Source organism: Bradyrhizobium sp. R2.2-H (assembly GCF_004346455.1).
GTDB lineage: Bacteria > Pseudomonadota > Alphaproteobacteria > Rhizobiales > Xanthobacteraceae > Bradyrhizobium > Bradyrhizobium diversitatis.
On record NZ_SMBR01000001.1, the window covers coordinates 562,926 to 675,342 of the forward strand.

Annotated in this window: 111 protein-coding genes (1 of these 111 running past the window's edge); 64 read left to right on the plus strand and 47 right to left on the minus strand. The window is 63.4% G+C overall.

Annotation, left to right across the window (positions count from 1 at the left end):
• The 4 genes from EDE08_RS02680 to EDE08_RS02695 form a co-directional block, all read left to right on the plus strand.
• Positions 1 to 275 carry the 3' end of an SMP-30/gluconolactonase/LRE family protein gene (locus EDE08_RS02680; protein WP_131866887.1) on the plus strand. It extends 622 nt beyond the left edge of the window, so only the last 275 of its 897 coding nucleotides appear in the window; its start codon lies off the left edge, out of view; the stop codon is at positions 273 to 275.
• Between the two features lie 177 nt (positions 276 to 452).
• Entirely contained in the window at positions 453 to 1,292 is an 840-nt protein-coding gene (locus EDE08_RS02685) for an aldo/keto reductase (protein WP_131866889.1), read from the plus strand.
• A gap of 187 nt (positions 1,293 to 1,479) precedes the next feature.
• Positions 1,480 to 2,421: a DMT family transporter gene (locus EDE08_RS02690; protein ID WP_165935715.1), complete on the plus strand. Its 942-nt coding sequence runs from the start codon at positions 1,480 to 1,482 to the stop codon at positions 2,419 to 2,421.
• Between the two features lie 60 nt (positions 2,422 to 2,481).
• Complete coding sequence (locus EDE08_RS02695; RefSeq protein ID WP_131866893.1) at positions 2,482 to 3,561, plus strand: zinc-binding dehydrogenase; 1,080 nt, start codon at positions 2,482 to 2,484, stop codon at positions 3,559 to 3,561.
• A gap of 166 nt (positions 3,562 to 3,727) precedes the next feature.
• On the opposite strand, the gene ppk2 is transcribed toward EDE08_RS02695, so the two are convergent.
• Complete coding sequence (gene ppk2, locus EDE08_RS02700) at positions 3,728 to 4,648, minus strand: polyphosphate kinase 2 (protein WP_131866895.1); 921 nt, start codon at positions 4,646 to 4,648, stop codon at positions 3,728 to 3,730.
• A 91-nt stretch (positions 4,649 to 4,739) separates the two neighbouring features.
• Positions 4,740 to 5,201 (minus strand): Lrp/AsnC family transcriptional regulator, encoded by a 462-nt coding sequence (locus tag EDE08_RS02705; protein WP_131866897.1) that lies wholly within the window; start codon positions 5,199 to 5,201, stop codon positions 4,740 to 4,742.
• A 132-nt stretch (positions 5,202 to 5,333) separates the two neighbouring features.
• On the opposite strand from EDE08_RS02705, the gene EDE08_RS02710 reads away from it, so the two are divergent.
• Positions 5,334 to 7,697 carry a thiamine pyrophosphate-binding protein gene (locus EDE08_RS02710; protein WP_131866900.1) on the plus strand — a complete coding sequence of 788 codons (2,364 nt, stop codon included), beginning with the start codon at positions 5,334 to 5,336 and terminating at the stop codon, positions 7,695 to 7,697.
• 273 nt (positions 7,698 to 7,970) lie between these two features.
• Entirely contained in the window at positions 7,971 to 9,401 is a 1,431-nt protein-coding gene (locus EDE08_RS02715) for an aldehyde dehydrogenase family protein (protein ID WP_131867442.1), read from the plus strand.
• A 161-nt stretch (positions 9,402 to 9,562) separates the two neighbouring features.
• Here the strand turns inward: EDE08_RS02715 and EDE08_RS02720 are convergent, their stop codons facing one another.
• Complete coding sequence (locus EDE08_RS02720; RefSeq protein ID WP_131866902.1) at positions 9,563 to 10,531, minus strand: SMP-30/gluconolactonase/LRE family protein; 969 nt, start codon at positions 10,529 to 10,531, stop codon at positions 9,563 to 9,565.
• A gap of 91 nt (positions 10,532 to 10,622) precedes the next feature.
• On the opposite strand from EDE08_RS02720, the gene EDE08_RS02725 reads away from it, so the two are divergent.
• Entirely contained in the window at positions 10,623 to 11,447 is an 825-nt protein-coding gene (locus EDE08_RS02725; protein WP_131866904.1) for an NAD-dependent epimerase/dehydratase family protein, read from the plus strand.
• Positions 11,448 to 11,454: 7 nt separating this feature from the next.
• On the opposite strand, the gene EDE08_RS02730 is transcribed toward EDE08_RS02725, so the two are convergent.
• From EDE08_RS02730 to EDE08_RS02745, 4 genes are all read right to left on the minus strand, one after another.
• Positions 11,455 to 11,865, minus strand: a complete 411-nt coding sequence (locus EDE08_RS02730; RefSeq protein ID WP_131866906.1) for a cupin domain-containing protein — start codon at positions 11,863 to 11,865, stop codon at positions 11,455 to 11,457.
• A gap of 43 nt (positions 11,866 to 11,908) precedes the next feature.
• Positions 11,909 to 12,364 (minus strand): carboxymuconolactone decarboxylase family protein, encoded by a 456-nt coding sequence (locus EDE08_RS02735; RefSeq protein WP_131866908.1) that lies wholly within the window; start codon positions 12,362 to 12,364, stop codon positions 11,909 to 11,911.
• 70 nt (positions 12,365 to 12,434) lie between these two features.
• Positions 12,435 to 12,968 carry a YkgB family protein gene (locus EDE08_RS02740; RefSeq protein ID WP_131866910.1) on the minus strand — a complete coding sequence of 178 codons (534 nt, stop codon included), beginning with the start codon at positions 12,966 to 12,968 and terminating at the stop codon, positions 12,435 to 12,437.
• Between the two features lie 30 nt (positions 12,969 to 12,998).
• On the minus strand, positions 12,999 to 13,811 hold the full coding sequence (locus tag EDE08_RS02745) for an SDR family NAD(P)-dependent oxidoreductase (protein WP_131866912.1): 813 nt from the start codon (positions 13,809 to 13,811) through the stop codon (positions 12,999 to 13,001).
• 101 nt (positions 13,812 to 13,912) lie between these two features.
• Between EDE08_RS02745 and EDE08_RS02750 the strand changes: the two genes are divergently transcribed.
• On the plus strand, positions 13,913 to 14,845 hold the full coding sequence (locus tag EDE08_RS02750; protein ID WP_131866914.1) for a LysR family transcriptional regulator: 933 nt from the start codon (positions 13,913 to 13,915) through the stop codon (positions 14,843 to 14,845).
• Positions 14,846 to 14,863: 18 nt separating this feature from the next.
• Here the strand turns inward: EDE08_RS02750 and EDE08_RS02755 are convergent, their stop codons facing one another.
• Positions 14,864 to 15,826, minus strand: coding sequence for a DUF6662 family protein (locus tag EDE08_RS02755; protein WP_245524679.1), 963 nt, complete (start codon positions 15,824 to 15,826; stop codon positions 14,864 to 14,866).
• A 281-nt stretch (positions 15,827 to 16,107) separates the two neighbouring features.
• Positions 16,108 to 17,034 carry a hypothetical protein gene (locus EDE08_RS02760; RefSeq protein WP_131866918.1) on the minus strand — a complete coding sequence of 309 codons (927 nt, stop codon included), beginning with the start codon at positions 17,032 to 17,034 and terminating at the stop codon, positions 16,108 to 16,110.
• A gap of 221 nt (positions 17,035 to 17,255) precedes the next feature.
• Here EDE08_RS02760 and EDE08_RS02765 point away from each other — a divergent pair, with 221 nt between their 5' ends.
• The gene (locus EDE08_RS02765; RefSeq protein ID WP_165935683.1) at positions 17,256 to 18,974 is read left to right on the plus strand and encodes an IlvD/Edd family dehydratase; all 1,719 of its coding nucleotides are present in this window, start codon (positions 17,256 to 17,258) and stop codon (positions 18,972 to 18,974) included.
• Positions 18,975 to 19,041: 67 nt separating this feature from the next.
• Here EDE08_RS02765 and EDE08_RS02770 read toward each other — a convergent pair whose 3' ends face one another.
• Both EDE08_RS02770 and EDE08_RS02775 read right to left on the minus strand, forming a co-directional pair.
• Entirely contained in the window at positions 19,042 to 19,617 is a 576-nt protein-coding gene (locus tag EDE08_RS02770) for a histidine phosphatase family protein (RefSeq protein ID WP_131866920.1), read from the minus strand.
• Positions 19,614 to 20,408: an enoyl-CoA hydratase/isomerase family protein gene (locus tag EDE08_RS02775; protein WP_131866922.1), complete on the minus strand. Its 795-nt coding sequence runs from the start codon at positions 20,406 to 20,408 to the stop codon at positions 19,614 to 19,616. Before EDE08_RS02775 ends, EDE08_RS02770 begins: the two co-directional genes overlap by 4 nt.
• Positions 20,409 to 20,635: 227 nt before the next feature.
• On the opposite strand from EDE08_RS02775, the gene EDE08_RS02780 reads away from it, so the two are divergent.
• On the plus strand, positions 20,636 to 21,856 hold the full coding sequence (locus tag EDE08_RS02780) for an NAD(P)/FAD-dependent oxidoreductase (protein ID WP_131866924.1): 1,221 nt from the start codon (positions 20,636 to 20,638) through the stop codon (positions 21,854 to 21,856).
• Positions 21,857 to 21,859: 3 nt separating this feature from the next.
• Here EDE08_RS02780 and EDE08_RS02785 read toward each other — a convergent pair whose 3' ends face one another.
• Together EDE08_RS02785 and EDE08_RS02790 are read right to left on the minus strand one after the other, a co-directional pair.
• A complete protein-coding gene (locus tag EDE08_RS02785; protein WP_131866926.1) occupies positions 21,860 to 22,768 on the minus strand; it encodes a ribokinase in 909 nt (302 codons plus the stop codon).
• Between the two features lie 17 nt (positions 22,769 to 22,785).
• Positions 22,786 to 23,679 (minus strand): sugar kinase, encoded by an 894-nt coding sequence (locus EDE08_RS02790; RefSeq protein WP_131866928.1) that lies wholly within the window; start codon positions 23,677 to 23,679, stop codon positions 22,786 to 22,788.
• A 212-nt stretch (positions 23,680 to 23,891) separates the two neighbouring features.
• Between EDE08_RS02790 and EDE08_RS02795 the strand changes: the two genes are divergently transcribed.
• The 12 genes from EDE08_RS02795 (at position 23,892) to EDE08_RS38195 (ending at position 37,348) form a co-directional block, all read left to right on the plus strand.
• Positions 23,892 to 24,740, plus strand: coding sequence for a VOC family protein (locus EDE08_RS02795; protein WP_131866930.1), 849 nt, complete (start codon positions 23,892 to 23,894; stop codon positions 24,738 to 24,740).
• Between the two features lie 176 nt (positions 24,741 to 24,916).
• Positions 24,917 to 25,624 (plus strand): TetR/AcrR family transcriptional regulator, encoded by a 708-nt coding sequence (locus EDE08_RS02800; RefSeq protein WP_207912863.1) that lies wholly within the window; start codon positions 24,917 to 24,919, stop codon positions 25,622 to 25,624.
• 209 nt (positions 25,625 to 25,833) lie between these two features.
• Complete coding sequence (locus EDE08_RS02805) at positions 25,834 to 26,643, plus strand: ABC transporter permease (protein ID WP_131866932.1); 810 nt, start codon at positions 25,834 to 25,836, stop codon at positions 26,641 to 26,643.
• A 56-nt stretch (positions 26,644 to 26,699) separates the two neighbouring features.
• Positions 26,700 to 27,692 carry an ABC transporter substrate-binding protein gene (locus tag EDE08_RS02810; protein WP_131866934.1) on the plus strand — a complete coding sequence of 331 codons (993 nt, stop codon included), beginning with the start codon at positions 26,700 to 26,702 and terminating at the stop codon, positions 27,690 to 27,692.
• Between the two features lie 151 nt (positions 27,693 to 27,843).
• Positions 27,844 to 28,689, plus strand: coding sequence for an ABC transporter ATP-binding protein (locus tag EDE08_RS02815; RefSeq protein ID WP_131867448.1), 846 nt, complete (start codon positions 27,844 to 27,846; stop codon positions 28,687 to 28,689).
• A gap of 217 nt (positions 28,690 to 28,906) precedes the next feature.
• Positions 28,907 to 30,304: an enolase-like domain-containing protein gene (locus tag EDE08_RS02820; protein WP_131866936.1), complete on the plus strand. Its 1,398-nt coding sequence runs from the start codon at positions 28,907 to 28,909 to the stop codon at positions 30,302 to 30,304.
• Positions 30,301 to 31,452 (plus strand): Gfo/Idh/MocA family protein, encoded by a 1,152-nt coding sequence (locus EDE08_RS02825; RefSeq protein ID WP_131866938.1) that lies wholly within the window; start codon positions 30,301 to 30,303, stop codon positions 31,450 to 31,452. The genes EDE08_RS02820 and EDE08_RS02825 overlap by 4 nt, the downstream gene beginning before the upstream one ends.
• A 10-nt stretch (positions 31,453 to 31,462) precedes the next feature.
• Entirely contained in the window at positions 31,463 to 32,653 is a 1,191-nt protein-coding gene (locus EDE08_RS02830) for a dihydrodipicolinate synthase family protein (RefSeq protein WP_131866940.1), read from the plus strand.
• On the plus strand, positions 32,653 to 33,516 hold the full coding sequence (locus EDE08_RS02835) for a sugar phosphate isomerase/epimerase family protein (protein ID WP_131866942.1): 864 nt from the start codon (positions 32,653 to 32,655) through the stop codon (positions 33,514 to 33,516). Before EDE08_RS02830 ends, EDE08_RS02835 begins: the two co-directional genes overlap by 1 nt.
• A 389-nt stretch (positions 33,517 to 33,905) precedes the next feature.
• Complete coding sequence (locus EDE08_RS02840) at positions 33,906 to 35,708, plus strand: adenylate/guanylate cyclase domain-containing protein (protein ID WP_131866944.1); 1,803 nt, start codon at positions 33,906 to 33,908, stop codon at positions 35,706 to 35,708.
• A 69-nt stretch (positions 35,709 to 35,777) separates the two neighbouring features.
• Entirely contained in the window at positions 35,778 to 36,083 is a 306-nt protein-coding gene (locus EDE08_RS02845) for a hypothetical protein (RefSeq protein ID WP_165935682.1), read from the plus strand.
• 149 nt (positions 36,084 to 36,232) lie between these two features.
• Positions 36,233 to 37,348: a phosphatase PAP2 family protein gene (locus tag EDE08_RS38195; RefSeq protein ID WP_165935681.1), complete on the plus strand. Its 1,116-nt coding sequence runs from the start codon at positions 36,233 to 36,235 to the stop codon at positions 37,346 to 37,348.
• 66 nt (positions 37,349 to 37,414) lie between these two features.
• Here the strand turns inward: EDE08_RS38195 and EDE08_RS02850 are convergent, their stop codons facing one another.
• From EDE08_RS02850 to EDE08_RS02860, 3 genes are all read right to left on the minus strand, one after another.
• Positions 37,415 to 40,246: a hypothetical protein gene (locus EDE08_RS02850; RefSeq protein ID WP_131866946.1), complete on the minus strand. Its 2,832-nt coding sequence runs from the start codon at positions 40,244 to 40,246 to the stop codon at positions 37,415 to 37,417.
• A 206-nt stretch (positions 40,247 to 40,452) separates the two neighbouring features.
• On the minus strand, positions 40,453 to 41,667 hold the full coding sequence (gene rocD, locus EDE08_RS02855; protein ID WP_131866948.1) for an ornithine--oxo-acid transaminase: 1,215 nt from the start codon (positions 41,665 to 41,667) through the stop codon (positions 40,453 to 40,455).
• A gap of 225 nt (positions 41,668 to 41,892) precedes the next feature.
• Positions 41,893 to 43,113, minus strand: a complete 1,221-nt coding sequence (locus EDE08_RS02860) for a cytochrome P450 (protein ID WP_131866950.1) — start codon at positions 43,111 to 43,113, stop codon at positions 41,893 to 41,895.
• A 105-nt stretch (positions 43,114 to 43,218) separates the two neighbouring features.
• On the opposite strand from EDE08_RS02860, the gene EDE08_RS02865 reads away from it, so the two are divergent.
• The 9 genes from EDE08_RS02865 (at position 43,219) to cnbZ (ending at position 54,148) form a co-directional block, all read left to right on the plus strand.
• On the plus strand, positions 43,219 to 43,761 hold the full coding sequence (locus EDE08_RS02865) for a phosphonopyruvate decarboxylase (protein ID WP_165935680.1): 543 nt from the start codon (positions 43,219 to 43,221) through the stop codon (positions 43,759 to 43,761).
• Positions 43,758 to 44,348 (plus strand): thiamine pyrophosphate-dependent enzyme, encoded by a 591-nt coding sequence (locus EDE08_RS02870; RefSeq protein ID WP_131866954.1) that lies wholly within the window; start codon positions 43,758 to 43,760, stop codon positions 44,346 to 44,348. The genes EDE08_RS02865 and EDE08_RS02870 overlap by 4 nt, the downstream gene beginning before the upstream one ends.
• A 138-nt stretch (positions 44,349 to 44,486) precedes the next feature.
• The gene (locus tag EDE08_RS02875; RefSeq protein WP_131867452.1) at positions 44,487 to 45,188 is read left to right on the plus strand and encodes a TetR/AcrR family transcriptional regulator; all 702 of its coding nucleotides are present in this window, start codon (positions 44,487 to 44,489) and stop codon (positions 45,186 to 45,188) included.
• A 1-nt stretch (position 45,189) separates the two neighbouring features.
• Positions 45,190 to 46,380 carry an efflux RND transporter periplasmic adaptor subunit gene (locus EDE08_RS02880; RefSeq protein ID WP_165935679.1) on the plus strand — a complete coding sequence of 397 codons (1,191 nt, stop codon included), beginning with the start codon at positions 45,190 to 45,192 and terminating at the stop codon, positions 46,378 to 46,380.
• A gap of 81 nt (positions 46,381 to 46,461) precedes the next feature.
• Positions 46,462 to 49,557, plus strand: coding sequence for a MexW/MexI family multidrug efflux RND transporter permease subunit (locus EDE08_RS02885; protein ID WP_131866956.1), 3,096 nt, complete (start codon positions 46,462 to 46,464; stop codon positions 49,555 to 49,557).
• A gap of 129 nt (positions 49,558 to 49,686) precedes the next feature.
• The gene (locus EDE08_RS02890) at positions 49,687 to 51,759 is read left to right on the plus strand and encodes a sensor histidine kinase (protein WP_131866958.1); all 2,073 of its coding nucleotides are present in this window, start codon (positions 49,687 to 49,689) and stop codon (positions 51,757 to 51,759) included.
• Entirely contained in the window at positions 51,756 to 52,145 is a 390-nt protein-coding gene (locus tag EDE08_RS02895) for a response regulator (protein ID WP_131866960.1), read from the plus strand. The genes EDE08_RS02890 and EDE08_RS02895 overlap by 4 nt, the downstream gene beginning before the upstream one ends.
• Positions 52,142 to 53,392 (plus strand): adenylate/guanylate cyclase domain-containing protein, encoded by a 1,251-nt coding sequence (locus EDE08_RS02900; RefSeq protein WP_131866962.1) that lies wholly within the window; start codon positions 52,142 to 52,144, stop codon positions 53,390 to 53,392. Before EDE08_RS02895 ends, EDE08_RS02900 begins: the two co-directional genes overlap by 4 nt.
• A 9-nt stretch (positions 53,393 to 53,401) precedes the next feature.
• Complete coding sequence (gene cnbZ / locus EDE08_RS02905) at positions 53,402 to 54,148, plus strand: 2-amino-5-chloromuconate deaminase CnbZ (RefSeq protein ID WP_131866964.1); 747 nt, start codon at positions 53,402 to 53,404, stop codon at positions 54,146 to 54,148.
• 116 nt (positions 54,149 to 54,264) lie between these two features.
• On the opposite strand, the gene EDE08_RS02910 is transcribed toward cnbZ, so the two are convergent.
• The 12 genes from EDE08_RS02910 to EDE08_RS02965 form a co-directional block, all read right to left on the minus strand.
• Positions 54,265 to 55,152 carry an ABC transporter permease gene (locus tag EDE08_RS02910; protein ID WP_131866966.1) on the minus strand — a complete coding sequence of 296 codons (888 nt, stop codon included), beginning with the start codon at positions 55,150 to 55,152 and terminating at the stop codon, positions 54,265 to 54,267.
• A 3-nt stretch (positions 55,153 to 55,155) separates the two neighbouring features.
• Positions 55,156 to 56,097 carry an ABC transporter permease gene (locus tag EDE08_RS02915; protein ID WP_131866968.1) on the minus strand — a complete coding sequence of 314 codons (942 nt, stop codon included), beginning with the start codon at positions 56,095 to 56,097 and terminating at the stop codon, positions 55,156 to 55,158.
• 103 nt (positions 56,098 to 56,200) lie between these two features.
• Positions 56,201 to 57,712: an ABC transporter substrate-binding protein gene (locus EDE08_RS02920; RefSeq protein WP_165935678.1), complete on the minus strand. Its 1,512-nt coding sequence runs from the start codon at positions 57,710 to 57,712 to the stop codon at positions 56,201 to 56,203.
• Between the two features lie 17 nt (positions 57,713 to 57,729).
• Positions 57,730 to 58,836 carry an ABC transporter ATP-binding protein gene (locus EDE08_RS02925; RefSeq protein WP_165935677.1) on the minus strand — a complete coding sequence of 369 codons (1,107 nt, stop codon included), beginning with the start codon at positions 58,834 to 58,836 and terminating at the stop codon, positions 57,730 to 57,732.
• Positions 58,836 to 59,825, minus strand: coding sequence for an ABC transporter ATP-binding protein (locus EDE08_RS02930; RefSeq protein WP_131866974.1), 990 nt, complete (start codon positions 59,823 to 59,825; stop codon positions 58,836 to 58,838). Before EDE08_RS02930 ends, EDE08_RS02925 begins: the two co-directional genes overlap by 1 nt.
• A complete protein-coding gene (locus EDE08_RS02935; RefSeq protein WP_131866976.1) occupies positions 59,822 to 60,532 on the minus strand; it encodes a DUF1028 domain-containing protein in 711 nt (236 codons plus the stop codon). Before EDE08_RS02935 ends, EDE08_RS02930 begins: the two co-directional genes overlap by 4 nt.
• Positions 60,533 to 60,541: 9 nt before the next feature.
• A complete protein-coding gene (locus tag EDE08_RS02940; protein ID WP_131866978.1) occupies positions 60,542 to 62,347 on the minus strand; it encodes a gamma-glutamyltransferase family protein in 1,806 nt (601 codons plus the stop codon).
• 86 nt (positions 62,348 to 62,433) lie between these two features.
• Positions 62,434 to 63,423, minus strand: a complete 990-nt coding sequence (locus tag EDE08_RS02945; protein WP_131866980.1) for an ABC transporter ATP-binding protein — start codon at positions 63,421 to 63,423, stop codon at positions 62,434 to 62,436.
• The gene (locus tag EDE08_RS02950) at positions 63,420 to 64,406 is read right to left on the minus strand and encodes an ABC transporter ATP-binding protein (protein ID WP_131866982.1); all 987 of its coding nucleotides are present in this window, start codon (positions 64,404 to 64,406) and stop codon (positions 63,420 to 63,422) included. Before EDE08_RS02950 ends, EDE08_RS02945 begins: the two co-directional genes overlap by 4 nt.
• 28 nt (positions 64,407 to 64,434) lie before the next feature.
• Entirely contained in the window at positions 64,435 to 65,406 is a 972-nt protein-coding gene (locus EDE08_RS02955) for an ABC transporter permease (protein WP_131866984.1), read from the minus strand.
• 10 nt (positions 65,407 to 65,416) lie between these two features.
• On the minus strand, positions 65,417 to 66,397 hold the full coding sequence (locus EDE08_RS02960; protein ID WP_131866986.1) for an ABC transporter permease: 981 nt from the start codon (positions 66,395 to 66,397) through the stop codon (positions 65,417 to 65,419).
• Between the two features lie 104 nt (positions 66,398 to 66,501).
• The gene (locus EDE08_RS02965) at positions 66,502 to 68,097 is read right to left on the minus strand and encodes an ABC transporter substrate-binding protein (RefSeq protein ID WP_131866988.1); all 1,596 of its coding nucleotides are present in this window, start codon (positions 68,095 to 68,097) and stop codon (positions 66,502 to 66,504) included.
• A 304-nt stretch (positions 68,098 to 68,401) separates the two neighbouring features.
• Between EDE08_RS02965 and EDE08_RS02970 the strand changes: the two genes are divergently transcribed.
• The 6 genes from EDE08_RS02970 (at position 68,402) to EDE08_RS03000 (ending at position 76,159) form a co-directional block, all read left to right on the plus strand.
• Entirely contained in the window at positions 68,402 to 68,659 is a 258-nt protein-coding gene (locus tag EDE08_RS02970) for a DUF6489 family protein (RefSeq protein WP_036004778.1), read from the plus strand.
• Entirely contained in the window at positions 68,659 to 69,459 is an 801-nt protein-coding gene (locus EDE08_RS02975) for an esterase/lipase family protein (protein WP_165935676.1), read from the plus strand. Before EDE08_RS02970 ends, EDE08_RS02975 begins: the two co-directional genes overlap by 1 nt.
• A gap of 49 nt (positions 69,460 to 69,508) precedes the next feature.
• The gene (locus tag EDE08_RS02980; protein WP_131866990.1) at positions 69,509 to 71,059 is read left to right on the plus strand and encodes a WS/DGAT/MGAT family O-acyltransferase; all 1,551 of its coding nucleotides are present in this window, start codon (positions 69,509 to 69,511) and stop codon (positions 71,057 to 71,059) included.
• 10 nt (positions 71,060 to 71,069) lie between these two features.
• Positions 71,070 to 72,065, plus strand: coding sequence for an alpha/beta fold hydrolase (locus EDE08_RS02985; RefSeq protein WP_131866992.1), 996 nt, complete (start codon positions 71,070 to 71,072; stop codon positions 72,063 to 72,065).
• Positions 72,066 to 72,217: 152 nt separating this feature from the next.
• Entirely contained in the window at positions 72,218 to 75,454 is a 3,237-nt protein-coding gene (locus tag EDE08_RS02995) for a bifunctional cytochrome P450/NADPH--P450 reductase (RefSeq protein ID WP_131866994.1), read from the plus strand.
• Between the two features lie 30 nt (positions 75,455 to 75,484).
• Positions 75,485 to 76,159 carry a spermidine synthase family protein gene (locus tag EDE08_RS03000; protein ID WP_131866997.1) on the plus strand — a complete coding sequence of 225 codons (675 nt, stop codon included), beginning with the start codon at positions 75,485 to 75,487 and terminating at the stop codon, positions 76,157 to 76,159.
• Here EDE08_RS03000 and EDE08_RS03005 read toward each other — a convergent pair.
• On the minus strand, positions 76,156 to 77,070 hold the full coding sequence (locus EDE08_RS03005; RefSeq protein ID WP_131866999.1) for an alpha/beta fold hydrolase: 915 nt from the start codon (positions 77,068 to 77,070) through the stop codon (positions 76,156 to 76,158). The two genes, EDE08_RS03000 and EDE08_RS03005, sit on opposite strands and share 4 nt — an antisense overlap.
• Positions 77,071 to 77,234: 164 nt before the next feature.
• Between EDE08_RS03005 and EDE08_RS03010 the strand changes: the two genes are divergently transcribed.
• The 16 genes from EDE08_RS03010 (at position 77,235) to EDE08_RS03085 (ending at position 91,353) form a co-directional block, all read left to right on the plus strand.
• Complete coding sequence (locus EDE08_RS03010; RefSeq protein ID WP_131867001.1) at positions 77,235 to 77,615, plus strand: hypothetical protein; 381 nt, start codon at positions 77,235 to 77,237, stop codon at positions 77,613 to 77,615.
• On the plus strand, positions 77,612 to 78,694 hold the full coding sequence (locus EDE08_RS03015; protein WP_131867003.1) for a PHA/PHB synthase family protein: 1,083 nt from the start codon (positions 77,612 to 77,614) through the stop codon (positions 78,692 to 78,694). The genes EDE08_RS03010 and EDE08_RS03015 overlap by 4 nt, the downstream gene beginning before the upstream one ends.
• Entirely contained in the window at positions 78,691 to 79,284 is a 594-nt protein-coding gene (locus EDE08_RS03020) for a GNAT family N-acetyltransferase (RefSeq protein ID WP_061878178.1), read from the plus strand. The genes EDE08_RS03015 and EDE08_RS03020 overlap by 4 nt, the downstream gene beginning before the upstream one ends.
• A 223-nt stretch (positions 79,285 to 79,507) precedes the next feature.
• Positions 79,508 to 79,963 carry a phasin gene (locus EDE08_RS03025; protein WP_131867007.1) on the plus strand — a complete coding sequence of 152 codons (456 nt, stop codon included), beginning with the start codon at positions 79,508 to 79,510 and terminating at the stop codon, positions 79,961 to 79,963.
• A 170-nt stretch (positions 79,964 to 80,133) separates the two neighbouring features.
• Positions 80,134 to 81,420 carry a DUF445 domain-containing protein gene (locus tag EDE08_RS03030; RefSeq protein WP_131867456.1) on the plus strand — a complete coding sequence of 429 codons (1,287 nt, stop codon included), beginning with the start codon at positions 80,134 to 80,136 and terminating at the stop codon, positions 81,418 to 81,420.
• 202 nt (positions 81,421 to 81,622) lie between these two features.
• A complete protein-coding gene (locus tag EDE08_RS03035; RefSeq protein ID WP_131867009.1) occupies positions 81,623 to 82,393 on the plus strand; it encodes an esterase/lipase family protein in 771 nt (256 codons plus the stop codon).
• A gap of 91 nt (positions 82,394 to 82,484) precedes the next feature.
• On the plus strand, positions 82,485 to 83,351 hold the full coding sequence (gene paaX, locus EDE08_RS03040; RefSeq protein WP_131867011.1) for a phenylacetic acid degradation operon negative regulatory protein PaaX: 867 nt from the start codon (positions 82,485 to 82,487) through the stop codon (positions 83,349 to 83,351).
• A 76-nt stretch (positions 83,352 to 83,427) separates the two neighbouring features.
• Complete coding sequence (gene paaA, locus EDE08_RS03045; RefSeq protein ID WP_165935675.1) at positions 83,428 to 84,420, plus strand: 1,2-phenylacetyl-CoA epoxidase subunit PaaA; 993 nt, start codon at positions 83,428 to 83,430, stop codon at positions 84,418 to 84,420.
• A gap of 10 nt (positions 84,421 to 84,430) precedes the next feature.
• Positions 84,431 to 84,718, plus strand: a complete 288-nt coding sequence (gene paaB, locus EDE08_RS03050; protein ID WP_015687593.1) for a 1,2-phenylacetyl-CoA epoxidase subunit PaaB — start codon at positions 84,431 to 84,433, stop codon at positions 84,716 to 84,718.
• A 128-nt stretch (positions 84,719 to 84,846) separates the two neighbouring features.
• Positions 84,847 to 85,623 (plus strand): 1,2-phenylacetyl-CoA epoxidase subunit PaaC, encoded by a 777-nt coding sequence (paaC, locus tag EDE08_RS03055; protein ID WP_131867016.1) that lies wholly within the window; start codon positions 84,847 to 84,849, stop codon positions 85,621 to 85,623.
• Positions 85,617 to 86,120, plus strand: coding sequence for a 1,2-phenylacetyl-CoA epoxidase subunit PaaD (paaD, locus tag EDE08_RS03060; protein ID WP_131867018.1), 504 nt, complete (start codon positions 85,617 to 85,619; stop codon positions 86,118 to 86,120). Before paaC ends, paaD begins: the two co-directional genes overlap by 7 nt.
• Positions 86,121 to 86,122: 2 nt before the next feature.
• Entirely contained in the window at positions 86,123 to 87,205 is a 1,083-nt protein-coding gene (paaE, locus tag EDE08_RS03065; protein ID WP_131867020.1) for a 1,2-phenylacetyl-CoA epoxidase subunit PaaE, read from the plus strand.
• Positions 87,206 to 87,306: 101 nt separating this feature from the next.
• Complete coding sequence (paaI, locus tag EDE08_RS03070; RefSeq protein WP_061878170.1) at positions 87,307 to 87,756, plus strand: hydroxyphenylacetyl-CoA thioesterase PaaI; 450 nt, start codon at positions 87,307 to 87,309, stop codon at positions 87,754 to 87,756.
• Between the two features lie 38 nt (positions 87,757 to 87,794).
• The gene (paaK, locus tag EDE08_RS03075) at positions 87,795 to 89,126 is read left to right on the plus strand and encodes a phenylacetate--CoA ligase PaaK (RefSeq protein WP_165935674.1); all 1,332 of its coding nucleotides are present in this window, start codon (positions 87,795 to 87,797) and stop codon (positions 89,124 to 89,126) included.
• 51 nt (positions 89,127 to 89,177) lie between these two features.
• Positions 89,178 to 90,182: a quinone oxidoreductase family protein gene (locus tag EDE08_RS03080; RefSeq protein ID WP_131867026.1), complete on the plus strand. Its 1,005-nt coding sequence runs from the start codon at positions 89,178 to 89,180 to the stop codon at positions 90,180 to 90,182.
• A 115-nt stretch (positions 90,183 to 90,297) separates the two neighbouring features.
• On the plus strand, positions 90,298 to 91,353 hold the full coding sequence (locus EDE08_RS03085) for a YeeE/YedE family protein (RefSeq protein ID WP_131867028.1): 1,056 nt from the start codon (positions 90,298 to 90,300) through the stop codon (positions 91,351 to 91,353).
• Here the strand turns inward: EDE08_RS03085 and EDE08_RS03090 are convergent.
• Positions 91,332 to 92,246, minus strand: a complete 915-nt coding sequence (locus EDE08_RS03090) for a DMT family transporter (protein WP_131867030.1) — start codon at positions 92,244 to 92,246, stop codon at positions 91,332 to 91,334. The two genes, EDE08_RS03085 and EDE08_RS03090, sit on opposite strands and share 22 nt — an antisense overlap.
• 82 nt (positions 92,247 to 92,328) lie before the next feature.
• Here EDE08_RS03090 and pdxR point away from each other — a divergent pair, with 82 nt between their 5' ends.
• Positions 92,329 to 93,777, plus strand: coding sequence for a MocR-like pyridoxine biosynthesis transcription factor PdxR (pdxR, locus tag EDE08_RS03095; protein WP_165935673.1), 1,449 nt, complete (start codon positions 92,329 to 92,331; stop codon positions 93,775 to 93,777).
• A gap of 110 nt (positions 93,778 to 93,887) precedes the next feature.
• On the opposite strand, the gene EDE08_RS03100 is transcribed toward pdxR, so the two are convergent.
• Together EDE08_RS03100 and EDE08_RS03105 are read right to left on the minus strand one after the other, a co-directional pair.
• Complete coding sequence (locus EDE08_RS03100; protein WP_131867034.1) at positions 93,888 to 95,111, minus strand: bifunctional alpha/beta hydrolase/OsmC family protein; 1,224 nt, start codon at positions 95,109 to 95,111, stop codon at positions 93,888 to 93,890.
• Between the two features lie 204 nt (positions 95,112 to 95,315).
• Positions 95,316 to 96,158, minus strand: coding sequence for a hypothetical protein (locus EDE08_RS03105; protein WP_131867036.1), 843 nt, complete (start codon positions 96,156 to 96,158; stop codon positions 95,316 to 95,318).
• A 760-nt stretch (positions 96,159 to 96,918) separates the two neighbouring features.
• Here EDE08_RS03105 and EDE08_RS03110 point away from each other — a divergent pair.
• Positions 96,919 to 97,128, plus strand: a complete 210-nt coding sequence (locus EDE08_RS03110) for a hypothetical protein (RefSeq protein WP_131867037.1) — start codon at positions 96,919 to 96,921, stop codon at positions 97,126 to 97,128.
• Between the two features lie 242 nt (positions 97,129 to 97,370).
• Here the strand turns inward: EDE08_RS03110 and EDE08_RS03115 are convergent, their stop codons facing one another.
• Positions 97,371 to 97,601, minus strand: a complete 231-nt coding sequence (locus EDE08_RS03115) for a hypothetical protein (RefSeq protein WP_131867039.1) — start codon at positions 97,599 to 97,601, stop codon at positions 97,371 to 97,373.
• 127 nt (positions 97,602 to 97,728) lie between these two features.
• The gene (locus EDE08_RS03120; RefSeq protein ID WP_131867041.1) at positions 97,729 to 97,989 is read right to left on the minus strand and encodes a hypothetical protein; all 261 of its coding nucleotides are present in this window, start codon (positions 97,987 to 97,989) and stop codon (positions 97,729 to 97,731) included.
• Positions 97,990 to 98,560: 571 nt separating this feature from the next.
• On the opposite strand from EDE08_RS03120, the gene EDE08_RS38200 reads away from it, so the two are divergent.
• The 8 genes from EDE08_RS38200 to EDE08_RS03155 all read left to right on the plus strand — a co-directional run bounded on the left by EDE08_RS38200 (position 98,561) and on the right by EDE08_RS03155 (position 102,847).
• The gene (locus EDE08_RS38200) at positions 98,561 to 98,737 is read left to right on the plus strand and encodes a hypothetical protein (RefSeq protein ID WP_165935672.1); all 177 of its coding nucleotides are present in this window, start codon (positions 98,561 to 98,563) and stop codon (positions 98,735 to 98,737) included.
• 19 nt (positions 98,738 to 98,756) lie between these two features.
• On the plus strand, positions 98,757 to 99,437 hold the full coding sequence (locus EDE08_RS03125) for a hypothetical protein (protein ID WP_131867043.1): 681 nt from the start codon (positions 98,757 to 98,759) through the stop codon (positions 99,435 to 99,437).
• A 79-nt stretch (positions 99,438 to 99,516) separates the two neighbouring features.
• Positions 99,517 to 100,005 carry a hypothetical protein gene (locus EDE08_RS03130; protein ID WP_131874986.1) on the plus strand — a complete coding sequence of 163 codons (489 nt, stop codon included), beginning with the start codon at positions 99,517 to 99,519 and terminating at the stop codon, positions 100,003 to 100,005.
• 126 nt (positions 100,006 to 100,131) lie between these two features.
• Positions 100,132 to 100,626, plus strand: coding sequence for a hypothetical protein (locus EDE08_RS03135; protein WP_131867047.1), 495 nt, complete (start codon positions 100,132 to 100,134; stop codon positions 100,624 to 100,626).
• Positions 100,627 to 100,663: 37 nt separating this feature from the next.
• Positions 100,664 to 101,161, plus strand: a complete 498-nt coding sequence (locus tag EDE08_RS03140; protein ID WP_131867049.1) for a hypothetical protein — start codon at positions 100,664 to 100,666, stop codon at positions 101,159 to 101,161.
• A gap of 302 nt (positions 101,162 to 101,463) precedes the next feature.
• Positions 101,464 to 101,715 (plus strand): hypothetical protein, encoded by a 252-nt coding sequence (locus tag EDE08_RS03145; protein WP_131867051.1) that lies wholly within the window; start codon positions 101,464 to 101,466, stop codon positions 101,713 to 101,715.
• A gap of 220 nt (positions 101,716 to 101,935) precedes the next feature.
• On the plus strand, positions 101,936 to 102,271 hold the full coding sequence (locus EDE08_RS39580; protein WP_131867054.1) for an HNH endonuclease: 336 nt from the start codon (positions 101,936 to 101,938) through the stop codon (positions 102,269 to 102,271).
• Between the two features lie 87 nt (positions 102,272 to 102,358).
• On the plus strand, positions 102,359 to 102,847 hold the full coding sequence (locus EDE08_RS03155) for a hypothetical protein (RefSeq protein WP_131867056.1): 489 nt from the start codon (positions 102,359 to 102,361) through the stop codon (positions 102,845 to 102,847).
• Positions 102,848 to 102,907: 60 nt separating this feature from the next.
• Here the strand turns inward: EDE08_RS03155 and EDE08_RS03160 are convergent, their stop codons facing one another.
• The 13 genes from EDE08_RS03160 to EDE08_RS03215 form a co-directional block, all read right to left on the minus strand.
• Positions 102,908 to 103,162: a hypothetical protein gene (locus EDE08_RS03160; RefSeq protein ID WP_131867058.1), complete on the minus strand. Its 255-nt coding sequence runs from the start codon at positions 103,160 to 103,162 to the stop codon at positions 102,908 to 102,910.
• Between the two features lies 1 nt (position 103,163).
• A complete protein-coding gene (locus tag EDE08_RS03165; RefSeq protein ID WP_131867060.1) occupies positions 103,164 to 103,394 on the minus strand; it encodes a hypothetical protein in 231 nt (76 codons plus the stop codon).
• An 84-nt stretch (positions 103,395 to 103,478) separates the two neighbouring features.
• The gene (locus EDE08_RS38205) at positions 103,479 to 103,619 is read right to left on the minus strand and encodes a hypothetical protein (protein ID WP_165935671.1); all 141 of its coding nucleotides are present in this window, start codon (positions 103,617 to 103,619) and stop codon (positions 103,479 to 103,481) included.
• On the minus strand, positions 103,616 to 104,851 hold the full coding sequence (locus tag EDE08_RS03170) for a hypothetical protein (RefSeq protein WP_131867062.1): 1,236 nt from the start codon (positions 104,849 to 104,851) through the stop codon (positions 103,616 to 103,618). Before EDE08_RS03170 ends, EDE08_RS38205 begins: the two co-directional genes overlap by 4 nt.
• Positions 104,852 to 104,880: 29 nt before the next feature.
• On the minus strand, positions 104,881 to 105,606 hold the full coding sequence (locus EDE08_RS03175; protein WP_131867064.1) for a hypothetical protein: 726 nt from the start codon (positions 105,604 to 105,606) through the stop codon (positions 104,881 to 104,883).
• Positions 105,606 to 107,030, minus strand: a complete 1,425-nt coding sequence (locus tag EDE08_RS03180) for a hypothetical protein (RefSeq protein ID WP_131867067.1) — start codon at positions 107,028 to 107,030, stop codon at positions 105,606 to 105,608. The genes EDE08_RS03175 and EDE08_RS03180 overlap by 1 nt, the downstream gene beginning before the upstream one ends.
• A 22-nt stretch (positions 107,031 to 107,052) precedes the next feature.
• Entirely contained in the window at positions 107,053 to 107,901 is an 849-nt protein-coding gene (locus tag EDE08_RS03185) for a hypothetical protein (RefSeq protein ID WP_131867069.1), read from the minus strand.
• Between the two features lie 19 nt (positions 107,902 to 107,920).
• Positions 107,921 to 108,205: a hypothetical protein gene (locus tag EDE08_RS03190; protein ID WP_131867071.1), complete on the minus strand. Its 285-nt coding sequence runs from the start codon at positions 108,203 to 108,205 to the stop codon at positions 107,921 to 107,923.
• A gap of 3 nt (positions 108,206 to 108,208) precedes the next feature.
• Positions 108,209 to 108,640: a hypothetical protein gene (locus EDE08_RS03195; RefSeq protein ID WP_131867073.1), complete on the minus strand. Its 432-nt coding sequence runs from the start codon at positions 108,638 to 108,640 to the stop codon at positions 108,209 to 108,211.
• A 73-nt stretch (positions 108,641 to 108,713) separates the two neighbouring features.
• A complete protein-coding gene (locus EDE08_RS03200; RefSeq protein ID WP_131867075.1) occupies positions 108,714 to 109,094 on the minus strand; it encodes a hypothetical protein in 381 nt (126 codons plus the stop codon).
• Positions 109,095 to 109,104: 10 nt separating this feature from the next.
• On the minus strand, positions 109,105 to 110,424 hold the full coding sequence (locus EDE08_RS03205) for a hypothetical protein (protein ID WP_131867077.1): 1,320 nt from the start codon (positions 110,422 to 110,424) through the stop codon (positions 109,105 to 109,107).
• A 29-nt stretch (positions 110,425 to 110,453) separates the two neighbouring features.
• Positions 110,454 to 111,350 carry a hypothetical protein gene (locus EDE08_RS03210; protein ID WP_131867079.1) on the minus strand — a complete coding sequence of 299 codons (897 nt, stop codon included), beginning with the start codon at positions 111,348 to 111,350 and terminating at the stop codon, positions 110,454 to 110,456.
• A 133-nt stretch (positions 111,351 to 111,483) separates the two neighbouring features.
• Positions 111,484 to 111,837, minus strand: coding sequence for a hypothetical protein (locus EDE08_RS03215; protein ID WP_131867081.1), 354 nt, complete (start codon positions 111,835 to 111,837; stop codon positions 111,484 to 111,486).
• A 76-nt stretch (positions 111,838 to 111,913) separates the two neighbouring features.
• On the opposite strand from EDE08_RS03215, the gene EDE08_RS03220 reads away from it, so the two are divergent.
• Complete coding sequence (locus EDE08_RS03220; protein ID WP_131867083.1) at positions 111,914 to 112,408, plus strand: hypothetical protein; 495 nt, start codon at positions 111,914 to 111,916, stop codon at positions 112,406 to 112,408.
• The last annotated feature ends 9 nt before the right edge of the window (positions 112,409 to 112,417 follow it).

Consider the following 112,417-nt stretch of genomic DNA (forward strand, 5'->3'; position numbering starts at 1 on the left):
GCAGCGTGTCCAAGGTCGGCCGTTTCTGCTCGCTGTTCGGCACCAGCGGTCCTGACGGCATGACCATGGATGCCAAAGGCCGCCTGTTCGTCGGTCATGCCTCGCTCGGCCATGTCTTCGTGTTCGCGCCGAACGGGGAACTGATCGCGCGGATCAAGTCGTGCGCCGGGCCGAACTGCACCAATGTCGCGATCGGTGGTGAAAACAAGGATCGGCTCTATATCACGGAGTCTGCGACCGGCAGCGTGCTGGTAGCGGATATCGGCGGGCTCTAGTTTCTTCGCCTCTCCCCGCCTGCGGGGAGAGGCCGGAATTTGCGAGTGCAAATTCCGGGTGAGGGGGAGTCTCCGCGAGTCCAACTGCCAGCGAATCTGCGGAAGCAGCCCCTCACCCCGACCCTCTCCCCGTAAGAACGGGGAGAGGGAGGAAAGACAGCGGAGATCGGAGCGACCATGAACACACATCCCTTCGGCCGGACCGGCGCCAACGTCTCCGTGATCGGGCAGGGCACCTGGTATCTCGACCACGGCGATCGCAAGCGCGCGATCGCGGCGCTTCAGCGCGGGCTCGATCTCGGCATGACCCATATCGACACCGCCGAGATGTACGGCGATGCCGAGCTCGTCATTGCGGATGCGATTGCGGGCCGTCGCGATGAAGTGTTTCTCGTTTCAAAAGTGCTGCCGAGCAACGCCTCGCGCCGCGGCACCATCACCGCCTGCGAGCGTTCGCTGAAGCGACTGAAGACCGACCGGCTCGACTGCTATCTCTTGCACTGGCGCGGCTCCTATCCGCTCGAGGACACCGTCGCTGCGTTCGAGGAGCTGGTGAAATCAGGCAAGATCAAATCCTGGGGCGTCTCCAATTTCGATGCCGACGATCTCGACGAGATTCTCGAAGTCGCAGGCGAGGGCCGGATCGCCTGCAACCAGGTGCTCTATCACCTGAAAGAACGCGCGATCGAGCATGCGGTGATCCCGTGGTGCGAACGGCACAATGTCGCCGTCGTCGCCTACTCGCCGTTCGGCCATGACGATTTCCCGGCGAGCAGCAGCAAGGGCGGCGCGGTGCTCGCGCGCATCGCGGAGACGCGTCGCGCGACACCGCGTCAGGTCGCGCTGAGCTTTCTCACCCGTGCGACTACGGTGTTCGCGATACCGAAGGCCTCGTCTGCGGAACATGCCGCCGAGAATGCGGCGGCAGGCGACCTCGTGCTGACGAAGGACGAGATTGCCGCGCTGGACGCGGCGTTTCCCCGCGGGCCGAAGCCGCGTAGCCTTCCCATGCTGTAGTGCACAATTGGCAATATTAACGGAGCATTGACGCGCGCGGCGGCCCGCGCATATCGGCATCCTGTTTTCGGAAGTTGTGAACGGGGCGCATTTGTCGTTTTTTACGGCCGTTCTCGATTCGCATTTTGCCCGGGTTCCAGCCGTGACACCGCCGCCCGCCGCAGCCGCAAGGCTCGACAGTATTCCCATGCCCGCACCGGAGAAGAAGCAGCAGGCTCGCCGCGCGCCTGCGCGCGTCGATCATCCATTCAAGGGCATTGCGCTGATCCTGCTCTCGACGGTGTTTCTCGGCTGCTCCGACGTCACTGCGAAATATCTCTCGACCAGCCTGCCGTCGATCGAGATCACTTGGATCCGCTTCCTCACCTTCACGCTGCTGTTCACGCCGGTGATGCTGCCGGCCTCGCCGTTCTTTGCGATGCGGACCAAGCGTCCCGGCCTGCACGTGATGCGCGGGGCGGCGCTGCTCGGTTCCTCGCTGTTCTTCATCACGGGTCTCGGCTTCCTGCCGATCGCGGAGGCATCGGCCACCGGCTTCGTTGCGCCGCTGTTCGTCACTGCGCTCTCGATCGTCTTCCTCGGCGAGAAGGTCGGCATGCGCCGCTGGCTCGCGACCGCGCTCGGCCTCATTGGCGTGCTGATCATTCTGCGTCCGGGCACCAGCGCATTTCACCCCGCCGCAGTCTTTCCGTTGGTCTCAGCCGCGTGCTGGGCCGGCACGCTGATCCTGACGCGCATGATGAGCGGGCGGGAAGCCGTCGTCACCACCATGGCCTATTCCTCGCTGACGGGCCTTGCGATCCTGACCGCGCTGGTGCCGTTCGTCTGGGTTACGCCATCCTGGACCGCGATCGCGCTCGGCATCTTCATCGGCGTCGCCTCGACCGCGGGCCAGTGGATCGTCGTGCTCGCCTATCGCTACGGTGACGCCTCGGTGCTGGCGCCGTTCTCCTACACGCAGCTGCTCTGGGTCAGCATTCTGGGCTTCTTCATCTTCGGCGAAGTGCCCGATGTCTTCACCATCACCGGCGCGGCCTTCATCGTCGCCAGCGGCCTCTACATCGCCCATCGCGAGCGTGTCCGCCGCGCCCAGCTCCTGGTGCTGGAGGAGCGTTCCCCGAACGCCTGACGCAAGTTCGCTCCTCGTGCTTTGTGGTATCAGCGCTCCAAACAATATGGGAGGAGCCGGATGCGGGCCGCGATTTTCAGGAACGGAGAGATCGTCGTCGACCGGATCGCCGAGCCGAAGCCGGGGCCCGGCCAGGTGCTGGTCAGGACGCTCGCCTGCGGCATCTGCGGCTCCGACCTGCACGCGCGCCAGCACGCCCATCGCATGGTGGAGATGGCACGGAAGGTCGGGCGCAAGCCGATGGACCTCTCCCGTGACGTCGTGTTCGGCCACGAGTTCTGCTGCGAAATCGTCGACTACGGCACCGGCACCGAACGCAAGCTCAAGCCCGGCACCCGCGTCTGCTCGCTGCCGGCGCTGCTGACGCCTGAGGGCATCGAGGGCATCGGCTATTCCAACGACAATGTCGGCGGCTATGCCGAGGCGATGCTGCTCAGCGAAGCGCTGCTGCTTGAGGTGCCCAACGGGCTTGCGCCCGAGCATGCCGCGCTCACCGAGCCGCTGGCGGTCGGCGTCCACGCCGTGGCGAAAGCCAATATCAGCGGCGGCGAGGTGCCGCTCGTGATCGGCTGCGGCCCGGTCGGCCTCGCGGTGATCGCCGCGCTGAAACTTAGGGGCCTGCATCCGATCGTCGCCGCGGACTATTCGCCGGCCCGGCGCGCGCTCGCGGCGAAGCTGGGCGCGGACGTCGTCGTCGATCCCAAGGTATCGCAGCCCTATGCGACCTGGGCCGAGCACGCGCAGATGTCGGAGGCGGAGAAGGCGGCACGGCCGCCGTTTCGGGCCATGCTGCCGGCGCTGAAGCCCGCGGTCATCTTCGAATGTGTCGGCGTGCCCGGCCTGCTGCAACAGGTGTTCGAAGGCGCGCCGCGCGATGCACGCATCGTCGTGGTCGGCGTCTGCATGGAAGCCGACAGAAGCGAGCCCATGCTCGGCATCATGAAGGAGCTGAGCGTCCAGTACGTGCTCGGCTACACGCCGGACGAATTCGCAAGCTCATTGCGCCTGATCGCGGAAGGGCAGGTGGATGCGGCCGCGATGGTGACGGCCGAAGTCGGCATCGACGGAGTCGCCAAAGCATTTGCCGATCTCGCCAATCCCGAGATGCATACCAAGATCATCGTGCAGCCGTGGCGATAGCAACTTGGCAGGGTGCTGTAGGGTGGGTTAGCCCTGCGACTGCGCGAAGCGCAGTTCGCACGGCGTAACCCGCCACTTCTCTTGCGGCGGAGACAGAAGAGGTGGGTTACGCCGAGCAAATGCGCTGCGCGCATCAGCCCGTCTAACCCACCCTACGAGATCTCCCTCAATATTTCGCCGGCACGTACATCTCCGGCGGGACCGGCCCTCGCTGATAGTCGGGATTGCGCACGCGCGGCGGCAGCGTCACCGGAGCCCGCACGACCTCCTGGTACGGTATCTGAGTCAATAGATGTGCGATGCAGTTGAGCCGGGCGCGCTTCTTGTCCACGGCATCGACGATCCACCACGGGCTATCCGGCAGGTGCGTGTGCTCCAGCATCGTCTCCTTGGCCTTGGTGTAAGCCTCCCAGCGACTGCGTGACTCCACGTCCATCGGGCTCAGCTTCCACTGCTTCAGGGGATCCTTGATGCGCATCGTGAAGCGGAATTGCTGCTCGTCGTCGGTGATCGAGAACCAGTATTTGACCAGGATGATGCCGGAGCGGATCAGCATGCGCTCGAACTCCGGCACCGTCTTGAAGAACTCCTGATATTCGTCCTCCGAGCAGAAGCCCATCACGCGCTCGACGCCGGCGCGGTTGTACCAGCTACGGTCGAACAGCACGATCTCGCCGCCGGCCGGCAGGTGCGCGACGTAGCGTTGGAAGTACCATTGCGTGCGCTCGCGCTCGTTCGGCGCCGGAAGCGCCGCGACGCGGCAGATGCGCGGATTGAGGCGCTGGGTGATGCGCTTGATCACGCCGCCCTTGCCGGCGGCGTCGCGGCCCTCGAAGAGCACCACGACCTTCTTCCTCTCGCTCTGCACCCAGTCCTGGAACTTGACGAGTTCGCCCTGAAGGCGAAGCAGTTCCCGGAAATAGAGCCTGCGATCGACCGTCGGTTTCAGCGTTCCGGTCTCGTCGAGGAGCTCGTCGAGACGGGCATCATCCAGCTCCATCTCCAGTTCCTCGTCGAGATCGTCGGCCATTTCCTGGATGATGCGCTCGCGCTTGGAGATCTCGGATTTGCGATCGGCTGCGGTCATGGGTGCTTCTCTCGGCTCGAATACCAGTCACAACGACCATCGGCGGGGTTTGTTGCGACCATGTGACAACGTGGGATCCCGCTGACGCAGGTCACACCGGCAGCGCGATCGAATATTTCACCTGGCTGAGCGCGAAACTCGACTCGATCGAGGCGATGCCATCGAGTCGGGTCAGCTTGGTCTTGAGGAACGTCTCGTAGGAGGCGAGGTCGGCCGCCACCACGCGGAGCAGATAGTCGCGGTTGCCGGTCATCAGATAGCACTCCAGGACCTCGTCCCATTTCGAGATCGCGCGGGCGAAGCGGTTGAGATCCTCCTCCTTCTGCCGCGCCAGCTTGATCGAGATGAAGACGCTGACATGCAGCCCCAGCGCCTTCTGGTCCACTGTCGCGATATAGCGCGAGATCACGCCGCGCTCCTCCAGCAGCTTGACCCGGCGGTGGCAGGGCGAGACCGAGAGTCCGACCTTGTCGGCGAGCTCCTGCATGGTCATCCGGCTGTCGTTCTGGAGATGGCCGAGGATTTTCCGGTCGATGGCGTCGAGCTCTGGCATTGGGATGGAACCTGGGTCAGGAGGCGTCTGATTGGTAAAATATCCCAATATCGGCCGGTATGGCGCGAAAAATTGAGAAGTTTGGCGCGGCCCGCGGGCGTATGATCAGTGCTTATTTCCCGGAGCATCGCCATGCCCGTTGACCCCGCTCGCCTCGACACCCTGACAGCGCTCGCCCGCAAGGCACTGTGGCTGTCGTCCTGGACCATCCACCACGCCAACCACATCCGTTCCAATGCGGACGGCCTCAAGGTCGGCGGCCACCAGGCTTCCTCCGCCTCGCTCGCGACCATCATGTCCGCGCTGTACTTCCACGTGCTGCGGCCGGAGGATCGCGTGGCGGTGAAGCCGCATGCGAGCCCGGTGTTCCACGCCATCCAGTATCTGTTCGGCCGCCAGACCCGCGAGAAGCTGGAGAATTTTCGCGGCTTCAAGGGCGCGCAGTCCTATCCGTCGCGCACCAAGGACGTCGACGACGTCGATTTCTCCACCGGCTCGGTCGGCCTTGGCGTCGCGCAGACGCTGTTCTCTTCGCTGGTGCAGGACTACGTCAAGGCGCGCGGCTGGATGAAGGACCGCCGCGAAGGGCGGATGATCGCCCTCGTCGGCGACGCCGAGATGGACGAGGGCAACATCTTCGAGGCGCTCGCGGAGGGCTGGAAGCACGGCCTGCGCAACACCTGGTGGGTGGTCGACTATAACCGCCAGTCGCTCGATGCCGTCGTGCGCGAAGGTCTTTGGGAAAAGTTCGAGACCATGTTCCGCAATTTCGGCTGGGACGTGGTGATCGTGAAATATGGCCGCCTGATGCGCGAGGCGTTCGCGGAGCCAGGCGGCGAAGCCTTGAAGCGCTGGATCGACAACTGCCCGAACGCGCTTTACGCGGCACTGTGCTTTCAGGGCGGCGCGGCCTTCCGCAAGCATCTGCACGACGAGATCGGCGACCAGGGCCCCATCACCAAGTTAATCGACAGGCGCAGCGACGAGGAACTGCTCGCGCTGATGTCGAATCTCGGCGGCCATGACATGGCGAGCATGCTGGAGGCGTTCGACTCCATTGATCACGATCGCCCGGTCTGCTTCATCGCCTACACCATCAAGGGCGTCGGCCTGCCTTTCCAGGGCCACAAGGACAACCATGCCGGCCTGATGACCGTCGCGCAGATGGAGAAGTACCGCGACAGCCAGAACATCCGGCCCGGACACGAATGGGACAAGTTCGAAGGGCTGACGCAGGATGCGGCCGAACTCGAAGCGTTCCTTGCACGGGTGCCGTTCAACCAGGACGGCCGCCGGCTGACGGCTCCCGTCGTCGAGGTGCCCCAGCAGCTCGCCTTCAAGCCGTCGCCACAGATGTCGACCCAGCAGGGCTTTGGCCTCGTGCTCAACGAGATCGCGCGCAGCGACGGCGAACTGGCGAGGCGCATCGTTACGACCTCGCCCGACGTCACCGTCTCGACCAATCTCGGCCCATGGGTCAACCGCCGCGGCCTGTTCGCACGTGCCGAAAAGGCGGACTTATTCCGCAGCGAGAAAATTCCCTCGACCTACAACTGGGACGCCTCGCCCAGGGGTCAGCATCTCGAGCTCGGTATTGCCGAGATGAACCTGTTCATCATGCTCTCCGCGCTCGGCCTGTCGCACCAGATCAACGGCGAGCGGCTGCTGCCGGTCGGCACGCTCTACGATCCCTTCATCGAACGCGGCCTCGATGCGCTGAACTATGCCTGCTACCAGGATGCCCGCTTCATGGTGGCGGCGACGCCGTCCGGCATCACGCTCGCGCCGGAGGGCGGCGCGCACCAGTCGATCGCGACGCCCTTGATCGGCATGGCGCAGGACGGGCTCGCCTCGTTCGAGCCGGCCTTCGTCGACGAGCTCGCCGTGATCATGGCTTTCGGTTTTGAGCACATGCAGCGCGAGGCGGGCGAGGGCGGCTCGGTCTATTTGCGGCTTTCCACGCGCAGTATCGAGCAGGCGCAGCGGATCATGACGCCGGAGCTGAGGCAGGGCATCACCGACGGTGCTTATTGGTTGCGCAAGCCGGGCCCGAATGCCGAAGTCGTGATCGCCTATACCGGCGCAGTCGCGCCGGAAGCGATCGAGGCCACCGGCTTCATCGGCGAGAGCCGCCGCGACATCGGCCTGCTCGCGATCACCTCGGCGGACCGCCTGCATGCCGGTTGGACCGCAGCGCGGAAATTGCGGCGCGACCGCCGCGGCGTGCAGCATCTCAGCCACATCGAAAAGCTGCTGGCGCCGCTGCCGCGCGACTGCGGCATCGTGACCGTAATCGACGGCCATCCTGCCGCGCTCGGCTGGCTCGGCAGCGTCCGCGGCCATCGCGTCGAGGCGCTCGGCGTCGAGCAGTTCGGCCAGACCGGCAGCATCGCGGACCTTTATCGGCACTACGGCATCGATGCCAACGCCATCATCGATGCGGCCGAAAGCCTCACCACCGGTGCGCCGGTGCTGCACCGGAAGATGGCGGTGTAGTCGAGGTAACCACGTCGACATTCCGGGGAGACGCGTAGCGTCGAGCCCGGAATCCATCGGGCTTCAGCGCAGGTGGTGAGATGGATTCCGGGCTCGCGACTTTGTCGCGCCCCGGAATGACGGCGGGACTACCTTGCCACGTTCCCGCCATCGGCTCATATAGCCTCCGCTCGCCGCAACGCTGGCCCCGCATATGGCGGGTTCAATTGCCGGCGCTTTCGTGCAAGGATGCCTGCCGAAACGCCCCCTCCAAGCCCCAAGAAGAGGTTAATGATGGTCAATCGCATGCAATTCTACATCGACGGCGCCTGGGTCGATCCCGCCGTCAAGAAGTCCACCGCCGTGGTCAATCCGGCGACGGAAGAGGCGATGTACGAGGTTGCGCTGGGCTCCAAGGCCGACGTGGACAAGGCCGTCGCCGCCGCCAAGCGCGCCTTTGCCACCTTCTCCCAGACCAGCCGCGACGAGCGCGTCGCGCTGCTGTCGAAGGTTATCGAAGTCTACAAGGGCCGTCTCAAGGAGATCGGCGCTGCTGTCTCCGACGAGATGGGCGCGCCGCTGCCGATGGCGGAAAAGCTCCAGGCCGGCGCCGGCCTCGGCCATCTCATGACCACGCTCGACGTGCTCAAGAACTATCATTTCGAGGAGCCGGTCGGCACCGCCATGGTGCTGCGCGAGCCGATCGGCGTGGTCGGCATGATCACGCCCTGGAACTGGCCGCTGAACCAGATCGCCTGCAAGGTCGCGCCCGCGCTCGCCGCCGGCTGCACCATGATCCTGAAGCCCAGCGAGTTCACGCCGACCTCGGCGCTGATCTTCGCCGAGATCCTGCATGAAGCCGGCGTGCCCAAGGGCGTGTTCAACCTCGTCAACGGTCTTGGCCCCGAGGTCGGCGCCGCCATGAGCGAGCATCCTGATATCGACATGATCTCGTTCACCGGCTCGACCCGCGCCGGCATCGACGTGGCCAAGCGCGCCGCGCCCACCGTGAAGCGCGTCAGCCAGGAGCTGGGCGGCAAGTCGCCGAACGTCATCCTCGAAGGCGCCGACCTCACGAAGGCAGTGACCGGCGGCGTGATGCACATGTTCAACAACTCCGGCCAGTCCTGCAACGCGCCCTCGCGCATGATCGTGCCGCTGTCGAAGATGAAGGAAGTCGCCGCGATCGCGAAGGCCGCGGCCGACAAGACTAAGGCCGGCGATCCCCGCGCCGAAGGCACCACCATCGGCCCCGTCGTCAACCGCGGTCAGTGGGACAAGATCCAGGGCCTGATCAAGAAGGGCATCGACGAGGGCGCTACCCTCGTCGCCGGCGGCCCGGGCCTGCCCGAGGGTGTCAACAAGGGCTTCTATGTCCGTCCGACCATCTTCGCCGACGTCACGCCCGACATGACGATCGCGCGCGAAGAGATCTTCGGACCGGTGCTGACCATCATCGGTGCCAAGGACGAGGCCGACGCGGTGCAGATCGCCAACGACACGCCCTATGGCCTCGCGGGCTACGTCACGGGTCCGACGGTCGAGGACGCCAAGCGCGTCGGCCGCCAGATCCGCGCCGGCAACGTCAACCTGCAGGGCGTGCCCAACGACCGAACCGCGCCGTTCGGCGGCTACAAGCAGTCCGGCAACGGCCGCGAGTGGGGCAAGTTCGGCCTCGAGGACTTCCTCGAAGTGAAGGCCGTCGCGGGCTTCAACGCGGCGTAAGTTCGAGCGGTTGGAAAGAATGACGCCGGAGCGGGAGGCCGCTCCGGCGTTTTTGTTTTGCGGAGTTCGTAGGGTGGATTAGCGAAGCGTAATCCACCATGTCGCCGTGGAGACCAAAGAGGTGGGTTACGCCTTCGGCTAACCCACCCTACGATTTCGAACTATCCCCCCACCGCGCCTTGCGTGTTCACATACAGCGCATAGATCGACTGGCTCGCCGCCATGAACAGGCGGTTGCGCTTGAGGCCGCCAAAGCAGAGATTGGCGCAGCGCTCGGGCAGCGCGATGCGGCCGATCATGACGCCGTCGGGCGCGAACACCACGACGCCGTCGAGCTCGGGATCGCCCATGCCCCAGCCGCACCAGAGATTGCCGTCGATGTCGCAGCGCATGCCGTCGGGCGTGCCGGGACCTGCATCGATGTGGACGCGCTTGTTGGAAATCGTGGTGCCGTCGGCCGAAACGTCATAGGCGAGGATCTTGCGGTTCGGTACCCCGCGCGATTCCACGACGTAGAGGATCTTCTCGTCCGGCGAGAAGCACAGCCCGTTCGGCCCGAGCACGCCCTCGGCCAAGATGGTTGCCTTTCCGGTTGCGGGATCGAGCCGATAGACATTCGGCTCGATCTCGGGCTCCGCGGTGTAGCCCTCGTAATTGCCGAGCAGGCCGAAGGTGGGATCGGTGAACCAGATCGAGCCGTCCGACTTAACAACGACGTCGTTCGGCGAGTTCAGCCGCTTGCCGTCGAACGAGTCGATCAGCACGGTGATGCTGCCGTCATACTCGGTGCGGACAACGCGCCGCCCGCCATGCTCGCAGGTGATGAGCCGCCCCTGCCGGTCGCGGGTGTTGCCATTGGCGAAGTTCGAGGGCTTGCGGAACACGCTGACTGCGCCGGTCTCCTCCTCCCATTTGAGGATGCGCTGGTTCGGGATGTCGCTGCACAGCAGATAGCGCCCGTCGCCGAACCACACGGGACCCTCGGCCCAGCGCAGGCCGGTCGTCAGCCGCTCCACCGCCGACAATTTCAACCAGTATTTTTCGAAGCGGGGATCGAGTGCCTTGATCGCGGGATCAGGGTAATAGGTCGCCGGCCGCCAGCCTTGATTTTGGGACGATGCATCGTTCATGTGCGGGTCTCGTCGTTGCGTTCCCTCTGTCCAAGTCTGCTAGCATCAGATATCCATGGCCGCAAATCGGTTGCCACGGACGAGGTCAGACATGCCGCGCATCTTGATGACGGGAGCTTCGGGCGGAATCGGAACGCGACTGCGGAAACTCTTGCCGCCGATCTATCCGGACCTGCTGCTTTCCGACATCAGGCCGCCGGCGGATCTCGGCGCAGATGAAAAATTCAAGATGGCCGACCTCGCCGATCTCGCGCAATGCGAGGCCATGTGCGAGGGCGTCGACGGCATTCTCCACTTCGGCGGCTATTCGGTCGAAGGCACCTGGGATCAAATTCACCAGGCCAACATCATCGGCTGCTACAATCTGTTCGAGGCCGCGTATCGCAAGGGCGTCAAGCGCGTGGTGTTCGCCTCGTCGAACCACGCCGTCGGCTTCTATCCGCGCCACCACAAGATCGGCACGGACGTCACTGCGCGGCCCGACAGCCGCTACGGCGTCAGCAAGGTGTTCGGCGAGGCCGTCGGCGCGCTCTATGCCGACAAGCATGGCCTAAAGGTGACTTGCCTGCGCATCGGCAATTTCGGCGACATGCCGCTCGACCAGCGCCGGCTCGCAATCTGGCTCAAGCCCGACGACCTCGTGCAGCTCTGCCGCATCGGGCTCGAACATCCCGACATCCATTTCGAGGTCTTCTACGGCGCCTCTTTCAACGAGCGCGCCTGGTGGGACAATCACCGCGCCTACGAGCTCGGCTATCGCCCGACCGGCCGCGCCGAGGATTTCCGTGAGCACGCGATGGCGGAGCAGGCCAAGCTCAAGCCGGATCCCGTCGGCGATTATTTCCAGGGCGGCACGTTCTGCAGCATGGAGTTCGATGCCGACCCAGGCCGCGTGATCGACTGGACCAAGCGGTAGAAGCGGCTCACCTGCCGAGCGTCAACAGCGGCTTGCCTGTCTCGACAATATAGGTCGCAAGCTCCGCCGCGTTGCCGCTGCCGACGTTCGTCACCGCATGATGTACGCCGTGAGGAATGAGCAGCACGTCGCCGGCCTTCAGGATCACGGGCGGCCTGCCGTCGAGCCGATATTCCAGCTCGCCTTCGATCATATAGACGAGCTCTTCGCCAGGGTGACTGTGCCTGACGGCGACAACGCCCGGAGGAAAATCGACGCGGACCTGGACGACCTCGCGTCCGGGGACGCTCAGAGCTTCCTTCATGAGATGTGTGCGCTTGATGTCTCCCAGCCGTGGCTCTTCGGATCGGGCGGCGAGCGAAGTCAGGCTGGTTGTGGCGATCAGCGCCGCCGCAACGATGATTCCATATCTCTTCATGTGAATGACCTTTCGGTTGTGCGCGACGTTGCGCTTGTGTCGATCAGGCGGCGGCCGCTGCCGCGGGTGTTGCACGAAAGCTGATGGCCATGCGGTTGTAGGCGTTCATCAGGCTGATCGCGATCGTGAGGTCCACGAGCTCACGCTCCTCGAATACGGCGCGTGCGGCCCGGTATGCCTCGTCAGGGACGCCGGTTTCGGCAACCCGTGTCACCGTTTCCGCCCATGCCAGGGCGGCGCGCTCGCGTTCGTCGAAGAGATTGCCGGCCTCGCGCCAGGCCTGCAGCAACGCGATCTTCTCGACCTTCTCTCCCTTCTTGAGCAGGTCGCGCGTGTGCATGTCGAGACAGTAGGCGCAATTGTTGATCTGCGAGATCCGCAGATAGACCAGCTCGATCAGCGTGGCGGACAGGCGGCTCTGCAGGATGTAGCCGTAGACGCCGCCGAGCGCCTTGATGCCTGCCGGCGCGATCTGGTTGTAGTCGAGACGCTTACTCATGGTCTTCTCCTTGATGAGTGGCCGGTTTCTTGGCCGGCATTGACGACGAACACCGCTTGTGTGCGCCTGTTCACCTGCGGATGACGGCCTTCAGCGAGTCCGTGAACACCCAGAAGGAAGCAGCCAACAGGCCGACGTCCTTCAGCAGGAACTGTCCCGGAGCGACGGTGATCGCGGGCGCCCCGAGCTCCGGCACGATGACGCCAGGCGTCGAGATCATGAAGCTCAGCGTCGTGACGAACAGCCCGGCCGAGAGAAGTCCGCCGGCTGTGGAATAGATCGGGCTTGCCAACCGAAGCGCGATCAAAGACCCGATGCTCAGTTCGACGAAGCCGAGAAAGGTGGAGAAGCCGCGGACCGAAAACAGCGCGTAGAACCAGCGCAACAACGGGCTGTTCTCCACCAGCGGAACCAGCCCCTGCGCTTCGTAATCGGTGAACTTCATCCCGCCGAACCAGGCGTAGATGAGTGCAAGCGACGCATAGAGGCCGATCCGGCTGACCGGTTCGGCGTAGGCGAGCAGGCGTTCAGACTGTTCGCGCCAACTGATGGTGCGGCGCAGGGCGATGGATGAGGTGGACGAGTGGCTGATGATGCGTGACATGGTTGTCTCCGTTTTGATGCTGGGTATCGCTCACGCATTCACGTGCGTGTGCAGGTTGTAGCGAGGGGCGGGAATGGCGCTCGAGAGCTTGTTCGTCATGGCGAGCCGCGTGCTCTCGTGTCGATCCCATGCGGACTGGTCGGCCAGCGCCGGGATCGTCACGACCTCGCCGAGGTCGAGACCGGCGAGGGCCGCGTCGACCATGTCGCCGGCCGACATGACGATCTCTGGCGGCAGCTGGTGAACCGGCGTGCCCGCGACATCCCAAAACTCCGTCGCAGTGGCACCCGGCAGCACGGCCTGAATGCGGATGCTCTTGCCGGCGAGTTCGTGAACGAGTGACTGGGTGAAGGCGAGCACGAACGCTTTCGAGCCGCCGTAGACGCCGTTCAGCAGTTCCGGCGCGATCGCGGCGATGGAGGCGATGTTGATGATTGTGCCGTGGCCGCGGTCGATGAATCCGGGGACAGTCGCGTAGGTCAGGCGCGTCAGCGCGCCGACGTTGAGGCGGATCATGTCCTCCATCTTGTCGATGTCGGAGGCGATCAGCGGGGCTGAGGCGCCGACGCCGGCGTTGTTGACCAGCACCGAGATGCCGGGCTCGGTTCTGAGGAGTTGCTCGACATGGCGCAGATCGGACGGGGAGGTGAGATCGGCTTGCAACGTCTCTACCTTGCCGCCGCTTTCGTTGGCGAGCCTGCGCGCCAGCGATGCGAGCCGCTGCCTGTTGCGCGCAACGAGGATGAGGTCGTGACCGCGCTTCGCCAGGCGGTCGGCGTAGATCGCGCCGATTCCGGTCGAAGCGCCGGTGATGAGGGCAGTGCCTTTTCTGGTCTGGGTCATTTTCGTCTCTCCGTTTCGGTGCGGAGAGGAATAGGCACTTCCGGAAATGACGGGTATCTGGCAAATTCGGGATCTATCCTTCCAGAATATGGAAGTCACAGATGGATCGTCTCGAAAGCATGTCGGTGGTTTTAGCGGTGGCGGAGGCCGGCAGCCTGTCCGCCGCCGCACGCCGCCAGAAGGTGCCGCTGGCAACGGTGAGCCGGAAGGTGTCGGAGCTCGAGGAGCACCTGCGCACCAAGCTGTTTCACCGATCGAGCCGCGTCCTCGTTCCCACCGATGCCGGGCGCTCCTACATCGCCGCGGCCAAGCGAATTCTTGCCGATCTCGCCGAAACCGAGCGCGTTGCCTCCGGCGAATACACCACGCCGCGTGGAGATCTGAGCATCACGACGCTGGTCGCGCTCGGTCGCCTCTGCTTACAGCCGATCCTTGCCGAGTTCCTTGCGGCGTTTCCGGAAGTGGACGTTCAGCTCATCTTGCAGGACCGGACGCTCAATCTTCTGGACGAGCACATTGACGTCGCGCTTCGCGTCGGCGATCTCGCCGACAGCGGCCTGATCGCCGTACGGGTGGGGGACATTCAACGCGTCGCCTGCGCAAGCCCGTCCTATCTGAAGCTGCGGGGAACGCCGAAGGCTCCCGATGATCTCTCCGCCCACGACTGCATCAGCTATCCTGCGCTACAATCACCGGGCACATGGCGATTCAAACGAGGGCAGACCGAATATGCTGTCCCGGTGCGGTCGCGCTTCATCGCAAGCAACCTGGAATCGGCCATCGATGCCGCACGCGCAGGCATCGGGATCACCGTCGTGTTCTCCTATCTGGCGTCGGATGCGCTGAGGTCTGGAGAGCTCGTTGCGCTCCTGCAGGACTTTCAGCCGCCGCCGCAGCCGGTCAACTTCGTCTATTCGCCCAACCGCTTCATGCCGGCCAAACTGCGAGCCTTTCTCGATTTTGCAGTACCGCGCCTGAGGGCGCGCTTGGCCGACATGCCCCGGGATGTGGCGTCGCGGAAGCAACGGGCGTGACTGTGTCGGGCGCGGACATCAGAAATGCAGGTTGATCCTCAGCAGCGCCTGGTGCCGTTCGAATTGCTCGAGGTTGAGGCTGCGGTTGTCGCCGAGTGCTTTGCCCGCGACCTGCATCTGCCAGGTGCCGGAGATGCCGACTTCCTTCGAGATGCTGTAGGAGAAGGTCGGGCCGGCGAAGATGGCATCGCCCAGGAAGCGGTCGAGTGCGCCGCCGTCATAGGCCCGCGCGTAGCGGACGCCGAGGCCGAACAAGAGTTCGGGCTGCACTGCGTACGAGATCGCCGCCTGGAGCTGCATCTCGGAATCGTTTCGCCAGAGATTGGTCAGGGTCTCGCGGGTTCCGCCGGTCCCGTACCAGACGTTGAAGGCCGCAAACAGCCTGTCCTTGATCAGCTCGCGGTCGAACAGCGCGGCAAACTCCGCGCCATATTGCGCGATATGCATGCCGGTGGCGTCGTCGATCCGGCTCCAGCCGGGCTGTGCATGGAGAGTGAGCCCGAACGGCGCGACGGCACGATCGACCAGCTTGTAGCGCAGTTCGAGCGCGGCGCCGCTGAAAGCGACATCGCGATGATCGGCAAGTCCCGGAACGCCGCTGATGTGCTGTCCGCTCAGCGCAAATCCGGGCGCGATCCGGAAATTGTCCGAGACCGTGTACTTGATCTGATTGAGATTGGCCCAGGCCGCGTAGCTGCCGGAGCGCTTGCCGAACGCGCCGACATTCTCGAACTCGATCTCGATTTCGCCGGGCTTGCCGATGTCGGAGCCCATGCTGAAGCCGAAAATGTGCTCGGTGTCGATCTCCGCGTGGGCTGACGGCAGGTTCTGCGCAGGCTTCGAGGCGGCGTGGCTGAGCGGGTCGCGAGCCGCGCCATTTGCGCGCTTGTCGTCGGCGAAGGCCGAGCCACAGCTTGCCAGCTGACTCCCCAGGATCGCTGCCGCCGCTGCGGCGCGCGGAAAACTCGATATTCCAGACACGAACAACTCACCCCTAAGCCGAGACTCGCCGGTGGACGCAAGGTCTCTCGGGGCATGCACCCGATCCATGCAAATGCAAGTCATTCGCAATAATTCCACGAAGGTGCCGCCGACGCAATTATTGCGACTCGTTCTTAGTTGCGTTCAAATGTCGCGGCTAGGGCGGATCTCCGGCGCAATCGCCGGGGTGGGAGCGGGGCGTGCTGGCCGGAGGCATTTGACCGGGCCGCCGGCAAGAGGCTGCGACCGTACCTCCGCCGGGCCAGTCAATGTTATCGAAATCAACCTCTGGCGATGTCCCGGCTTATCTTCTGCAATCGTGCAAAGGCGGCCCACGCGTTTGGATACTGGGCGTCTCTCGAATCGATCGTGAGCAGCGCGCGGCAGGCCTCGTTGATGTCGTCCGCTGAAGGGCGCATGGAGATGTCGCCCGATGACTCCGCCCGCTTCCAGCGGTCCTCGACCTCTTTCGCCAGGGCCAGTGCTTCCGACGGGGTTCGCTTCCGGGTTGGCTTCGCCAATGCGTGGTCCGGAGGGAATGTGGGCCAGGCGGTGGGAGGCCGATCGGCTCGCCAGTCGCCTTCCTTGGCGGCCTCGCGCTTCGCGGGCGGACTTGCCTGTCCACCTGCAACATCAGGCGGAACGGTCCGGCCGGCCAACTCGCGGATCTGCTGCTCCATTGTCCCGCCAGACGACGATCCTCCCGCCGAGGGCGCAGGCGCTGTCAGGACGGGCGCAATCGACGTCTGCACGTCGGGGGCAATCTTCTGAACGGTCTTGACGACCGCCGACGCGCCGGGTGACAGAGCCGGCCGCTGTTGCGCGACCTTGTCGTCCTCGGTGGGGCAGGGCCGGTATCCCGAACGCTGACGTGTAATGCGTCCGTCATCATCGATGCGGGCAAAATCAATGGCCACAGTGTAGACGAAAGCGGCGTCGATGACCTGGCCGGACTTGTCCCTTGCCTTGACACCGCCGCAAACATACCTCGCCGCGCCGGCTTCGACTGAACGCAACGCGCCGAATGTGGCCGTCCCTGGATCGATCAGCGCATGTCGAACGGCTGCGCGAGCTTTCATGTGTTCGGTCGAGAGCGCGCTGATCAGGACGTCAGGGTTGATCAAATCGGGCTGGTAGTACCACACATACTCGACGGCAAAAAAAGCTGCGCCGAAAGCGGCCGCGATCAGGACACCGGGTACATTCATGGGATTTCTCCGGGCACTGGAACCCGGCATGGTTGTTATTCATTTCGAAAACCATTTGCGCTAGAGTCTTCTAACAAGTCGTTAATCGGTTGTGCGCTCGAGGAGCATCTACCAAACGATAGTACTCGGGGCGGGATGAGGTCCGCAGGATCCTTTTGCGCGCCTTGTTGACAATGCGGGGCGAGGCGGTACCACCATGGCAAAATGGACGGAGCGACCTGATGACGAGTGGCTTGCGCAAGGGTTTGACGAGCTATGGCGATGCCGGCTTCTCGCTGTTCCTGCGCAAGGCGTTCATCAAGGCCATGGGCTATTCCGACGACGCGCTGGAGCGCCCGATCGTCGGCATCACCAACACCTATAGCGACTACAATCCCTGCCACGGCAACGTCCCTGACATCATCGAAGCCGCCAAGCGCGGCGTGATGTTGTCCGGCGCGATGCCGTTCGTGTTCCCGACCATCTCGATCGCCGAGAGCTTTGCGCATCCGACCTCGATGTACCTGCGCAATCTGATGGCGATGGACACCGAGGAGATGATCCGCGCCCAGCCGATGGATTCGGTGATCGTGATCGGCGGCTGCGACAAGACGCTGCCGGCGCAGGTGATGGCGGCGATCAGCGCCGATTTGCCCACGGTGGTCATTCCGGTAGGTCCCATGGTGGTCGGTCATCACAAGGGCGAGGTGCTGGGCGCCTGCACCGATTGCCGCCGTCTCTGGGCCAAATATCGCGCCGGCGACATGGACGACGTCGAGATCGAGGCCGTGAACGGGCGCCTCGCGCCGTCGGTCGGCACCTGCATGGTGATGGGCACGGCCTCGACCATGGCCTGCATGATCGAAGCCATGGGCCTGTCGCTACCGATGAGCGCAACGATCCCGGCGCCGCACGCCGAGCGTTTCCGTCTCGCCGAGGCGAGCGGCAAGGTGGCCGCCGAGATGGCGAAGACGAAGGGGCCCAAGCCCAGCGAGTTGCTGACGCCTGCGTCTTTCAGGAATGCGCAGGTCGTGCTCCAGGCGATCGGCGGCTCGACCAACGGCCTGATCCATCTGACCGCGATGGCGCATCGCTCGCCGCACCGGCTCGATCTCGCAGCGTTCGACCGGATCGGCCGCGAAGTGCCGGTGCTGGTCGACCTCAAGCCGTCCGGCGAGCATTACATGGAGCACTTCCACCACGCCGGCGGCGTGCCGAAGTTGCTGGCGCAGCTCGGCGATCTCATCGATCTCGATGCCAGGACCATCTCGGGCCAGACGTTGCGCGAGATCGCGGCGAATGCCGAGGACGTGCCGGGCCAGGATGCCATCCGCGCGCGCAATAATCCGATCAAGAAGGAAGGCGGCCTCGCCATCCTGCACGGCAATCTCGCCCCGCGCGGCGCCGTCATCAAGCAATCGGCCGCGAGTCCAAAGCTGCTGCAGCACACCGGGCGCGCGGTGGTGTTCGAATCCGTCGAGGACATGACCTTGCGGGTCGACGATCCCGATCTCGATGTGAACTCCGACGACGTGCTGGTGCTGCGCAATGCCGGCCCGAAGGGCGCGCCGGGCATGCCGGAAGCCGGCTATCTGCCGATCCCGAAGAAGCTCGCGCGCGGCGGCACCAAGGACATGGTGCGCATCTCGGATGCGCGCATGAGCGGCACCGCGTTCGGCACCATCGTGCTGCATATCACGCCGGAATCCGCCGTCGGCGGGCCGCTGGCGCTGGTGCAGAACGGCGACATGATCCGCCTCGACGTCGAAAAGCGCAGCATCGAGCTGCTGGTCGATGCCGCCGAGCTGGAGCGGCGCCGCGCCGCGCTGAAGCCGGCCGCCGTCCCCGGGGAAATGCGGCGCGGCTACGCCTGGCTGTTCAACGAGACCATCATGCAGGCCGACGAGGGCTGCGACTTCGACTTCATGCAGAGGACCGGGAAACAGACGGAGAAGCATTGATCGGCCGCGCGAACGAACGCTCGGATCGGCTGCTTCAAATTGCCGGCGGAGACAGGCTGCATCTGTCCTAGGTAACGACCTGCTCGATCCGCCACTGCGCGTCTTCGTGCAGGTAGCGGAACGGCGTGCCGTGGCTGTTCTTGAAATAGCTGCCACATAGTGCGTTTGCCATGGCTTGCATCACGGCGTCGTGGCAGACGAATAGGAGATTGTCGTCGGGATGGCGCGCGAGCCACCCCGAGACGCAGGCCAGCGACCGTCCGGCCATGGCGTCCCAGCTTTCGCCGTCGGCCGGCAGGATCGACACGAGACCCGTCGCGGATTTGACGCCGTGCTTGATCATGAGGTCGCGGACGGGGAGGCCTTCAAAGCTGCCGAAATCGAACTCGATGATGCCGTCGTCTATCGCGAGCGGCACCGCGATCACGTCCGCGATGATCTCGGCCGTCCGCGCCGCGCGTACCAGGGGGCTTGCGACGATGCGGCTGATGCCGAGGCCGCGCAGCGCGTGCGCGGCCTCGCGCGCTTGTCGCAGGCCATCGTCGTTCAGCGGATTGTCGGTGCGGCCCTGGAATCGCCCCTCGCGATTCCAGTCGGTCGCACCGTGACGGAGGCCGTAGAACGTGCGCGCGGGCTTCGTCACTTCGACTTGCTCGTGAACTTCTTCACGGCGGAGCGGAACGCCTCCGTGTTCATCGCCATGATGATCTTGTGCTCCTCGGCATCCAGCTGCTGCTTCACCGGCGTGGTTGCGGCCTGATAGACCAGCTGCTTGGTGCCGGCGATCGCGGCCGGCGGGTTCTGCGCCAGCCGTTCGGCAAGCTGCCGCGTCGCCGCCTTCAGCTCGGTTGCGGGAACGGTCTTGGCGACCAGGCCCCATTCATAGGCCTGCTGCGCGGTAAAATTGTCCTCGGCGAGAAAAATCTGCAGCGCGCGGCGGGAGCCCACCGTGCCGACGATGCCGACCGTCGAGCCGCCGTCCGGCGACACTCCGATCTTGGCATAGGCGGGCGTGAACCTGGCGTCATCAGCGGCGATGCAGAGATCCGTGACGAAGGCGAGGCCCATGCCGGCGCCGGCGGCCGAGCCGTGCACGCTGGACAGCGAGATCTTCGGCATGCGCCTGACGATCTCGATGAAGGTATGGTAGTGCTTGAGCAGCTCGCCGACGACGGGCGTCACCGTGCCGGCTTCGGCGGCGGCTCCGATCGTCTGCAGATCGCCGCCGGCGCAGAACGCGCGGCCTTCGCCCTCGAGGACAACGACGCGGATGTCGTCCGCGCCTTCGATATAGGCCGCGAGCTGTTCGAGCTTCTGGGCAATCGCAAGGTTGATCGCGTTGAACGCAGCAGGGCGGTTCAGCGTGATGGTCGCGATCGGGCCGTCGATCCGCAGCAGGGCGGGATCATCGGGTTTTGAGACGGGAGCGGTCATTTGGGAAATCCCCGGCAGGAGGTCGAGGCTCGAACTAAATCGCAGAAGGCGAGGGGTGACAATCCCCGGCCGCCGCTCTTGCGCCGGGCGGAACGATCGGCTCAAATGGCGCTGCCTTCGTCAAGGGACGGACATGAGCGCCGGCTCCTCCTAAGGCCAGCAACCAGAATCAGCGAGAGAGGAGACGGCATGGGTTACGCTCGTGTCTTCCGGAAATGGGCTGTCCAATGACGGGCGGTCCGGTGATCATCGTCGGCGCCGGCCATGGCGGCTACCAGGTCGCGGCATCGCTGCGCCAGGCCGGCTTTTCGGAGCGCATCTGCCTGATCAACGACGAGGCGCATCTGCCCTATCAGCGGCCGCCGCTGTCGAAGGCCTACATCAAGGGCTCGGCGGGGCCGGAGAGCCTGATGTTCCGGCCGGAGAAGTTTTATCAGGACCAGAAGATCGACCTGATCGGGGGCCGCGCCGCCTCGATCGACCGCGCGGGGCACAAGGTGCATCTCGAATCCGGCGAGACGCTGGCTTACGGCCACCTCGTGCTGGCGACCGGCGCGCGCAATCGCCTGCTCGACCTGCCCAATGCCAACCTTCCGGACGTGAAATATTTGCGAATCCTCGACGACAGCGAGGCACTGCGCAAGATCATGCCGTCGAAGACACGCGCCGTGATCATCGGCGCCGGCTTCATCGGCCTCGAATTCGCCGCGACCGCCCGCATCAAGGGCCTCGAGGTCGACGTGCTCGAGCTCGCCCCGCGCGTGATGGCGCGCGCGGTGACATCAGAGGTTTCGGAGTATTTTCAGGAACGCCACCGCGAAGCCGGCATCCGCATCCATCTCGGCGTGCAGGCCACCTCGATCGAGGCGGAGGGCGGCAAGGTCACCGGCGTCTCCTTGAGCGACGGACGGCATCTGCCCGCCGACCTCGTCGTGGTCGGCGTCGGCGTGCTGCCGAACATCGAGCTTGCGGCGGAGGCGGGGCTGCCGGTCGCCGCCGGCATCATCGTCGACGAATATCTTGCGACCGCCGATCCCGACATTTCAGCCATCGGCGATTGCGCACTGTTCGCAAGCCCGCGCTTCGGCGGATCGCTGCGGCTGGAATCGGTGCAGAACGCCACCGACCAGGCCCGCTGCCTTGCGGCGCGCCTGACCGGTGACAACAAGCCGTACGACAGCCATCCCTGGTTCTGGAGCGACCAGGGCGACGACAAGCTCCAGATCTCGGGTCTTACCACCGGCTACGACCGCGTCGTGCTGCGCGGCAGTCCCGCCAGCAAGGCGTTCTCGGCGTTCTGCTATCAAGGCGACAAATTACTCGGTATCGAATCCATAAACCGCGCCGGCGACCACATGTTCGGACGCCGGTTGCAGAGCATGGATCGTTCGATCACGCCGGAGCAGGCCGCGGACGAGAGCTTCGACCTCAAGAGCGCGCTGGCGTAAGCGCTACAACACCGCGGCCACGTCCGCTGCCGTTGGCATCGACGGCCCCGCGCCCATGCGCTGCACGCTGATCGAGGCGGCGTCGTTGGCGAAGGCGAGGGCGATGCGCAAGGATGCGCCCTCGGCCAGTTGCGCCGCCAGCGCGCCGACGAAGCAATCGCCGGCGCCGGTGGTGTCGACCGCCTTCACCGCACGGCCGGCCACGGCAATCTCCTCGCGGCCCGCCAGTGCGAGCACGCCGCGCCTGCCGAGCGTGACGCAGATGCTCTGGTTCTCGCGGGCCTGAAGTTCTCGCGCGACGTCGATGATGTGCGCGGCCGCGTCGCTCTCGGACAGTTCCACGCCGGCGAGGAAGCCAAGCTCGGTCTCGTTCAATACGAGGATGTCGACCAGCGAGAGCAACTCGCTGGGAATCTTCTGCGCCGGCGCCGGGTTGAGCAGCGTCGTCGCTCCAGCCGCACGCGCGCGTCGAAAAAAGGCAGCAATCGCCGGCAGCGGAATCTCGAACTGGCTGACCGCGACGTCGCCTTTCAGCAGCGGCACCACCTCGACGTCCTCAGGCCCGACCAGCCCGTTCGCCCCGGGAACGACGACGATGGTGTTGTCGGCCTCCGCCACCGTGATGATCGCGGTGCCGGTGTGCGCCTCCGCCGTCTCCACGAGATAGCCGAGATCGATGCCCTGATCGCCGAGAAAGGCCTTCAGCTCGGCCCCGAACGAATCCTTCCCCAGCCGCCCGATCAGCGTGGTTCCCACGCCGAGCCGCGCCGCCGCGACCGCCTGGTTGGCACCCTTGCCGCCCGGAAAATACAGCACCTGGCGGCCGGCGACGGTCTCGCCGACCTTCGGATGGCGATCGGCGGTCGCCACCACATCCATGTTGATGCTGCCGGCGACGAAGACGCGCCCCATCCTGATCCCTGCGACTGTTAGACCCTGACCTCGAACTCGTGCCTGACCTTGGCGATGTCGACGAGTGTCGGCAGGCCGGCCTCGTTTCCGAGGCGCTGGATCTTGAAGGTCGAGGCGGCGCGCGCGAAATCGAAATGCTCGCGCCAGCTCTTTCCGGGATGGGCGAGGTAGGAATAGACATAGGCACCGTGGAAGACGTCGCCGGCGCCGTTGGTGTCGATGACGCGCTCGCGCGGGATCGGCATCGCCGGCATCACCTGCACCGTTCCTGTCTCGTCGTACCAGAAGAGGCCCTTCTCGCCCATGGTGACGCCGCCGATCCTGCAGCCGCGGCCCTTGAGGTAGTCGAGCATCTTCTCCGGCGTGAGGTCCATCTGCTCGCACAGCCGCTCGGCGACGATCGCGACGTCGATATATTCGAGCAGCTCATGCGTGTTGGTGCGCAGGCCGCCGCCATCGAGCGAGGTCAGGATGCCAGCCTCGCGGCACACCTTGGCGTAGTGGATCGCGGCGTCCGGCTGGTGGCCGTCGACATGCAGCGCGCGGCAGCCGCCGAGGTTGAGCATCGGGAAGGGGTGGATGTGCTCGTCGTCGCGGCAGCGGACGATGGCGCGCTTGCCGTCCTTGGGCATGATGAAGGAGAGCGAGGACTGGTTGACCTTGCGCCCGTGCAGCGAGATGCCGTACTTGGCGCACATGTCCTGGAACATGCGCCCCAGCCAGTCATTGGCCGCCGTGGCGATGAGATCGGGCACGATGCCGAGCTTGGCGCAGCAGAAGGCCGCCGTCACCGCATTGCCGCCGAAGGAGACCGCGTAGTCCGAGGCCACGTGCTTCTCGTCGCCGGTGGGCATGTGGTCGGTGATGAAGACGACGTCGATATAGGTCTGTCCGATGAAGAGAGCCTGCATTGCTTGTCCGTGATGCGCTTGTGGTCCCGGCCGGCGGGATTACTCTAGCACCGGTTCCGCTCCGGAGGGACGCTGAAATTATTCGCAAAACTGCCGCCCGAAGCGCTTGAGGTCAGCATGGTGCCGGAATACGACCATGTCGGCCCAATGCCAAGCCCGGACAAACGCCGTCTGTCGGTCCGTGGGTTCCAAGTCGATCAAAAGGGTGCAGGATGATCACCGGCCTCGATCACATCGTCGTTCTCGTGAGCGATATCGGTGCGGCCAAGGCGGCCTATCAGACGCTGCTCGCCCGCGCGCCGGCCTGGCAGAACTCCGGCGAGGGCGCTGACCGGGTGCTGTTCACCCTCGACAACATGACGATCGAACTGATGGCGCCGAGCGGCTTCAGCGTCACCGCCGACCGCATGCGCGCACTGCTCGAGGACCAGGAGGGCATGCTCGCCAGCCTGTGCTTTCGTGTCGCGGACATCGGCAAGATGCACCGGCGGCTGGACCGCGTGGCCCTGAGGCCGGACCCGGTCGCGGAGGTCGAAAGCGGCGATACGGTCACCGGCGCGGTGCTGCACTGGAAACGCACGCGGGCTGCCACCGAGCTCACGCGCGGCGTGCGCATGTTCTTCCTTGAGCTTGCCGACGAGCGTCCCAAATCGGTCGCGACCGACATTGCCCCGATCGACGCGCTCGACCACGTCGTCGTCACGACCGAGGATTCCGATCGTGCCGCCGCGCTCTACGGTGCGCGGCTCGGACTTGACCTGGCGCTCGACCGCTCCCACCAGGATTGGGGCCAGCTGATGTTCTTCCGCTGCGGCGATCTCATCGTCGAGGTGGTGCGCCGGCCGGTTGCGGGCAGCGATGCCGCGCACGACCGCCTCTGGGGCCTCAGCTGGCGCGTCGCCGACATCGACGCCACCCGCGCCCGCCTGATCGCTGCCGGTCTCGACGTCAGCGAAGTCCGCAACGGCCGCAAGCCGGGGACCAGGATCATGACGGTGCGGAATGGCACCTGCGGGATTCAGACCGTGCTCTTGGAGCGCTCGCCGAAGCCGGTGGAGTAACCGCCGTCATTCCGGGGCGTCGCGAAGCGACGAGCCCGGAATCCATTCCGCCACCGACTCTGCCGCTCAATGGATTCCGGGCTCGCGCCAAGAGGCGCGCCCCGGAATGACGATCGTTCTCAAACGTCCGTTCGCGTGTTACACGCCATATCCAGACCACCCAGCGAGCACCCCTTTTGGCGAAGGCAAAGCGAACTCTGAAATGGCAGCGCGATCCCGAGGGGATGCGGCTGCGCATTCTCGAAGCCGCCAAGCAGGAGTTTTCCGCCCATGGGCTCGCCGGCGCGCGCGTCGACCGCATTGCGGCGAAGGCCGGCGCGAACAAGCGCATGCTGTACTATCACGTCGGCAACAAGGACGAGCTCTATCTCGCCGTGCTCGAAGGCGCCTATGACAAGATCCGCAGCGAGGAGCGCGGGCTCGATCTCGAGCATCTCGATCCGCCCGAGGCCATCCGCCGCCTGATCGAGTTCACCTGGAATTACTTCCTGCGCAATCCGGAGTTCCTGTCGCTGCTCCAGACCGAGAACCTTGCGCGCGCAAAGCACCTGAAGAAATCGACCAAGGTCAAGTCGATGCACTCGCCCTTCGTCGAGATGATCCGCACCGTGGTGCGCCGCGGCGTCGACAGCGGGGATTTCCAGGTCGCGGTCGATCCGGTGCAGCTCTACATCTCGATCGCGGCGCTGAGCTTCTTCTATCTCTCCAACTCGGCAACGCTTAGCGTGATCTTCGGCCGCGACCTGCTGGACAAGAAGGCCAAGGACGAGCGGCTGGCGCACATGGTCGGCCTGGTCCTGGCCGCGCTGACGGGGCAATCCGCGGCGCTGTTCGCGCTTGCGAAGCCGGCGAAGTCGCGCAGCGCGGTGGTGCAGACGGTTTAGCGCTCCATTCTCCCTGCTGTCATTCCGGGGCGGTCCGTAGGGCCGAACCCGGAATCTCGAGATTCCGGGTCGATGCTTCGCATCGCCCGGAATGACGACGATTTTTGGGGGGCGGAACCGCCGCAAAACGCCACAGGGAAAGCTCTGGACAGTATTTATCCAACGGGTTAATTTCTCCCCACAACCAAGAAGACTGCCGGGAGTGAAAATTGGCCGAGCCCAAGCCGCAAAACGCCGTTTCCAAGCTGCTGAATGCGGCCTGGGTTCGGCCGTTCCTGTTCCTGGTCTTCATCGTCGTCGCCTGGGATCTCGCGATCCGAATCTTCAGGATTCCCGCCTACCAGATCCCGGCGCCGCTCGATGTCGTCGCCGTGCTGCGCACCGAATGGCCGGAGCTGCTGCGCCAGTCCTGGCCGACCACCTACGCGACCGTCTGCGGCTTCCTGCTGTCGGCACTGTTCGGCATTCCCGTCGCGATGCTGATCGCAGGCTCGAAGACGGTGGAGAGCTACGTCTATCCGCTGCTGGTGTTTTCGCAATCCGTGCCGAAGATCGCGATCGCGCCGCTGTTCGTGGTCTGGTTCGGTTTCGGCATCATTCCCAAGGTGATCTCGGCGTTCCTGCTCGGCTTCTTTCCGGTCGTCGTCTCCGCGGTCCAGGGCTTCAAGTCGGTCGACCCCGACATGGTCGATCTCGCCCGTGCCATGCAGGGCAGCCGTTTCCAGGTGTTTCGCGCGGTGAACCTGCCGCATGCGCTGCCGGCGATCTTCTCCGGCCTCAAAGTGTCGGTGACGCTCGCCGTGGTCGGCGCCGTCGTCGGCGAGTTCGTCGGCTCCAATTCCGGCATCGGCTACGTCATGCAGCGCTCGATCGGCACCTTCGACCTGCCGACGATGTTCGCGGCGCTGGTGATCCTGGCGCTGCTCGGCGTGGTCCTGTTCTGGATCGTGGACCGCATCGAGAAGCTGGTCATTCCCTGGCATGTCAGCCAGCGTGAGGACGTGATCTTTGCATCCTGACTAAAAAACGAACGGCCACCAACGGCCGACGCAACCAACGGGAAGGGAGAGAAACGATGAAGCGGTGGATTGGAGCTGCATCCGTGGCACTGATGGCGTTCGCGGCCATGCCGGCGCAGGCAGCCGACAAGGTCGTGCTGATGCTGAACTGGTACGTCTATGGCGAGCATGCGCCGTTCTATTACGGCAAGGCCAAGGGCATTTATGCCGCTGAAGGCATCGACCTCGAGATCCAGGAAGGCCGCGGCTCGGCTGCGACCACGCAGGCCGTTGCCGCCAAGACCGCGGACTTCGGCTATGTCGACGTCCCCACCATGATGCGCGCCGCGATCAAGGGCGCGCCCGTGGTTGCGACCGGCGTGCTGCTCCAGACCAGCCCGATGTCTGCGATGGGCTTCGCCGACAAGAACATCAGGAAGCCCGAGGACATCAAGGGCAAGACGGTGGCGATCACGCCGGCGGACTCGATGACGCAGATCTGGCCGCTGTTCCTGAAGAAGACCGGCCTGAAGGAGAGCGACTTCAAGACCGTGGCCGGCGACGGCCAGACCAAGCTCAATGCCGTCATCAACGGCCAGGCCGACCTTTTGCTCGGCTACGTCATGGACCAGTCGATGAAGATCAAGGACGCCACCGGCAAGGACGTCTATCCGATCAAGTTCGCCGACTACGGCATCAACATGGTGTCGTCCGGCATCATCGCCAACACCGACTATGTGAAGGCCAACGCCGATCTCGTCCGCCGCTTCATGTCGGCGACGACGAAAGCGGTCGAAGCCGCCGAGAAGGAGCCGAAGGCCGCGGCACAGGCGATCCTCGATGCCAACCCCAAGGGCGGCAAGATCGACACGCTGACGCAGGGCTTTGAGCTGACCATCCCGCTCTACCGGACCGCGGAGACCAAGGGCAAGCGGCCGTTCCAGGTCACCGACCAGAACATGACTGATACGGTCAATCTGATGGTCGAATATGGCGGTCTCGACGCCAAGGCCAAGGAGAACCCGAAGGCCTTCTACACCAACGACTACCTGCCGAAGAGCGGCTCGTGAGCAATCAATCTTCACTGTCGTCCCTGCGAACGCAGGGACCCATAACCACCGGCCTTGATGGTTACGGAAGGTCTCAACCCGCGTGGCCGAACGCTCCGGCGCGGCGTATGGGTCCCTGCGTTCGCAGGGACGACGCGTGGAGAGGGTTATGATGAACCCTGCGACCAAGCCAGTCGATATCAACCAGCCGGCCGCGCATCTGAGACTGGTGAACGACCGGGCCGGCGATGCGTCGGGCATCAAGCTGTCGGGCGTATCCAAGACCTACCGGACCCGCGACGGCGACGTGCCGTCGCTGCGGCCGCTCGACTTCCACATCAATGACGGCGAGTTCTTCGTCGTGGTCGGTCCCTCCGGCTGCGGCAAGTCCACGCTGCTGAAGCTGATCTCGGGCCTGCTGCCGCCGACGACGGGCGAGATCCTGGTCGAGGGCCAAAGGGTGACGGCGCCGCACGGCAATGTCGGCATCGTCTTCCAGAACGCGCTGCTTCTGCCATGGCGCAACATCCTGTCCAACGTGATGCTGCCGATCGACATGAAGCGGCTGCCTCGGCAAAAATATCTCGAACGCGCCAAGGCGCTCCTGAAGCTGGTCGGGCTCGAAGGTTTCGAGAAGAAGCTGCCCTGGCAGCTCTCCGGCGGCATGCAGCAGCGGGCCTCGATCTGCCGCGCGCTGGTGCACGATCCCAGGATCATGCTGATGGACGAGCCGTTCGGCGCGCTCGACGCGCTGACGCGCGAGCGCATGAATGTCGAATTGATGCGGATCCAGCGCGAGACGAAGAAGACGGTGCTGCTGATCACGCATTCGATTCCGGAGGCCGTGTTTCTCGCCGACCGCGTCCTGGTCATGACCGAGCGCCCCGGCGCGGTCGCCGCGATCTACGACGTGCCGCTGCCGCGTCCACGCTCGCTCGACGTGATGGCCGATCCTGTCTTCACCGAACTCGTGCAGCGCATCCGCAAGCACTTCTTCTCGCAGGGTGCGTTGGATTAGCTATCATGGCGTTTTTCGAGGGAGCCACGTGCACGCTGCGCTCCCTCCCCCGCCTGCGGGGGAGGGTTGGGGAGAGGGTGTCTCCGCATTGGGACAGTCTCCAAGAGGAAAGAACCCTTACCCGGCACTTCGTGCCGACCTCTCCCGCAAGCGGGAGAGGCAAGTCGCCCGCGGCCCCGGCGCTCACACCAAATTCATCGCGTTTCGTTGTAGCACCATGTCCCCCCGCCTGAAGCTGCGAGACATTGCCTTCTTCGAACGTCCCGTGCAATTCGCGCGGCCGTTCCGCTTCGGCGCGATCACGATCAACGCGACGCCGCAGCTGTTCGTGCGGGCCGAGATCGAGGTCGAGGGCAGGGGGAGCGCGGTCGGCGCCAGCGCCGAGCTGCTGGTGCCGAAATGGTTCGACAAGCGACCGGAATTGTCGCCGGCGCAGACGGTGGACGAGTTGCGTCGCTCGCTGGAGATCGCACGTGGGCTCTATCTGGCGCACACCGGCTACCTGAGCGCTTTCGATCTGCATGCCCAGTGCATCGGGGCCCAGGTCGCGACCTGTGCGAAGAAGAACATTCCACCGCTCGCAGCAAGCTATGGCCCGGCCGAGATCGACAAGGCGATCGTCGATGCGCTGCTGCGCGCCGCCGAGACCAATTTCTTCGACGGGATGGCCGGCAACATCGCGGGTATCGATGCGCGGCTTTCTCCTGATTTGAGCGAGAGGGACATCAGGATGTTCCTCACCGGCCGGGTGCCGCTCGAGCGTGTTGCGATCAGGCATACCGTCGGCCTTGATGATGTCGTGGAAGGCGAGGGCGGCGTTGCCGATCCGCGCGAGAATACCGGCGCGCGCTACTTCAAGCTCAAGCTGTCCGGCGATCCGGATGCCGACGCGGCGCGGCTTGCCCGGATCGGCAAGGAACTCGATACGTTGGGGCATGACTACAAGGTGACGCTCGACGCCAACGAGCAGTACTCCGACCTTGCGGCGTTGCGGGCTCTGATCGACCGGCTCGATCATGACGCCGCGCTGCGCCGGATCGCGGCGCGATTGCTTTATGTCGAACAGCCAATGCCGCGCGACATCACCCGGCAATCGCCGCTGGGCGCACTGGCAGATCGCGGTTTCATCATCGACGAAGCCGACGATTCCTACGATGCATTCCCGGCCGCCCGGGCTCTCGGCTATCGCGGCATCTCCTCGAAATCCTGCAAGGGCCTCTACAAATCCATCGTCAACGCGACGCGCGCGGCGAAATGGAGCGCGGAGGGCGAGGCCTTCTTCGTGACCGGCGAGGATCTCACCTGCCAGGCCGGTCTCGCCGTGCAGCAGGACCTCGCGCTCGGCGCCTTCATCGGCGTCACCCACGCCGAGCGCAACGGCCATCACTATGTCGACGGCTTTGGCGACACGCCAACTCTTGAGGCGCAAACCTTCGCCGCCGCGCACCCCGATCTCTATGCCGATGCCGGGCAGGGCATCCGCCTCTCCGTTCACGACGGCGATCTCCTGACGGGATCGCTTCACACAGCAGGCTTTGCCACCGCGGTCCATCCGGACTGGTCGGCGCTGCGCCCGCTCGAACAGCCAAATTCACTTCAGGAGCAGTTAGCATGACCACCCAACGCCTCGGCCTCATCATGAACGGCGTCACCGGCCGCATGGGGCTCAACCAGCATCTGATCCGCTCGATCGTCGCCATCCGCGACCAGGGCGGCGTCCGCCTGAAGAACGGCGATCGCGTGATGCCCGATCCGATCCTGGTCGGCCGCAGCGCCGAGAAGGTCGAGGCGCTGGCCAAGCGCTACAACATCACGCGCTGGACCACCGACCTCGACGCCGCGCTCGCCGACAAGAACGACACCATGTTCTTCGACGCCGCGACGACGCAGGCGCGCCCCGGTCTGCTGACGCAGGCCATCAACGCCGGCAAGCATGTCTATTGCGAGAAGCCGATCGCGACGAACTTCGAGGAGGCGCTGGAGGTCGTCAAGCTTGCGAACGCCAAGGGCGTCAAGCACGGCACGGTGCAGGACAAGCTGTTCCTGCCGGGTCTGAAGAAGATCGCCTTCCTGCGCGACTCCGGTTTCTTCGGCCGCATCCTCTCGGTGCGCGGCGAGTTCGGCTATTGGGTGTTCGAAGGCGGCTGGCAGGAGGCGCAGCGGCCATCCTGGAACTACCGCGACGAGGACGGTGGCGGCATCATCCTGGACATGGTCTGCCACTGGCGCTACGTGCTCGACAACCTCTTCGGCAACGTCCAGAGCGTGAGCTGCATCGGCAACACCGACATTCCCGAGCGTTTCGACGAGCAGGGCAAGAAGTACAAGGCGACGGCGGACGATTCCGCCTACGCGACGTTCCAGCTCGAAGGCGGCATCATCGCCCACATCAACATGTCCTGGGTTACGCGCGTCTATCGCGACGACCTCGTCACCTTCCAGGTTGACGGCACCCACGGCTCGGCGGTCGCAGGCCTCACCGACTGCATGATCCAGGCGCGGCAGGCGACGCCTCGTCCGGTGTGGAATCCCGACGAGAAGCGGCTGCACGATTTCTACGGCGACTGGCAGAAGCTGCCCGACAACGTCACCTACGACAACGGCTTCAAGGAACAGTGGGAGATGTTCATCCGCCACGTCTACGAGGACGCGCCCTACAAGTTCACGCTGCTCGAAGGCGCCAAGGGCGTGCAGCTCGCCGAATGCGCGCTGAAGAGCTGGAAGGAGCGCCGCTGGATCGACGTCTCCCCGATCAAGGTGTGAGGAGGGACACATGAACAAGCCCGTCCAGCCGATATCGTCATTGTCGCTCAAGCTGCCGAAGGCCGATCGCTCGATCGAGACCTACCGGTTAGCTGCCTCGCGCACGTTTCCCGCAAAGCTCGAGGGGCCGCTGAACCGCATCGCCTTCTCGGCCGTGCATACGGTGGCCGATCCCTTCGCCGACAACGATCCCTGGCTGTCCGCCGCCGTCGACTGGGACAAGACCATCGCCTTCCGCGAGCACGTCTGGGACCTCGGCCTCGGCGTTGCCGAAGCCATGGACACCGCGCAGCGCGGCATGGGGCTGGACTGGCCGACCTCGCTGGAGCTGATCACGCGTTCGGTTGCTGCCGCCAAGCGCCGCAACGCGCTGGTGTTCTCCGGCGCCGGCACCGACCATCTCGCCGTCGAGGATGCCAGGAGCCTCGATGACGTGATCCGCGCCTATGAGGAGCAGATCTCCGCAGTCGAGAAGGTGGGGGGGCGCATCATCCTGATGGCGTCGCGCGCGCTCGCCAAGCTCGGCCGCAACGCCGACGACTATGCCAAGGTCTATGACCGCGTGCTCTCGCAAGTCCGCGAGCCCGTCATCATCCACTGGCTCGGCGACATGTTCGATCCGGCTCTCACGGGCTATTGGGGCACCCAGGATCTCGACAAGGCAATGGATACGGCGGTCGCCATCATCAATGGCAACGCCGCCAAGGTGGACGGCGTCAAGGTTTCGCTGCTCGACAAGCAGCGTGAGATCGACATGCGCCGGCGTCTCGACAAGCGGATCAGGATGTACACCGGGGACGATTTCAACTACGCGGAGCTGGTCGCCGGCGACGAACAGGGCTTTTCGCATGCGCTGCTCGGCATTTTCGATGCCATTGCGCCTGCGGCGTCCTACGCGCTGTCGCGGCTGGCGGCCGGCGACGAAGCCGGCTTCCACGACGTGCTGGGTCCGACCGTGCCGCTCTCGCGTCACATCTTCAAGGCGCCGACGCGGTTCTACAAGACTGGCGTCGTGTTCATGGCCTATCTCAACGGCCACCAGGATCATTTCACCATGGTCGGCGGACAGGAAAGCGCGCGCTCGATGCTGCATCTGGCCGAGCTGTTCCGCCTCGCTGATCAAGCCGGCCTGCTCGCCAACCCTGAACTCGCGACGCGGCAGATGAAAACCGTGCTCGCCACCCACGGTATCGAACCCTGATGCGCGACTTTTCGTCCGATCATCGCTGGCTGTCGCTGAACACGGCGACCGTCCGCAAGCAGGGCGACCTCGTCGCGATCGTCGAGGCCTGTGCCAGGCACGGCATCCGCGCCATCGATCCCTGGCGCGACCAGGTCGCATCCGTCGGTCTCGACCGCGCCGCGCGGGTGGTGCGCGATGCCGGGCTCGAACTGTCAGGCTATTGCCGCGGCGGCATGTTCACCTCCGATAGCTCGCGCCGGGGTGAGGTGCGTGACGACAACCGCCGCTGCGTTGATGAGGCCAAGGCCCTGGGCGCGCCCTGCATCGTCCTCGTCGTCGGCGGCCTGCCGCAATATTCGAGGCCGGGCAGCGAGGCCTCGAAGGACATCGCGGCGGCGCGCGGGCGGGTCGAGGAAGCGCTCGCCGAGATGCTCGACTACGCGAGGCAGGCAAAGCTGCCGCTGGCGATCGAGCCGTTGCATCCGGCCTACGCCGCCGACCGAGCCTGCGTGAACACCACGAAACAGGCGCTCGACATCTGCGACCGGCTCGACCCCGGCCGCAGCGGCATGCTCGGCGTCGCGCTCGACGTCTATCACATCTGGTGGGACCCGGAGCTGATGGGCCAGATCGCGCGCGCCGGCCAAGATCGCCTGCTCGCCTTCCATGTCTGCGACTGGCTGGTGCCCACCAAGGACATCCTCAACGACCGCGGCATGATGGGCGACGGCGTCATCGACATCAGATCGGTGCGTCAAGCAGTCGAGGCGCAGGGCTTTGCCGGCTATTCGGAGATCGAGATTTTCTCGAACGACTGGTGGGCTAAGCCGATGGACGAGGTGCTACGCACCTGTATCGCGCGGCATAAGGCGGTGGTCTAGGTCGCCGGCGTCCGCCCTCAGGGGCTTGCGAGTTATTGCAGGGTATCGAAGCCCTGATGCTCCGAATTTACGCCTGATTTCGGCGGCAGAACAGGTATGGTCGGACTGCTGCCTCGCTCGACCCGGTCCCGAATGATCCGAGGCGGACGTTGGCATTTCTATGGGGTAACGCCGGTTTTTGGGAGGGGAGACGGACGTCAAGGCTGGTCTAAGGACCACCTCGTGGTTCGGCGCTCCAGGTTGCAAAACATTGGCCGGACAACGAGATGCTAGCCATCTGCTCGATGATGGTCGCGCGGGTCAGCCAAATGTTGTAGGGTTCCGCGATCGCGCGCGTCACTGCTCGGAAGGTGTCCGGGTACTTGGTCCTTTGGAATGACAAGGTGCGCATGAATCAGGCAGAGCAAGCGACAGAGGTGCCGTCCATCGCATCGTCGATGATTACGAGGCGGCTTGCTGCCATAGCCTTTGCCGATGTCGCCGGCTTTTCCCGGCTGCTGGGTCTGAGGGACGTCGATACCGTCATGCGCTGGAAAGCGTTGCGGACCGATATCATGGAACCTCACATGGCTCGCCACGGCGGACGGGTCGCCGAGATCGCAGGCGACGCCGTGCTGGTCGAATTTCCGAGCGTCGTGAACGCGGTGCGTTGGGCTGCCGACGTTCAGCGGATTCAGGAGCGCACCGTCGGCGACAAGGATCCATTCGCGCTGCATCTTCGCATCGCCATCAACGTCGACGATATCATTGACGAAGATGGAATATTGCAGGGGGACGGCGTCAACATTGCGTCTCGTATCCACCAGGCCGCGGAGCCCGGCCAAATAGTCGTCACGGCGGCGGTCCGCGACTATGTCATGAATCGACTACCACTTAAATTTCATCACCTCGGCGCGCCTGTGATGAAAAATATCATGCGAACCGTTCATGTCTATTCCGTTCAATGGACGGAGGGAGACGGGGATCGCCAGATCGCGCAACCATACCTGCAATGGGCGTCCAAGCCGACGCTCGCCGTGCTGCCGTTCCGGACGATCAGCGGTACCGACGATGACAGCTACTACGGTGAGGGGATCACGGACGCGATTATTACCGGCCTCTCCAGAAACCGATCGCTTTACGTCATTGCGCGCAATTCCACACTGCGCTATCGCGCCGGTGGAAAAGACCTGCGACAGATCGCCAGTGAGCTCGATGTTCGTTACCTGCTCGACGGCAGCGTGCAACGCCAGGGCACACGATTGAGAATCAATACGGAGTTGACCGACATTTTGGGGAATGTCGCGATCTGGGCCCAAAAGTACGAGGGATCTACCGACGACCTGTTTGAATTTCAGGATCGTATTGCCTCAAGCATACTGTCCTCCATTGAGCCGCGTGTGCGTGCGGTTGAGACGGCTCGCGTCGGTGACCGTCCGACCGAGAGTTTGGATGCATTCCACTGCGTTCTTCGCGCGATGTCGCTTCTGTATCTCCTCACTGCGGAGAGCCACCGGGAAGCGGGTCAACTCCTGGAACGGGCGATCGTGCTCGATCCGTCCTACGCTCAGGCCCATGCCTACCTTGCGTGGTGGCTGAATTTCCAGTTTGGCGAAGGTTGGTCGCTGGATCCCGACCGCGACCGGGCGCGCGCTCTCATCGTGTCACAGCGCGCCATCGAACTCGACCCCGACGATCCCTTTGCGTTGGCCGTGGCCGGGCACGTCCTCTCTTTCATGGGAAAATCACCGGAAGAAGCGATGGAGCTTTTTGGGCGGGCGCTGGCCGTCAACGAGAACTCGGCGTTCGCATGGGGTTTGAGCGCCTTGACGCTCGCCTATTTGGGGCGGCCCGACGAAGCGCTGGAGCGATTGCAGAACGTATGGCGTCTTAATCCCTTTGATCCCTTGAACTTCTATTTTTGGATCGTGGCAGGAATTGCCGAATTCGTCGCTGGGCGATACGATGAAGCGATCGTCTACCTGAACAGGTCACGGCGGGCCAATCTACTTTTTCGTCCCTGCATACGAACGCTGGCTGCCGCGCTTGCGCTTTCGGGTGACGAAGCTGGGGCTGAATCAGCGGCTCGACAGCTTCTCGAAATTGAACCGTCGTTTAGAGTTTCAACTTTCATTTCCTGGTATCCGCTGCGGCGGAAGGATGATCTGGATCGTTTCGCGAAAGGATTGCGTGCCGCGGGGTTGCCTGAATAGCAACACATAAAATTCAAGTATCAGGGAGGCTTAACATGGGAGCTGGAGCTGGTGCTGGAGCGGGGGCAGGTGCTGGAGCAGGTGCCGGGGCGGGCGCTGGTGCCGGAGCAGGTGCAGGTGCAGGTGCAGGTGCAGGTGCAGGTGCAGGTGCAGGTGCAGGTGCAGGAGCGGGCGCAGGTGCAGGTGCAGGTGCCGGAGCGGGTGCTGGAGCGGGCGCAGGTGCTGGAGCGGGCGCAGGTGCCGGGGCGGGTGCGGGGCCCGGCACGGGACGCAGTTTTTACGCAACCCCCTCGGACCTGGGCTTTCGACCTTGGACACTCGACTTTACCCCTGATGACGCCGGGAATCCGCCGTATCCGTGGCCAGAAATCGTAAGTCCCTATCAGGTTGACGCCAACGGACAGGACGCGTTCCTCGAATGGACAACCGATGAGTGGGACCCGGCGTTACGGTTCTGGACGCTTCCATACGACCGCCATCTCACTCAATGGCTGCAGGCGGTCGATCCCTCTCGACCGTCAATCATGGCGGCGCGGGAATTCGGCGGCCTGCCCCATCAATGGCAATTCGGTCGGACTGACCTGCTGGCGAAGAACTGGCTGGAGAGCCTCGATTTGGCGTGGCAGCCCGATCCCCTTTTGGATCCTGAAAATCCTAACGCGGGCCCCGGCGCCTCGCCTGTTGCATGGACCGCGGCGAAGCGCGCGGCCTTCAACGCGATCGTCGGCGAAATCGAAGAGCTGCAAATGCTGATGCAGGACGATCGCGATCGCTATTTGGCCGAAATCATCGAGCAGGCGGATGGCAGTGCCGGCTACATTACCGCCTTCATCGATACGAGTGAATCACAGCGTCCGTGGACAATGGAGCTCATCAACTGCGGGTACGCCATCGGTAACGTCGCATATTTCTATTACAAGCAGCAATTCAGGCGCGTTCGCCCATCGACATTATGCCCGGGGCTGGCGCCTCCGTTCGGTCCTCCCGCGCATCCGTCGTTTATCAGCGGGCATTCCTTCATCGGTCATCTCATCGCGCTTCTGCTCCTGGAAATACCGGCGCTTCGACAGCGCTACGGCATGTTCGCCGCGCCGTACGACGGAACACCGGGCAAGGTGGTCTCCCCCTATCCGGCCGTGACGATCTCCCTCGCCAATCCAACCGTCGTCACCTTGAGCGCGTTGACTGCACACGGTCTGAGCGCCGGAGATCAGATCACTTTTCGGCCACTCTCCGGCGGCCAGCCGCTTCCAGCGCCGCTCGTCGCCGGAACAACCTATTACGTACTCGTCGCCGGCTTGACCGCCAACAGCTTCGAAATCAGCGCCGCCGCCAACGGCGCCCCGATTGACACCACCCCCGCGGGTGGGGGGGCGCCTGTGCCGGCCTTACTTCTGGCGAACCCGTTGATGGGGCGGGGCGAACTCACATCGCCGCTACTTTGGCTTGCCGAACGTATCGCCAAGAACCGCGAACGTCTCGGCGTTCACTATGCTTCCGACTCGGCCGGAAGTCGTCACATTGCAGCCGGTATTTGGCGAGCGCTGCTGCACGACGATACGACTAGCGGCATCAATTGTCCGACGCTCTCTTCGGTGCTCGCGCACGCAACCGCCGAGTGGCCGACCAAGTGGCCCTGAACCGCATTGTCCGTTTTGCTCGGCCGACCTGAGCAACGAAGCACACGCCATACCATCGGGCTGCCGCTAGGGGCCAACGACGACGAGACCGAGGTTGTTGTCATTGGGGACGAGGTCAATGAGCTTCGAGGGCATTTGGCTGCACGGAAGCAACGTCATGGGGTCAGTGTTGGCTGCATCGTCCGCGCAGGTTGCGATAGCCAGCACCAGATAGCGGGTGCCGGATGACGGTGGGTTGAACGTGAAAGCAAATTCAACAGGCGGCGCACCTGGGTCAATGGTTAGGCCGGAGCCCGATGACGGGTGGCACGGTTCCCAGGTCGTTGACACTGGTGAAGTCCATTTCGGCGGAGGACTGCCACTGGGCCATGCGTGCCACCAAGCGGTGACTACGACATTCGTTGCCTGTTGACTGCCGCGGTTTCCGACCTTCACGGAAATATTGCCGCCCGACACGACGATCGCGCTTTGGTCGGCCTGCCACAAGGGCGGAGCATCTGAACCGGACTGGTGGCGCTCCCAATCGAGCGAGACCGGATTGTAGCTGCCAGGCCCATACACGATATCGCCGTAGGGTGAGGCTTCCGAAAGCGGCCGCCGGTCCAGAATATAGACGTCGACCGGCGGTGGAAGGCCCGGCGCGTTTGTGATCGTTCCGGGAACGGCATACAGTCCCTGAACTTCGAACGCCCAGCGAATGACCTTGTGCACACAGCCGCCGATCCTGTGGAACGAGAACGATTTGGTGCTGTACGGTGGCGGGGGAAAGGTCACGTCCCAGTTGACGTCCCAGCGAATGGTGCCGATGTCGGCGTCGATCAGCGCGGAGACGAGCTGATCCGGCTCGTTGGTCAACACGGTGGTCGATGTCGGCAGAATCTGAATCCCCCTCATGATGAGGTAGACGGAATAGTGCGAAGCCGACTCGCGGGCGAATTGGTCAGGCTGGTTTTTCGTTCCCACCAGCTTCGTATCGCCACCAATAGCGCGGTACAGCCGGAACAGTGACGACGAGAGGATCTGTTCGGTCCAATAACCCTTGCGTCGGGGCGGCGTTGAATCGGGCACCTGGGACATCGCATAGTGCAACGTGCCGCCCCAGCTCCATCCATGCGACACGCATCGGTCGTGGCGACGCGGCGTAAACACCCACGGGAATGTCGCGCCGCGCCAATTGGCATCTCCGGCCAGTTGCGATTGCGGGTCCGAGACGATCGCCGCGAGCGCGTCGCCGGCGCTGTGGGCGAAGCGGAATTCCAGCTCCCCGACCGAGCACATCAGGAGCACGTGCCCGATCTCGTGCCAGATCCAGCGCGCGTCGGCCGCAATGCCAAGTGGCTCGATCGGCGAGCGCGCTTTTCCGTCCCATGGCTTGCGCGCCCGGGTCGAAAGGTCGGCCAGCGCCAAATGCAGTTGCAGGATCGGACGATCGCCGAACTTGGTCGGTCCGACGTAGTCGACCAGCCAGCCCTCTGGAAGAACACGCGCATTGACGGTCTGGCCGTCCTTGCCGGGTCCCGGCCTCACCCCCGAGCGATAAAAGACCTTGAGCGGCAGGCTGGCGATCCGAAAGTAGGAAACCGCATCAATCCCATACGCGTCGAGCCGCTCGAAGAATTGCCGGACATTGTTGTAGGCGCTGATTGCCGCGAAGTCGTTCGATCGAACGAGCGGTGCGGACGTGCCAGGCAGATCGACTGTCTTCGGATAAGGCTGCGGGGGATAGGGATAGGCAGGGGGCAGGCGATCGGCAAGAACGAATCCGGGGCAAACGACGACCCTTGCATCTTCGATGAAGCCGGGTGGTTCCGGATTGGGCGGTGGCGGGTAAATCAGCGGATCGGCCTCATACGCAGTGATTTCCTCATTGTGGCGATAGTGCTCGAGAGCTTCTTCGCTGCGTGTCGGGCGCCGCTTGCGAAGATCGGTTGGCGGCTCCTGCGACGCAGGATCAAGCGGAAAGACCCAGGCGTGTCCAGGTGTCAACGCATCGGCGACGAGCTCAACCTTGCTGACGAGAGCCCCTGCCTCTGTCGGCGTCCCCGAGAACACGAACGAATACGGCGTGGCCCTGGTTCGGCCGGCCACCGTTTCGGGCTTGCTCGTGGCTTGCCACCGGACAAGCGGTGTCTTTCCGTCGGATGTGGTCGCGATCCGGACGCCGCGAATGGAGACGGATTGATTTTTCAAACCAAGCTGCTCGGACATCTCCGCCTTGACCAGAGAAAGCGAGGCCGTTCTGAATATCTCCGCGAACTCGTTATTCTTTATCAGATCGAATACTCGGAACGTGCTGTAAGGGCTGAATGGAAGTGATGCGGTCAACCCGGTGATGCGTATTTCGTATTCTCCGTTTGCCGGCCGCACATGCGCAACCACGCGGATGCCGAACCCGGAGCCCAGGAAATGGCCCCGCGGGGGACCGTCGGAGTCGGCATTGGGGGCGGGGTCGGGAATCCACTCGGAAGCCACCAGAATCACGGTCCGATCGACAAGAGTGCCCGCGCGCGACTTACGCTCAACTCGGAACGACACGAACGGGTTGCCGGCATCGTCGTCGTCCGGATTTGCAGGAGGCCAGGCAAGGGGCAGCCACCGGAAGAAGCCCGAATCGCGATTGAAGAAGTTCCTCGAGTCGGTTGTGAATACTGGCAGCGGAGGGATTGGTGGATCGATATCGGGATTCTCCGTCACCGCCTTGAGGTACTCATTTCCCACGCGTTGCATATTGGGATCATCGATTGCGGGGACGGTAACCAGAAACGGAGCCGTTGGATGTCGCAGCAAAATAGAGGTCGGTGCGTTGTCCGCATCGCCCCAGCGCTCGCTCCAGAGCGCATATTTGCTGGGATGCCATTCCGCCGAATCGCGTGGTCCGCCAACAACTTCATCTGCCATCTGCCACCTCTCCTCGTTGAGGCGCCCGTCACGCTGTGACGGAGCTCAATGGTGTGCGCATTTGCGCGTGGCGTCGTTGTCGATGAATTCTACTCCATGCCGGCATCTCGCGATAGCCGTCCCGGCTGGTATGGCCTCGTAACGAGAGGGCGTGTTTGCAACGTGCAAGCTGAACGGCCGGCCGAAAGGAGCCCGATTACGCAGCCTCAAGGAAAATCCTGCGTCAGGATGGTAGCGAATTGCTCCAGCGCCCAGTCGACCTGGTCGTTTGTGATCACCAGCGGCGGGGCGATGCGGATCGTATGCTCATGGGTATCCTTGGCGAGAATGCCCTTGGCCTGGAGCGCCTCGCAGTAGCGGCGGGCGCGGCCGGCCTCGGGATGCAGCTCGACCGCCAGCATCAAGCCGCGCCCGCGCACCTCGCGGATCGTATTCGCACGAATGTCTTGCAAGCCTTTCAGAAAGCGCTCGCCCTGCCTGGCCGCATTCTCGATCATGCCTTCCTCGACCAGCACGCGCATCGCCGCGCGGGCCACGGCGCAGGCAAGCGGGTTGCCGCCGAAGGTCGAGCCATGCTGCCCGGGTCGCAAAGTCCCGAGCACGTCGTTGTTCGAGAGCACGGCCGACACCGGATAGAAGCCGCCGGACAGGGCCTTGCCGAGCAGCGTCACGTCGGCCTCGATTCCCTCATGCTGTTCGGCGAGCAGTTTACCGGTGCGACCGAGCCCGGTCTGGATCTCGTCGAGCACCAGCATCACGTTGTTGGCGGTGCAGAGCTGGCGCACCTCAGTGAAGTAGCCGGCCGGAGGAATGATGACGCCAGCTTCGCCCTGGATCGGCTCGACCAGAAAGGCGACGGTGTTTGGGGTGATGGCGTCTTGCAACGCCGCGGCGTCGCCGAACGGGATGATCCTGAAACCCGGCGCGAACGGCCCGAAATGTGTGCGTGTCTCGGGATCGGTTGAAAAGCCGACGATGCCAAGCGTGCGCCCGTGAAAATTGTTGGCGCAGACGATGATCTCGGCCGCACCGTCCGGCACGCCCTTCACCTCGTAGCCCCACTTGCGCACCGACTTGATCGCGCTTTCGACCGCCTCGGCGCCGCTGTTCATCGGCAGCACCTTGTGGGAACCGGTGAGCGCGGCGATCTCCTCGTAGAACAGGGCGAGTTGGTCGTTGTGGAAGGCCCTCGAGGTGAGCGTCAGCCTGTGCGCCTGTTCGACCATCGCCGCCAGGATCTTCGGGTGGCAGTGGCCCTGGCTGACCGCCGAATAGGCCGAGAGGCAATCGAGATAGCGGTTGCCTTCGGTATCCCAGACCCAGACACCTTCGCCGCGCGACAGGACGACCCCGATCGGCTCGTAATTATGGGCGCCAAAGCGTGCTTCCGTTGCGATGAGATCAATGACCGACGCGCTCATCTGTCGTCTCTCCATTGCTGCGCGCCGGCGTCAACCGACCGCTCCGGCGGCCCTCAACTTGATCTGGGTATCGCTCTGCCGTCTTGGAAGCCTTCATGCCCCGATCGCGTGGTGGGGCCCGATCTGCTCGAAATGTCAGATGGTTCTGCGGAACCACAGGGCCTCGTTCGCCGACACGCCCTCTACTGTGCATGGGGTTGTTTTCGACATTTTGTTCTGGACCCCTCAGTCGATCGCGCAGGGCACGCTCAAGAACCCGCGGAACCGGACCCGTCCGCCCCGGACCGGCTGCCCGCTCACGGCATAGTTCGGAAAGCGCGCCAGGAAGCGCGAGATCGCGATCGCGCCTTCCAGTCGCGCCAGCGCCATGCCGGCGCATTGATGTGCGCCGGTGGCGAAGGCGAGGTGCCGGTTCGGCGTGCGCGCAATATCGAAGCGCTCCGGGTCTGGAAACTGCGCGGGATCGCGGTTGGCCGCGCCAATGCACAGCGTCACCGATGTGCCGGCATCGAGCACGCCGCCGCCGAGCTCGACACGCTCCGTGGTCATGCGATTGCCGAGCTGGTTCGAGCTCTCATAGCGCAGCATCTCCTCGACCGCCGTCTTGATCATGTCGGGGTTGTCGATCAGCCGCTGCTTCTGGTCGGGATGGCGGTCGAGCGCCACGAGGCCGTTGCCGATCAGGTTGGTGGTGGTCTCGTGGCCGGCATTGAGCAGGAAGATGCAATTGTGCAGCAGCTCCTTCTCGGTCAGCCGCTCGCCGTCACTTTCGCCCTGGATCAGGCGCGTCAGCACGTCACGCTCGGGGTTGCCCGGCTTGGCGCGCCGCCGCGCCACCAGCGTATCGAGATAGGCGAGGAAATCCGTCACCGCCTTGTTGCCGCGCGCGGCCGCCTCGGGCGACACCACGGGTTCGAGGGCGCCCAGGATCGCCAGCGACCAGTCACGCAAGGGTGTGCGCTCGTCATGGGGAACGTCGAGCAGATTGCCGATCACCTCGATGGGAATGGAGGCCGCGAAATCCTCGATCAGCTCGCAAGCGCCCTTGGCTTCGATGGCGTCGAGCAGGCCGTCGACCAGCTTGATGAGGTCGCCTTCCATGCTCGCGATCGCGCGCGGCGACAGCGCCCCCATGATCAGGCGGCGCACGCGGGTATGGGACGGCGGGTCGTTGAAGACGAGGCTGGTGGTGTGGTGCTCGTAGAGCGGGGTATCGCCGTATTTCGGCGCGAACTCGCGCTTCTTGTCCGAGCTGAACGATTTGGTGTTCTTGTAGGTGGCGACGAGATCGTCGTAGCGGGTCAGGAACACGGTGCCGTTCGGCAGGCGCTTGACCGGCTCGTTCTCCCGCAGTGCACGATAGGTCGGGTAGGGATTGTCGTAGAACTCCGGCGTCAGCTTCTCGAGGTCGAAGCTGGCCGCCAGCGCCTTCGCATCTGCGTTCATCCCGTTATACTCGCCGGTTAAAGCCGATATGCCGTTTTTGTTGTTCTGGTCGGCGCATGCATGCGTCTACAGTCTTTCTACATTGCTAGCCGACCGGACAGGAAAATGCACGCACGCGCTGACGCTGCCGACACGGCCCCGAACTGGCCCGACGATATCTTCGCAACATTGCAGCGCTTCGACGTCCGGCAGGTGCCGTATGTGCCGGACGCCGGCCATTCCAGGCTGATCCAGCGCGTGCTGGACTCCTCCACAATGCGCGGCATTCCGCTGACGACCGAGGAGGAGGGCGTGGCACTGCTCGCCGGCGCCTGGGCCGGTGGCCAGCGCGGCGTCTTGCTGATGCAGTCGAGCGGCGTCGGCAATTGCATCAACATGCTGTCGCTGATCCCGATCCTGCGCTTTCCGTTCCTCACGCTCGTGACCATGCGCGGCGAGTGGGGCGAGTTCAATCCGTGGCAGGTGCCGATGGGCTCGACCACGCAGGGCGTGTTCGAACTGTCGGGTGTCCAGGTGCTGCGCGCCTCCAACGCGGCCGAGGTGCCCGCCGTGCTCGAAGCGGCAGCGGCGCAGGCCTACAACGCGCTCACCCCCACCGCCGTCCTTTTGTCGCAGCGCCTGATCGGCGCCAAGGTTTTCACCAAATGAGCAAGGCCAATCTCCTCGACCGCCGCCAGGTGGTGTCCACATTGCTGGCGGACCGCAAGGACGTCGTCGCGATCGGGGGGCTGGGTGCCTCCACCAACGACATGTGCGCCGCCGGCGATCATGCACGCAATTTCTACCTGTGGGGTGGCATGGGCGGCGCCGCGATGATCGGGCTCGGCCTCGCTCTGGCGCAGCCGAAGCTGCCGGTGCTGGTCATCACCGGGGACGGTGAAATGCTGATGGGGATGGGTAGCCTTGCCACCATTGGCCTGCAAAGGCCGCCCAATCTGTCGATCGCAGTGCTCGACAACGAGGCCTATGGCGAGACCGGCGGGCAGACCAGCCATACCTCGGCCGCCGCCGACCTCGTCGGCGTCGCCAAGGCATGCGGCATCGCGGACAGCCGTGCCGTCACGACCATCGCCGAGGTCGAGGCCTTTGCCAAAGCCGTCCACGACGTCTCCGCCGGGCCGCGCTTTGCCAATGTGAAGATCGACAGCGCCAGCCTGGAGCGGATCCTGCCAAGTCGGGATGGAACCTACATCCTGAACCGGATCCGCGGCGACCTCGGCTTCCAGCCGATCTAGCCGGGCGCGGCTCTCGGAGGGAGCGCCCTGCAAGCAGCCCGAGTGGTGGGGCGAATTTCCCCTGAATTTGCAACGCATTCAGGTTGCGATGCAACATAGTGCTTGACTTCTGGGTGGGTGAGTGTTTACTCACCCACCATGAGCTCATTGCGTATGACGAGCGACCTGAGGCGTCAATTGATCCTCGGTGCCGCAAAGCGCTGCTTTGCCCGACATGGCTACACCGGCACCACGACGAAGAGCGTGGCGGCCGCCGCTGCCATTTCCGAGGCGCTGCTGTTCAAGCATTTCCCGTCCAAGGCGGCGCTCTACGCCGAAATTCTCAGCGACGAATGCGAAGCGGATCCGGCGTTCATCGAGCTTCTCGAGCGGGAGCCCTCGACCGCCACGCTGGTCGAGGTGATCCGCAGGATGGTCGGGCATTTCCTGCACATTGCTGACGGTCCCGATCAAGAAGAGGCGCAGCGCCTGCGGCTGATGGCCACGAGCCATCTGGATGACGGCGAATTCGCGCGTTTGCTGTATGCCAAGATCGAGACACTGATTGGGGCGGCTTTTGTCGGCTCGCTCGAGCGCGCCGTGGCCGCCGGGGATGCGCGGCCCCACGCTGGCGATCCGCTCAACCTGTTCTGGTTTGCGCATCATGCGGTGATGACCGCGGCGCTGACCAGGCTGCCGGCCACGCCTTGTCTTGCCTACGGCAAGGCGAACGACTTGGAGCGACAGCTCTGTGAGTTTCTCCTGAGGGGTATCGGACTTAACGACGCCTCAATTGCTTCGCATCTGGGCCGCGATCAGGCCGCGGATGCCGGCAAGGCGGCGATTGCAGAAAGTGCATGACATGAACATCGTAACCGAACACAAGATTTCGGGCGAACCGATCGACAAGGCTCCCAAGCGTCCGGTCCGGCCGGTGCTCTGGTTCATCATCGTCGGCACGCTTCTCGCCGCGCTGGTCGGTGGACTCGTCTGGTTCAACTATTTCCGCGGCCAGATGATCCAGCAGTTCTTCGCCAACAACAAGCCGCCGCCGACGGCCGTCAGCGCGGCCGAGGCGAAGTCCGAGGTGGTGCCGAACCTGCTCACCGCGGTCGGCAGCCTTGTCGCCGTGCATCAGGTCGACGTCAGCGCCGACGTCAACGGCCGCGTCACGGAGATCAAGTTCGAGCCGGGTACGCGCGTCGAAGCCGGCACGCCGCTGGTGCAGCTGTTCGACGCGCCGGACCAGGGCGACCTCGCTAATTACAAGGCGCAGGCGACCGTCGCGCAGCTGTCGCTTGACCGCGCCAAGCAACTGGCCGCGCGCCAGTTCGGTCCGCAGGCGACCGTCGATGCCGCGCAGGCCGCCTACGACCAGGCGCAGGCCGGCATCGCCAAGACCGAAGCGTTGATCTCGCAGAAGCTGGTGCGCGCGCCGTTCTCCGGTGACCTCGGCATGCGCAAGGTCGAGGTTGGCCAATATCTGACGGCAGGTACGGCGATCGTGTCGTTGACCGATCTGTCGGAGCTGTGGGCCAACTTCACGGTGACGGAAAAGGATTCCGGCAATCTCAAGGTCGGCCAGACCGTCCGGCTGAAGGTCGATGCCTATCCGGGCCGCACCTTCGAGGGCAAGATCACCACGATCGAGCCGCAGATCGCGGCCGACACCCGCAACATCCGCGTGCAGGCGACGATCGCCAATCCGGAGAAGATCCTCAAGCCCGGCATGTTCGTGACCACCACGGTGGTGCTGCCGGACAAGCCGGCCGTGATCACCGTGCCCGAGACGGCGGTCGACTACACCCTGTACGGCGACTCGGTGTTCGTGATCGCCGAGAAAAAGGAAGCGGACGGCAAGACCAGCCTCTCGGCGGTGCGCACCTTCGTGCAGACCGGCAACCGGGTCGATGGTCGCGTCGAGATCCTCAAGGGCCTGAAAGCGGGCGACAAGGTCGTCGCCCTCGGTCAGCTCAAGCTGCAATCGGGTGCACCGGTATCGATTTCGACCGACCCGACTCCGCCGATCCCGGCGCAGCCGCCGCGCTACTGACAACATCCTCACGTGATCCGGCCCGGCCGGATCACGTCTCTTGAGACATAGAAATCCAGATCGGAAATCGAGATCGCCGCGATGGCCCTTACCGATATTTTCATCAAGCGCCCGGTTCTTTCGGTCGTCGTCAGCCTGCTGATCCTGCTGATCGGCCTGCGCGCGGCGATGGTGCTGCCGATCCGGCAATACCCGAAGCTGTCGAACACGGTCATCAACATCACGACCGTCTATCCCGGCGCGTCCGCGGACCTGATCCAGGGCTTCATTACCACGCCGATCGAGCAGGCAGTCGCCTCCGCCGAGGGCGTCGACTACATCACCTCGTCCTCCGTGCTCGGCACTTCGACGATTCAGGTCTACATCAAGCTGAATTTCGATCCGAACCAGGCGCTCACCGAGGTGCTGGCGAAGACGAACTCGGTGAAGTACCTGATCCCGAAGGAATCCAACGACCCGATCGTCACCAAGACCACCGGCCAGACCACGGCCGTGATGTACCTCGGCTTCTCGTCCGAGGAGCTGTCCGGTTCGGCGATCTCAGACTATCTGACGCGTGTGGTGCAGCCGGTGCTGTCGACCGTCGACGGTGTGGCCTCGGCCGACATTCTCGGCGGCCAGACCTTCGCGATGCGTCTTTGGCTCGATCCCGTGAAGATGGCCGGCCGCAACGTGTCGCCGGCCGACGTCGCCGCGGCAATCACCGCCAACAACTTCCAGTCAGCGGCGGGCCAGACCAAGGGCTATCTCATCGTCTCGAACGTCTCGACGAATACCGGCCTCACCGACGTCAACCAGTTCAAGAAGATGATCGTCAAGGCCAAGGACGGCGGCTTCGTGCGGATGGAGGACATCGCCACCGTCGAGCTTGCCGCCCAGAGCACGGACGCCAGCGTCGCCTTCAATGGCGAGCACGCGATCTTCATCGGCGTGCAGGCAACGCCGCAGGGCAACCCGCTGACGCTGGTCAAGGGTGTGCGCGCGCTGTTCCCTGAACTCGAGCGGAATTTGCCGCCGTCGATGAAGATGAAGGTCGCCTACGACTCCACCAAGTTCATCCAGTCCTCGATCGATGAGGTGGAGAAGACGCTGGGCGAAGCCGTGATCATCGTGATCGTGGTCATCTTCCTGTTCCTGGCTTCGCTGCGGTCGGTCATCATTCCCGTCGTCACCATTCCGCTGTCGATGATCGGTGTCTGCACCCTGATGCTGGCGCTGGGCTTCAGCTTCAATCTCCTGACCCTGCTTGCGATGGTGCTGGCGATCGGCCTCGTCGTCGACGACGCCATCGTCGTGGTGGAGAATATCCATCGCCACCTTGAGGAGGGCAAAACGCCGGTTCAGGCCTCGCTGCAAGGTGCGCGCGAGATCGTGGGTCCCGTCATCTCGATGACGATCACGCTCGCTGCGGTGTACGCGCCGATCGGCTTCCTCGGCGGCCTCACCGGCTCGCTGTTCCGCGAATTCGCCTTCACCCTCGCGGGCTCGGTGATCGTGTCGGGCGTGATCGCGCTGACGCTGTCGCCGATGATGTGCTCGATGCTGCTGAAGAACACCGAGGAAGGCCGCTTCGCAAAGCTCGTGAACCGGGTGTTCGGCGCGATGACGCGCTGGTACGGCCGCAGGCTCGACCGCTCGCTCGACTACAAGGCCATCACCGGTCTGTTTGCGATCACGATCCTCGGCCTCGTCGGGTTCCTTTACATGCACACCTCCAAGGAGCTGGCGCCCGAGGAAGACCAGGGCATCGTGTTCGCAGTGACCAAGGCCCCGAAATACGCCAACATCGATTATCTCGATTTCTACGGCGAAAAGCTCGACAAGGAATTCGCGAAATTCCCCGAGACCGATCTGCGATTCGTGCTGAACGGCATCAACGGTCCGCAGGGCGGCATCGCCGGCATGCTGCTCAAGCCCTGGGACGAGCGCAAGCGCTCGTCGATCCAGCTGAAGCCGCTGGTGCAGGCCGAACTCTCCAAGATCGAGGGCGTGCAGGCGTTCGCGTTCAACCTGCCGCCGCTGCCGGGCGGTCCGGGCGGCCTGCCGATCCAGATGGTGATCAACTCCACCGCCGGGTTCCAAACGGTCTATGAGCAGATGGAGAAGTTGAAGGAGGCTGCGCGCAAGAGCGGCATGTTCATCGTCTCCGACAGCGACCTCGCCTATAACCAGCCGAACGTGACGGTGACGATCGACCGCACCAAGGCACAGGACCTCGGCGTCAACATGCAGAACCTCGGCGCTACGCTCGCGGTGCTGCTCGGCGGCAACTACATCAACCGGTTCAATCTCGAGGGCCGGTCCTACCAGGTGATCCCGCAGGTGCCGCGCGCCAAGCGGCTGTCGCCGGAATCGCTCGGCGGCTACTACGTGACGACCAATACCGGCCAGCAGCTGCCGCTGTCGACGGTGGTGTCCATTGAAACCAAGACCGACCCGAATTCACTGACTCACTTCAACCAGCTCAATTCGGCGACGTTCTCGGCGGTGCCGATGCCGGGTGTGACCGTCGGCGCGGCGGTGGACTTCCTCGAAGGCGAGGCCAAGAAGCTGCCGCAGGGCTTCAGCCACGACTATCTGGCCGACTCCCGGCAATATGTGCAGGAAGGCAATCAGCTCGCGATCACCTTCGGCTTCGCGCTGATCATCATCTTCCTGGTGCTGGCCGCGCAGTTCGAGAGCCTCCGCGACCCGCTGGTGATCATGATCTCGGTGCCGATGGCGATCGTCGGCGCGCTGATCCCGCTGTTCTTCGGCGCGGCGACGATGAACATCTATACCCAGGTCGGTCTGCTCACCCTGGTCGGCCTGATCACCAAGCACGGCATCCTGATGGTGGAGTTCGCCAACGAACTCCAGGTCAAAGAGCGGCTCGACCGCCGCTCCGCGATCGAAATGTCGGCCCGCATCCGCTTGCGGCCGATCCTGATGACGACGGCCGCCATGGTCACCGGCCTGATCCCGCTCCTGACCGCGACCGGCGCAGGTGCGGCCAGCCGTTTCTCGATCGGTCTGGTCGTCGTGGCCGGCATGTCGATCGGCACGCTGTTCACGCTGTTCGTGCTGCCGGCGGTCTATGTGGTGCTGGCGACCGACCATCGCGCGGCGGCCGATTCGGAGCGGAACAAGCAGGTCAACGAGCTCGACCTCGGCTCCAAGGCGCTGCGGCCGACCTGAGGCCGCAAGGCAAGCCAGTCCAGGGGCGGCAGCGGTCATCCGCTGCCGTCCTTTTTCGTTGTGTCCTGGGGAAGCCCGTTCCTGCGCTTGCGAGAGACAAGGTCCGGTCTTCTTGCTAGGTTCCGCGGGATGAGCCTTTCCGTCCACTCCGACACACCTCGAGCCGGGCCGCTGCCGAGCGCGGCCCCAGGCAAGGCAGCGTCCGGCGAAACGGCGGGCCGCGGAATCAGGATGCGGCTGTTCACCAAATATGTCGCGCTGTTCGTGGCCGTCGTCGCCATCGCTCTGCTCGCCAATGGCTTGTTCGAGGTCTTCTTCTATTATCGCGAGCACAAGGCTTCGCTGATCAGAGTCCAGCACGAGCAGGCCGAGGCGGCCGCGGCCAAGATCGGCCAGTTCGTCAAGGAGATCGAGAGCCAGCTCGGCTGGACCACGCAACTGCCTTGGTCGGGAAGTTCGATCGAGCAGCGCCGGTTCGATGCGCTGCGCCTCCTGCGTCAGGTGCCTGCCATCACCGAACTTGCCCAGGTGGATTCGACCGGCAAGGAGCGGTTGCGGGTCTCGCGGCTGGCGATGGACGCGCTCGACAGCGGAATCGACCTGTCGGCCGACCCGAAGTTCACCGAGGCGGTCGCGCACAAGGTTTATTACGGCCCGGTCTATTTCCGCCGGGAGTCCGAACCCTACATGACGCTGGCGCTGGCCGGCGCCCGCAAGGATGCCGGCGTCAGCATCGCGGAGGTCAATCTCAAGCTGATCTGGGACGTTGTGTCCCAGATCAAGGTCGGCGAGCACGGACACGCCTACGTGGTCGGTCCGGAGGGACGACTGATCGCGCATCCCGACATCAGCCTCGTCCTGCGCAATACCGACATGTCCGGACTCCCCCAGGTACGTGCCGCGCTGGCCGGGAGCGGTACCGTCGCCGGCGCGCTTTCCGAAGCGCGCAACATCCAGGGCCGGCAGGTGCTGACCGCATCGGCCCCGATCGAGCCGCTGCATTGGACAATGTTCGTTGAGCTGCCGGTCGAGGAGGCCTATGCCGCGCTCTATGCTTCATTGCAGCGGCTTGCGATCGTGCTGCTCGCAGCATCGATTTTTGCGGTGCTCGCCGGGATCTTCCTGGCGCGCCGCATGGTCGTGCCGATCCAGGCGTTGCGCAGCGGTGCCGAGCGGATCGGGGGCGGCGATTTCTCCCAGCGCATCTCGATCAGAACCGGCGACGAGCTTGAAGGGCTCGCCGACCAGTTCAACGACATGGGTGCACGCTTGCAGGAATCCTATACCGACCTCGAGAACAAGGTCGAGCAGCGCACCGCGGAACTCCGCCAATCCCTCAACGATCTGCGCACCGCGCAGAACCGCCTGATCCAGACCGAGAAGCTTGCGTCTCTCGGCCAGCTCACCGCCGGCATCGCTCACGAGATCAAGAACCCGCTCAACTTCGTCAACAATTTCTCCGCAGTGTCGACGGAGCTGATCGACGAGCTCAACGAAGCGCTGCAATCCGCCGCTCTCGACGGCAAGACGAAGCAGGAGGTCGAGGAACTGACCGGCATGCTCAGGGGCAACCTCGAGAAGGTGGTGCAGCACGGCAGGCGCGCCGATTCCATCGTGCGGAACATGCTGCTGCATTCGCGCGAAGGCTCCGGCGAGCATCGCGCCGTCGACATCAATGCGGTCGTGGAGGAAAGCCTCAATCTGGCCTATCACGGCGCCCGGGCCGAAAGGCCGGCATTCAACGTCACGCTCGAGCGCGCGTTCGATCCCGCTGCCGGCATGGTCGACATTTATCCGCAGGAGATCACGCGCGTCTTCCTCAACCTGATCTCGAACGGCTTCTACGCGGCGGCCAAGCGCAAGGAGAGCGAGGGGGACGGCTTCGCGCCCACCTTGAGCGCGACAACGAAGGATCTCGGCGGCAGCGTCGAAATCCGGATCCGCGACAACGGCACCGGGATTCCGCCCGAGGTGAAGGAGAGGATGTTCAACCCCTTCTTCACCACCAAGCCGGCTGGCGAGGGGACGGGGCTCGGTCTGTCCATGAGCCATGATATCATCGTGAAACAGCACGGCGGCACGATCGACGTGAACACCGAGCCCGGCGTATTCACCGAATTCATCGTCACCCTGCCGCGGGCGATGGCAACAGGCGGCACGACTGACAGCGCACTTGGCAGTACACTTGGAGGCAAGTCTTGAACGTTTACATCCTGGTCGTCGATGACGAGCCCGACGTCGAGGCGCTGTTTCGGCAACAGTTCCGGCGCGACCTGCGCGCAGGCCGCTTCCAGATGGAGTTCGCGCTCTCGGGCCCCGAGGCGCTGAAGCGCGCGGCCGAGGTTCGCGATCCCTCGCTGATCCTGATCCTGTCTGATATCAACATGCCCGGCATGAGCGGGCTCGACATGCTGCCGAAGGTGCGTGCCGCGCATCCGGATGTGCCCGTCATCATGATCACGGCCTATGGCGACGCCGAGACGCGCCGAAAGGCGATCGAGCGCGGTGCCGTCGGGCTTCTCACCAAGCCGATCGACTTCGCGCTGCTGCGGCAGGAGATCGACACGAGGCTCGAGCAAGCCGCATGACTGCGACCATCCTCTTCGTCGACGACGAGCCTGACCTCGAGGCGCTGATCCTGCAGAAATTCCGCAGGCAGATTCGCGATGGGAAGCTCGCTCTCATATTCGCGCGCGACGGCCTGGAGGCGCTGGAGTCGCTCGAGCTGAACCCGCAAGTCGACATGGTGGTTTCCGACATCAACATGCCGCGGATGGACGGGCTGTCGCTGCTGGCGAGGCTCCAGGAGGCCGAGGACAAGAAGTCGACCATCATCGTCTCGGCTTATGGCGACATGAGCAATATCCGCATCGCCATGAACCGCGGCGCTTTCGACTTCCTGACCAAGCCGATCGACTTCGCCGATCTGGAGGCCACGATCGAGAAGACAATTCGTCATGTCGAGATGCTGCGCGAAGTGCGGCGGCGCCAGATGGAAGCCGAGCGCGCTTATGCCTCGCTGTCGCGCTTCTTCTCGCCGGAGATCGCAAGGCGCTTGGCGGCGGATGTCCAGGGTGACGGCATAGAGGTGCATTGGCGCGATGTCGCCACCCTCTTCACCGACATCACCGGCTTCACCTCACTGGTCGAGTCCGCGGCCCCGCAGACACTGGGCGAGCTTCTCAACGAATATTTCGGCGGCATGACCGAGATCGTCTTCGCTCATGAGGGGACGGTAGCCAAGATCATCGGCGATGCGATCCAGGTGCTGTTCAATGCACCCGGCGACCAGCCGGACTACGCGACGCGTGCTGTCGCCTGTGCCCATGACCTCGACGCCTGGGCGGAGGACTTCTCGGCGCGATGGAAGGCGAGAGGCGTGAATTTCGGGACCACCCGCATCGGTGTCCATGCTGGCCCCGCGCTGGTCGGCAATTTCGGCGGCAACCGCTTCTTCGACTACACGGCCTATGGCGACACCGTCAATACGGCAGCGCGGCTTGAGGCGGCCAACAAGTATCTTGGAACGCGCATCTGCGTCAGTGCCAGCGTGGCCAAGGGGGCTGCGAACTTCCGTGGTCGGCCCGTGGGCGACCTGATGCTGCGCGGACGCAGCGAGCCGCTGCGTGCGTTCGAACCGCTGCCCCAGGCGAAATTCGAAGCCCCGGCGACGGCGCAATATTCCGAAGCCTTTGCCAAGATGGAGGCCGGCGATGCCGCCGCCATGCCGGCCTTTGCCGCGCTGGTCGGGATGCATGCCGACGATCCGCTGGCCGGTTTTCACCTGAGGCGTCTGCTCAACGGCGCCAAGGGCACTCGCATGCAATTGGAATAGGAGTCCGTCATGACGCGCGAATTCTCCGCCGGAAACTATCGTTTCATTCCATCCGTGTTCCAGTATTCCGCCGGCGCCGCCGCGGACGAGGGGTATGAGATCGAACGCGTCCGGTTCGACCGCCTGGTGCCGCTCGCTGAAGGATTTGTGCTGGCCGCAAAATTCATCCAGGAGGCGGGGCGTCCGTTGACGGCATTCTGTGCCTGCGAGCTGCGCTCGCCGGCGGCCTTCAGCGAGGAGGGCTTTCGTGCGTTCAACCTGCACTATGTGAAGACGTTGTCCGAGTGGGGCATCTTCGACGGCACGACCAATCCGGTGGCGCGCAGCAATGTCTGCCCGGAGATCGATCCGCCGTCAGAGCCGTCCTTCTACGCATTCTCCTTCACGCGGCCGACGCGATCAAACACGCCCAGCTTCGTCATCGCCGGCGGCGCCGAGGCACGCGAGGGCAGCGGTACCTATGTCGAGCGCACCGTGCGCTACCGCGACCTCAGTCCGGAAGGCTTGCGGGAGAAGGTTCGCTTCACCACGACCTCGCAAATGGAGAGCCGGATGGCGGCCTTCGGCTTCGGCTGGAAGGACACGACCGGCGTGCAGGCCTATTCCGTGCACGACTTCCACCACGCGCTGGTCGACGAACTGGTCCGCCGCGGCGCCTTGCGCTCCGGCCTGACCTGGCATTTTGCGCGGCCGCCGGTGGTCGATCTCGAATACGAGATGGATTGCCGACGGGTGTTGCGGGAAGTGGTGATTTAGGTCCTCATCCTGAGGAGCGGCCGTGAGGCCGCGTCTCGAAGGATGGCCGCGGGTTGCAGCTGGGCCTTCATGGTTCGAGACGCGCGCAAGAACGCGCTCCTCACCATGAGGAATGACTAGCGCTGCCGCGGATCGAGGGCGTCGCGCAGGCCGTCGCCGAGCAGGTTCAGAGACAGCACCACGAGAAAGATCGCAAGCCCGGGCCAGATCGCCATCCAGGGCGCCTGGGTCAGGAAGCGTTGCGCGGCGTTGAGCATGCTGCCCCAGGATGGCGCGGGCGGCTGCTGGCCGAGGCCGAGGAAGGACAGGGCGGCTTCCGCGATGATGGCGGCGGCGATCGAGAGCGTCGCCTGCACCAGCAGCGCCGGCAGGATGTTCGGCAGGATATGGGAGAACGCGATCCGCCACGGCGGATTGCCAAGCGCCCGCGCGGCCTCGACATAGTCCTCGGCCTTGACGACGAGCACCTGGCCACGGGTCAGGCGGATGAAGATCGGGGTCGCCGAGATGCCGATCGCGATCATGGCATTGCCGAGGCTCGGCCCGAGGAATGCGGCGAGCGCGATCGCCAGGATCAGGAACGGGCAGGCCAGCATCGCATCGGTGATCCGGCTGATCAGCGCGTCGGTGAAGCCGCCGCGATAGCCGGCGAGAAGGCCGAGCGGCACGCCGATGCCGAGCGCGATCGCGACCGAGATGAGACCCGCGAGGAGGGAGGCGCGCGCGCCGTAGACGACGCGGCTCAGGATATCGCGGCCGAGCTCGTCGGTGCCGAACCAGTGCGCCGCCGTCGGCGGCTTGCGCACCAGGCTCCAGCTCGTCGCGATCGGATCGTAGGGAACGACGAGTGGCGCGAGCGCCGCAAGGAGGATGAATACCGTGATCACGACGAGCCCGAACACGGCCGCCTTGCGCTTGAACAGCCGCCGCCGGGCGCGCCGGGCCGGGCTGTCCAGCTCGTAGGCTTGGGCGGCGGAGCTGGCGGGCAGCGCAGTGTCGGTCATCGCCTAGCCCCTCAGCCGCGGATTGACGAGGACATAGGCGACGTCGGCGACGAGGTTCAGGGTGATGTAAACCGTGGCCGTCACCAGCACCACGCCCTGCACCACTGCGTAGTCGCGATTGAACACGGCGTCCACGATCAGCTTGCCGAAGCCGGGAATGGAGAAGATCTGCTCGGTCAGCACCGCGCCCGACAGCAGCGTCCCGAGCTCGAGCGCGCCGAGCGTGATGATCGGCGTCAGCGCATTGCGCATGGCGTGCTTGAGGATGACCGAGCGCTCGGAAAGACCCTTCGCGCGAGCGGTGCGGACATAGTCGCTCTCCAGCACCTGGAGCATGGCACTGCGGGTATGCCGCATCAGGATTGCGGAAATGGCGTTGCCGAGCACGAAGGCCGGCATGATGGTGGCGGCGAGACTCGCGCGCCAGTCCTCTGTCAGCGGCACGTAGCCGGAGGCTGGCAGCCAGCCGAGCTTGATCGAGAACAGGAAGATCAGGAGGATTCCGAGCCAGAAATTCGGCGTCGAGATGCCCCAAAGCGCGAACAGATTGGCGCCATAGTCCCAGGCCGTGCCCTTCTTCACCGCGGAGACGATGCCGGCGGGAATGCCGATGCAGAACGCGATCAGGATCGCCATCGAGCCGAGCTGCAGCGTCACCGGCAGTTTCTGTGCGATCAGCTCGCGCACCGGCATCTTGTTGCGCAGCGACTCGCCGAAATTACCCGTCAGCACGCCCCTGAGCCAGTAGACGTACTGCACCGGGACCGGCTGATCGAGCTTGTACTGCTGGCGGATCTGCTCGATCACGGCGGGATCGCGCTCCTCGCCGGCCATCACCAGCGCGGGGTCACCCGGCAGCAATTGTTGCAGCGAGAAGATCAGAACCGACACGAAGAACAGCGTCGGTACGATCTGCGCGATCCGGCGGGCGAGGAAGTTCAGCATGGTGCGGCTTGTGTCCCGGGCGCTACGCAACATGCTGGCTGTGCGGAGCAGCGCTTATGCGCTGCGCCGCGTCCGCGACACGCCATCGTCGTCACCAGATCTATCACTTGAACTTCAGACCAACCACGCGCACGAGGCCATCGGGCATCTGCCGGTAACCCTCGAGCCTCTTGGTGTGCGCGATCAGAAGCGTGCGGTGATAGATGTAGATGATCGGCAGGTCGTCGAGCAGGATCTTGGTCAGCTTGGCATAGATCGCCTTGCGCTCGTCGACGTTCGCTGTCGCTCGCCCCTCTTCCATCAGCTTGTCGGCCTCGGGGTTGGAATAGCCTCCGTCATTCTGCGGCGCCTTGCTGCGCATGAAGATGTAGGAATTGCCGTCGGGATCGATCCGGCCGCTCCAGTTGATCTGGAAGACTTGGAACTCGCCGGCCTGGGCCTGCTTGAACGTGGTCGCGAACTCGACGGCACGGATCTTGATGTCGAAGCCGGCTTCCGCCGCCATCGACTGAACGACCTGGGCGACGGCCTCGTTCTCCGCGCCCTTCGGGATCATGTAGTCCACCGTCACCGGCAGGGTGACGCCCGCTTCCTTCAGCAGCGCCTTGGCCTTGGCAACGTCGCGGCCGCGAACCGGGAATGCCTTCTGGTAATAGGGATGCGTCGGGCTGACCCATTGATTGCCCGGAGTGAACTCTCCGTTGAACACGACCTGGTTGAGAGCCTCGCGATCGATGGACAGGTCGAGCGCCTGCCGGACTTTGGCCGACTGGCTCAGCGGGCCCTTGTTCTTGTCGTTACCGATGTTGATGGTCAGGCCGAGATAGCCAAGTTCCGGCGCGGTCGACAATACGAGCCGGGAATCGGCGCGGACGTCCTTGATGTCGGTGGCGAGCACGCGTTCGATCAGGTCGAGCGCGCCGGACTTCAGGTTGGCGAGGCGCACGGTGGCGTCGACGATCGGTTGGAACACGACGCGGTCGATATGGATGTTGTCCTTGTTCCAGTAGTCGGCGAATTTCTCGAACACCATGCGGTCCTGCTGGACGCGCTCGACGAATTTGTAGGGACCGGCGCAGACTGGATGCAGGCCGAACTTGTCGCCGGCCTCCTTCGCAGCCTTGGGCGAGACCATCATGCCGGAGCGGTCGGTGAGCTGGGCGATCAGCGGCGAGTAGGGCGTCTTCAGCACCAGCTTGATGGTGAGAGGATCGACCACCTCGACGTGGTCGACGCTGGCGAGCTCGGACTTGCGGAACGAGGTCGGCAGCGTCATGTGACGCTCGATCGAGAATTTCGCGGCTTCAGCGTCCAGCGGTTCGCCGTCGTGGAATTTGACGCCGGGCCGAAGCTTGATCGTCATGGCCTTGCCGTCGGCCGATGTCTCGTAGGACAACGCCAGCTGTGGCACGATGTTGAGCTTCTCGTCGATGTCGAACAGCTTGTCACAGAACGCGGAGAAGACGATGCGGCCGACATAAGTGCGGCCGATGCTGGGATCGAGGATGTCGGGGTCTTCGGCGATGCCGATGCGAAGCGTCGTCTGCGCCTGGGCTGCGCCCGCGAGCGACGTCAGCAATGCCGACGCCAGGATTGTCAAACGCATAAAGCTCATCGTTCTCAACCTCTGTTTCACGGCGATGTTGGGGCCGCCCCCAATGAACGAACCCCGCCGCCGCGTGCTGCTTCCGGCCCGCCGCTGAAGGCTGCGACCAGTTTTTCCAGGACCGGCGAGAAGCCGCCGTCCATGGGGACGATCGCCTCCGAGGAGGGCAATTCCGATGTTCGGTGGCAGGCCGTTGCATGTCCGATGCCATCCGGCATGAGCTGGGGCATTTCGCTGCGGCAGCGGTCGATGACATAGGGACAGCGGGTGTGGAAGCGGCATCCCGGCGGCGGATTGAGCGCGCTGGGGATCTCTCCCTGCAGCACAATCCGGCTGCTCTTTGCCCGCGGTTTAGGCACGGGGATCGCGGACAGCAGCGCCCGGCTGTAGGGATGGCGCGGCGCGGCGAACAGCGCGTTCGCCTCCGCGGTCTCGACGATCTGGCCGAGATTCATCACCGCGACGTGGTCGGCGATGTGCTTGACCACGGCGAGGTCGTGCGAAACGAAAATGTATGCGAGACCGAGCCGGTCCTGCAGCTCGCTCAGCAGGTTCAGGATCTGCGAGCGGATCGAGACGTCGAGCGCCGAGACCGGCTCGTCGCAGATGATCAGCTTCGGCTCGACCGCGAGTGCGCGCGCGATGGCGATGCGCTGGCGCTGACCGCCGGAGAATTCATGCGGATAGCGCCGCGCCAGCCGCGGCTCGAGCCCGACCAGCCGCAGCAGCTCGGAAACGCGCTCGGATCGGCGCGGCGCCGGAACGAGATCGTGCAGCGCCAGCGGCTCGGTCAGGATCTGGCCGACCGTCATGCGCGGATTGAGGGAGGCGTAAGGATCCTGAAAGATGATCTGCGCCTCGCGGCGGAAGGCGCGCAAGCCGTTGGCGTCGAGCGAGAGCAGGTCGCGGCCGTCGAAGCGGATCGCGCCCGCATCCGGCTCGATCAGCCGCAGCACCAGACGGCTGACGGTGGACTTGCCGCATCCGGATTCGCCGACGAGGGCCAGCGTCTTGCCGGCGTCGAGCGAGAACGAAACGCCATCGACGGCCTTGACGTGTGCCAATGCGCGGCCGAACAGCGAGCGCTCGGCGACGAAATGCTTGACCAGGCCCTCGACCTCGAGCAGGGCCATCACGACACCAGCAGTTCGAGCGGCGCGCGGATGCAGCGCGAGAGGTGACCGGGGCCGACTTCCAGCAGCGGCGGCGGCGCGTTCGTACAGGCATCCAGCATGAAGGGACAGCGCGCGGCGAAGCGGCAACCGGCGGGCGCCTGCGCCATGTTCGGAACCATGCCTTCGATCGTCGCAAGCTGCTCGGCCCGATGGTCGAGCCGCGGGATCGAGCCGAGAAGACCGACCGTATAAGGATGCTGCGGAGCCGAGAACAGCTCGTCCACCGGCGCGCGCTCGACGATCTCGCCGGCATACATCACGGCCACCTCGTCGCAGACCTCGGCGACGACGCCGAGATCGTGGGTGATCAGGATGATCGCGGCGCCGCTCGCCGCTTTCAACTCGCGCATCAGCTCCAGGATCTGGGCCTGCAGGGTGACGTCGAGCGCCGTCGTCGGCTCGTCCGCGATGAGGAGGCGCGGGTCGCAGGCCAGCGCCATCGCGATCATGACGCGCTGGCGCATGCCGCCCGAGAGCTTGTGCGGATACTCGTCGATGCGCCGCTCGGGCGATGGGATGTGGACGCGGCGCAGCAGCTCGATTGCACGGTTCCGCGCACTCTTCCGCGAGCCGCCGCGATGGCGCAGGATCGTTTCGATGATCTGGTCTCCGATCGTGAAGCTCGGGTTGAGCGAGGTCATCGGTTCCTGGAAGATCATCGCGAGCCGGTTGCCGCGGAGGTCGCGCAGGATCTGGTCCGGGGTCTTCAACAGGTCGAAACCGTCGAAGCGGATCGCGCCTGATATCTCCGCGCTTCTCTTCGGCAAGAGGCCCATGATGGCCAGCGACGTCACGCTCTTGCCGCAGCCGGATTCGCCGACGAGGCCGAGCGTGGCGCCATGGGCGACACTGAGGTCGACGCTGTCGACGGCGTGCGTGACGCGGCCGTCGTCGCCGTGAAAGCGGATGCGCAGATCCCTGATCTCAATGAGGGGGTTCGGGTTCATGACCGCCTCGCCCGCGCTGCTGCGATGCTGGCGTCGATGACGCTGCGATCGGTGTTGCCGGCCGGGTTCTGCCGCGTCGGCATGGACGCGCGGAAATGCACCCAGAGCTCGTGGCTGACCTGCTCGAGCCGTTCGAGTTCGCCCAGCGGATCGGGATGATCGTCGGCGCGAATGTCGAGCGCCGGCCATTCCTCCTCGCCGTGGATCAGCAGCGCGGCGGACTGCTTGCCGCGCTTGTCCCCGCCGGCGGCTTCGCCCGCGCGCATCGCCGCGAGCAGGCGGCGCGGGAAGGGCAAGCTGTCATTGGCGATGTAGGTCTTTGCCGTCTCGTCGAGCACGTCGGCGCGGGCGAGCATGTTGCCGGCGATCGAGAAGCCGCTGCCCGCGATGTGACCGCACCAGTCGACACAATCGCGCCCTGTGTGCGCGGCGATCTCGCCGCTGGCATCCATGATGTGGATCTGGCGGCTCTCGCGGCCGTCGTCGGTCGCGAGCAGGGTGGCGAGCACGTCATGCGCGTCCAAACCTTCGCGCAGCAGCTTGACGCCGTCGATGCCGTAATAGGGGTTGACGAAGGCCTGCGTTGCGATGGCGCCGACACCGGCGGCGATGTAGGGGACCCTCGCGCCGACGGCGAAGAAGCGGGTCGCTACCGCAATGCCAAACTGGCCGGTGGCAGGGTCTCGCGCGATGATCGACCAGGTCATGTGCTACCTTCAGCGTCCTGCGGCGTAGCCCTGCATGCCGCGGGGATTGGCGGCGGCGCGGCGGCGCACGCCGACGCGCGAGGCCGCGGTAAGGCGGCCTTCCGACCAGTCGGGACCGACCTCGACGATATGCCCGCGCTCGCGCAGGTTCTCGATCGTTGCCTTCGGCACGCGGTTCTCGACCACGAGCACGCCGGGGCGCGCGGTGCGCGGCCAGAACGAGATCGGGAAGTGCTCGGAGTGCCAGGCCGGTGCGTCGATTGCCTCCTGGAGATTCAGATTGCAATGAACGTGGCGCAGGAAGAACTGCGTGATCCACTGGTCCTGCTGGTCGCCGCCGGGCGAGCCCCAGGCGAGATACGGCTCGCCATCGCGCAATGCCATGGTCGGCGACAGGGTCGTGCGTGGCCGCTTGCCCGGCGCGAGCGCGGCGGGATGACCTTCCTCCAGCCAGAACATCTGGGCGCGGCTGCCGAGGCAGAAGCCGAGCTCGGGAATGATTGGCGAGGATTGCAGCCATCCGCCCGATGGCGTCGAGGACACCATGTTGCCGGCCTTGTCGATGATGTCGAAATGCACGGTGTCGCCGCGCACCTCGCCGAAGCGCCCCACCGTCGGCTCGCCGGCACCGAGCGCGCCGACGGCCTCGCGCTGGCCCTCGGCGCGGCGCAGCTTGACCTCGCCGCCGAAGCCTTCGACCGAGCCGGGGAGGAGATCGAGCGAAGCCTTGTCGGTGATGAGCTTGCGACGCTCGTCATTGTAGGCATCCGACAACAGCGTCCCGATCGGAATCTCGTTGAACTTGGGATCGCCATAGAACTTCTCGCGGTCGGCGAAGGCAAGCTTGGCACATTCGATCTGGAGATGGATGAACTCCGGCCCGGTCGGATCGAGCCCGTCGAGCGCAAAGCCCTTGAGCAGCGCGAGCTGCTGGAGCGTGACGGGGCCCTGGCTCCAGACGCCGGCCTTGCAGACGGTGTAGCGGCCATAGTCGTAGGTGAGCGGCGCCTCGACCGTCGGCTGCCAGCGCGCCATGTCGTCGGCCGAGAGCACGCCGCGATGCGGGGAGCCGCTGACGTCCATCACCTCCTGCGTCCGGCTGAACTTGTCGATGGCCTCCGCAACGAAGCCTTGCGACCAGGCTATTCGCGCGCGCTCGATCTCGGCGTCGCGGCCCCCACCGCCGCTCTCGGCTTCGTTGAGGATCCGGGCGTAGGTCGCTGCCAGCGTCTTGTTGGTGAAGAGCGTGCCCGGTTTCGGCACCTCACCGTTCGGAAGATATACCGCGGCCGAGGTCGGCCAATACTTGCGGAACAGCTGCTCGACGGTCTGGATCGTGGCGCAGGCGCGTTCGACCAGCGGATAGCCGTCGCGGGCGTAGAAGATCGCCGGCTCCAGCACGTCGCGCACGCGCATCGTGCCGTAGTCTCGCAGCAGCATCATCCAGGATTCGAAAGTGCCGGGAACGCAGGCGGCGAGCAGGCCGGTGCCGGGCACCATGTCGAGGCCTTCGCTTCTGTAGTGTGCGATGGTGGCGCGCGCGGGTGCCGGGCCCTGACCGCAGATCACCTCGGTGCGGCCGCGCTTCACGTCGTGGACGATGATGGGTACGTCGCCGCCGGGACCGTTCAGATGCGGCTCGACCACCTGAAGCGTGAAGGCGGTGGCAACGCCGGCATCGAAGGCATTCCCGCCCTTTTCAAGGATGGCCATGCCGACGGCGGTCGCAATCCAGTGCGTGGTGGCGACGACCCCGAACGTGCCTTCGATCTCGGGCCTCGTCGTGAACGGATCGGGATTGATATTGTTGCCCATGAACTTCACCACCTTATTTCCGGCGCGCGCAATTGATCACAGGGCCACGCCGCCGCCAAATGCGCAGGCTGCATGGCACGCGCGCGTCACGCCGGGACCGGCGCGGTGTTGACGGCGTGGCAGGCGACGCCGTCGATCAGTTCCGGGATCTCCTTGCGGCAGAGATCGAACGCCAGCGGACAGCGCGGATTGAAGGCGCAGCCCGGTGGCGGATTGATCGGGTTCGGGATCTCACCCTTGACCGGAATGCGCTGGCGGCCGCTCATGGCGAGATCGGGCACCGCGCCCAGCAGCATCTTGGTGTAGGGCATGCGCGGGCGGGCAAACAGCTCGCGTCCTTCCGCGATCTCGACGATGCGACCGAGATACATCACGCCGACGCGGCTCGCCATGTGGCGGACCACGGCGAGGTTGTGGCTGATGAACATGTAGGTCAGGCCGAACTTGTCCTGGAGGTCGCGCATCAGGTTCAGGATCTGCGCCTGCACCGAGACGTCGAGCGCCGAGGTCGGCTCGTCGCAGACGATGAACTCGGCGTCGGAGGCGAGCGCGCGCGCGATCGCAATACGCTGGCGCTGGCCACCGGAAAACTCATGCGGAAATTTCAGCCGGTCGTCGGGATGCAGGCCGACGAGGCTGAGCAGCTCGCCGACGCGGGCCTGGATGTCACGTTCGCCCTGGATCAGGTCGAAGGCGCGGATCGGCTCGGAGATGATGGCATCCACGCGGAAGCGCGGGTTCAGGCTTGCATAGGGATCCTGAAAGATCATCTGAATCCGGCGACGCAGCTTTCGCCGCGCCGGCGCCTGCCGCGGATCGGTCATCGAGACGCCGTCGATCAGGACTTCGCCGGAACTTGGCGGCAGGAGACCGACGACCATCCGCGCCACCGTAGTCTTGCCGGAGCCGGATTCTCCGACCAGAGCAAACGTCTCGCCCTTTCTGATGTCGAAAGTGACGCCATCCACCGCCTTGAGGTATTCGAGGTGACCACCTTCGAGCACGCGGTTGAGCCAGGGTTTCGAGACGTCGAAAACGCGCCGCAGATTGGTGGCCTGGACGAAGGGAATGCTCATGCCGCGCTCTCCGCCGGCATAGTGTCGTAGAGATGGCACGCGACCGATTGCGCGCCGCGCGGCAGCGGCTCCGGCCGCTCCACGCGGCAGCGATCGAAGGCGAAGGCGCACCGCGGATTGAACGAGCAACCATGCGGGATCGCCGACAGCCGCGGCATAGAGCCGGGAATCTGCACGAGGCGCTTGTCCTCGCCCGCAAGCGTCGGGATCGCCCCCATCAGGCCCTTGGCGTAGGGATGCAGCGGGTTCCGCACGACATCCTGCACCGGGCCGATCTCCGCGATGCGGCCGGCATACATCACCGCGACGCGGTCCGAGGTTTCCGCGATCACGCCCATGTCGTGGGTCACCAGCATGACCGCTGTGCCATGGTCGCGCCCGAGCCGCTTGATCAGCGAGATGATCTGGGCCTGCACGGAAACGTCGAGCGCGGTGGTCGGCTCGTCCGCGATGATCAGCTCGGGCTCGGCGCAGATCGCGAGCGCGATGACCACGCGCTGGCGCATGCCGCCGGAGAATTCGTGCGGATAGCCGTCGATGCGCTTTTCGGGCGCGGGAATGCCGACTTCGGCGAGCAGGTCGATGGCGCGGCGGCGCGCCGCCTGCTCCGACAGATTGAGGTGCGTCCGGATCGTCTCCACGATCTGGTCGCCGACCCTGTACAGCGGATTGAGCGAGGTGAGGGGATCCTGGAAGATCATCCCGATGCGCTTGCCCCTGATCCGGCGCATCTGCTCCGGCGGCAGATTGTCGATGCGCAGGCCCGCGAGACGAATCTCGCCGCCGGCGATGCGGCCGGGCGGATCGATCAGCCCGATTACCGAGAGGCCGGTGACGGACTTGCCGGCGCCCGATTCGCCGACGACGCCGAGCACCTCGCCCTTGGCGATGTCGAAGGAGACGTCGTCGATGGCGCGCAAGGTGCCTCGGCGGGAGGCGAACTCCACCTGGAGGTTGCGCACGGAGAGAACGGGTTCGGTCATGGGCGAGGCGCTCTTATCGAAGTTTTGCTCATCGAAGCTTCGGGTTGAGCGCGTCGCGCAGCCAGTCGCCAAGCAGGTTGATGGAGAGGATCAGGGCGGCGAGCGCAAAGCCGGGGAAGGCGACGATCCACCATTCGCCGGCGAACAGATAATTGTTGCCGATGCGGATCAGCGTGCCGAGCGATGGCATCGTGTCGGGCAGACCGACGCCGAGGAAGGAGAGCGTCGCCTCGGTGATGATGGCGAGCGCAAGGTTGATCGTGGCGATGACCAGGATCGGGCCCATCGTGTTCGGCAGCACATGCCGCAGCATGATCTTCGGCGCAGGCAGGCCGATCAGCTGCGCGGCAGCCACGTAGTCCTTGTTCTTCTCGACCATCACGGAGCCACGCACCGTCCGCGCGTATCCCACCCAGAAGCTCAGGCCGATCGAGATCACCAGCACCACCAGCATGCTGGTGGCGTCGAGCCGGTTGCCGAGGATCGATTTCGCGATGCCGTTGACCAGCAGCGCGATCAGGATGGCGGGGAAGGTGAGTTGCACGTCGGCGATCCGCATGATCACGCCGTCGACTGCGCCGCCGAAATAGCCGGCGATCAGGCCGAGCGCGATGCCGAGCGCGCCGGCGAAGATCACGCCGGCGACGCCGACGGCGAGCGAGATGCGCATGCCATAGAGAATGGCGGAGAACACGTCGCGGCCCTGCTCGTCGGTGCCGAGCAGGAACGGGCTCTGGCCGTCGGCGGTCCACAGCGGCGAGATCCGCGAATTCATCAATTGCAGCTGCGCCGGATCGAATGGGTTCTGCACCGCAAGCACGGATGCAAAGATCGCGAGCAGGAAGAACAAGACCGTGATGGCCGCCGCCACCATGGTGAGCTTGGAACGGCGGAACGAATAGAAGATGTCGCTGTCGAGCGCGCGGCTGAACCAGCGGCGGGCCGCATGCGCCGGCTGCGCGTTCTGCTTGTCGGAACTGGAGACGACGGCGTCGGACATGCAGGCTGCCTTATGAGGCGCGACCGACGGTCGAGCGCAGGCGCGGATCGACCACGGTATAGAGAATGTCGACCACCAGATTGATGGTGACGAAGATCAGCGAGACCATCAGCAGATAGGCGGCCATGATCGGGATATCGACATTTTGCACGGCCTGGACGAACAGAAGTCCCATGCCCGGCCACTGGAACACGGTTTCGGTGATGATGGAAAATGCAATAACCGAGCCAAACTGAAGACCGGCCACCGTGATCACCGGAATCAACGTGTTCTTCAGCGCGTGGCCGAAATGGATGGCACGGGTGGTCAATCCCCTCGCGCGGGCGAAGCGGATATAGTCGGTCCGCAGCACTTCCAGCATCTCCGCGCGTACCAGCCGCATGATCAGGGTCATCTGGAACAGGCCGAGTGTGACCGAGGGCATGATCAGTGCCTTCAGTCCGGACAGCGTGAGCAGGCCCGTCGTCCACCAGCCGAGCTTGACCACCTCGCCGCGGCCGAACGAAGGCAACCAGCCCAATGTCACCGCGAACAGATAGATCAGGAGAATGCCGATCAGGAAAGTCGGCAGCGAGATGCCTACAAGCGAAACGGCCTGGAACAGTTTGGCCAGCACCGTGTCGCGCTTGAGCGCCGAATAGACGCCCATCAGGATGCCGAACACCATCGCGAAGACGGTCGCGCAGATCGCAAGCTCCAGTGTCGCGGGCATACGCTCCATCAACAGCGCCGAGACCGGCTGGCGGAACTGGTAGGACACGCCGAACTTGAATTGCGCCGCATCGGCGAAATAGCGCACGAACTGTACCGGCACGGGATCGTCGAGGCCGAGCGATTTGCGCACGATCGCGCGCTCGGCCGCCGAAGTATCGATCGAGACGATCTGGTTGACGGGGTCGCCGGCGAAGCGGAACATCGAGAACGCGATGATGCCGACGGCGAACATGACGCCGATGGCCTGAACGGCGCGGCGAAGAGTGAAAGCGAGCATGCCTTCCACCGTCCTTGGGTGTGCGTGCGGCTGACGTCTTTGCCGGCCGGAAAAGGAATGGTCCCGGACGCCTCACGCGACCGGGACCCTGTGTTCAACTGACGCTATTCCTTCTTGGTCGCCCAGTGGAATATGACCAGATTGTCGGCGCGCTGCGGCAGGTTGACCTTTTTCGATACGCCCCATGCCAGCGCCTGCTGGTGCAGCGGAATGTAGGCCCAGTCCTTCATGCCGATTTCATAGGCCTGCTTGATCAGCTGGTTGCGCTTGGCGGTGTCGGTCTCGACCAGCACCTTGTCGGTGATGGCATCGAACTCCTTGTTGCAGTAGCCGCCGAGATTGGCCTCGCCGCGCGAGGATTTCGCATCGTCGCGGCAGCCCATGATGTCGTAGAGCACGTTATGGGAATCCATGGTGCTCGGCGTCCAGCCCAGCAGGTAGAACGAGGTCTGGTAGCCGCCCTGCTTCAGCACCTTGGCGAAGTACTGCGCCTTCGGCTGCGCCAGCAGATTGATCTTGACGCCGATGCGCGCGAGCATGCCGACGACGGCCTGGCAGATCGCGGCGTCGTTGACGTAACGATCGTTCGGGCAGTCCATGGTGACCTCGAAGCCGTCGGGGTAACCGGCCTCGGCGAGGAGCTTCTTGGCACCGTCAGGATCGAATTTCGGCCGCGTGAAATCCTTGGAGAGCGCGAACAATTCAGGCGCGATCATCAGAGCCGACGGCGTCGACAGGCCGCGCATCACGCGCGTCTTGATCAGCTCGATGTCGATGGCCTTGTAGAAGGCTTCGCGGACGCGGACGTCCTTGAAGGGGTTCTTGCCCTTGATGTTGGAGTAGAGCAGCTCGTCGCGGGTCTGGTCGAAGCCGATGAAGATGGTGCGCAGCTCCGGCCCCTTCAGCACCTGGGCATTCGGGCTGGAATCGACGCGGGAGATGTCCTGGATCGGCACCGGCTCGATGACGTCGACTTCGCCCGAGAGCAGCGCGGCGACGCGGGTGGCGTCGGAGGCGATCGGGGTGAAGATGATCTCCTTTAAATTGCCTTCGACCTTGCCCCAATAGTTGGGGTTGGCCTTGAACACCGTCTTCACGCCGGGTTGATGGCTTTCGATGATGAAGGGACCGGTGCCGTTCTCGTGCAGCGAGGCGTAGCTCGGTGTGGTCGCCGCCACCGGCGTCGGGTCGACGACGTTGTTCGCCTCGGCCCACTTCTTGTCCATGATGTACCAGACATCCCACGACGAATGCAGGATGGGATTGGGCGAGGGCAGGATAAAATCGACGGTGTAGTCGTCAACCTTGACCACCTTGACGTCGGGCGCAAGGCGGGTCTGCATGTTGGACCCCTTCTTGCGGACGCGGTCGGCGGAGAACAGCACGTCATCGGCGGTGAAGGGATCGCCGTTGTGGAATTTCACGCCCTTGCGCAAATGGAAGCGCCAGCGGGTCGGCTCCGGCGTTTCCCAGCTCTCGGCCAGTGCCGGAATGATCTTGAGGTCCTTGTCGCGCGCGGTGAGGCCCTGATAGACGTGGCCAAGATGGGCGTGGGTGGTGCTCTCGTTCAGGGTGTAGGGATCGAGCGACTTCAGGTCACCCTGATTGGCATAACGTAGCGTCTGGCTTGACGCCGGCGAGACCGCCAACGCAAGCGCACCGGCGAGCGCCGCCGCAAACAGACTTTGACCGATTGACATTCTTGACCCTCTCCGCACTGCCACGCCGGTGATTTTTGATTGTTCGGCGAGGCTGACTGATCCATGTTGCCCAGAGTTATCGACCCGTGCAAGCGCCATTCCAGCAAGGAACGCGCCAAGTTGCGCCGCTGTGCAGCAATGCTGACCGTGTCGCTCGGCATGGAAGACCATGTCTTTCGACTTTGGTTGACCATGCCGGCTGATTGCCAGACGGAGCACGTCGCGCCGGCATCAGGTCGCTTGCGTTGCACCACAACTCGCGGCGATACTCCGACAGGCCGCTCGAATCTCATCTGGAGGGGACATGAAGGTTAACATCGAAATCGACTGCACCCCCCTCGAGGCTCGCCAGTTCTTCGGTCTGCCGGATGTGGGGCCGATGCAGACGGCGGTGATGGACAAGTTGCAGCAGCAGGTTCTCAGCAACATCGAGAAGGTCTCGCCGGAATCCCTGATCCAGAGCTGGTTCACCTTCGATCCCAAGATCGCCGAGCGGTTTCAGGACATGTTCGTCGCGATGGCCGGCCTCGGCGGCACCCGCAGCGGCGACAAGAAGAAATAGTGCCGCCCGGACCGGATGGGGCGCTGGAAGCAGGCCGGCTTCGTCCGCCGGGTCTCGGCATGTTGCTCGCCGAGGCCAGGGGGCTCTTCGAATTGAATGCGAGCCTGCTGCTGTCGCCGCTGCTGATGCGCGCGCCGAGGGGCGACGGCCATCCGGTGCTGGCGCTGCCGGGCTTTCTCGCCAGCGACCTGTCGATGGTGCCGATGCGGCGCTATCTCAGCGAGCTCGGTTATGAGGCACATGCCTGGCGGATGGGCCGCAATCTCGGCGGGCTCGGGCGGATGCGGGACTCGCTGCGAACCCGCCTGGCCGAAATTCATGCCGTCACGGGGCGCAAGGTCAGCCTGGTCGGATGGAGCCTCGGCGGCGTCTATGCCCGCGATCTCGCGCTTTGGGCACCCGACAAGGTCCGATACGTCATCACGCTCGGCAGCCCTTTCGCCAACGACGTGCGGGCGACCAACGCCACGCGGCTTTACGAGGCGCTGTCAGGCGAGCGGGTCGAGGATTTTGCGGAAGAACGCGAGGCCATCGCCGGCGATCTGCCGGTACCGACGACCTCGATCTATTCGCGTGCCGACGGTGTCGTGAACTGGCGGACTTGCCTGCTCCGTCCGTCCGGGCAAGCCGAGAACATCGAGGTACACCTGGCAAGCCATCTCGGGCTCGGGGTGAACCCCGCCGCGCTGTGGGCGGTGGCGGACCGCTTGGCGCAGCCGGAGGGGCAATTCCGGCCCTTCGACCGGTCCGGGCCCTTTGCCATTGCATATGCCCCGCCGGAACAGGCAGTATCGGCCTGACGAGAAGCGCCGGCCAAGGCGCCCGTCAAAGCTTTGCCGGGAGGGAACCATGGCAGACGGAAAAAAGCTGTCGTCGCTGGACGCATCGTTTCTCTATCTGGAAACGCCTGAAATGCCGATGCATGTCGGGAGCATGGCGATCTTCCGCCTGCCCGACGATTACAAGGGCGACTTCTTCGAAGACTTCAAGGCGATGATCGTCTCGCGCCTGCACATCGCGCCGATCCTGAAGGCGCGGCTGGAGAAGGCGCCGCTCGACATCGATCATCCCTCCTGGGTCGAGGATGACCAGTTCGACATCGACCGTCACATCTTTCGCGCCAGTCTGCCGCAACCGCGCGACCGCGCCACGCTCGAACGTATCGTCGGCTGGATGCACGCCAAGCTCCTGAACCGCGCCCGCCCGCTCTGGGAGTTCTACGTCTTCGAGGGCATGAAGGACAATGAGGTCGGGCTCTATTCCAAGATGCATCATGCCGCGATCGATGGCGGCGCGGGCGCTGCGCTGACCAACATGATCTACGATATCTCGCCAATTCCGCGGAAGGTCGATCCGCCGACGGCTGGAAGCAAGCCCGGACAGGAGCCGCGCGACATCGCCGCCAACCTGCTCGATTCCTATCAGCAGCTCTTCTCTCAGCCGCTCGACACTTCGCAGGCCGCGAAGAACCTGCAATTGCCGCGCACCGGCAAGAGCGACATCGGCTCGATCCTGTTCGACAACGCGATGTACCAGATCGAGAGCGCGGTGCGCTTCGCCGGCAACATCCCGACCGTGCTGAAGAGCGTCTCCGACGTGCTCGGCAAGGTCGCCGATCCCAAGTCGCGCGAGAGCCTCGCCAGCATGGTGTCGCCGCCGACCATGCTCAACAAGACGATCTCGTCGGAGCGAAGCTTTGCCGGCGTGTCGATCCCGCTGTCGCGGGCCAAGGCCCTGGCCAAGCGGGCCGGCGGCAAGCTCAACGACGTGGTGCTGGCGCTGGCCTCCGGCGTGGTCCGGCGCTACCTCCTGCAATATGGCACCCTGCCGGCGAAATCATTGACCGCGGCCGTGCCGATCTCGCTGCGCGAGGAAGGCAACACCGAGGCCAACAACCAGGTGTTCGGAATGATCTGCGCGATCGCGACCAACATCGAGGATCCCAAGGCGCGGCTGGAGGCGATCGTCGCGCAATCGACCAGGTCCAAGGAGATGTCGCATCCCTTGCGCGCCCTGATGCCGCAGGTCTCCAACATCTCCATGCTGGGCGCGCCGATCATGGTACAGATCCTGGCGCTGCTCTACAGCCGCTCCAACCTGTCGGACGTGCTGCCGCCGGCCGCCAACATCACGGTGTCCAACGTGCCGGGACCGCGGCAGACGCTCTATGCCGCCGGCGCCGAGCTGCTGCACATCTTCCCGGTGTCGATCTCGACGCACGGGCAGGCGCTCAACATCACCGTGCAGAGCTATCGCGACCAGCTCGATTTCGGCTTCATCGTCGGCGCCAACATCATTCCGCACGTGCAGGTGATGTGCGACATGTTGCCGGAGGAGTTCGCCGCGCTGGAGGCGGCCTACGCGCCACCGGCGGCGGACATCAAAGGTGCCGCTGAATAGGAATGCTGCAATGATTGAAATGCCGCCGCTCAAGTTCGCGTCGACGAACGGAATCCGCATGGGCTATTACGAGGCGGGCCCGGTCGACGACAAGCCGCCGATCGCGCTGTGCCACGGCTGGCCCGAGCTCGCCTTCTCCTGGCGCCACCAGATCAAGGCGCTGAGCGAGGCCGGCATCCGGGTGATCGCGCCCGACCAGCGCGGCTATGGCGCGACCGAGCGGCCCGAACCGGTCGAAGCCTATGACATGGAGCATTTGACCGGCGATCTCGTCGGTCTGCTCGATCACCTGAATATCGACAAGGCGATCTTCGTCGGCCATGACTGGGGCGGCTTCGTCGTCTGGCAGATGCCGCTGCGTCACCCTTCGCGCGTCGCCGGCGTCGTCGGCGTCAACACGCCGCATTGGGACCGCGCACCGATCGACCCGATCGCGCTGTTCCGTCAGCGCTTCGGCGACCAGATGTACATCGTCCAATTCCAGGACCCCGCACGCGAGCCGGACAGGATCTTCGGCAGCCGCGTCGAGCAGACCTTCGACGCCTTCATGCGCAAGCCGCTGCCGCGGCCGGCGGCCAAACTGGAGGAGCCGCCGATCGCGGGCGTCGGCGCCTCGTCGAAGACCAATCTGGCGTTTCCGCAGATGATCGCGGCCTATGATGCCAAGGTCGATCCGCGCACGCCGATCCTGTCGGCGGAGGAGAAGAAAGTGTTCGTCGACACGTTCACGAAAACCGGCTTCACGGGCGGCATCAACTGGTATCGCAATTTTACGCGCAATTGGGAGCGCGCGGAGGGATTGGATCATCACATTCATGTCCCGTCGTTGATGATCATGGCCGAGAACGACGCCGTGCTGCCGCCATCGGCGGCCGACGGGATGGAAAGGCTGATCTCCGACCTCGAAAAGTATCTGGTGAAGGACAGCGGCCATTGGACACAGCAGGAGAAGCCGGAAGAGGTCAGCGCCAAGCTGATCGAATGGCGTAGAAGGCGGTTTGGGTGAGGATCCGGTCGTCCGCGTAAGTCAGACGTCATTCCGGGACGGGCCGAAGGACCGGACTATGGTGCGCAATTGCGCACCTGAGAATCTCGAGATTCCGGGCTCGATGCTGCGCATCGCCCCGGAATGACGGCAAGAGGGGGGAAGCGCTTCAAATGTCATCCAAGAACCGTCTGGACCCGATTCCGCATCCGCCGACCCAGCCGGTGGTCGGCAACATGCTGTCGCTGGATTCGTCCGCCCCCGTGCAGCACCTGACGCGACTCGCCAAGGAGCTGGGTCCGATCTTCTGGCTCGACATGATGGGCTCGCCGATCGTCGTCGTCTCCGGCCACGATCTCGTCGACGAGCTCTCCGACGAGAAGCGGTTCGACAAGACGGTGCGCGGTGCGCTGCGGCGCGTGCGCGCAGTCGGCGGCGACGGCCTGTTCACGGCTGACACCAACGAGCCGAACTGGAGCAAGGCGCACAACATCCTGCTCCAGCCCTTCGGCAATCGCGCCATGCAGTCCTACCACGGAAGCATGGTCGACATCGCCGAGCAGCTCGTCCAGAAATGGGGGCGGCTCAACGCCGACGACGAGATCGACGTCGTCCACGACATGACCGCGCTGACGCTTGATACGATCGGCCTGTGCGGCTTCGACTATCGTTTCAATTCGTTCTACCGGCGCGACTACCATCCCTTCGTCGAATCGCTGGTGCGCTCGCTCGAAACCATCATGATGACGCGCGGCCTGCCGTTCGAGCAGCTCTGGATGCAGAAGCGCCGCAGGACGCTCGCCCAAGACGTCGCCTTCATGAACAAGATGGTCGACGAGATCATCGCCGAGCGTCGCAAGATCGCGGAGGGCATCGACGACAAGAAGGACATGCTCGCCGCGATGATGACCGGTGTCGACCGCGCGACCGGCGAGCAGCTCGACGACGTCAATATCCGCTACCAGATCAACACGTTCCTGATCGCAGGCCACGAGACCACCAGCGGCCTGTTGTCCTACACGCTTTATGCGCTGCTCAAGCACCCCGACATTCTCAAGAAGGCCTATGACGAGGTCGATCGCGTCTTCGGCCCCGATGTTAACGCGAAGCCAACCTATCAGCAGGTGACGCAGCTCACCTACATCACGCAGATCCTGAAGGAGGCGCTGCGGCTGTGGCCGCCGGCGCCGGCCTACGGCATCTCGCCGCTCAAGGACGAGACCATCGGCGGCGGCAGGTACAACCTCAGAAAGGGCACTTTCACCACTATCCTGGTGACCGCGCTGCATCGCGATCCCTCTGTCTGGGGACCGAACCCGGACGTGTTCGATCCCGAGAATTTCAGCCGCGAGGCGGAAGCGAAACGGCCGATCAATGCCTGGAAGCCGTTCGGCAACGGCCAGCGCGCCTGCATCGGCCGTGGCTTCGCCATGCACGAGGCTGCGCTCGCACTCGGCATGATCCTGCAGCGCTTCAAGCTGATCGACCATCAGCGCTACCAGATGCACCTGAAGGAAACGCTGACGATCAAGCCGGAAGGCTTCAAGATCAAGGTGCGTCCGCGTGCCGATCGCGAGCGCGGCGCCTATGGCGGCCCTGTCGCCGCCACGGTTTCGATTCCGAAGGCGCCGCGTCAGCCGACCGCGCGCCCGGGCCACAACACGCCGATGCTGGTGCTTTACGGCTCCAATCTCGGTACGGCCGAAGAGCTGGCGACGCGCATGGCGGACCTCGCCGAGATCAACGGCTTTGCCGTGCATCTCGGGCCGCTCGACGACTATGTCGGCAAGCTGCCGCAGGAGGGCGGTGTGCTGATCATCTGCGCCTCCTATAACGGCGCACCGCCCGACAATGCGACGCAGTTCGTCAAATGGCTCGGCGGCAACCTGCCGAAGGACGTCTTTGCCGGCGTACGATATGCGGTGTTCGGCTGCGGCAACAGCGACTGGGCCGCGACCTATCAATCGGTGCCGCGCTTCATAGACGAGCAATTGTCGAAACACGGTGCGCGCGCGGTCTATCCGCGCGGCGAGGGCGATGCGCGCAGCGATCTCGACGGCCAGTTCCAGAAATGGTTCCCGGCGGCAGCCCAAGTCGCGACCAAGGAGTTTGGCATCGACTGGAATTTCACCCGCACCGCCGAGGACGATCCGCTCTACGCGATCGAGCCGGTGGCGGTGACCGCCGTCAACACCATCGTCGCCCAGGGCGGCGCGGTGGCGATGAAGGTGCTGGCCAACGACGAGCTGCAGAACAAGAGTGGACCGCATCCGTCGGAGCGCTCGACGCGCCACATCGAGGTGCAGTTGCCGTCCGAGATGACCTACCGCGTCGGCGATCATTTGAGCGTGGTTCCGCGCAACGACCCGACGCTGGTGGATTCGGTGGCCCGCCGCTTCGGTTTCCTGCCCGCCGACCAGATCAGATTGCAGGTCGCCGAAGGCCGTCGTGCGCAATTGCCGGTCGGCGAGGCCGTGTCGGTCGGCCGTCTGCTCAGCGAGTTCGTCGAACTCCAGCAGGTCGCGACACGCAAGCAGATCCAGATCATGGCGGAGCACACCCGGTGCCCTGTGACCAAGCCGAAGCTGCTGGGCCTCGTCGGCGAGGAGCCTGAAACGCTGGAGCGCTATCACGGCGATATATTGGCCAGGCGCAAATCGGTGTTCGATCTGCTGCTCGAATATCCCGCCTGCGAATTGCCGTTCCACGTCTATCTGGAGATGCTCTCGCTGCTGGCCCCGCGCTATTACTCGATCTCGTCATCGCCATCGGTCGATCCGGCGCGTTGCAGCATCACCGTCGGCGTGGTCGAAGGTCCGGCAGCCTCCGGCCGGGGCACTTACAAGGGCATCTGCTCAAACTATCTCGCCAACCGGCGTGTGGGTGACGTGATCTACGCCACCGTGCGTGAGACCAAGGCCGGTTTCCGGCTTCCCGATGATCCCTCCGTGCCGATCATCATGATCGGACCGGGCACGGGGCTTGCGCCGTTCCGTGGCTTCCTCCAGGAGCGCGCTGCGCGCAGGGCCAGTGGCGACGCGCTCGGCCCGGCCATGCTGTTCTTCGGCTGCCGTCATCCCGATCAGGATTTTCTTTACGCGGAGGAACTGAAGGCACTGGCGGCCGGCGGCATCGCCGAGCTCTTCACGGCATTCTCGCGCGCGGATGGACCGAAGACCTATGTGCAGCATGTGCTCGCCGCCCAGAAGGACAAGGTCTGGCCGCTGATAGAGCAAGGCGCGATCATCTATGTCTGTGGCGACGGCGGCAGGATGGAGCCCGATGTGAAGGCGGCGCTGGTTGCGATCCAGCGCGAGAAGGCCGGCAGCGACAGCACCACGGCTGCGCGCTGGATCGAGGAGATGGGCGCGAAGAACCGGTATGTGCTGGATGTCTGGGCGGGTGGGTGACGGCCCGCCCGATCGTGCTAAACGTCTGGCATGATTCCCTGGGAAAAGATCGACACCGCCAAAATCCCCGGCTCCGACGAAGAGCTCCGCCTGATGCGGCGGGGCAAGGAGTTTTCGATCAAGCTCGGCACCAACGAGCTGATGAACAATCGCCTGTCGGGCTCCGAGGCCGCGCTCGCGACGCTCGCGGCAAAGCAGATCGAGCAGGTCGCCAAGCCCGTCGTCCTGATCGGCGGATTGGGCATGGGGTTTACGCTGCGTGCAGCGCTCGCCGTGCTTGGAGCCAAGGCGAAGGTTGTGGTCTCCGAGCTCGTGCCCGCGGTGGTGACTTGGGCGAGAGGTCCGATGGCCGAGGTCTTCGGCGACAGCCTCGATGATGCCAGGGTGAACATCCGGGAGATCGACGTCGGCGAAATCATCCGCGCAAAGCGGTCGGCCTTCGACGCCATTCTCCTCGACGTCGATAACGGGCCGGAGGGACTGACCCGCAAGGGCAACGATGCTCTCTATAGTGCGAGTGGACTCTCGGCGGCGAAGACGGCGCTGCGGCCGGGCGGTGTGCTCGCGGTGTGGTCGTCGGGCCCCAACCCGGCCTTCACCAAGCGGCTCGGCAAGGCCGGCTTCGACGTCAACGAAATCAACGTCCGTGCCACCGGCAGAGGCGGCGGCGCGCGCCACGTGATCTGGATCGCGCGGAAGGCCTAAGCCGCCTGCGCCGCTGCCCCGTGCGCATGCTTGTCGATGGCGTCGATGATCTCGGGCCAGAACCGCATCGGCAGGGCATGACCCATGCCTTCGATCATCAGCAGCTTCGCATTCGGGATTGACGCCGCCGTGTCCTTGCCACCTTCGGGATGGACCAGCGGATCGACCGTGCCGTGGATTACCAGCGTCGGCGTCTTCACGCTATGCAGGCGTTCCTTGCGGCTGCCGGAGGCAAGCACGGCGCGGAGCTGGCGGCCGACGCCGGCCGGATTGAGCCCGCGCGCGAAGACGCGCTCGGCGCGGCCAGGATCGAGCGCTTCCTCTTCCGGGAAATGCCCGGCGCGCAAAATCTTCCAGGTCTGGCCGAAGCGGACGATGAACTCCTCCTTGCTGCGTGGCGGCGGCGCCATCAGCATCGCGGCGGCCTCGCGGGTTGGCGGCGGTATGCGCGGATTGCCCGTGGTCGACATGATCGATGTCAACGAACGCACGCGGTGCGGAAACGACAGCGCCACCTCCTGCGCGATCATGCCGCCCATGGAGGCGCCGACCAGATGCCCCGACTTGATGCCGAGTGCATCCATCAAGCCGACTGTGTCCTTGGCCATGTCGATCAGCTTGTAGGTGGCGGCCACGGGAATCCTAAGGAAACGCAGCTTCAGCAGCTCGAGCGGGGTCAGGCGCTTGCCGCCGGTGAGATGGCTCGACTTACCGATGTCCCTGTTGTCGAAGCGGATCACGCGGAAGCCGCGCGCGGCGAGCTGCTCGCAGAACGCATCGTCCCAATGGATCATCTGCGCCCCGAGCCCCATGATCAGCAGCAGCGGCTCGGCATTGTCGTTGCCGAATATCTCGTAGCAGATGTCGATGCCATTGGCGCGGACGTTGTGGGGCGGCTGATGGGCGGTCACGGGCGCGGTCCCTCCTGCTGGTCGCTGCTGTATCGCACGGTTTCGTTCCGCGAAGAAGCCGCGAGCGCGACACCGCGCCTGCGGCTTGCCGGTTGACCGGCATCTCGCAACGGTGTGGTATGGCGAGAAAAGAAGGGTGCAAAGCTCCACATGGGAGGACGCTGATGACCGACAAGATCACCGATCCGGTCGCCTTGTGGCAGAAGATGGTTGGCGAGATGGAGAAGGGTTTCAACTCTTTCGCGACCAAGGCGATGGAGACGCCCGAGTTCTCGCAAGCCGTGAACCGCGCCGGCGGCGTTGCTGCAGGTGCTCAGAAGCAATTTGGCGATCTCATGGAGAAATACCTGCTCTCCATGAACCTGCCGAGCCGCGAGCAGATGACCGGTATCGCGGAGCGGCTTCAGTCAATTGAAGGGCAACTCGGCGAGATCAAGTCGATGCTGAGCCAGATGTCGGTCAGTTCGGGTGCGCAGCAGGGCGGCGCTGCTCCGCGGCCGCCGCGGACGAAACGTCCGCCGTCCGAAGGCGGAGACCAAAAATGAACGCGCCGACGGGACTCGATTTCGCGTCCATCCCGGAGCGCATCCAGTCCGAGGTGCAGCGCGCGATCCAGCGCAGCATCAAGGGCGTCGAGTATTTCTCGACCTCGGGCCCTTCGCTCGGCTCGACACCGAAGGACGTGCTGCATTCGCGCGGAACCATGAGCCTCTATCACTATCGGCCGATGTCGGACGAGATCTATCGCGTGCCGGTGCTGATCGTGATGGCGACGACCAACCGCGGCTATATCCTCGACCTCGTGCCCGGCCAGAGCTTCATCGAGTTCCTGCTGAGGCGCGGCTACGACGTCTACATGCTGGACTGGAGCGCCCCGCGGCCGGAGGAGAAGAACCTGCGCATGGAGGACTATGTCCTCGACTTCATTCCGGACTGCGTCCGCCGCGTGCAGGCCGATTCCGGCGAGCCGGACGTCTCGATCATCGGCTATTGCTTCGGCGGCGTGCTGTCGCTGCTCTACGGCGCGATCCACCAGGACGGGCCGATGAAGAACCTGATCTGCTTCACCACGCCGATCGACTTCCGCGAGATGAAGCTGTTCTCGAATTTCTCCGACCGCCGCTATTTCGACGTCGATCGTCTCGTCGATAGCGTGGGAAACGTGCCGCCGGAGATGATCCTGTCCTCGTTCGAGATGCTGCGCCCGGCCTCGCGCACGGCGAGCCAGATCCAGCTTTGGGAGAACATCTGGAACGACGAGTTCGTCAAGTCCTACCGCATGTTCGACCGCTGGGCGACCGACACGTTGCCGCTGGCGGGCGAGTATTTCCGCGCCATCACCAAGGACCTGATGTGGGACAACAAGCTGTTCAACGACACCATGTCGGTTGGCGGCCGGGCGGCGAAACTGGAAGACATCACGGTGCCGATCCTCCATGCGGTCGCCGAGCACGACCACATCGTGCCGTATGAGGCCGCCAAGCATCTGATCGCCAAGGTCGGCTCGGCGGACAAGGAGGAGGTGATCCTGAAGGGTGGTCACGTCTCTCTCGTCGCGGGCGCCAACGCGATGAAGCGACTATGGCCGAAACTGGATTCCTGGCTGGGGAAGAGATCGACATGAGTGAGCAGCGTTCCTACCCGCGTCAGGTCGAGACCGAGGCCGGCGACATCGAGATCCGCTTGATGTCGCCTGCGGACGAGGCCGCCGTGCTGGCCTTCGGCAAGGGCCTGCCGACCCACGATCTGCTGTTCCTCCCCCGCAACATCAGCGAGCCGAAGGTCCTGTCGGCATGGGTCAAGGAGATCGAGCGCGGCGCGATCCAGAGCCTGCTCGCGGTGAGAGAGGGCAGGGTGGTCGGTTGCGGCACGCTGGTGCGCGATCCGCATTCCTGGTCGCCGCATGTCGGCGAGATCCGGATGGTGGTCTCGCCCGATGTCCGCGGCAAGGGAGTGGGCAAGGCGCTCTCGCAGGAGACCTTTGCGCTCGCGCTCGGCGCCGGCCTGGAGAAGCTCTCGGTCCAGATGACCGTCGATCAGCAGGCGGCGATCGCCCTGTTCGAAAGCCTCGGGTTCAAGGCCGAGGCGCTGCTGCGCGACCATGTCCGGGATGTCGACGGCAAGACCCACGACATCGTCGTGCTCGGTCACAACATCGCGCAGGTCCAGGCCCAGATGGAGGCGTATGGGGTGCCGGGCGCTGTCCAGCATTAGGAGCGCCCCGCTCAGCATTCGGCTCAAATCGGGCCGATCGTCGGACCTGTTGGCTTAAGAGGCATCATGATGCCTCTTGCTGAGGCTTATCACACTTTTGTGATGGTGCGTTGCAATATGAATGTTGCGCCGCACAATTAACTATGCCATAGAAATGATGCCCCGGGCCAATGAGGACGGGGTGAGCCCATAGCTCAGATCAATGAGGATGGAGAGAACCCCCATGACCACTGAAACCAACACCGCTTTCGAGGGCTTCAAGGACGCTTTCAAGAACATCCAGAATCTGGAAGTTCCCGAGGCCGCCCGCGAATTCGTCAAGAAGACTGCCAACACTGCCAAGGACCGTGCCGCGGAGGCCTTCGCCGGCTCCGAGCGGGTGACCGCCGCTGTCGAGAACGCAGTGGCCGAATCCGTCGCCGAGGCCGGCAAGATCAGCCGCAATATCCAGCACGCGATCTACGAGGACGCCGAGGCGTTCTTCTCGGGCATCGACAAGCTGGCGTCGGCAAAATCGATCAGCGAAGCCGTCGAGATCCAGTCGAGCCTGCTCCGCTCCCGCGGCGAAGTGTTCGTCTCGCGTGCCAAGGCGACCGCCGACTATCTCGGCAACCTCGCCGCCAACGGTGCGAAGTCCGCTCAGGACAATTTCGCCAAGGTCTACAACAAGACCGCCTGATCCGGCACCTGAGCACAATCTGAATTTGAGGCCCGCTTCGGCGGGCCTTTTGTTTGTCGGCTTCGTCGCCTGAACCGTCATTCCGGGGCGATGCGAAGCATCAGGTGCGCAATTGCGCACCATAGTTCGGTCCTGCGGACCGCCCCGGAATGACGTACTCTCAAACCGTCATGACTCCACCCGCCACCTTCTCCTTCGACGCTCCCGGTGATGCCGAACGCGCGGCGGAACTGCGCCGCGTGAAAGCCCTGGCGACGCTGGTGCTGGCCTCGACGCTTCTGCTCTTCATCGTCGCGAAATGGCTCCTCCCGGTGCATCCCGTGTTCGGCTTCGTTGCAGCCTTCGCGGAAGCGGCGACCATCGGTGGTCTCGCCGATTGGTATGCGGTGGTCGCGCTGTTCAAGCGGCCGCTCGGCCTGCCGATCCCGCACACGGCGATCATCCAGAGCAATCAGGCCCGTATCGCCGACAAGCTCGGCGAATTCATCCAGGTGCATTTCCTCGAGGCCGGCCCCGTCGAGGCCAAGCTGAAGGAGATCGATTTCGGCTCCTTCGTTGCGGACTGGCTGCGGGACCGCAAGCGCAGCGATGATCTGGCGCGGTTCGCGCTGCGCCTGCTCCCGGAGGCCGTTTCCGCCACCGAAAGCTCCGGCCTGATGAGCTTCGTCATCCGCCGCATGTCATCTCAGCTCCAGGCGATCGATCTGGCGCCGCTCGCGGCCGGCACGCTGCGCGGCTTCGTTGCGGAGGGACGGCACCAGATCCTGTTCGACGATCTCCTGCGTGTGATGCACGACACGCTGAACCAGAAGGAAACGATGGCGATGATCCGCGAGAAAGTGCGCGCGGAGTTGCCGACCCTGCTCAAGCTCTATCGCGCCGACAAGTTTCTGGTGAACAAGATCGTGGCCTCAGCCACCGCTTTCTTCAACGAGGTGCGCAGCGATCCCAAGCATCCGTTCCGCGGCGAGTTCGATCGCATGGTGCTGAGCTTCGTCGATCGGCTCGGCACCGATCAGGCCTATGTCGACCGCATCGACGGCTTGAAGCGCGATCTGCTCGCGCGTCCCGAGCTTGCCGAACTCGCCCGCACCGTCTGGGCCAACACGCGCTCCTTCATCGAGCGCAGCGCGAGCGGCGAGACGCAGGTGCTGCAGCATCATCTCGCCGGCATGTTCGTCGCGGCCGGCGATGCGCTCGCCGGCGATGCTGAACTACGCGGCGAGATCAACAAGGGCCTAGTGAGGGTGCTGCGCAGCTTCGTTGCCGACCAGAAGAGTGGCGTCTCCACCTTCATCTCCGACCAGGTCAAGGCGTGGAATATGACGCAGCTGATCTCGCTGATCGAAATCAACATCGGGCGCGACCTGCAATACATCCGCTTCAACGGTTCGCTGATCGGCGGGCTCGCCGGGCTCGTGCTCTATTCCGTAGAATTCCTGCTTCGATTGCTGTGATATTTGCGTCACGGCCGTTAGCATTAGCGCGCGGGCCTATTGTCGCCCCGCGTATCTCCGGCTTGAATGTCGGGAACCGGCCGCCCAGCTGATTCATGTTGCGCTGCGGAACGTTCGCGGCGCCGGTGCATTGGAATTCATGCGAATTTGCCGGCTTCGCCGCCGGCGTCCTTTCCAGGAAGTCTTCCCAGGGGAAACATCGATGACCGCTACCACCCAGAGGCTGCGTCCGCCGTCCCGTACCCTGATGTTTCTGGAGGGGCGCGCGCTTCACGAGTTCGGTGCATTTCTCGGGGCGCTGCCGCTCCTCAGCCTTGCGCCACGCGGTGATGGGCATCCGGTGCTGGTGCTGCCGGGCCTCGTGGCTTCCGATGCGTCGACGCGCGCGCTGCGCACGTTTTTGACGAGCAAGGGCTATGCGGTGAGCGGCTGGCGTCAGGGTCGCAATTACGGCCTGCGTGAGGGCGTGCAGAACGCCATGCTCGATCTGGTCCAGGAGCTCAGCGACAAGCACGGCCGCAAGATCAGCCTAGTCGGGTGGAGCCTCGGTGGCCTCTATGCCCGCCAGCTCGCCAAGATGATGCCGGAGCGCGTACGCCAGGTGATCACGCTCGGCAGTCCCTTCGCCGGCGATCCGCGCTCGACCAACGCCTGGCGCGTCTACGAATGGGCCAGCGGACGAAAGTCCGACGAGGTCGATCCGCAGTTCGGCGGCGAGCTCGCCGCGCCGCCGCCGGTGCCGACCACCGCCATCTTCAGCCGCACCGACGGTGTCTGCGCCTGGCAGGGCTGCATGGAGAAAACGGGCGCGCAGACCGAGAGTATCGAGGTCGAGAGCAGCCATTGCGGCATGGGCCATCATCCCGCCGTCGTCTATGCCGTGGCCGACCGGCTCGCGCAGAAGGAGGGCCAGTGGTGCCCATTCGATCGCAGCGGCTGGCGCAGCCTGGCGTATCCCGATCCGCATAGGTAGCTCGTTCTCCACTTCGTCCCGCACGAGAATGGAAGAGGCGAGTCGCTTCCGTCCATTGTCGCAGCCACGCCAAACGCGCTATGGCTCGTGCATGGCGCATCCGCTCTCCCGCATCATCGACCAGCTCAAGCGCGAGCCGTCGCGCACCGGCTCCATCGTCATCACCGTGTTCGGCGACGCCATCGTGCCGCGCGGCGGCTCGGTGTGGCTGGGGACGCTGCTGGAATTCTTCGAGAGCCTCGATATCGACAGCGGTGTCGTCCGCACCGCGATGTCGCGGCTTGCTGCCGACGGCTGGCTGACGCGCGAAAAGGTCGGGCGCAACAGTTTTTATCGCCTGGCCGACAAGGGTCGGCAGATTTTTGAAGCTGCCACGCGCCACATCTACGATCCGCCGCCATCGGACTGGACCGGCCGTTTCGAGCTGCTGCTGATCGGCAATGGCGAGGATCGCGACGCCTCGCGCGAGGCGCTGCGCAATGCCGGCTTCGGCAGCCCGCTGCCGGGCGTCTGGGTCGCGCCGTCGGGCGTGCCGGTGCCGGACGAGGCTGCGGGCGCGATCCGTCTCGAAGTCTCGGCGGAGGACGACAGCGGGCGTCGTCTGCTCAGCGCGAGCTGGCCGCTGGAGCGCACCGCGGATGCCTATCTGAAATTCATGAAGACGTTCGAGCCGCTGCGCGCCGCGATTGCGCGCGGCACGGACCTGTCCGAGGCCGACGCCTTCACCGCGCGAATCCTCTTGATCCACTATTATCGGCGCGTCGTGCTGCGCGATCCGCTGCTGCCCGAAGGTCTGCTGCCTGTGGATTGGCCGGGCAGGGCCGCCCGCGCGCTCTGCGGCGAGATCTATCGTGCGCTGCTTGCCCCGTCGGAAGAATGGCTTGACGGCCATGCAACCAATGAAAAAGGGCCGTTGCCGGCGGCTCGAAAACTCCTGGAACGGCGGTTCGGCGCCTGACTTATATGTTACAGAAATATCTTGCATGAACTAATTTCTGTTATATGATCTCTCCCAATAAATCGGGAGGATGCGCATGTACACCCAGGCGCTGAACACGGCCGAGACCGGCGATCGCGGTCTCGAAGACGCGGCGAAGGCCGCGCAGTTCCAGGCCCGCATCGATGCAGAGGAACGCATCGAGCCGAACGACTGGATGCCGGCGGCCTACCGCAAGACGCTTACCCGCCAGATCTCCCAGCACGCGCATTCCGAGATCGTCGGCATGCTGCCCGAAGGCAACTGGATCACCCGTGCGCCGACGTTGCGCCGCAAGGCCGCGCTGCTCGCCAAGGTGCAGGACGAGTGCGGCCACGGGCTCTATCTTTACGCCGCAGCCGAGACGCTCGGCTCCTCGCGCGAGGAGCTGGTCGACGCGATGCTCGCCGGCAAGGCAAAATATTCCTCGATCTTCAACTACCCGACGCTGACCTGGGCCGACATCGGCACGATCGGGTGGCTGGTCGACGGCGCCGCGATCATGAACCAGATTCCGCTGTGCCGCTGCTCCTATGGCCCGTATGCGCGCGCGATGATCCGAGTCTGCAAGGAGGAGTCGTTCCATCAGCGCCAGGGCTACGAAATCATGCTGACGCTGTGCCGTGGCTCGGACGAGCAGAAGGCGATGGCGCAGGACGCGCTGAACCGCTGGTGGTGGCCGGTGCTGATGATGTTCGGCCCGCCGGACGCGACGAGCCAGCACAGCGACACCTCGACGAAGTGGAAGATCAAGCGCTTCTCCAATGACGAACTGCGCCAGAAATTCGTCGATGCCACCGTGCCGCAGGCGCAATATCTCGGCCTCACCATTCCCGATCCCGGCATGACGCAGGATGCGGACGGACACTGGCGCTACAGCGAGATCGACTGGACCGAATTCAAGCAGGTGCTCGCCGGCAATGGCCCCTGTAACCGCGACCGCATGGCCGCGCGCCGCAAGGCACACGAGGAGGGCGCCTGGGTGCGCGAGGCGGCAGCCGCCTATGCCGCCAAGCGCGCGCGGCGTCAGACCGCGCAGGCTGCCGAATAGGGAGATCAAGATGGCCACGCCGAACACCCCGCTGTGGGAGGTCTTCATTCGCAGCCGTAACGGGCTCGCGCACAAGCATGTCGGCTCTCTGCATGCCAGCGACGCAACCATGGCGCTGCAGGCCGCCCGCGACATCTACACTCGCCGCGGCGAGGGCCTGTCGATCTGGGTCGTGCCGTCGAGCGCGATCACCGCGAGCGATCCCGCCGAGAAGGGCATGATGTTCGAGCCGGCGGAATCGAAGATCTACCGGCACCCGACGTTCTACGAAGTGCCGGAAGAAGTGGGGCACATGTAGCGCTCTCTCCCCTCATGGTGAGGAACGCGAAGCGCGTATCGAGCCATGAAGGCTCCTGAACCTGCGGCCATCCTTCGAGACGGCGCTACGCGCCTCCTCAGGATGAGGTCGGAACAAGTGGATAGAATATGCCTGTTGCCAACATCCAGGTCTCCGAGACGCCGCTGGTGCTCTACGCGCTGCGCCGCGCCGACGATGCGCTGATCCTCGGCCATCGGCTGTCGGAATGGTGCGGGCACGCGCCGATGTTGGAAGAGGACATGGCGCTCTCCAACATCGCGCTCGACCTGATCGGCCAGGCGCGGGAGCTCTACACCTTTGCCGCCAAGGTAGAAGGCGGGGATAACGACGAGGACAAGCTCGCTTACTTGCGCGACGTGCGGCAGTACCGCAACCTGCTGCTGGTCGAGCAGCCGAACGGCGACTTTGCTCAGACCTTGGTGCGGCAATTCTTCTATTCCGCCTTCGCCGATCTCTATTGGCGCGCGATGATGAATTCGCGCGATGCGACGCTGGCGGCGATTGCTGCGAAGTCGGAAAAGGAGAGCGCCTACCATCTGCGCCATGCCTCGGAATGGATCATCCGGCTCGGCGACGGCACCGAGCAGAGCCACCGACGCGCGCAGGCTGCGATCGACCATCTCTGGGCCTTCACCGGCGAGATGTTTGCCGTCGATGACGGCGAACGCGCGCTGATTCATACCGGCAGTGCCGTCGATCCCGGAAGCTTGCGCGAGCGCTGGCTGACGACGATCACCGATGTCACGCGCGAAGCAACGCTCGCGCTGCCGCTGAACGAGTGGATGCAGCAAGGCGGCCGCACGGGCCGGCACAGCGAGCATCTCGGCCACCTCCTGTCGGAGCTGCAGTCGATGCAGCGGACTTTTCCGGGGCTGACATGGTGACGGTGATCGATGACCGCGCTTCGCTGCGCCAGCGTGCCTGGGACGCCGCCGCAAGCGTGGTCGATCCGGAAATTCCGGTGCTGAGCATTGCCGATCTCGGCGTGCTGCGCGACGTCGTTCTTGACGGCGATCATGTCGAGGTCGCGATCACACCAACCTACTCGGGCTGTCCGGCCATGAACATGATCGCGCTCGAAATCGAGGTCGCGTTGGAGCGCGCCGGTTTCCATCATCCCAAGGTACGAACCGTGCTATCCCCGGCCTGGACCACGGACTGGATGAGCGAGGAGGGGCGCAAGAAGCTGCGCGCCTACGGCATCGCGCCGCCGCAGGACTCGAGCTCGCGACGCGCGCTATTCGGCGACCAGGCGGTCGCATGCCCGCAATGCGGCTCGGACCAGACCGAGCTGCTGTCCGAATTCGGCTCGACCTCCTGCAAGGCGCTCTGGCGCTGCAAGGCCTGCCGCGAACCCTTCGACTACTTCAAGTGTCATTGACCATGTCCGCAGCCGCACCGCGCTTCCATCGCCTGGCCGTCAATGACCTCCGCCGCGAGGCGTCCGACGCGGTCTCGATGACCTTCGCCATTCCCGGCGAACTCGCCGGCGATTACGCCTTCACGCCCGGCCAGTATCTCACGCTCCGCACCAAGCTGGATGGCGAAGAGGTGCGCCGCTCCTATTCGATCTGCTCCGGCCCCGATGACGGCGAGATCCGCATCGCCGTGAAGAAGGTCGATGGTGGTGCGTTCTCGAGCTGGGCGGCGGACGAGTTGAAATGCGGCGATGAGCTCGACGTGATGACGCCGACCGGTCGTTTCGGCGTGGTGCCGCCGGCAGATCGCGCGCGCATCCATGTCGGCTTTGCCGCAGGCTCCGGCATCACGCCGATCCTGTCGATCGTGAAGGGTGTGCTTGCCCGCGAGCCGGATAGCCGCTTCTTCCTGTTCTACGGCAACCGTACCACCGACAACATCATGTTCCTCGAAGCGCTCGAGGAGCTGAAGGATCGCTTCATCGATCGCCTCTCGCTCTTCCACGTCATCTCCGGCGAGGAGCAGGACATCCCGATCCTGCATGGCCGGCTCGACGGCGACAAGGTGAGGGTGCTGCTGAGCTCGCTGGTGCCGGCGGGGAGCGTCGATCACGTCTTCATCTGCGGCCCTCTTGGCATGAGCGAGCAGATCGAGGCGACCTGCCGCGATCTCGGCATCGCGGACGAGCGCATCCACGTCGAGCGCTTCGTCTCCGAATTCGGCGGCAGGCCGCGGCCCAAGAAAGCTGTTGCGCCGGATGCGCCGCCGAAGGCGATTGCGTCGCTGATCATCGACGGCAAGCGGCGCGAGGTGCCCGTCGCCGAGGACGAAGCGATCCTCGATGCCGCACTGCGCGCCGGGGTCGATCTGCCCTTCGCCTGCAAGGGCGGCATGTGCTCGACCTGCCGCGCAAAACTGGTCGAGGGCGAAGCGCCGATGGACATCAACTATTCGCTGGAACCGTGGGAGCTGAAGGCCGGCTTCGTCCTGACCTGCCAGGCAAAACCATCGTCCGAGCGTGTCGTCGTCGATTATGACCATGTCTGATCGGGCAGATCAGATCCCATGAATGCAAATGCGTCGCATTATTTGACAGCTTGAGCCAACCAGCAGAACATCATGTGCAAGCATCTGGCCCGGAGAAGCGCGTGAACGTCAAAGCCGCCCTGTCGCCCGAGGATATTGCCCGCGCCTGCGCTGATGCGATGTGGGCGGAGGATGATGCGTCCAAGGGGCTCGGGATGGAGATCGTGGAGATCGGCCCCGGCTTCGCAACGCTTGCGATGACGGTGCGGCCGGACATGGTCAACGGCCAGCGCATCGCCCATGGCGGATTCATCTTCACCCTCGCCGACTCCGCCTTCGCGTTCGCCTGCAATTCGCACAATGAGCGCGTGGTGGCGGCGCAGGGCCAGATCACCTTCATCAAGCCGGGCAAGCTTGGCGATCGTCTCATCGCCAAGGCGCGGGAGATCACTCGCGGCGGCCGTTCCGGCATCTACGACGTGCGCGTGACCGCGGGCGACACTGTCATCGCGGAATTCCGCGGACATTCTCGCGTCATTCCCGGCACGTGGCTGCCGGCGCCAGATCAATAAGACCAAAGAAAAGAACAAACCAATGTGGGGAAACGAGGATGGCTCTGACGAGGCTCAAGGAAGGTGCCGGTACCTATAGCGCCGAGATGGACGCACATGAGCGCGCCTCGCGCGACGAGATCATGGCGCTGCAGAAGCAGCGGCTGGCCTGGTCGCTGAAGCACGCCTACGACAATGTCGCGCATTATCGCAAGGCGTTCGACAACGCCGGCGTGCATCCGTCCGACTTTCGTGAGCTGTCCGATCTCGCGAAATTTCCGTTCACGGCGAAGACGGACCTGCGCGACAACTATCCCTTCAACATGTTCGCCGTGCCGCGCGAGAAGCTGGTGCGCGTGCATGCCTCTTCCGGCACCACGGGCAAGCCCATCGTCGTCGGCTATACCCAGCGCGATATCGACACCTGGTCGGAGGTGATGGCGCGCTCGATCCGCGCCGCCGGCGGGCGCACTGGGATGATCATCCACAACGCCTACGGCTATGGGCTCTTCACTGGCGGGCTAGGAGTGCACTACGGCGCCGAAAAGCTCGGCTGCACGGTGGTGCCGATCTCTGGCGGCATGACCGAGCGGCAGGTGCAGCTCATCAACGACTTCCGGCCTGACATCATCACGGTGACGCCGAGTTACATGCTGGCGATCCTCGACGAGTTCAAGCGCCAGAAGCTCGACCCGCGCCAGTGCTCGCTCAAGATCGGCATCTTCGGCGCCGAGCCCTGGACCAACGCCATGCGCGGCGAGATCGAGGACGCCTTCGACATGGACGCGACCGACATCTACGGTCTTTCCGAGGTGATCGGCCCCGGCGTCGCGCAGGAATGTATCGAGACCAAGGACGGGCTGCACATCTGGGAGGACCATTTCTACCCCGAGGTGATTGACCCCGAGACCGGCGCGGTGCTTCCGGATGGGGAGAAGGGCGAACTGGTGTTCACCTCGCTCACCAAGGAAGCCTTTCCGGTGGTCCGCTATCGCACCCGCGATTTGACGCGACTGCTGCCGGGCACGGCGCGGCCCGGCATGCGGCGGATGGAGAAGGTGACCGGCCGCTCCGACGACATGATCATCCTGCGCGGCGTCAACCTGTTTCCGACCCAGATCGAGGAGGTGTTGCTCGCGACCGACTGGTGCGGCGGGCACTTCATCCTGGAACTTACTCGCGAAGGCCGCATGGACGAACTGACGATCATCGCGGAAGCGCGGCCCGAGAGCTGGGACGGCCGTGGTCTGCTCGACCATGCGGACCGGATCTCGACCCACATCAAGAACACGATCGGGATCAGCTCCAGGGTGCAGGTGGTCGCGCCCGCCACGCTGGAACGTTCGCTCGGCAAGGCCAAGAGGCTCTACGACAAGCGGCCCAAGGATTGACTTGACCGCGCCCAGGGGCGACAAGGCCCGCGAGAAATCGCGGGTCTTTCCATGTCGACAGCCGAAGCCAAAACCGTCGAAGCACGCTGTGTGCGCCTTGCCTTAAAGGCTGAAAGCGCCGCCGCGCTTGCGCCAGTCGTGGAGCGCCTGACACTCACGCGCGGTCCGAACGATGTTCTGATCGAGGTGAAAGCCGCAGCCGTCAATCCATCCGACGTCAAGGCCGCGACCGGGCTGATGCCCTATGCCGTGTTCCCCCGAACCCCTGGCCGCGACTACGCCGGCGTGGTGATCGACGGGCCGGCCGAGACAGTCGGCCACGAGGTGTTCGGCTCGTCCGGCGATCTCGGCATCCGCCGCGACGGCACCCATGCGAGCCATCTCGTCGTCGAGGCCGATGCTGTCGTGGAGAAGCCCAAAACCGTGTCCTGGGAGGAGGCCGCCGGCATCGGCGTGCCCTTCGTTACCGCGATGGAAGGCTTTCGCCGCGCCGGCGTTCCGAGGAGCGGCGAGACCGTGCTGGTGATGGGCGTCAATGGCAAGGTCGGCCAGGCCGCAGTGCAGATCGCGACCTGGCAGGGCGCGCGCGTCATCGGCGTGGTGCGCAAGGCGGAAGCCTACGAGGGGCATAGCAGCGCGCCGGTCGAGGTGATCGACGCCTCTGCCATTGACGTTGCTACACGCGTGCGCGAATTGACCGGCGGGAAGGGCGCCGACATCGTCTTCAACACGGTCGGCGACCCCTACTTCCAGGCCGCGCACAAATCGCTTGCGCTTCGCGGCCGCCAGATCCTGATCGCCGCGATCGACCGCATCGTGCAGTTCAACATCCTCGAATTCTACCGCGGCCAGCACACCTATGTCGGCATCGACACGCTGGGCCTGCCGTCGGCCGCCACGGGCGCGGTACTGCGCGACCTTGGTCCGGGCTTTGCGAGCGGACATCTGAAGCCTTTCCCGATCAAGGCGAATGCGATCTATCCGCTCGAGCGCGCCAAGGAAGCCTATGTCGCCGTCGCCGGCTCCTCGCGCGACCGGGTCATCCTGAAGCCGTAGCAAATCGTCATTGCGAGCGCAGCGAAGCAGTCCAGAAAAGCATCCGCGGAGACAGGCTGGATTGCTTCGCTGCGCTCGCAATGACGCAGAGTGTCGAGAGACCTGAGAATAATCGATGGAATCTGCGCAATTCGTCATCCTCGCCGGTCTCGTCATCGGGCTCGTCTACGGCGCCGTCGGCTTGCTCAGCGGTTTCTGCCTGATGAGCAGCATGCGCGGCTTTCTGGCGGAGGGAGACGGGCGGCTGGTGCGGAGCTATGCGCTGGCGATCGCCGTCGCGATCGCTGCGAGCCAGTTCCTTGCCGGCAACGGCATGGTCGATCTCGGCAAGTCGATCTACCTGCAGCAGTCATTCTCGGTGCCTGTGCTCTTCCTCGGCGGCCTGTTGTTCGGTTACGGCATGGTGCTGTCGAACGGTTGCGGCTCGCGGGCGCTGGTCCTGCTCGGCCGCGGCAATCTCCGTTCCTTCGTCGTCGTGATCGTGCTCGCCATTGCCGCGCAGATGACGCTGAAGGGCCTCATCGCGCCGGCGCGCATTGGGCTGGTCCAGGCCTCGCAAACGACCGTCAGCGCAAATTCGCTGCCGTCCGTGCTGGTGATGCTCGGTCTCACGGAATCGCTTTCGCGCGCGCTTGCCGCCGCCGCGGCGGTCGTCGCGCTGACGCTGTTCGCCTTCGCGCACCCAGCGTTTCGCCGTTCGCCGGGTCAGATCGCGGCAGGTGTCGTCGTCGGCCTGCTCGTCGCCGGCGGTTGGTACGTCACCGGCTGTCTCGGCGCAGACGACTTCAACCCCGTCCCGGTGACCTCGCTCACCTTCATTGCGCCGATCGCGGATACTCTCCAATACGCCATGCTCTCGACCGGTCTGACGCTGAATTTCGGCATCGCGACGGTGGCCGGCGTCTTCGCCGGCAGTCTGGTGACGGCGCTCGCTACGGGCCGGTTCAAGCTCGAAGGCTATTCCTCGCCGCGTCACATGCTGCGCTCAGGCAGCGGCGCGGCGCTGATGGGCATCGGCGGCGTGATGGCGTTCGGCTGCTCGATCGGGCAGGGGCTCACCGGCATCTCGACGCTTGCGCTGGGGTCGTTCGTGGCGCTCGCCGGCATCCTGCTCGGCACGACGGCGGGCCTGCGCGGTGCGCTGCGGGTTCAACCCCTCGCAGTGGCCTGACCGCGCAGCAGTCGGTCGCCGAGCGTCGCAAGGCCGATGCCGCTGACGATCAGTCCGGCCGCGATGGCAAGGCTTGCGTCGATCGGCTCGCCCAGCAGGATCGCGGCACTGGCGATGCCGACGAGCGGCGTCGCGGTGGTCCCGAGCGACGTCGTCAGCGCCGAGATGCTCTTGTTGACCATCGACATCGCCCAATAGGCCAGCACCGTCCCGATCAGGCCCGAATACAGGAACAGCGACACGAGCCGCCATGACCAGTCGACTTGCGGCAGCCCGTCGATGATCATCGCCAGTGTCGACAGCACGGCCGTGGCCACGAGCACCTGCCAGAGCAGGAGCTGGAGCGGGGACGCGATCCAGCGATGCGCGCGGATATAGATGATGTTCGCGGCCCAGGAGATCGCGGCCAGGATGACCATGCCGGCGCCGAGCAAGACGCCTGCATTGGTCCAGTCGATCGAGGACGGATTCAGGATGACGGCAAGCCCGAACAGCCCGAGCAGGGCACCGGCAAGCTTTGGCGCGGTCAACGTGCCCTGTCCGAGGATGGGCGCGGCGAGTGCGACCCAGAGCGGCGTGGTGTAGCCGAGCACGACGCCCTTGCTCGCGGGCAGGAAGCGCAGGCCCGCCGCGACGAGGATCGAGAACAGCGTCATGTGCAGCAGCGCGACGCTGAGGATGACGGGTATATCGCGCCGTTCCGGGATCACCAGATTCTTGCTCAGTCCGAGGATCACGACGAGGCCGACCAGAGCGATCCAACTCCGGATCGCGGCGGTCCACAGCGGCGAGACAAATTCCACGAGTTGCTTCGTCACCGACCAGTTCACACCCCAGGCCAGCACGACGATGAGGAACAGGCCGACGGCCGCGCGGGGTGAAAGTGAGTTCATCTCGGAGTCCTTGAAGCAGTCCGGTTCGCCCGATAGCATCGCCTCTGGCACCGGAAAAAGCGCCAGATCTGAGAATAATGAGATGCCAGTTTCGGAAGAGGTGATCTCCGCTCTGATCGACTTGAAACGGACGGACGACGCCGGGCTGGTGACGCAGCTGACGGGCCAGCTTAGAGACCTGATCGCGAGCGGCCGTCTCGGGAGGGGCCGTACGCTGCCGTCGAGCCGTCGGCTCGCGAGCGATCTCGGTGTCTCCCGCAACACCGTCACTTATGCGTACGAACAGCTTGCCGCCGAGGGATATATTGCGGCATCGCACGGCCGCCGTCCGGTGGTCACGGTCGATGGTGGCGGAGATCGTCTAGGAGCGGGTGCTGCTGTGGTGCGCGAACGCTCCGGTAAGCCGCGACTGTCGCCCTGGGCCTTGAATCTCAAGCAGACCGACTGGCCGATGTCCTATCAGGCATCACTGAGGCCGTTGCGCCCGGGGCATGGCGATTTCAGAGAGTTTCCGGACGAGGTCTGGGCGCGTTGCTTGCGCCGCAATGCCGTGCGTGCAGCCAGGCGCGAGCTCGGCCCGGTCAACCGGACGCGCCTGCGCGAGGTGCTCGCGGATTATCTGGCGACCAGCCGGGGTGTCCGGGCGGCCGCAGGCCAGATCATGATCCTTCCGAGCGCGCAGGCTGCGTTGACCTTGATTGCCGCGACCATCATCACGCCCGGCGATGAGGTCTGGGTCGAGGATCCCGGTTATCCCGGTGCTGCGGCCGCCTTCCGGGCGTCCGGCGCACGCGTGAGCGGTATCGGACTGGACGAGCAGGGTATGCAACGGATGCCGGGCCTTGCGGCGCCGAAATTGATCTTCATGACGCCCTCGCATCAGCATCCGACGGGGCGGCTGATGTCGCTGGCCCGCCGCGCCGAGTTTCTCAGCCTGAGCAGGCCCGGCAAGACCTGGATCGTGGAGGACGATTACGACGGCGAATTCCACTATGACAGCAGGCCGGTGCCGGCCTTGCAGGGACTCGATGCCCATGGCCGCGTGTTCTATGTCGGCACTTTCTCGAAGGCGATGACGCCGGATATCCGGCTCGGCTATCTCGTGGCGCCGCCGGCACTGGCCAGCACCCTGGAGATCGCGCAGCGGCATATCGGGCTGATCGCTTCGAGTCACATCCAGGAAGCACTCTCCGAGTTCATCGCCGATGGGCATTTCCTCGCACATCTGCGCCGGATGCGCCGGCTCTATCACGCGCGCCGCGATCACCTCATCGAGGAACTGGAGCGACAGCTCGGCGGGGTGCTCTCGGTCGAAGTGCCTCCTGGAGGTATCCAACTCGTCGCCCGACTCAAGCGCGGGCGCACTGATCAGGCGGCGGCGAAGCGGCTGGTTGCGGCGGGGGTCGAGACGCGCGCCCTGTCGAGCCTGGCGGTTGGCCGGCCCCGCGATCGCGGCCTGTTGCTCGGCTTCGCGGCGTGGCGCGAGAGCGAGATCAGCGCGGCCGTGCGGACGATGGCATCGTGCTTCTAGAGCATGATCCGGAAAAGTGCGCAGCGGTTTTCCGAAAAGATCACGCTTAAACAACAACCTAAAGCGCGATGACGATTTATGGTAATCGCATCGCGTTTTAGTGCAGGCGCCTACTCCACCGCCTTCGTCACGATGCGGATCTCCGACGTCAGCGTCCGATGCACCGGGCACTTGTCGGCGATCTCCATCAGCTTCTTGCGTTGCTCGGCATCGAGGGCGCCGTCCATCGTGATGTCGCGCTCGATCTGGTCGAGCATGCCGTCGCGGGTCTCGCATTCTTCGCAGTCTTTTGCGTAGATCTTGGAATGCTTCAGCGTGACGGTCACGCGCTCGAGCGGCAGCGACTTGCGGTCGGCATAGAGGCGCATGGTCATGGAGGTACAGGCGCCGAGGCCGGCGAGCAGGAAGTCATACGGGCCGGGCCCCGCATCTGCGCCGCCGGCCGCGACCGGCTCGTCGGCCACCAGATGATGCGGCCCGACGGTGATGATCTGGTTGAACTTGCTCTTGCGGGTCTCCTGCACCACGACCTTTCGCGGATCCTCGGGTAGATCCATCGCTTTAGCGGGCTTTGCTGCGTCAATGTAGCGGCTCGCCCAGGCCGCGATCACGTCGACCGCGTAAAGCGCGTCGGTGGGCTTCGTCAGCAGATGATCGGCATGATCGAGCGAGACGAAGCTTTTGGGATGCTTCGCCGCAACGAAGATCTTCGTCGCATTGTCGATGCCGACGGTGTCGTCGACAGGCGAATGCATCACCAGCAGCGCCTTGTGCAGGCCGGTGACGTCCTTCATCAGCTCGTGCTCGGCGATGTCGTTGAGGAATTCACGCCTGATCCGGAACGGACGTCCCGCGAGCGAGACTTCGACCTCGCCCTCGGTGCGGATCTTGTCGATATGCTCCTTGAACAGACCGGTGACGTGGGCGGGATCGGACGGCGCCGCGATGGCCACGACCGCCCTGGCTTCGGGGATCTGTCCTGCTGCCGCGAGGATCGCGGCACCGCCGAGGCTGTGGCCGATCAGGATGGACGGTGCCTTGCGGATGCTACGCAGATGATCGGCCGCGCGCACGAGATCGGAGATGTTGGAGGAGAACGTCGAATTGGCGAAGTCGCCCTCGCTGGAGCCGAGCCCGGTGAAGTCGAACCGCAGCACCGCAATGCCTTTGGCGGCGAGCGCGACCGCGATGCGCTTGGCCGCCAGCGCGTCCTTGCCGCAGGTGAAGCAATGCGCGAACAGCGCGAACGCCGTGGCCTCGCCGTCAGGCAGCTCCAGCGCGGCCGAGAGCTGATGGCCGCCTTCTCCGGTGAATTGAAAGCGTTCGGTCGGCATGGGCTTCCCCCGTCCTTGCTAGAACCTAATCGCCCGAATAGCGTTGTTCGGCCCAGGGATCGCCGCGGTTATGATAGCCGCTGACCTAAGGCCGTAAGTACTTGATATTGTTAATGGTCACAAGAACGTGACTCTTTTATGCCTCTTAAGGGCACAAAGCCTCCACGCTCGGAGAAGTAATGCTAGCTTCCCCGCGTGCGCAACTTAGCTTTTTCTGGTCCGCACGTTTATCCGCCGTGCCGGCTTCTTGGCGACGCGCTTTGGCTCCTCGCCAATCGTCTCATGCACGTGCGTCACTTTGTAGAGCGCGGGCTCGCCCTTGACGGTGCTTACCTGCCCGTCGATCACGTAGGCCACCTTAAAGGGGAAGGGACGGTCCAAGATTGCCGCTTTCGATTCCGGCGTCATGAAGTGCAACTTGACCGGCTTGTTCGAGAACCTCTCGATGATGCCTCGGTCGCCGACGCGCGACTTGGGATCGCCCCGCATCTGGTGGAGGTAGAGCACCTCCCGCTGAAATGAGCCGGGATCGGGCGGAGACGGACCCAAGAACCGTCGGACGTTGTTCTGAACGGCGTTGGCGGTCTCGTTGTTGATGACGATGTTGGTAATAGAGACCGGGGCGGTGTTGCCGACGACGGTAAAGCTCAGGAGGCCATTGCCGTCCTTAGCTACCGGCTCCACGATGCGGGAAAGCCTCGTTGCATCGTCGCGAGTGATCTCTGCCGGAGGAGCGGGCTTCGGCGTGCGGAAGTACTCGATGAGTTCGTATAGGTTCGTCACGAACCCGGCGAGAAGGTCCATGTCCTTGACCACCATCGAGCCCTGCTCAAGCAGGTTCTTCAGGAGGACGATGATGCTGCCGGAGCGCACCTGCGCAACGTAGAGCTTGGCGTTGCCGGGCTGATGGTCGAACCCGGAGTGGTTCACGTACTCTTCGTACTGGCGGCCAAGGGCGCGAAAGCTCTCACCCAGGTCGGACAGCTCTACGGGTCTGCCATTGTCGTACTTAATCTCAAAACCAACGCCCTTGTCGTCCGGTGCCATGCGTTCCCCCACGCTACACGCGGAGCGAGTGTTCCCGCATCGAGCTGGCACGTCAAGCGGGGGACTGAGAGATAAGGCACCTAAAGAAAAGGGCACCCCATTGCTGAGGTGCCCGATCCGTTAGAACAACCTCGACAGCAAGGCTATCATCGAAGCCAGATGCAGATTGCATCGCAAGCCAAGACGAAAGGTCTTCCCACTCGGTTGGCTGGCTTCGAGAGTGAATAACACCGTCATGGTGCTTCTCCATTCCCTGCGCGGGGTCCTAATTTAGCCGACATCGCGCGTTGAGCCAGTAGTCCGGGGGTTTTCGATTTACTAGCCTCGTTGGAGACCCCCAGCACACTTCGGCTAGCTCCGTGTCGGGGGGAAAGATAGCCGCGCGCCAGAAAGGAGCAAGCTGTGGTGACGAGATTCTTTGCAGTTGACCAGCCGCGAATCAGCGCCGGTCCTCACGGCCCCGTTGCCCCAGCAAATGCTACAGCTCGTCCTGGGCCCGCAGTATCCGGACAAAGTCGGCCATGCTCGATTGGTCCTGCGGCTGGGTCCCGAGCCCGGAGGTGACTACCTGGTTGGGACTACGGAAAAGCTGCAGAAAGTATTGAAGCACTGAAATGAGCCGCATAGTGATGCCTGCGATTTACAAAGTAGTCAGTCTACTCGCGAGGTCCGGAACAGTTCCCTCGAATGGAGAAAATAGACTTACCCGCTGGCTCACCCTTTAGGCGTATTGTCACTGGGCAGGGCACGAAGGACTCGTATGAAAGATTTGAAAGCCGAACTTGAGAAGCTACTGGTTAATGCAGAGGACTGCGACCTGATAGCCCGCCTTGCGGCAGACCAGGAGAAGCGGGAAACATTCGGCCGGATAGCCAAGCAGCTCCGCGAAATGGCGTCGGAGCTAAGCGCCGAGATCGCTGCTCGATTGACGGCCGCTGGAGGCAAGCGAGAGGACGATGCCTCGGCCTAGGGGGTCTTTGAGGTCTGAGAAGTGCCGACAGGTTGTACGACCAAGTGGTAGGTCGGAACCCACGCCGTGTTCCACGTCTCCAAGGTCTCGCCGCACACGGAGCAATCAAAGCAGTCCATCTCCCGCCGCGGGGCCATAGCCTCCGTCCGGCGGTAGATAGCGCCGCATTTGCAATGCCGGTGCTGAGTCATGCGGCTCTGTACACTTTTGCACCTGATTTGCCTACCGGGCGGGCGCTCTACTTAGGTCGCATCTTCGCTCAAAGCAGCAGCACTGCCCGCAATGCTACCGCGCGCCCTCTTATGCGGGTGCGGCTCGTCGTTGACGACGATAACAAGGTACATATTGTCGGCATTGTTACAGACCTTCGTGTACATCACTCGGTGGCCCCGGCTCGCAATATCAGCCAAGAATGCGTTGGCCCTTTTCTCCAAGTCGGCCGAACGCTCTTTGAAGACTTTGATGTAATTCATGTCTGATGTGTTGAACCTCGAACCGCCGCCACCCCTTGGTGCTCTAAACACCACCACATCTTCATACCAGGCGAGTAGGGCCTCAGCTCCTGGTGCGTTTCCTTGCGGCAGGTGAGGCAAAGGCGGGTCATTTTTGCTTTACAACTTTGATGCGACCTGCCGCGTACAAGCGTTTCAGTGTAGTTGCGAACATTCCGTATAGTGACGACCCTGTGAAACCAGTCGCCTTCTCCGCCTGTGTCCAGGACACTTCGCCGACAAACCAAGCCAGCGTCAATGCTTCGATCTCTTTAGGAGAAAATCTGGCGTCTGCACGGCTTTGACGAATGCGGTTCTTATAAAGTGGAATGCCCTTCGCCTTCGCGACCAGTGATTTGATTTTGCTCATATACTCTAGTGTAACATACGCAAAGTGACGCTGCGATATGGGTGGGGACAACCGCTTGCACCTTTTCCAATCCGTGAGACGATAGAGGTAGGTCGAACGTGGTTCGCTGAACGAAGCGGTGGCGGAATAGGTAGACGCTAAGACGAGTGGTTACTGTGTGTTGTTGGAGGGAGAAATCCCCCGCGAAAGCGGAGTACGCATACTGCTAACGTAAGTGCGCGAACACATGCGAGGTGACTATAAGGACTTAATCTTATGGGTCGGCAGCCCCCGCTCTTGCTGTGGTGAGAGAAAAGCTGTGTCTTTCAAATCCTCGCCCGCTTCACTCAGCGAACCACATATTATCAATAGTCAGACGCTGGATGCTGGCCGCGGGCTGACTGTGGTCAGCACCTAGCGAAGTATATGAATGAATTACAAGACGCACGCCAAGAGCGCGACAACAGCTTCTCCATCTTCGTAGAGGAGAGCGCGAAGGCGACGAAGCACTCTCTTAAAGCGCAGGCCGCTCGGGCGCGCTACATCCTAGCCAACGACGCGGTGCGCGCGATGGAGAGGGACGCAATGGCTTATGGTCCCCGCTTGGATTGAGGAGTTCATCGAGGAGCACAACCAGCGCGTCTACGGCGGCTTGATGTCTCCGAGAGCGAAGGCGGTGCTCCGCGCGATGAAGAAGATGAAGGAGCACGAGTTCTGGATAGCGCAGGAGAGTAGGCAGGACAGCAATACCGGGCGCGATGACCAATAGCAGCCAACTAAAATAATTTATGAGCGATTTTCTACCCGAAGGTTACAAGGTTCCAGTCAACGGCAATTACATGAAGTTTGTGGAAGGTGACAATACCTTCCGCGTTCTCGGCTCCGCTGTCGTCGGATATGAGTACTGGAACAACAAGGACGAGGGCGTTCGTTCACGCGTGCCGTTCGTCGGCATACCCGCTGACATCCGCTATGAGATCGACAAGAAGACGGGCGAGAGCAAGCCGTCGCGCATCAAGCACTTCTGGGCCTTTCCCGTGTGGAATGTAGAAGGAAGCAAGGTGCAAATACTCCAAGTGACCCAGCAGGGCGTCATGGACGCCATCAAGGCTCTCGTGGAGAATAAGAAGTGGGGCGACCCGAAGGGCTACGACATCACTGTGTCGCGGTCCGGTTCGGGCTTCGACACTGAGTATCAGGTCATGCCAAACCCTCACACGCCGATAGCGGCTGAAGCTGCCGCGGCGTTCGCGGCAATGCCCATCAACCTGAACGCATTGTTCGACAATGGCGACCCGTTCGCACCTGTCGATCCTACAGTGCCCGTAGGCGTTCCAACGGATGACCAGCAGGCAGATGAGGAGTTTTCCGCCACGGGAAAGCGGGAGGCCCCTGACATAGTGAAAAAGCACACGCCGCCTGCCGAAACTGGGGGCGATTGGGGGGCCGGAGTAGACCCCACAATCTAAACGCGTATACACTTACATTTCGGCAAACCGCGCCTGAGATTACTGGCGGGCGCGGGAGCTGGAATGGGGAGAGTAGTCGATGGGTGTACGTCCGCCTAGTAGCGAGCGAATGGCAGAGTACGCGAACGAACGCTTAGACCGATTGTTGGGGCGGCTCTATACGCTTTGGGTGGTTGCCATCATCTTCGGAGCGCTGAACCTGCGGCTGGAAAAGGTTCAAGCCGGTGGATTTGAGTTCACGCTGAAGGACCCCGACGTCGTCCAGGGGGTGCTGTTTCTTGTTTGCTTGCTGCACTACGTCGCAATCGTTGCCCTGATGATCATGTTCGCATCTCAGTATCGCTTCCCGAACAGGCACATATCCCGTCGAGCCATCTTCGCGGCGTTAGGTACGCGTACTACTCTCCTCAACCGGTCAAGAGCGCAAATTATTGCGGTTAAGAAGATTGCGAAGGCCGTTTACGCCGCTGCAGCCCTTTTTATGTTTGTCGTCTTGTTCCTGCCCCTCGTCCACATCCTCGTCTTTCAGCGGGAGCAGCTGCTCAAGGGTCTGTTTTTAGTCTTCTAAATGCTCGGAGGTATCGCGTGGCTGAACCAATAGACGCTAGGCAGTCGGCGGTCGAGCTGATCGGCTACGTGACCAACGTTCTCAACCCTCCTTCGCAGGTAGCAGAGCTAGGCAAAGCCCCCTAAGATGTGGCAGGTCGTCGGGTTTATTCTGCTCCCATTCGCGCTGCTCCTGCTAGCGGCAGCCAACAAAGCGCACAAGGAAGAGACTGGCGTATCGATGCCTTCTCGCGGCGCTCTCAAGTCGATGCGCCGCCGCGCGCGCAAAAAGGGCGTCAGCGAAGCTGAATATTACGCGGGCTGGGTGCAGCGGAAGCAGAAACGGGAAGGCGTGCTTCCAATAGCCCATAGCAGCCCGGTCCCAGCAGCGAGGCCGCCGTTGCTGCCGCCAAAGCTGCCGAAGCCCGAGCGGCTCAGGGCGCCTCCCCATGAGCCCTTTGATATCGAGCACCTATCCATGATGGCGGCTGGGTTCGGATGGACGCTGAGGCGGCAAGCGTTCGGCATGTACTATCTGGTGGATAGAAAAGGCGTTCCTGTCGCAAACCCGTACGCAGCGGCTAATGATATTGCGACCGACTTCTCCCGCGAAGACCTGGAAGATTTCCTGCTGACCTGCTAGGGCGAATTTTACACTGCTATCGAGAGCGGAGACCGAGATGAAAGACAAGGACGCACGCGGCATTGTTCTCCGTGCGCTTTACGACATCCGCCATACTCATCGTCATGCGGGCATCCCGGCTGATGTGCCAGGGCTCGAAAAGATAGAGTCGCCAGTGCTCGTAAATATCCTGCGGCAGCTCAACGAGAAGGGACTTATCACTTTCCAAAGCTTGTCAGGTGGTGATCAGATCTTTGGCAGAGGTGAAATTAGCGCCTACGGCGTGGACGTCATCGAGGGTGAGAGTGCCCCGCCGATCGCGATAACGATCGACAACAGCGTGAATGTGCATTCCTCTCAGAACGTGATGGTGGGCGGGTCGGGCAATACCCAAAGCGTGACCATGGACGTGGAGAAGCTCTTCAACGCCGTGGACGGCGCGGAGGCTAGCGCCACCGAAAAGGCCGAAGCTAAGTCATTGCTGAAGATGGTCTTAGACAATCCAATTGCGAAGAAAGCTCTAGATTGGCTCTTCAAGAGCCAAGTTGGTGGCTGAGGCTATCCACACCCTAGCCCTCGCGTCGCTTCATCGGTGCTACAGTTGGAGGGTATGGTTTTCAACGAGACAGTGGCAGTTACGCGCCTGCATCTTACCAATATGGTAAGATTTATACGCGCCACTCTCGGCGGAACATCATACACAGTAGACCCCCGCATCTCGTAAGAGGTTCGGGGGCGAACTGTGTCCGCCAACTCTGCCATCCCAGGCCATCCGCTCCGCTCAACGGATGTAAACCCCATAGCGCGTAAACTGGTGCGCGGTTCGTTGAAAACTGAATAGGGCACCCAACACACTCTATGGAGAACAAGACCACCACAGAGCTACTTGACCTTCTTTGGAAGATTGAGAGCCAGAAAGAACCCGACTGGGACAAGTACGAAGAGGTGCGCGCAGAACTCGAAAAGCGCCCGCCGTTCAAATTCATCGGCATCAACGACAATAGCGATGAGAGCCACGATACGCGTATCGATGAACTCGAAAGCGATGTGAAGCTCCTCAAACGCCATAAGCACGACCCGCACAGCGGCGACGTGATGACGCGCATTTAGACCTAACGCCCTATTCAGTTTTCAGCGCGCCGCCGCTTAAGCTCTTTCAGGTTCTGTTGCGAAAGCAGGGAAAATGCGTGCCGACTAAGTAGGCTGATACCCTATTGCACCCTGCCATCTGAACAGCATCGGAAAGAGAGCAGGCTGGGAGACAGATACACACTAGCCTGCATGGCTTCCCTGAAGGGTATTCAGAGGAAAAAGTCGGGCCGAACCCAAAATGGATTACAAAGCCTATTTGAAAAGCGCTGCTTGGAAGAAAAAGCGGAATGCCGCAAAATATTGGCACTCTAAACGCTGCGCTATTTGTGGAAAAGCGCGCACCGACATTCACCACAAAACCTATAAGGCCTTGGGTGACGAAGATGCCAAGCTACATCTCGTACCGTTGTGTCGTACACATCATTTCGCGCTACACGACTACGCAAAGGCGAATGGGTTGAATATTTGGGAGGCAAGCTTGCGATATATAGCCGTGAATGCGCGCCGCAGGCCTCGGAAGTGGAAGTACATGACTCCTCACGAGCGAGAGCAGTACCTAGGACCGGCACTGTAGCTGCCCGACTGATTAACAGAGGGGAAAGTCGGGCTTGTTCCCTCATAAGTGGTTCGTTAGATTTTCGAATTCAATTGGGGGGGTGATATGCCTGCATTCCAGTATTGGTTCACTGGTGCGGCTTTGGGAGCATTCCTAGCTCTCATGGCTACTGTCTCTACCTTGGGATACGCTTGGTTTAGAGCCGCGGCTACTGAGCAAGAGGCAGCGTCAACAAAGATTGCTCAAGCCGCTAAGGACAAGCGGAAGACGGAAGTTCGGTCGCAGCTCAGCTTGTTTTATTCCCGAGCGCAGGCACTGATGCGCACGAGTGTGACGATCGAATCCCTCGAAGCCTGGGTGACGCAGACAAATGAGTACGCCAACACTACCGCAAAGTGGATAGAGGCTAACATGGGGTCCAGTGCTCGTGACCGATTTTTAGATATGTCTGGCCCTAGTTACTCGTTCAACAACGCGCTGGGCAATGAACACCAAAACAGTCTTAACTGGCTTCACAAGGTAAGCACCAACCTCCAAGTCCTCATAGAGCGCAGCGACGCCTATGATGAGGCGCCGGGCACCGCGCAGAAGTGACGCAAAATGCCCCACCTGAAAAGGATGGGGCATTTATCGTTTCTGACGGTAGCGCGCGTCTCAGAGTGTTTTAGGCGGCAATCCGGGGCTGTATTCGGGTCCGAAGTCTTGTAGCTCGTTCCAAATGTCCCGGCACCATAGCTGCATGCGCACCTTGAGCACCTCATCGCCCAATAGTTCTGCGTACCAGTAAAGATCCAGCAACTCGTCCTGCGCTTCGCGCCTTGCATCGACATGCTCGGCGCTCCAGTCGGTGTCCGGATGCGCCGCGCGCCCCGCATCGAACTTGCGCTGCTTGGCTGTGTCGAAGTCCATGCTAGACGCGGTCCTTGGCCCCAAGAAGCTCGCCCATCGATCCCGACATGAGGTATTGCGTGAGCGCCTTGATGCCTGCGCGGCCGGCCGTGTAGGCGAGGGATACCGCGAAGCTCCAGCTGAGCGCCTCGCTCGCGGGGGCCGCCTGCAAGATCGCAATCGCGGTCATGAGAAACGAGCTGATAAAGGTGACGAACGAGGACCAGAAGTACTGCTTGAGTTTGTCGCTCATAAAAATCGGTTACTGATAACGGTGCTGAGCACCTCCCTGTCCGCTTTCGACCGTGCAGGGCGCGGGCAGGGAGCTACGCGGCACTCACTCTTTGTCTGTGTTGTTGCGACGCCAGTCGGGGTCGGTATAAATGTCGTTTGGCGGCGTATTTTTCTCGCGCTTCAGAGCGTCCTTAATGCTTGTAGCCCATAGTCTCTTTTCGATGGCGTACAGTTTCTTTTTCATGCGGACAGAATTTTTGAAATGAGATCAGCGGACGTGAGCCCGACGGCCTTAGCCACGGCGTTCGCGTAAGCTGTCGGATCATTGTTGTCCCCTGCGGGCGCGTAGTTGTTGAAGAACTGCAGGAGCGTCCACTGCGGGTGCGCCTTGATCTTCTCTCGGATGAGGTTCTGCAGATACAGCCATCCGGTCGCGTAGTCCTTGAATACCGCGAAGCCTTGCGCGTCCTTCAGGACTGGCTTGTAGATGTCGAGGTAACCGACCGAGCTGTAGCGACAGTTCCCCGGGTTGTTATTGCGGAAAGACCGGGAGCCGGGAAACCAGCCTTCATGCGCCTTTATGGCCGCGCAGAATGCGTCCAAACGGCTCGTGGCTGGGGGAGGGGTAGATACGGTCGGCTCGGTCGGTTTTGGCTCGTCCTGGGCCGTTTCATGCGGTTTCACGGGGGTATCCGCGGGCTGCTTGAAGATAGCCAGCACCTGCTTGATGAACTTCGCGAACCAGCTGTTGGAAACGACCTGCCTATTGAGGTAGTAGCTCATCGCAACCGACTTGCAGGCGTCCGGGCTCACCTCCTTGACGAAGGGAAAGAAGCTGTCGAAGCACAGAAAGTTGCCGTTCTCCAAGACCTTCATGACGGTCGTCCAGTGGTTCTCCGCGAACGGACCGCGCACATAGACGCCGTCCTTCTCTACCCACGCCGTGACGGCAATGCACACGGGCGAGCTTCTGAGCGCCTCCCTTATCGTGGCCGTGTTGTTGCTGATGTACTGATAGCCGAACTCGTACTCGGCGCCGCGCGCGACCGCGAGCGTTTTGAGGTTGTTGGGGATCTCCGTATAGAACGCCTCGACAGTTTCCTCATCGGGCCATTCGGGCTCGTTGACGCTCCAGCCATGGCGCAAGGCATCGGCGACGGTCTTGGGCGAGTTGCCTTGGCCCACGATCGTCCCGGACATCTTGGCAAGGAAGCGGTCGGACAGATTGAGGCCGTCGTTGAACGCGCGGGCGCGCGCCAGCATCTCTACCGCATTCGTCGTGCCAAACGAGACGCAGGCGTAGGTATCGCCGTTCCTGGTGCTTTGGTCTTCCGTGGATGGCGTAAAGCGGGACCAGTCGCCGGATGGATTGAGAAGCTCCGCGCCGTACTTGGTTGCGAGGGATTGGGAAGCGCCGAGAACGAAATCTTCAGGCTGTACCGGGTCGACTATGAGGCCGTAGTTCTTAGTCTCCATATCTGTTCACGATAGTATACCGCGATAAGTTACCACCATTGCGTTTGGAAGAATGGGCGGGAGGCAGGCGAGGCTACAAATGGCGACATGGAAACTCCGACTCCGCCGTATTGGGCGCTTCCGAACGTCGATATGATCGAGTAAGAGCCGGCGGGGCTCTTCGCGCCGTTAGTGTCATAGAAGCCGCTTTGTCCCGCGACGAACGCGCGCTTGGTCGTGCCGCTTCCAGCCGTTCCGTCGCCGTTGTTGTTATTGCGGAACACGCCGACAATCCATGAATTATCCGCCGTAGTGGTCGTAGTGAGCGTACCGCTGGTGCCGGTACCGCTTACATGCGTGTCCGTCGTGACGCTGCCCACTCCGGAATACGACACGGCCTGCGAGTTCACTTCGTCTACGGTGCTGGTGAACGTAATCACTACGTTATTGCATCCAGTAGGCGAGTTGAGCAGATAGTACAGATAGACCCTGACCGTTGCGTCCGTGGGAAGGGACTGCGGGGTGAAAGCTGAGGCAGTTAACGGCGCGCCTCCGTAGGTAACGCTTGATACCGCGGGCAATGCGAGCTTGTTGGCCGAAAACGCGACATAGGTAATAGGGTTACTCACTGCACCTACGCAGAACGAGTACGTAGCCGATGACGCAGATGCTGTGTGGTTTGTCGTCGAGTTGTCGAAGGCGATGGCCGCGAACGCGATAGGCGCGTGGCCCAATAACAGTATGAGCAGCGCACCTATGGTTAGTGATCGTTTCATTAGGTGCTCGATTCAATGGCGCGCAGAGAGCAGGAATTCGAGAGCGGAGAGGACGCGGGGGTCCCGTAGTCAAATTCGATAACGTCGCCGCGAGAGAATGTGTTTGCCGACGTGAACGCCACAGTGCCGACCGTCGAAGAGGCATTGAACATCGGCAGGACTTTCGTGGAATTGACGAGCACCTGCACATTGAGCGTTCCGGCGGGCACGCTGCATTGGATGTCCTTGAGTGTTCCCGAAAACGGCGCGACGACCTTGTTGTCGCTGCTGGTCGCCGTCCACGCTGTCGTCGTGGCGTTTAGGCCGGTCAAATAGCGGTACTTACTGAACACGGTCGTAGCCGAGCCGTCGCCCACCTTCAGTTGTCCGTCGGTTGTGTCGAAGGCAATGTGGCCGGCGATAGCCGGAGCCTGCGAGGCACTACTGGGCAGCTGGAGAAAGCTGGAGGCTGTCAGGGCGGTAGTTGACGCATTTATTACAGAAAGCAGGTCTGTTGCCGCAGCGTAGCTAAAGGATGCCTCTGAACCGATGGTGTTGGCGGCCGTGCCGTACGGAATTTGCGTGTTCGCGAGGGCGGTAGACGTGGAAACGCCGTACCAGGTGAGCGTTGAGTTTGCCCCCCCTACCAACGCACCGAGAGCGCCGGAGAGCGTTGCCGGGAAGCTTGAAAACGCGAGAGTGGTCGTCGCCACGCTTCCGAGCGTCGAGCGCCCGCTGGCCTTGGTGAAGTAGGCGAGCTGGGGCGCGGCGACCGAAGAGGTTGTGGCGATCTCGTAGGGAGACGTGCCGGCACCTATCGCGGTGCAGCTCTCCGAATTGCCGGATGCATCGACGCCGAGCGGATAGTTGCCCGCCGTACAGTTCGTGCCGTTTGCCGCGAGCGCCGTCGCTGTCCCTGCGTTGCCCGAAATGCTGCCGGTAATGAGATTGGTGAAAGCCTGCGTGCCGCCCCAGGTGTTGGAAGTTGTCGTCCCAAAGGCGAGCGAGAGAGTGTCGTTGGTGAGGAAGATCGGATACGTAACTGAAAGGTTCGTGTTAGCCGAGATATCTACCGTCGTGAGATAGGTGCTGGTGTCGACGGAGAGCGTGCCGTTGCCGCTGGATGTCTTTACGAGCCCATTGCTGGTGAGGTTGGTGAGCTTGGGGATATTCGCGCCGTTGCTGAGCGTCAGCACGGTCGTAGTAGCGTTGGAAGGAAAGGGGTAGGTGAAGTCCCCGCCGCAACCCGTGCCGCTCGATGTGAGCGTGCCGTTGACAGAGAACTGGGCGCACCCCGCCGCTTGGCCCGTGAGCCGTAATGCCTTACCGAAGGTGGTCTGCGTTATGGCGCTGGCTGGAGAAGTTGTCGAGGTGAACTGTTGGAGCTGACTAATGCCCTGGGCCATTACGCCAAGAGGAGCAAATACCGCGGCAGTCAAAAGCACGTAGGCAAGGTGTCTCATAGATTTACATTAAGTGCTTCACGTCAATTGGTTCTGGCTCCTTCCTACTGGTGAGCGCGGACATCGGAACGGTGAGCGACTGCCTGCTCAGAAGATCTTGTAGCCCTTTGTCGGCGCGGCCAACGATTTCCTGCTCGAATGCCATGAGCGACGTGCGGATTTCCTTCGCCACGTCCTTGCCTACCTGCTGTATGTCTGCCTTCGCGCTCGCGACGGCGGCCTCTATCTGTCTAGGCAATTCGTGGACGGCGGCGAGCACAGGGGAGAGGTCTAGTTTCTCGGGCTCCGGCAGTGACGCGATGGCTTTCTGAACGCTCGCCAATTCCGCAAGCACTGGGGTAGCGTCGAAAATGTCCTTGGGGACCCGATTAAGCTCGCGCCGCACGGCCCCAAGGGCGCCAAAGACGCTGTCGAACGGCATCTCCGGAAACTCCTTCGGAGTGGGCAGCGTCTCCAGTCCTTTAGCGACCACCTCTTCCACCAGTTCGCGAAGAGCGCGCATATCCACGCCGCCTCCGCCAAGGACGGGGGCAACCGCCTTGATGAGGTAGTATTGCTCCTGCTCTTCGTAGCTCTCCGACTGCTGCGTAAAGCCGCTGTCAGTGTAAACGCTCGCGATGGCCACGATGTTGCGGCCGTAGCCGCTCGGATCAGGCGGCGCTTGGACTGTCTTGATGAAAAGGCGCGCGTTCGTCGGCGACTGGTCGAGCCTGATGGTGTCGAGCAGCTCGCCCGTGCGCACGTCGTAGACCTTGGCGCGGACGTAGTAAGGCGTGCTGTCGAGTGGATTGCGGACGAAATAGAAGATATCGAACGGTTCGCCCGGCGAAATCTGATTGGGAGCAACCTGCATGCTCTACAGGGTACGCAAATTACGAGCTTTGTAACGCATCCGGCATTTTTATCAGCACCTTGTTGGTGACAGCGGTATTCGCCTTCATCGCTATGGTGTTCTCCTCCAGCGCGTTCGTGTTCTCCATGAGCTGGGCCGAAAGCCGCTCGCGAATGTCGTGCTCCAGCTCGCGCATCGCAGTATCGCGCGCGTCTAGCCTGTCCTCATTGCGCTTACGCTCTTGGTCGAACAACTTGTAAATGCCGTAGAACGCGACGATCGCTAGTCCGGTTGGGCCAAATTGAGCGATCGTCGTGAAGTCCATACGCTAGAAGTCAGTAACGGTGATAAGCGCGCCGGCAGCGGGAGCTATGCAATGGATTGCTCCGCGGTAGAGATTGTCGAGGTTGAACACGACGGTCGTGCTCGGGGCAATCGAGAACCCGCTGTAGAGCGTCGCTGCGCGGTCACCGAAGTTGCAGGTGACGAGCTGGGGCGTGGTGGTCGCGCCGCTGGCGTTGCTGATAGCGAGGTACTGGCGGGCGGTGCTGCTGCCGACAACGCTCGTGTCAGAGCTTCCGACAAATGCCCTGCCTATGGTCGTCGGGTAGCTGGGGAGCGTGTTATCGGACGAGGAGCCGAGGTGCTGAGGAGCCTCCGGCCGCGGGAACAAGGAAGCGACACCGAGCGTCAGGCCCTGGGCCAAGAAGACGCTCAAACTGATGACGAGCACTGCGGCGAGATGTTCTTTGATGTTCATGTGAGGGTGTTGCTTCCGAGCCTCATTGTGCGGCCCCGTTTGGAGCCGCACGAGAGGCTAAGAAGGCGGGTAATTAGGGACAGGTGCCGTAAGACCAGTAGGCGGTGCCCTTGAAAGTCGACGTTGCTCCTAGGGTGGACAAGACGAGCTTCACCGGCGTTGCAGAACTGGTCGCGAAGGCGCTGATGCAGCCTACGCCGCTGATGGTTGAGGTCGCCGACGAGTTCGATAGGGCGATATTGCCGCTGCTATCGACAGTCAGCTGCTGGGCAGAACCGGCATATATGCCGTTCCTGTACCACGTCTGCAGGGCCTCGTACCCGCCAGCGCCGCCGAGAGACTGCGGCTGCGGCGCCAGCGCCGGATGCGATCCGTAGCCGAGAAGGAAGCTCCCGAGCGCGATTGCCGCTGCTACTCCCAGCGCCAGAAGGGCGTTAATGGTGTTCTGGGTCATAAGCGGTCAATTAGGCGTGCACGTTCGAGTAAGTGGTGAAGCCGGTGGCGTCAGCGCGAACCTTGAGGAGGATCGTTGCGCGCGCCTGGTCCTGGAACACCTTGTTGTCGTAGACCGTCCACATGGTGTAGTCGCGGGCGATCTTGCCCGAGACCTGGTTCTCGTAGATCTCCGGGTCCTGGCGCACCGCAAGCGATACGTTCTTCGCAACCGTGAAGAACGATGCAACGTACTGCGTCGCGGCGGTGAAGAGGTTCGAAGCGGAAGTGAAGCTCGAAGAGAGCGTCACCTTGCCCGTACCCTTCATGACGATGCCGACCGACGTGGTGTTGTTGGTCGCCACCAAGCCGTGCAAAGCATCCGACTTGTTGATAGTGAAGCCGTTCTCGACCACGGTCGATGAGCCGATGCTGTTGTACCCGGCGTTGGTCGCGTCTGCTACGGTCGTGGTCGGCGCGTTGAGGAACGCAACGAGGTTGGCAACAGTGAGAGCTGCGGTTGAGGCAATCTTGACCTGGCCTGCGGTTACGCCCGCGTCCACGGTCGACTTGAAGGTGAGCGTGACGCCCTTGATCGTGATGGTGTCGCCATCCGTCGGGTTAACGCTCAGCGCTAAGCTTGCCGCGAACGGCAGGTTGTTCGAGATGAACAGGTTGAAGTCTCCGAACATGCCGCGATAGCCGTTGACGGTCGCATTGTCGCCGAGCGGGGTGCCGCGGGCGATGATGTACTTCTGGATGACGCTCCACACCTGCGGAGGGAGTATCCAGCAGAGCATGCCGCCGTAGTCCTCATACGCCAGCTTACCGAAGCGGAGGTTGTTGTTGTAGACCACGTTCGCGCCCATGAACTTCTCCATCGCGATGACGGGGAGATCGGCAATGTTGCCAATGCCGACGGTGAGGGCGTTGCCGGCCGTACCGCCAAGGCTGCCGTCGTCCAAGGTCTGGCCTGCTCCTGCACGCAGCGCATTCAGCGTATCTCCATCGATCTCGTTGAAGATGGCGTTGGAGAACTGCCTGCCGTAGCTGCGGGTAACATCAAGGTCGGTGTGGAGCACGTCAGGCTTGACGATGCGAACCGTTGCCTCCTTCTGTTTGGAGATGGTGAACGACTCCTCGCCCTCGGTGTAGTTCTGCACGGTGTAAGAACCGTCAGTTCCAAGGTCGTTGGCGAAGATGGGGTTGGTGCGGTAGCGGCGTTTGACCGTGTCACCGACCTTGAGGCCCGCCTCGAAGCGGGTGTCTGCAATTACCGGGTATACCGGCATCGACCAATTGGACTTCTGGTACTCCTTGGTCCACTCGGTCTGGTACTTAAATGTATTCACGTGAGTAAGCTGTTAGAGCCTACCTACGACTATTTCCCCTTGCGGATTTCGAGCGAGCTGCCGCCGCGTCCCTGGCTGGCTTTCTCCGCCATTGCGGGCGTGATGCCTTTGCCGGATGAGAAGTCGGGCTCCACCTCCGGGGCTGCTTCGGCCGGTGATCCGCCCCCTTCAAATGAGGGCTTCTTCGGCGAAACGAGCTTGGAGAGCGCGTCCTTGTTCCTAAAAACGATGTAGTCCACCTCTTTGTCGTGAAACTCTGGCGTATGCGAGAGCCTGACGATTTCCTTCATGACGGCGTCGAGTTCGGCATCGTCATGGATTTCGAGCTGGGTCTTCACCGTAGGCGCGGTGGCGAGAACTTCTTTGTCCTCCGCCGCTCGCTGCTCCTCGGCGTCCTTGGTGGCTTTCCACCCCTTGAGGGTTTCAAGCTCTTGGCGATCGGCCTCGGAGAGCTGTGCTGCGGGAATTCGCTTGCCGAGAACCTCAGCCAAACGAGCGAGAGCGGGGGCATCAAGGCCATGCTCCTGCGCGTAGGCTTCAAGTTCATCGGTGGGGGTTGAAGGCGCGGCGGGTGCCGGGGCGTCGGAAGGTGTCTTCTTTGCAAGCGCCTGCAGTTCCTCCGCAGTCTCTTTGCCGGTCAGCTTTATGCCTTGGGCTTCGAGAGCGGCAACTGCGGCGTCCTTGAAAGCGTTCTTCTCCTTTCGCGTATCCTTCAGGTCGTCGTAGATAGACCGTTTCTTGGGTAATGGGACTTCGGGAGCTGGCTCGTCAGCGGGCTTATCTTCTGGCTTGTCCTCCGGCTTGTCAGCCTCGGGAGCCTTGTCCTCAGGTGCCGGCGCCTCTTCAGGCTTCGGCTCGTCCTTTGGTGCCTCGGGTGCGGGAGCCTCCTGCTCTTGGCCCGGAAAATGAAGTTCTGCGTCGTCCATGCGTCCCGTTTAATGCCTCGGGGTAGAGGGCTAGGTTGTAAGCACTCCTAGAAACTTTCCCCGATAATGCCGTGGGGGCGGGAAGCACCTCGTGGCGCTTATGAGGCCCGCGGGATCTCCGCGGACCCTAAAGCTACGCGATGATGCGCGACGCGTTGGTCTCCTTGAACTCTGCTGCGAGCTTGGCGAAGTCCTTGCCGTGAACGTCCTCAGAGAAGACGCGCTCGGTCGGCTCGCCCTTGTGATCGCGGTACTTGACCGTGATGGGACCGCCTGACTTGGCAGCGTCCTTTGCTGCCTTCTCTGCGGCCTTGGCCTCCTCAGGGGAGAGAACCTTGACGCCATTTACTTCGGCGAGCGCCTCGATCTCTGCGGGGGTCTCGCTGCCGGTGAGCGCAACGCCGGCTGCTTTGAGGCCGTGGGTAAGGACCTCAGTCCTCTTTGCTGCTGCCTCCGCCGCTTTCTGCTCCTTGGTCTTTGCTGCCATAATAAGCTGGTTGATTACTACTATGCCCACATTCTAAAGTAGGCCCGAGCTTTGTAACGGCAGTCTGGGGGAAGATATGCACCTAAAAGACTGGGGGATTCTTTTCGGCATCCTGGTCGGAGTATCCGGGTTTGTTTTGTCGCTGGTGAACCTCGTGAGATCCGCGCAATCCGACAAAGACAAGCGTATGATGGAATTTACGCTGAAGAAGCAAGAGGGCTTGAGCCTCATTCATCCAACGATGGCGGCGATAGAAGCTCTCCGTGACCGCCTTACGAAATCAATAGATGATGCGGATCAAATCGGATTTTTTGAATTGAGCGATCCCGCGAAAGTCCTTCAAAAGAAGTGCAACGAAAAGCTCACGCGCCTCAGGAAAGCTCGCGATGAACTTGAAAGTCGGGAGCGCACCTCCGATCAAGACGGACTACTACAATTGATTGAGACAGATCTTAAAACAGCAAAGGAAGAGTGCAACGCAACGCAACTTACCTCAGAGGCAGCCAACTTCTTGGATGGCGTGCCGAACAAGATGTATGAAAAGCAAAGGGGGACCGGTTCAAAATGGTAGAGAGCTTGG

Excerpts from the sequence above, each read along its gene's own strand:
- EDE08_RS02685 (WP_131866889.1), top strand. The coding sequence starts at position 453 with ATGAACACACATCCCTTCGGCCGGACCGGCGCCAACGTCTCCGTGATC.
- EDE08_RS02690 (WP_165935715.1), top strand. The coding sequence starts at position 1,480 with ATGCCCGCACCGGAGAAGAAGCAGCAGGCTCGCCGCGCGCCTGCGCGC.
- EDE08_RS02695 (WP_131866893.1), top strand. The coding sequence starts at position 2,482 with ATGCGGGCCGCGATTTTCAGGAACGGAGAGATCGTCGTCGACCGGATC.
- ppk2 (WP_131866895.1), bottom strand. The coding sequence starts at position 4,648 with ATGACCGCAGCCGATCGCAAATCCGAGATCTCCAAGCGCGAGCGCATC.
- EDE08_RS02705 (WP_131866897.1), bottom strand. The coding sequence starts at position 5,201 with ATGCCAGAGCTCGACGCCATCGACCGGAAAATCCTCGGCCATCTCCAG.
- EDE08_RS02710 (WP_131866900.1), top strand. The coding sequence starts at position 5,334 with ATGCCCGTTGACCCCGCTCGCCTCGACACCCTGACAGCGCTCGCCCGC.
- EDE08_RS02715 (WP_131867442.1), top strand. The coding sequence starts at position 7,971 with ATGGTCAATCGCATGCAATTCTACATCGACGGCGCCTGGGTCGATCCC.
- EDE08_RS02720 (WP_131866902.1), bottom strand. The coding sequence starts at position 10,531 with ATGAACGATGCATCGTCCCAAAATCAAGGCTGGCGGCCGGCGACCTAT.
- EDE08_RS02725 (WP_131866904.1), top strand. The coding sequence starts at position 10,623 with ATGCCGCGCATCTTGATGACGGGAGCTTCGGGCGGAATCGGAACGCGA.
- EDE08_RS02730 (WP_131866906.1), bottom strand. The coding sequence starts at position 11,865 with ATGAAGAGATATGGAATCATCGTTGCGGCGGCGCTGATCGCCACAACC.
- EDE08_RS02735 (WP_131866908.1), bottom strand. The coding sequence starts at position 12,364 with ATGAGTAAGCGTCTCGACTACAACCAGATCGCGCCGGCAGGCATCAAG.
- EDE08_RS02740 (WP_131866910.1), bottom strand. The coding sequence starts at position 12,968 with ATGTCACGCATCATCAGCCACTCGTCCACCTCATCCATCGCCCTGCGC.
- EDE08_RS02745 (WP_131866912.1), bottom strand. The coding sequence starts at position 13,811 with ATGACCCAGACCAGAAAAGGCACTGCCCTCATCACCGGCGCTTCGACC.
- EDE08_RS02750 (WP_131866914.1), top strand. The coding sequence starts at position 13,913 with ATGGATCGTCTCGAAAGCATGTCGGTGGTTTTAGCGGTGGCGGAGGCC.
- EDE08_RS02760 (WP_131866918.1), bottom strand. The coding sequence starts at position 17,034 with ATGAATGTACCCGGTGTCCTGATCGCGGCCGCTTTCGGCGCAGCTTTT.
- EDE08_RS02765 (WP_165935683.1), top strand. The coding sequence starts at position 17,256 with ATGACGAGTGGCTTGCGCAAGGGTTTGACGAGCTATGGCGATGCCGGC.
- EDE08_RS02775 (WP_131866922.1), bottom strand. The coding sequence starts at position 20,408 with ATGACCGCTCCCGTCTCAAAACCCGATGATCCCGCCCTGCTGCGGATC.
- EDE08_RS02780 (WP_131866924.1), top strand. The coding sequence starts at position 20,636 with ATGACGGGCGGTCCGGTGATCATCGTCGGCGCCGGCCATGGCGGCTAC.
- EDE08_RS02785 (WP_131866926.1), bottom strand. The coding sequence starts at position 22,768 with ATGGGGCGCGTCTTCGTCGCCGGCAGCATCAACATGGATGTGGTGGCG.
- EDE08_RS02790 (WP_131866928.1), bottom strand. The coding sequence starts at position 23,679 with ATGCAGGCTCTCTTCATCGGACAGACCTATATCGACGTCGTCTTCATC.
- EDE08_RS02795 (WP_131866930.1), top strand. The coding sequence starts at position 23,892 with ATGATCACCGGCCTCGATCACATCGTCGTTCTCGTGAGCGATATCGGT.
- EDE08_RS02810 (WP_131866934.1), top strand. The coding sequence starts at position 26,700 with ATGAAGCGGTGGATTGGAGCTGCATCCGTGGCACTGATGGCGTTCGCG.
- EDE08_RS02815 (WP_131867448.1), top strand. The coding sequence starts at position 27,844 with ATGAACCCTGCGACCAAGCCAGTCGATATCAACCAGCCGGCCGCGCAT.
- EDE08_RS02820 (WP_131866936.1), top strand. The coding sequence starts at position 28,907 with ATGTCCCCCCGCCTGAAGCTGCGAGACATTGCCTTCTTCGAACGTCCC.
- EDE08_RS02825 (WP_131866938.1), top strand. The coding sequence starts at position 30,301 with ATGACCACCCAACGCCTCGGCCTCATCATGAACGGCGTCACCGGCCGC.
- EDE08_RS02830 (WP_131866940.1), top strand. The coding sequence starts at position 31,463 with ATGAACAAGCCCGTCCAGCCGATATCGTCATTGTCGCTCAAGCTGCCG.
- EDE08_RS02835 (WP_131866942.1), top strand. The coding sequence starts at position 32,653 with ATGCGCGACTTTTCGTCCGATCATCGCTGGCTGTCGCTGAACACGGCG.
- EDE08_RS02840 (WP_131866944.1), top strand. The coding sequence starts at position 33,906 with ATGAATCAGGCAGAGCAAGCGACAGAGGTGCCGTCCATCGCATCGTCG.
- EDE08_RS38195 (WP_165935681.1), top strand. The coding sequence starts at position 36,233 with ATGGCGGCGCGGGAATTCGGCGGCCTGCCCCATCAATGGCAATTCGGT.
- EDE08_RS02850 (WP_131866946.1), bottom strand. The coding sequence starts at position 40,246 with ATGGCAGATGAAGTTGTTGGCGGACCACGCGATTCGGCGGAATGGCAT.
- rocD (WP_131866948.1), bottom strand. The coding sequence starts at position 41,667 with ATGAGCGCGTCGGTCATTGATCTCATCGCAACGGAAGCACGCTTTGGC.
- EDE08_RS02860 (WP_131866950.1), bottom strand. The coding sequence starts at position 43,113 with ATGAACGCAGATGCGAAGGCGCTGGCGGCCAGCTTCGACCTCGAGAAG.
- EDE08_RS02865 (WP_165935680.1), top strand. The coding sequence starts at position 43,219 with ATGCACGCACGCGCTGACGCTGCCGACACGGCCCCGAACTGGCCCGAC.
- EDE08_RS02870 (WP_131866954.1), top strand. The coding sequence starts at position 43,758 with ATGAGCAAGGCCAATCTCCTCGACCGCCGCCAGGTGGTGTCCACATTG.
- EDE08_RS02875 (WP_131867452.1), top strand. The coding sequence starts at position 44,487 with ATGAGCTCATTGCGTATGACGAGCGACCTGAGGCGTCAATTGATCCTC.
- EDE08_RS02880 (WP_165935679.1), top strand. The coding sequence starts at position 45,190 with ATGAACATCGTAACCGAACACAAGATTTCGGGCGAACCGATCGACAAG.
- EDE08_RS02885 (WP_131866956.1), top strand. The coding sequence starts at position 46,462 with ATGGCCCTTACCGATATTTTCATCAAGCGCCCGGTTCTTTCGGTCGTC.
- EDE08_RS02890 (WP_131866958.1), top strand. The coding sequence starts at position 49,687 with ATGAGCCTTTCCGTCCACTCCGACACACCTCGAGCCGGGCCGCTGCCG.
- EDE08_RS02900 (WP_131866962.1), top strand. The coding sequence starts at position 52,142 with ATGACTGCGACCATCCTCTTCGTCGACGACGAGCCTGACCTCGAGGCG.
- cnbZ (WP_131866964.1), top strand. The coding sequence starts at position 53,402 with ATGACGCGCGAATTCTCCGCCGGAAACTATCGTTTCATTCCATCCGTG.
- EDE08_RS02910 (WP_131866966.1), bottom strand. The coding sequence starts at position 55,152 with ATGACCGACACTGCGCTGCCCGCCAGCTCCGCCGCCCAAGCCTACGAG.
- EDE08_RS02915 (WP_131866968.1), bottom strand. The coding sequence starts at position 56,097 with ATGCTGAACTTCCTCGCCCGCCGGATCGCGCAGATCGTACCGACGCTG.
- EDE08_RS02920 (WP_165935678.1), bottom strand. The coding sequence starts at position 57,712 with ATGAGCTTTATGCGTTTGACAATCCTGGCGTCGGCATTGCTGACGTCG.
- EDE08_RS02925 (WP_165935677.1), bottom strand. The coding sequence starts at position 58,836 with ATGGCCCTGCTCGAGGTCGAGGGCCTGGTCAAGCATTTCGTCGCCGAG.
- EDE08_RS02930 (WP_131866974.1), bottom strand. The coding sequence starts at position 59,825 with ATGAACCCGAACCCCCTCATTGAGATCAGGGATCTGCGCATCCGCTTT.
- EDE08_RS02935 (WP_131866976.1), bottom strand. The coding sequence starts at position 60,532 with ATGACCTGGTCGATCATCGCGCGAGACCCTGCCACCGGCCAGTTTGGC.
- EDE08_RS02940 (WP_131866978.1), bottom strand. The coding sequence starts at position 62,347 with ATGGGCAACAATATCAATCCCGATCCGTTCACGACGAGGCCCGAGATC.
- EDE08_RS02945 (WP_131866980.1), bottom strand. The coding sequence starts at position 63,423 with ATGAGCATTCCCTTCGTCCAGGCCACCAATCTGCGGCGCGTTTTCGAC.
- EDE08_RS02950 (WP_131866982.1), bottom strand. The coding sequence starts at position 64,406 with ATGACCGAACCCGTTCTCTCCGTGCGCAACCTCCAGGTGGAGTTCGCC.
- EDE08_RS02955 (WP_131866984.1), bottom strand. The coding sequence starts at position 65,406 with ATGTCCGACGCCGTCGTCTCCAGTTCCGACAAGCAGAACGCGCAGCCG.
- EDE08_RS02960 (WP_131866986.1), bottom strand. The coding sequence starts at position 66,397 with ATGCTCGCTTTCACTCTTCGCCGCGCCGTTCAGGCCATCGGCGTCATG.
- EDE08_RS02965 (WP_131866988.1), bottom strand. The coding sequence starts at position 68,097 with ATGTCAATCGGTCAAAGTCTGTTTGCGGCGGCGCTCGCCGGTGCGCTT.
- EDE08_RS02970 (WP_036004778.1), top strand. The coding sequence starts at position 68,402 with ATGAAGGTTAACATCGAAATCGACTGCACCCCCCTCGAGGCTCGCCAG.
- EDE08_RS02980 (WP_131866990.1), top strand. The coding sequence starts at position 69,509 with ATGGCAGACGGAAAAAAGCTGTCGTCGCTGGACGCATCGTTTCTCTAT.
- EDE08_RS02985 (WP_131866992.1), top strand. The coding sequence starts at position 71,070 with ATGATTGAAATGCCGCCGCTCAAGTTCGCGTCGACGAACGGAATCCGC.
- EDE08_RS02995 (WP_131866994.1), top strand. The coding sequence starts at position 72,218 with ATGTCATCCAAGAACCGTCTGGACCCGATTCCGCATCCGCCGACCCAG.
- EDE08_RS03000 (WP_131866997.1), top strand. The coding sequence starts at position 75,485 with ATGATTCCCTGGGAAAAGATCGACACCGCCAAAATCCCCGGCTCCGAC.
- EDE08_RS03010 (WP_131867001.1), top strand. The coding sequence starts at position 77,235 with ATGACCGACAAGATCACCGATCCGGTCGCCTTGTGGCAGAAGATGGTT.
- EDE08_RS03015 (WP_131867003.1), top strand. The coding sequence starts at position 77,612 with ATGAACGCGCCGACGGGACTCGATTTCGCGTCCATCCCGGAGCGCATC.
- EDE08_RS03020 (WP_061878178.1), top strand. The coding sequence starts at position 78,691 with ATGAGTGAGCAGCGTTCCTACCCGCGTCAGGTCGAGACCGAGGCCGGC.
- EDE08_RS03025 (WP_131867007.1), top strand. The coding sequence starts at position 79,508 with ATGACCACTGAAACCAACACCGCTTTCGAGGGCTTCAAGGACGCTTTC.
- EDE08_RS03030 (WP_131867456.1), top strand. The coding sequence starts at position 80,134 with ATGACTCCACCCGCCACCTTCTCCTTCGACGCTCCCGGTGATGCCGAA.
- EDE08_RS03035 (WP_131867009.1), top strand. The coding sequence starts at position 81,623 with ATGACCGCTACCACCCAGAGGCTGCGTCCGCCGTCCCGTACCCTGATG.
- paaX (WP_131867011.1), top strand. The coding sequence starts at position 82,485 with ATGGCGCATCCGCTCTCCCGCATCATCGACCAGCTCAAGCGCGAGCCG.
- paaA (WP_165935675.1), top strand. The coding sequence starts at position 83,428 with ATGTACACCCAGGCGCTGAACACGGCCGAGACCGGCGATCGCGGTCTC.
- paaB (WP_015687593.1), top strand. The coding sequence starts at position 84,431 with ATGGCCACGCCGAACACCCCGCTGTGGGAGGTCTTCATTCGCAGCCGT.
- paaC (WP_131867016.1), top strand. The coding sequence starts at position 84,847 with ATGCCTGTTGCCAACATCCAGGTCTCCGAGACGCCGCTGGTGCTCTAC.
- paaD (WP_131867018.1), top strand. The coding sequence starts at position 85,617 with ATGGTGACGGTGATCGATGACCGCGCTTCGCTGCGCCAGCGTGCCTGG.
- paaE (WP_131867020.1), top strand. The coding sequence starts at position 86,123 with ATGTCCGCAGCCGCACCGCGCTTCCATCGCCTGGCCGTCAATGACCTC.
- paaK (WP_165935674.1), top strand. The coding sequence starts at position 87,795 with ATGGCTCTGACGAGGCTCAAGGAAGGTGCCGGTACCTATAGCGCCGAG.
- EDE08_RS03080 (WP_131867026.1), top strand. The coding sequence starts at position 89,178 with ATGTCGACAGCCGAAGCCAAAACCGTCGAAGCACGCTGTGTGCGCCTT.
- EDE08_RS03085 (WP_131867028.1), top strand. The coding sequence starts at position 90,298 with ATGGAATCTGCGCAATTCGTCATCCTCGCCGGTCTCGTCATCGGGCTC.
- EDE08_RS03090 (WP_131867030.1), bottom strand. The coding sequence starts at position 92,246 with ATGAACTCACTTTCACCCCGCGCGGCCGTCGGCCTGTTCCTCATCGTC.
- pdxR (WP_165935673.1), top strand. The coding sequence starts at position 92,329 with ATGCCAGTTTCGGAAGAGGTGATCTCCGCTCTGATCGACTTGAAACGG.
- EDE08_RS03100 (WP_131867034.1), bottom strand. The coding sequence starts at position 95,111 with ATGCCGACCGAACGCTTTCAATTCACCGGAGAAGGCGGCCATCAGCTC.
- EDE08_RS03105 (WP_131867036.1), bottom strand. The coding sequence starts at position 96,158 with ATGGCACCGGACGACAAGGGCGTTGGTTTTGAGATTAAGTACGACAAT.
- EDE08_RS03110 (WP_131867037.1), top strand. The coding sequence starts at position 96,919 with ATGAAAGATTTGAAAGCCGAACTTGAGAAGCTACTGGTTAATGCAGAG.
- EDE08_RS03115 (WP_131867039.1), bottom strand. The coding sequence starts at position 97,601 with ATGAATTACATCAAAGTCTTCAAAGAGCGTTCGGCCGACTTGGAGAAA.
- EDE08_RS03120 (WP_131867041.1), bottom strand. The coding sequence starts at position 97,989 with ATGAGCAAAATCAAATCACTGGTCGCGAAGGCGAAGGGCATTCCACTT.
- EDE08_RS38200 (WP_165935672.1), top strand. The coding sequence starts at position 98,561 with ATGGTCCCCGCTTGGATTGAGGAGTTCATCGAGGAGCACAACCAGCGC.
- EDE08_RS03125 (WP_131867043.1), top strand. The coding sequence starts at position 98,757 with ATGAGCGATTTTCTACCCGAAGGTTACAAGGTTCCAGTCAACGGCAAT.
- EDE08_RS03130 (WP_131874986.1), top strand. The coding sequence starts at position 99,517 with ATGGGTGTACGTCCGCCTAGTAGCGAGCGAATGGCAGAGTACGCGAAC.
- EDE08_RS03135 (WP_131867047.1), top strand. The coding sequence starts at position 100,132 with ATGTGGCAGGTCGTCGGGTTTATTCTGCTCCCATTCGCGCTGCTCCTG.
- EDE08_RS03140 (WP_131867049.1), top strand. The coding sequence starts at position 100,664 with ATGAAAGACAAGGACGCACGCGGCATTGTTCTCCGTGCGCTTTACGAC.
- EDE08_RS03145 (WP_131867051.1), top strand. The coding sequence starts at position 101,464 with ATGGAGAACAAGACCACCACAGAGCTACTTGACCTTCTTTGGAAGATT.
- EDE08_RS39580 (WP_131867054.1), top strand. The coding sequence starts at position 101,936 with ATGGATTACAAAGCCTATTTGAAAAGCGCTGCTTGGAAGAAAAAGCGG.
- EDE08_RS03155 (WP_131867056.1), top strand. The coding sequence starts at position 102,359 with ATGCCTGCATTCCAGTATTGGTTCACTGGTGCGGCTTTGGGAGCATTC.
- EDE08_RS03160 (WP_131867058.1), bottom strand. The coding sequence starts at position 103,162 with ATGGACTTCGACACAGCCAAGCAGCGCAAGTTCGATGCGGGGCGCGCG.
- EDE08_RS03165 (WP_131867060.1), bottom strand. The coding sequence starts at position 103,394 with ATGAGCGACAAACTCAAGCAGTACTTCTGGTCCTCGTTCGTCACCTTT.
- EDE08_RS38205 (WP_165935671.1), bottom strand. The coding sequence starts at position 103,619 with ATGAAAAAGAAACTGTACGCCATCGAAAAGAGACTATGGGCTACAAGC.
- EDE08_RS03170 (WP_131867062.1), bottom strand. The coding sequence starts at position 104,851 with ATGGAGACTAAGAACTACGGCCTCATAGTCGACCCGGTACAGCCTGAA.
- EDE08_RS03175 (WP_131867064.1), bottom strand. The coding sequence starts at position 105,606 with ATGAAACGATCACTAACCATAGGTGCGCTGCTCATACTGTTATTGGGC.
- EDE08_RS03185 (WP_131867069.1), bottom strand. The coding sequence starts at position 107,901 with ATGCAGGTTGCTCCCAATCAGATTTCGCCGGGCGAACCGTTCGATATC.
- EDE08_RS03190 (WP_131867071.1), bottom strand. The coding sequence starts at position 108,205 with ATGGACTTCACGACGATCGCTCAATTTGGCCCAACCGGACTAGCGATC.
- EDE08_RS03195 (WP_131867073.1), bottom strand. The coding sequence starts at position 108,640 with ATGAACATCAAAGAACATCTCGCCGCAGTGCTCGTCATCAGTTTGAGC.
- EDE08_RS03200 (WP_131867075.1), bottom strand. The coding sequence starts at position 109,094 with ATGACCCAGAACACCATTAACGCCCTTCTGGCGCTGGGAGTAGCAGCG.
- EDE08_RS03210 (WP_131867079.1), bottom strand. The coding sequence starts at position 111,350 with ATGGACGACGCAGAACTTCATTTTCCGGGCCAAGAGCAGGAGGCTCCC.
- EDE08_RS03215 (WP_131867081.1), bottom strand. The coding sequence starts at position 111,837 with ATGGCAGCAAAGACCAAGGAGCAGAAAGCGGCGGAGGCAGCAGCAAAG.
- EDE08_RS03220 (WP_131867083.1), top strand. The coding sequence starts at position 111,914 with ATGCACCTAAAAGACTGGGGGATTCTTTTCGGCATCCTGGTCGGAGTA.